This is a genomic window from Mesorhizobium sp. M0018, from assembly GCF_040323955.1.
GTDB lineage: Bacteria > Pseudomonadota > Alphaproteobacteria > Rhizobiales > Rhizobiaceae > Mesorhizobium.
On sequence record NZ_JAMYVL010000011.1, the window covers coordinates 106,943 to 216,482 of the forward strand.

The following is a 109,540-nucleotide window of genomic DNA, read 5'->3' on the forward strand; positions in this document are numbered from 1 at the left end:
TAAGGCCGAGACGTTCGCCGCCGGACTGATGGTGCAGGTGGCGTGGCCGCTGCTGTTGATTGCTGCTGCCTTGCTGGCGGCGCCGGTCATCGGCCTGGCGACTGCGCCGCAAACATCGTCGCTGTCCGCGGCGGCCTGGCTGATCGCCGCCGCGGGTGCCATAGCCACAATCATTCTCTCGGCCCTGCTTTTGTTCGACGCGCTGCTGTTCCGGCTGATGGCCAGCCACGCCAGCGAAGCAGGCGGCGGTGCGGCGATCGACGACGTGCTGGCGCGCATGCGGCTGAAACCCACGGCGGCCGGTGGCCGCTCGCTCGACCAGCGGATGGCCGGCACGCGCCGTCTGCTCGCCAAGCAGCGTATCGCCTTCAGCCTGTTCGCGGCGGCCTCGGTCGTCGCGGCATTCTTTTGAGCCCGTCCATGACAAAGCTTCGCGTCAGCACCTATACCCTGCTGCAGACGGTGACCTCGGTCGGCCTGTCAGCACTGGCCTGGGTAGTCACCGGAGTGCGGCCGATCTGGAACGGCAGCCAGCCATCGGACCGGCAGCGCATCTACTTCGCCAACCATGCCAGCCACGGCGATTTCATCCTGCTGTCGGCCTGCCTCAGCGAGAAGGAGCGCGCCCGTACCCATGCGGTGGCGGCCGCCGATTATTGGAGCAAGACGCGGCTGCGCCGTTTCATTGCCGAGGACATGCTGTCTTCCGTGCTGATCCACCGGCAGTGGACGGATGAAACGCAGCACCCGATCTCGATCATGCTGTCGGTGCTCGACCAGGGCCACTCGCTGATCCTGTTTCCCGAAGGCACGCGCAACATGACCGACGAACCGCTGCTGCCGTTCCGCTCCGGCCTCTACAATCTGTCGATGGCGCGGCCCGATGTCGAGCTCATCCCGTGCTGGATCGAGAACATGTCGCGGGTGCTGCCCAAGGGCCAATTCGTGCCGGTGCCGCTGCTTTGCCGCGTCGTCTTCGGCGCCCCGATCGCCATTCAACCGGGTGAGGAACGCCGCGCCTTTCTCGACCGCGCCCGCGAAACGCTGCTGGCGCTGAACCCCCGGCCGCAGCGAGACGATTGAGGACCAAGGCAAAATGCTGCCGATGATGCACGAAACCCTCATTCTGATTGTCGGCCTGCTGGCGGTGCTGATCAGTGCCAGCGTCGTCGCCGGCGTCTTGTCATGGCGCGCGCCAAAGCCGTTGTCGCCGACGCTGGTCAACCTCACCCAGCGCATCAATGCCTGGTGGGTGATGGTGGTGGCGATCACCGTCGCCTTCTTCTTCGGCCGCCCCGGCATGACCATCCTGTTCGCGCTGATTTCGTTCGCCGCGTTGCGCGAATTCGTGACGCTGACGCACAGCCGCCGCAGCGACCACTGGGTGCTGCTCGGCATGTTCGGCATCGTCATCCCGTTCCAGTACTGGCTGGTGTGGACCGCCTGGTATGGCCTGTTCACCATCTTTATCCCGGTCTACTGCTTCCTGCTGATGCCGGCGATCACCGCGCTGCACGGCGACACCGAACGCTTTCTCGAGCGCGTCTCGGCGCAGCAATGGGCGGTGATGATTTCGGTCTACTGCGTCAGCCACGTGCCGGCGCTGCTGACGCTCGAGGTGCCAGGCTTCGAAGGCCGCAACCTGTTGCTGATCGCTTTCCTGATCATCACCGTGCAAGGCAGCGACGTGCTGCAATATATTTTCGGCAAGCTGTTCGGCCGGCATCTCCTGGCGCCGACGGTCTCGCCGTCGAAGACCTGGGAGGGGCTGGTCGGCGGGCTGGCGGCGTCGAGCCTGCTCGGCGCGCTGCTGTCGTTCCTGACGCCGTTCTCGCCGCTGCAGGCAGCCGGCGTCGCCTTCATCGCCTGCCTGATGGGCTTCCTTGGCGGGCTGGTCGCCTCCGCCATCAAGCGCGATCAGGGCGTCAAGGACTGGGGCCATCTGATCGAAGGCCATGGCGGCATGATGGACCGTGCCGACAGCCTGGTCTTCGCCGCCCCGGTCTTCTTCCATACCGTGCGCTATTTCTGGACTATATGATGGTTGGCGCCGTTTGCCGTGGCGGACGGTTCAGGGCGACCTTGCGAAGATAACCTGATCCGTTTCGTTATTACCACTTTCGCGAAAGCGGTAATAACCCGACCTGCCGCAGTCTTCGCCGCGCTCATTTTGCCGCGGCGAGCGGCTCTTTCTTGCGCGCCGGCGTCAGGCGGCGCATGCGGCGTTTGGCGGTGGTCTTCAGCGCCACCGGCGGAGCGCTGGACAACGCACCGAGCACCGCGCCTACCATGCCACGTGCGACGAAATCGGCGTTGATCTCGTTGGCCAATCTGGCATCTGCCTCCTGGTTGTCGCTGTCGGCTTCCGACCACAACACGATGCCCACTCGCAACCTTGGTTTGGTGCGTTTCAGCCGACGGACCAGGAACCGCCCGTGCTTGACGGAATCCCGGTTCAAAAATCCGATGACGACACTATCGACGGCGTCGAGCTCAAGGCGGCGAATGCTCCCCGGTTCCATCTCGGCGAAGCTCGCTCTCAACACCGTAGCGCCCTGGACTTCGAGCACCTGCGCCAGCATGGCGGCCGCCGCGTCGTCGAGTTCGCCGCGCCCTCCGGCGCACAGCACCGACATGCCCGTGCCATCCGGCAGTTCGGTGTACTCCTCGCCCTGAACCTCCCCCTGAACGTGCTTGTCCTCGCGTGAGCCGTTGTCCTCGGCCGCGGCCGTGTCGTCCGCTTCCGCCTCCTCCTGCGCGCTGTCGTCGAGGTTCGCCACCATCGTCAGCGCGCTGCCCGCGACCTGCTGTCTTTGCTCGTCGCTCAACACACCGCGCACCCGGTCCTGCTCGCCGAGCAGAAGTGCGGGAATCGCGACCTTGTCGTAGAACTCGACCAGATATTCTTCCTCCAGCATCTCCTCGGCATGGTCCGTCGCTTCCTCGGGATCGCCGGCCAACAGCCGCTGGTAAAGCCGGGCGTGCGGTTCGAGCACGGGTTCGTTGCCGAACAGAACGTCGAGGAATTCGAACTGCGGCACATGGCGGCCGAGCACGACGAGACAGACCGTGAGCGGCGTCGACAGAACCAGGCCCAATGGCCCCCAGAGCCAGGTCCAGAATATCGCCGCAACGATGATGGCCAATGGCGACAGCCCGGTGCGCGAGCCGTAGAGCCAGGGTTCGATCACGTTGCCGGTGATCAGTTCGACCACGACGAAAAGCCCTGCGGTCCAGAGCACGAGCGACCAGCCGGGCGCCACGGCAAGCGCCAGGAACAGAGGCAACAGCGTCGCGATGACCGGGCCGATATAGGGAACGAAGCGCAGCGCCAGCGCCAGCAAACCCCACAGCAATGGATTGGGTATGCCCAGCAGCCAAAGTCCAATTGCAATCGGGACGGCATAGACGATGTTCACGACCAGTTGCATGAGCAGATAGCGGCCGACGCGCTTGCCGGCATCCTGCAGCGCCTCGGTGGTTCGATGCAGATCGCCATAGCCGACGAGGCGTATGAAGCGATCGCGCAGGTCCTCCCGCTCGAGCAGCATGAATATGACGACGACGACGATCAGTCCGGCCGATGCCAGCGGGCTCAGCAGCGGGCCGATCAGATTCTGGAGGACCTCGAGCGGTCGTTCGCGCGCGACGATTTCGACCGGGATCGGTTCCCGCGGAGGCTGATCGGCGGCGGGTTGTACGGGCTCGGGTCTGTCGAGTTCCTGGCCGACGCGTTCGATCACCCGGCTCAATCTGGAAACGATGCCGCCGCCGACGCCGGTTTCCTTGAGCGACCGGACCTTGGTCAGGATATTCGCCTGGTAGAGCGGAATGTTCTGCGCCAGTTCACTGACCTGCGTGGCGACGATGAAGGAGAACAGCGCCAGCACGGTGAATGCGCCGAGCACACTGGCGATCACGGCCGGAAGACGCGGAATGCCGGCTCGCTTGAGTGCCGACACCATGGGCACGAGCGCAAAGGTAAGCAGCAGCGCGATTGCGATCGGCAGAAAGACCTCGCGCCCGAAATAGAGCGCCGCGACGGCCGTCACGACCGACGCTACGCTGGGCAACGATGTGCGCGGAAGCGCCCTGGCCGCGGAAACGATGCCCGCCCGCCGGGGCTCCGACAGGTGCGCGTCGTTTCGACGATTTGCCGCCACTTGATACCTCCGCTCCGCCGTCGCCATGATCGGGCATATTGAGCCGGCCTGCAACTTCGCAGCGTCTCACCCAGCTGGACGCCGATTGCCCTGGTCGGCAGCGCGGCAAATTCAGTCATGGTAGAATTTTTTGCATTAATGACGTCACGGGCAATCCTGTTCCATGGCTGCGCCAGAACGTGGAACTTTTGGGTCAAAACACCGTTCCTTCGTAGATCGCTGATGGACAACCTCAAAGCAGCAGCTCAGGAGGAATGATCATGAACTTCAAGACGCTTTGCATGGGCGCGATGGCGCTTTCGATGATGACCGGCGCAGCGCTTGCCGCCGGTGCCACTGGCACTTCGGCGCTCGACGATCCGCAGAAAATGACGCCCTTCTTCACCGACGCCGGCATGAAGACCATGAAGTCGGAAGCCGAATTCAAGGCGGCATGGATGGCCATGTCCACGAGCGACCGGGCCATGATGTTGAAGGAATGCAGCGACGCAGGCATTGCCAAGATGCATGCCGACTTCTGCAAGATGGCCAAGCAGCTCAACAAGTAACCGTCGGCTTCTTGCCAAGCGAAATGGGGGCCAAGCGAAAGGGCGGGCGGCCCTTTCGCGACCTTCCAGTCCGCACTCATACCGGCGGGTGCCTAGCCATTTGAAATCGCGACGCCGGCCGGAGCGGCAATGACATTATGGTCCAGGGGCACCGTCTGCTTGCAACCTCGGGTTTTCCGGTCGGCCGTTCCCGCATAGTATTGGCGGACGGCCCGCTTGACGCTTGACCCCGCTTGACGCTTGACCCCGCTTGACGCTTGACCTTGTCGCCGAGCGTGGGATAGGCCGGGGACTGGCCCGACCACCTCCCACCGGAGTCCCACGAAAGACCTGCCATGACCGACGCGATCATAAGAGACAGCAATGGCACGGCGCTGCACGAGGGCGACTCCGTGACCCTGATCAAGGATCTCAAGGTCAAAGGCACGTCGGAGACGATCAAGCGCGGCACGTTGGTGAAGAATATTCGCCTCACCGGCAATCCCGGCGAGATCGAATGCAGCACCAGGCAGGTGAAGGGCCTGGTACTGAAGACCGAGTTTTTGAAAAAGGCGTGATCGCCTCGGCACCCTTCGCTTCGCTTCCATATCAGTGGCTCTCGAATCGCTCGTGTGAGTGAACCGCCCACGCGAGGAACTGGAGGAGCCGCGCCCTCCCCCTATGTTGCACTGCGTTAGATTTGTTGCATTGCAATATCGTCGCATCGGGTCGAGCCTCTGCGAGGTGGGCATTCCTTGCATGAGGTGATTGTGTCGGCATCATTTCGGCCTGACATCGAAGGGCTGCGCGCGCTGGCGGTGGCGGGTGTCATCGCCTTCCATTTTGGTCTGTCCGGCCTGCCCGGCGGCTTTGCCGGCGTCGACATCTTCTTCGTCATCTCCGGCTATCTGATCACCCGCCACCTGGTTACGGAAATTGCCGAGACCGGGCGGCTGAACCTCTGGCGCTTCTACGCCCGGCGCGCCCGGCGCCTGTTGCCGGCGGCACTGTTCGTCATCCTCGCCACGCTGTTCGCGGGTTACTTCATCCTGTCGCCGGAGGAACAGGCGCTTTATTCGAAAGGCGCCATGTTCGCCTCCGCCTACATGATCAACCTTTGGCTGATCCGCTGGTCGTTCGACTATTTCGCCGCCGACGCCACCAACAACCCGTTCATCCACTTCTGGTCGCTCTCGGTCGAGGAACAGTTCTATTTGGCATGGCCGGCGCTGCTTCTTGCCGCCGCCTGGCTGCGTCCCGGCAAGCGCGCCGCTCTAATCGTCATCGGCGTCGCCGGCGCGGCCTCCTTCGCCGCCTGCGCCTGGCTGACGGAAGTGTCGCAGCCTTGGGCCTTCTATTTCTCGCCGCTCAGGGCCTGGGAATTCGCCGCCGGCGGCCTCGCGACCATGGCGCCGGCAAAGATCTGGCGCGACCGGCCGCTGCTGGCCACGCTCCAGGCATGCCTCGGTCTGGCGCTGATCGCCTGGGCCTATCTGATGCTGGACGAAGACTCGCCATTTCCCGGGGTGAATGCGCTGGCGCCTGTTGTCGGCACCGTGCTGCTGCTGCTCAGCGGCAGCGGCGGCCGCAATCTGCCGAGCGCCGTGCTGGCGCTGCCGCCCATGCAATGGTTGGGCCGGCTGTCCTATTCGCTTTATCTCTGGCACTGGCCGGTCATCGTCTATGCGGCGATGGTGGTTCCCAGCCTGTCCATCCTGGACCGCCTTGCCTGCGCGGCGCTGACGCTGTTTCTGTCGATGTTCACCTATCATTTCATCGAGAACCCGATCCGCCGCAACGGCTGGCTGATGGCCGGAGCAGCGCGGGCGCTGGTGCCCGCCGTCGCGCTGACCGGCGCCGGCGTGGTCGCGGCCTATGGCAATGCGCGCTTTGCCGAGCACAATCTCAGCCCCGAACAGCACGTCATCGCCGACAGCGCCGCGCAGCTCTCCACTGTGCGCGCGAGCAATGGCGGCTGCGTGCTCGATTTCGAGACCGTCAAGCCAAAACCCTGCATGTTCGGCCGCAAGGATGCCCAGCGCTCGGTCGTGCTGTTCGGCGACTCGCATGCCGACCATTGGTCGACGCCGCTGATCAAGGCGGCCGAGAAGAACAACTTTCGCGTCGTCACCTTTCTCAAATCCTCCTGCCGAGCTTCGCGGGTGACGACCTGGAACTGGCGGCTGAAGCGCGACTACACCGAATGCGACCAATGGCGCGAGCAGTCGGTCAAGGACATCATCGCGCTCCACCCGCAACTGGTGGTGATCTCGGAGTTCTCGATCGGCAATGTGATGAAGGAATCGCCCGAGGAGTTGAAGCACGCCGACTGGCAAGCGCAGTGGCGGACGGGCCTCACCTGGACGCTTCAGGCCTTCAGCCAGGCCGGCATCAAGGTCGCGGTCATCAGGGACGTTCCCTACAATGCAAGCTACGCCGACAAATGCGTGGCGCGGGCGCTGTGGCGGGGCCAGACGCCCGCGACATGCGACACGCCCCGGATCATGGCGGCAAACGACGACATCGCCACCATCGAGCGCGATATCGTGCGCTCGACACCGAACGCTGCTTACATCGACATGACCGACCGCTTTTGCGACCAGACCACCTGCCACGTCTTCATCGACGGCAAACTAGCCTTCCGCGACCGCCACCACCTGGCGACGCCATTCGCCGAAACGCTGGAACCGGCAGTGGAGCGGGCGCTGTTTTCGGATGTGATGGCGGCGGCTGTAAAGTAACGGTTCCGGATCTTGTCGGATCACGACCCAGCCCCTCGGCAAGCAACCATGCGGGGGTCAGCTAAGGATGAGACCCGCCAGGAAAACGGTAAGGAGAAGCGACAGCGGAACTGCAAGAAGGCAGCACAGCTCGAAAGTATTGGCTCGCCAAGAAGTCATTGGGCGCTTTTCCATGTTGGCCTTCTCCCTCAACGGCCAGACCGAGACGGCAGTTCCGCTTAAATGTCAGGGTGCTCGTCCGCACCGCTCTTTATGCTACTGGCGCAACTCGTTCCGCTTCCTGGTCATCCATCGTGCACGCGCCAGATGTGTCGCCCACGCCCGGAAAGCCCTCTCCGGCTCCCGCTCCGGATCAAGATGCAGAACGATGCGGGCGACCTCGCGCCAGTCCGTTCCTTCCGCCGAAGCGTCGAGCAGCCGGATATAAGTAAGCATGCGATCTTCGTCATAACCGGTCAGCACCGAAGACGTCGGCGCTGCGTTCGCGATAAGAAGGTTTGGCGGCTTTAGCATTGCGACCTACCAGCACCGGCGCATCGTAGCAGCCTATGAAGAAGCCCGCGCCCTTTGATCGGAGGATGCGGATCGCGATTCGCCCCGACAGTCGACAAATGCGGACCTCGGGCGGCGGTTCCCCGCCCAGCTGGGCTCACGCCTCACCACGTCGTGATCGGGTCGAGGCAATCTATATATTTTAGTGGAACCTAATTTAGTCGACGCAATTATGCGTGCGTGAGAAAGCGTGAAATCCAGACCGTCACTGAAAGCCAGCTATCGCGGGATCAGTTGGCCGATGATCCAGTGATTGCAGTCGATTTGACGGAACGGATATTACAGGCGGCCGACAACGACAGAATTGTTTGCCTCGTCGTGGCAACGGAGGAGCTGGAAACCGACCGCATCGAGAAAACGGAGCCTAAGGAGACCAGGATTGCCGCAAGCTTCGTCCGGGACTTTGAGGTAATGCTGCTTGTTCTTTATGCGGCCTACGCCCTCGCTGTGCTGGGTGCGACCGCGTTCGTTTTGCTGGAACTGGGCCATGTTCTGTAGGCAGACGTCGGCAAAAAACGGGACTGACGCGCGATTGCCGCTGTTTGATGAGAGGAGCGGCCACGCTGCGTCGACGATCCGACCCCGGCGCAGCCAGCGGCGTTTTCGCGCCAGCAGGCGCTAAACTTCGGGCTCGTCCGTTCGTTACATCTTGCCAATCTATGGAACGAGGCTGCCCCTCGGGGGTTTTTCTATTAGAGGGACGTTAAAGAAGGAGGTAGCTATGAAGAAGCTCCTGCTTGCCTCGGTGATCGCCATCGCATCGGCGGCTTCCGTGATCGGCCCGGCGAATGCCGGCGGCAGCGTCACAATCGGCATCGGCAACGGCTATGACGACGACGACTATTACTATCGCCACCATCGGTATTCCGATTACGACGATGAGTACGTTCCCCGTTACCGCTATGATGTCTATAACGAGGACTACGCGCCGCGCTACCGGTACCGGTACCACCGGCGCTGCCATACCGAAGTCATCAGGCACTGGCGTCATCACCACCGGATTATCGAAAGAATCCGTGTCTGCCGTCGTTGACGGATCGATCCGGCCGGTAGTGCCGGCCGGATCGGCGGGGCTTCTCACCTCGGCTTGCGCATCAGCATCATGCCGTAATGCACGGCCAATATGTCGAGCCCGATCTTGAGTAGTTTCACCACCACGTCGCGCGGCTCGCCGGCCTGTTCGGCCAGGCTCTTGACCGTTGCGTCGGCACAGCAGACCTTTTGCACGATGCCGGCGATCTCCCAGTGGGCAAGCGCCCTGGTGGCCTCGGCATGGTCGCGGCCGGCGGACAGGATGTGTTCGGCGACGCCGCTGCCGGTGCGGCCGCCGTCGACGCGCTCGGCCCAGGCCATCGGCTTGGCGGTTGCCTCGGACGAGTTGCGGAAATCCTGGCGGTAGCGCATGCCCGCCTCGCGCTGCTGGCGCGACAGCGAGGTGAGGCCGCTCAGCGGGTCGACGTTGCGCACCCGCACGATGCCGCCGGTCGCTGTGTGGCCGTCATTGGAGACCTCATAGAGGCGCGCTCCTTCCTGCGTCCCCTTCGCCAGCCGCTTGCGGCCGAACCGGTCGTCCTTCAGTGCGAAATCATGGCCGATCTCCTTGCGGATGCGCACCTGCTCGGCCTCGCCTTTCGGCAATCTCGGTGGCCTGGCTTTGACCTTTTGGGCGGTTTTGGTGCTCATCGGCTCGGTCCTCCTGGGTTTTGGTCGTCGGGCTCTGGCTAACTTCCAGCCTCATTGCAGCGGGCTCAAATCGCTTCGGCCGGCAGCGTGCGCAGGAAGCGCGCCGCGTGATAGGCGCAGTAGCTTTTCGATGGGTTCGTGCGCATTCCGCAGCACAGCATGTCCAAACCTGGCCGGCTGCCGGGGGCGTCGTTTTCCCCATCCTCCTGCGGCGTCGTGTCGAGCGGCGCGCGGCAGCGCTCGAACAGGCAATCGATGAAGCGCATGGCGGCGAAATGCGGCTGGCGGCCGCCGGCGGCGATCGGGCGCGGCGCCGGCATTTCGAGCGGTGCGCCATCGGTCCCGGTGATCCGAGCCGGACCCGGCTGCCAGGCCGGCGGCGCCAGCCTGGCCGACAGCCTTGCCGGGCGGCAGCGTGGCTCGGCCTTCGGAGCCGACTCCGCTTGATCAGCAGTGCTGGATGGCTCAGGCGCCGAATTTCCGAGCCGGCCGCCAGAGCGTCCGCCACACCAGCCCTTCGATCTGGCAAGGCCGATGGTGCGCAAACGGGCGGTGCGGTGGACGATGCCGATGATGGCTGCACGCGAGGCCGGGCGGCCGCGCAGCGCGGTCAACCGGGTGGCGATCTTCGCGGCCGACAGTCCGCTCGTCAGCCAGTTCTCGATTTGTTCCAGTTCCGAGGCGGAATAGCGGGCGGCCATGATGTTTTCATTCCCTGCAAAAATGGCTGTGTGCGGCGCCGGCTTTGCCGGCCTCAGGCTCGAAAGCCGGTCAGCCTTCGCGTGGTCTGCTGCGATCGCGCTTCATCTCGGCCGCCCTGCCTTGTCGCGCCGGACACTGCCTTGCCCGTCCGCTTGTCGAAGGCGATGACCATGCCGTCTTCGGTGCGGATGCAGGAAACCGCGGCTTCCGCATTGCCGGCCGGCAGGCAATTCGTGGCCGGAGCCGTGAGGGGAACGGCTCCGGCCGTTCCGGCCGCTTGCGCTGCCGGATCCGAGGCGCGAGCCTCGGGCATCGTCCCGGCCGGGGAGGAGGACAGCCGCGACGAAGGGGAAAGGGTTGGCACATGCATGGCCCCGGCGATCGGTTGCGCTACCGCCTCCAGGCGAGCGCTGCCGGCGCGCTGAACGGCGGATTCAAGGACCGAAAGCTGGCGAAGCGACTTGTGCATGCCTACATAAGAGCATAACTCAAATCATAATGCAAGCGATTCTTGCATAGACGAAACCGAATCTTATGCCTCAGATGGAGCCATGGCGAAAACTGCACTGTCGATCAAGGTCGGAGCGGCGATCCGCCGGGCGCGCAAGCAGCGCGGCCTGGTGATGCGTCACATTGCCGAGCACAACGACACCGACGTCGCTGCCGTCGGCAATTGGGAGACCGGGCGCAACCTGCCCAAGACCGAGAACCTTTTGAAGACCGCCGCTTTCCTGCGCGTCGACCCGGTGGCGCTCGGCAAGGGCGAGGTCGTTTTCCTCGAAGATGCCGGACCGGTCGCCGATGCCGAGATCGTCACCGATCCCGGCCCCCTGCCCGCCGGGCCGATGGACATCCAGCTTCTCGGTACCGCCGTCGGCGGCGACGATGGCGACTTCACCTTCAACGGCCAGCCGGCCGGCTATGTCCAGCGGCCGCCGGGGATCCGGCATCTGCGCAATGTGTTTGCGCTGCACGTGCTGAGCGATTCGATGGTGCCGCGCTACGAGCCCGGCGAGATGATCTATTGCGGCGGCCGCGAAGCGTTGCCCGGCGACCATGTGGTGATCGAGACCCTGCCCGAGGAGAACGAGCAAAACGGCAAGGCCTTCATCAAGAAGCTGGTCAAGCGCACCGCCGCCGAGCTGATCGTCGAACAGTACAACCCGCCCAAGACGCTGTCCTTCAACCGCTACGCCATCAAGAACGTCTTCCGCGTCATCCCGCTCAAGGAACTGCTGGGGTATTGAGGAGGCGCCGGCGCGCCCTTCTCCCCTTGGGGAGAAGGTGGATCGGCGCGCAGCGTCGAGCCGGATGAGGGGTGTTGGAAGAAATGCGGCGTTTAAAAATATTCGGATGATTCTAGTCTAAATCCCTACGTCTTCAACTCCGCGATCCGTCCAACACCCCTCATGCGACCGAGCTTCGCTCGGCCACCTTCTCCCACAAGGGGAGAAGGAAGAACACCGTCCCCGTCCCCCTCAAGCCCGCCTCGACTGCAGCTCTCGACCATTGAGCAGGCGCGCCTCGGCGCGGGTCCGCTGCCGGTCGTCGATGAAGGCGGCCTGGATCGAGACGGCGGCGCCCGGCAGGCCGTCGGCCCGGCAGGCCTTGCAGATCAGGCGCCCCGAAAGTGCGGCCAGCGGTGTCTCCGGCATCACCCCATGCCGCTTGAGCTCGGCCGGCTTCCACCACCTGTTGCGGCCGCAGTCGATGCATTCGACGGCAATCGAGACAACATCGGCGATCGTCGCTTCCTTGCCTGCCAATGCCATGGTCATCCCCATCATTGTTCCTGCTTTGTTCGCAACATTATCGGATTTTGGAGCGGAGTCGAGTCGGTTCCGCTTACATCAACGTGAAAGTTTCACTTGTTCAATTATTTGAGTTATGCTTATACGTGGTGCGGACTGGAATCGGCGCGAGCAACAGAACCGCGGCCGGCCGGCAGCAAGGGAATGACGATGGACCCAGCCCAGTTCGCCCATGCTTGCGGCTATAGCGGCGACAGCCCGGCCATGCTTGCCGCTTTCGCGGCCATCCGCCAGGACGGCATCCGCAAGGCACGCCAGGGTCATCGCCAGCGCAAGGCGGCGATTGACCGGATGAAGCCGAGCCGCGCTCTGTTCCTGGCGGCGATCCGCCCGGCGCAGTCAGCCGAGGAGGCACTCGAGGATGCCGCCCGCTTCCTGTCGATGTTCCGCAACATGCCGCACTGGCGACAGGAAAGGCGCGCCGCCGACCTCACCCGCGCCAGGCAGCAGCGCCTCTTCGCCCGCTTCTTCCGCCGCTACGGCCACCGCCTCTGGGCGCTCGAGGCCACCTGAAGGCGCGCGGGCCTCCCTTGCAAGTCAAAACGGATGTTGCGATCGCCGACACCGCGCCGTATGTCTCCGCGCGATGAGCGAGATCGAATTCCGTCGCGCGCAGGCGCCCGACCTGCCGGCGATCGTTGCAATGCTTGCCGACGATGTGCTCGGCGCAGACCGGGAAGACCCGTCCACGCCGCTTGCGCCATCCTATCTCGATGCCTTCAGCGCAATCGATACCGATCCCAACCAGTTGCTGGCCGTCGCGGTCAACGCCGGGCAAGTGGTCGGAACGCTGCAGCTCAGCTTCCTTCCAGGCATTTCGAGAAAAGGCGCCTGGCGCGGCCAGATCGAAGGCGTTCGCGTCGCCCGGCAATGGCGCTCGCGCGGCGTCGGCAAGCTGATGATCGAATGGGCGATTGAAACATGCCGTTCGCGCAATTGCAGCTTCGTCCAGCTCACCACGGACAAAGGTCGACGGGAGGCGCACGCTTTTTACGAGCGCCTCGGCTTCACCGCCAGTCATCTCGGCTACAAGATGGCGCTGTAGATCAGCATTTCATCGCATTCAGCGCCGACCGCTCATCTTCGCTACCCACTCTGAATGGAGCATTGACAAGCCGGCCTTTCGCCCTGCTCCATCCGCCCATGATTTACGACCGAACCTGGCTTGAGAAAACCTTTCGCGCAAAGCCCCGGCAGAAGTTCCTGTTCTTCTGGGGCCATCAGCCGTCTAAGGACGGCCGAATAAGCACGTCGTGCTTCAGCCAGTGGTGGCATGCGCCTTTTACCGTCGATGGCCTGAGCTATCCGACTGCCGAACACTGGATGATGGCCGAGAAGGCACGACTGTTCGGTGATGTTCCGACGGCAACACAAATCCTCAGGGCGGCGAGCCCCAAGCAGGCAAAGCAGCTTGGCCGCCAGGTGAGCGGCTTCGATGGCACCAAATGGGATGCAGACAAATATCGCATCGTCACTGAAGGGAGCTTTCAGAAGTTCCGTCAGAACGCGGCGCTGCGCGAATATCTGTTGTCGACGCATGACCGGGTGCTGGTCGAGGCGAGCCCTGTCGACCGGGTGTGGGGTATCGGCCCTGCGGCGGATGACGAGAGGGCGGTGAACCCGCTGCTGTGGCGCGGCGAGAACCTGTTGGGATTCGCGCTGATGCAGGCCCGCGATCGGCTGCGCGGCTGAACATTTGCCGTGCGCTCGTCATCTGCGGCAGCCTCCGCGCTGCTTGACAATCCACCCACAATGTTCTCTTTATGTTCTCACCGCAACTCGAGACAATGCGGCGTTCGAACCGCCGCGGGCGAACGGGCCGGATGGAAGCCAACATCCTCCACGCGGATCTGGATGCCTTCTATGCCTCGGTCGAACAGTTGCTCGACCCGGCCTTGCGCGGCAAGCCGATTGCCGTCGGCGGCGGGGTGGTGCTTGCCGCATCCTATGAAGCCAAGGCGTTCGGCGTGCGCGGCGGTATGCCGGGACGGCGGGCGCGGGAACTCTGCCCGCAACTCGTCTTCGTCGGCGGCCATTTCAAGGACTATCAGCGGCTGGGCGATGCGGCAATCAAGGTGCTCGGCGATTTCACGCCGGTGGTCGAGCGGATTTCGATCGACGAGGCCTTTGCCGACGTCGCCGGCTGCACCCATTTGTTCGGCTCGCCGGCCGAGATCGCCGGCAAGATCCGCCGCCGCGTGCGGGCCGAGCTCGGCCTGCCGATCTCGGTCGGCGTAGCCCGCACCAAGCATCTGGCCAAGATCGCCTCACAGGTCGCAAAACCGGACGGGCTGGTGGTGGTCGATCCGCGCCACGAGCTGGAGTTCCTGCACCACCTGTCGGTCGAGCTGATGTGGGGCGTCGGCCCGGTCACCAGGCAGCGGCTGGCCGGCATCGGCGTCAACACCATCGGCGAGCTGGCGAAGACCAATGGTGGGGCGCTTGAGCGCCTGCTCGGGCCGGCGGCGGGAGAGAAACTCAACGCGCTGGCGTGGAACCGCGATCCGCGCAAGCTCGAGACGCAGCGCCGGGCGCGCTCGGCGGGTGCGCAGTCGGCGCTTGGCCGAAAACCGGCCGACGAGGAAGTCTTCGTGCCCGCTTTGCTGCATCTGGCCGACAGGGTCGCCACAAGATTGCGGGCGAAATCCCGGCCCGGCCGTACAGTGACGGTTCGCGTCCGCTTTGCCGATTTGCGCTCGGTGACGCGCTCGATCACGGTCGACCAGCCGATATCGGCAACCGCCATGCTGGCCGAGATCGCCGAGGCGCTGGTGCGCAAGGTGCTCATCGACCATCCGCACGAAAAGACAATCTCGCTGCTGGCGATCGCCGTCTCGCATCTGGAGCAGCATGCCGGCCTGCAACTGGAACTGCCGCTCGGGCTCGACGACGACCGCCGCCGCCCCGGCACCAGCAAGGGCGCGGCGCGCTGGACCGCGGACCGCGCCGTCGACAAGATCCGCGACCGCTTCGGCTGGGAGGCGGTGGGCTACGCCTCGGTCGCGCTCGGGCTACAGCGGTCGGTTCCCGACGCGTTTCGCGAGCTGGCCGAGAAGGAACTGTGAGCCTCGATTACACTTTGGTTGCCAAGTCGCCGGAATGACGTTGAAGGCTGCGCCGTTGTGAATTTATCTTGGACCAGTTCGTCGTGCACCGGTTTGGGTATCAACCAGACAGGGTAGCACCCGCTCGCAAATCCTTCCGCCCTCACTTCGAACGACAGGAGATCGGCATGGGACAGAACGCCGGATATTTCGCACTCATCGTTGCCGGACTGGTGACCAATGCAACGACGCTGGCCAAGCCGCTCAACCCGGACCGGGCGATTCCATCCCTGGGCGATATCAACTCGCCGCTGGCCAGCCCGCTGTTCAAGCAGGTCAAGGCCGGGCCGCTGGAGATAAAGCTTGAGGAAACCACGCTTGCCGATGTCGAAAAAGCCTTCGGCGGAGCGATGCACGATGAAGGTGACGCCGGAGATTCACGCCACTGGCTTTGCTATGCCGGCCCCGACGCCGGCGGATCGCCGTCGATCTTCTGGTTCGTATCCGGCGAGATGGGCGGTTCCGACCACGGTGTCCTGTCCGTCGCCCTGCAGCCGAACCCGGAAGGCAAGGTGCCGGAAGGATGCGCCGGCGCGCCTGCCAGCCTGACAGCAATTGAACTCGATACGCCCGGCGTCGGAGCGCCGCTGAGCGACGTGGCCGCGAAATTTGGCGCCGCCAAGCCCGATCGTTACGGCCATTTCGGCTTCGCCGCCTCTTATCCTCCTTCGTCTCCCGACCAGAAGGACACCACGGTCACGCAGACGCTCACCTACACAGCCGGGAACGGCAGGATAACCGGCGTGGCGGTGACGCAAGTCACCACCAACTAGGGCGTCCCCGCTCGGTTGGCGAATGGTTCACGTGTGATTGATTCTGCCGCGCCCGAGCCGGGCGGCCTGCTTGCTGGCCACCTCGGTTCTGATGTGCCGCCCGGGCCCGCCCTCCTCCTGCAAATGCGACATTCGAGGCGGCCCTGGTCGTCAGACCAAAAGCGTTGCGCCGCCCCAAGCGACCAGGGCGGTGCCGGCCGCACGGCCAACCCATGGGCCGGCAGGAAACACCGGTTCGACGAGAAACCTGCGAAAGTCCGGAAATGACCCAGAAGCGGGCGTTCGGCAGCGATCCGAGCAGCAACGATTTTGGCGGGACCGGAAATCGGTATGGAATGCTGCAATCATCATCATGTCCCGTCCAAGTTGTGGACAGTTCCTTCTCAAAGGCGCACTCTTAGCGTGCGAAACGCGAGCTGGCGTTTCGTGCAACGCTTCACATGCTTGACTTGCGTCGGTGATTATCTGACCTACCCGGATACTTCCGGGTGGGCAGACCTCACATTGTGTCGCCTATCCGTGATCAGGCTACGGCCTAAGGCACGTTGCAGCCCGTTCCGGATCAACTGGGAGGTAAACAACATGCCTGATTTTCAGCGCAGAGAACTTCTTGTTCAAGGAAGCGCGGCTCTTGCCGCAATTGCTGCTCTCTATACCTCGCGCCGGGCTTACGCTTTTCCAACACGGCCGAACGAGGAAGTTATTCGATGGCTGGATCAGCCGACCGAAAATCCCGATCCGGTGGGTATCCAGAAGCAGCTTGTCTGGGAGGACTTGGATAGCTGGATAACGCCAAACGACAAGTTCTTCAGCATCTCGCATTTCAACCGACCAACGATCGACGAGAAGACATGGTCGATGGAGATCGGAGGCCTGGTCAAGAAGCCCCTCGAGTTAACGCTCGCCGACATCAGGGCGCGACCGCGGCAGGAGGTCGTTTTCACGGTGGAATGCTCGGGCAACCACGGGTTTCCCTTTTTCACCGGCGGCATCGGCAATGCTCGCTGGGCAGGGACGCCGCTCGCCCCGATCCTTGAGGAAGCCGGCGTTCTGGAGAAGGGCATCGAGGTCGTCTTTTTCGGTACCGACACGGGCGAGATCCCGATACGCGACGTCAAGATGCAGCAGAACTTCGCTCGCAGCATGTCGCTCGCCGACGCGATGAACCCCGACAATCTCCTCTGCTATGAAATGAACGGGGCCGCCTTGCCGGCGCCCAATGGCTTCCCGGTACGGCTCATTGCTCCAGGCTGGTACGGGATCGCCAACGTCAAGTGGCTAAAGCGCATCGAGGTTCGCGATACGCGGTTCATGAGCCTTCTGATGGCCCGTGACTATGTCACCATCCGGGAGGAAGACCACAACGGCGAGACCGTATGGGCCGAGACGTCAGTCGGCCGAGCGCTGATAAAGTCCGCGCCTGCGAAGGTTACCCGGAAAGATTCAGATTACCGCATCGTTGGGGCAGCCTGGGGGGCGCCGATCGACCGGGTCGAAGTGCAAATCGATCAAGGGCCTTGGACACCAGCGACCATTGACCACAGTGAGGAGGCCGAACACGCCTGGAAAATATGGTCCCTGGCTTGGCCAAATCCCTCTCCTGGAGAACACACGGTGACCTCGCGCGCGGTCAGCACCACGGGACAAATTCAACCGGCGATGGACGATCCCTTGATAGCCAAGAAACACACATACTGGGAAAGCAATGGCCAGGTGACGCGCCGCGTGCGTATCGGCTAGAGGATTCTGCCGCCAAATGGAGTCATTTGGCGTCCGCATAAATGCGGCAAAACAGATAGTTAGAGCGAGTTACCGGTTCCAAGAGAACCGGAACCGCTCCAAGAACGTGCTGCCATGTGGCAATTGCGTTTGGGTCAAACAGGAAGAGGCTGCCTGATCGCCATTTCGCACCATTTCCAGCGCTCTCCTCACCCCTCCACGGCCCTGATCTCCGCGTCGACCAGGCACCAGGGCGCATAGCGGAAGTCGCGGATCTGGATGACCTGATCGTTCCGCCACTCGACCAGAATGAAGCCGCGCACCGCGCCGTCGGCCGCTTGCGGGTGGCGGATGAGGATCGCCGGCCTGCCGTCGACGAAGCCGAGCGACAATGTCCAGTCGCTGATACGGGCATAATTGCCGAAATAGGTCGACACCTCGGCCTTGCCGCGCAGGCGGACGCGGTTGACGACGTCGAGCCGCACGTCCTCGGCGATCAGTGCCCTGACCGCGTCGAAGTCGCGCGCGTTGAACAGGTCAACATAGCGCCGCAGCCGGCGCTCGTCATCGGCGTCGAGCCTCGGCGCAAGCGCCTGTTCGGGCTGCAGCGCCAGCAACTTGAGCTGCGCCCGCCCGCGATGCAGCGCGGCCTTGGTGGCGGCGAGCGTCGCGCCGGTGACTTCGCAGGTCTCATGCAGGCTGAGGCCGAGCACGTCGACCAGGATCACAGCGCTGCGCTGCGGCACCGAAAGCTGCATGAAGGAACGCAGGCTGGTCTGGGCGGCGAGCCGGCTGTCGGCGCTGCCGGAGGGATCCTCGATCACGCTCATGTCGGCCTCGGTCATGCGCGACCTTTCCCGATTGCGCCGCCGCAGATGATCCTGCGCGGCATTGTGGGCTATGCGAAACAGCCATTGCTCGGGACGTTCGACGATCGCACCCCCGTCGATCGCCTGCAGCGCCTTGATCAGGACCTCCTGGACGATGTCCTCGCCGTCGATCACCGAGCCGGCCATACGCGCGCAGTAGCGATGCAGCCTTGGCCGCAACCCGACGAGCATCACCTCCAAAGTCGCCCTGTTCATTTTCGGCGTAGCGTCCCATTTCTGCGCGAGCGGCATGGCGGGCGCTACCCGGCTTTCTGATCCGCCAGCATACGATAGTTGCCGATGACTTTGACAGGCGATCGCATTGCCGGGGTCGAACGGCGCTGGGCGTGGTTTTCCGCAAATGCCTTGAAGGCGGCAAGCCCGGTCAGCGCCGACGAATCGCCGTCCTGGCCGACGATGTGGACGAACGAGCCGTCGTCCAGCTCGAGCACAAGATAGCACATCGTCGGCGGTGCCGCCTCGCCCAGCGCTTCAAATACTTTTTCGACCAGCACGCGGTTATCTGCCAGGTCGGCTTGGTTCACACCGTATCGAATGAGCGCGTAGTCCATCGTCGTCTCCTGACTGGTTGGTATGAACGAAGGACGACCGGCTGCGCTGAAAAGATTCTCCTTGCCGACGAATCTTTTCGGTTGCCCGCATCGTCTTTCCCGCGTGGGCGGCTGCGCGGCAGCCATCAAGCAGGAGAGACGATCATGCATATCCAGTTTGCCGAGCTTCCGGTGTTCGAGCAGGACCGCGCCAAGGCGTTCTACACCAGGCATCTCGCCTGCCAGGTCATGGCTGACCAGAAGATGGGCGATGGCGGCTGGCGCTGGATCGAGCTGGCATTTCCGCATGCCGTGACGAACCTGCATTTTGTCAGGCGCGCCGACGACGCACCCGGCGCGGAGCCGGTATTGGTGCTGGTCGATGAAAATGTCGGGGCAATGATCGCGGCCATGAAAGCGGGCGGCGTCGAGATCATCACCGAAGCGCATGAGGCGCCGTGGCAGCCGGGGCGCACGGTGGCGGAGTTTCGCGACAGCGAAGGCAACCGCATGGTCCTCGCCAGCCGATAAGCCACCGGAGCCCTCTGTCCGGCGGGGCGTCGTACCTAAGTCCTACCTCCGGCCGGACCATCGGCCGTACTTCCTTCGTATTATTATTTCGTGACCTCTGCGCGCCGGAACCTTCCCTTGCATCGGGCGTTCGGGCGCTGTATCGCGATGCCTCATATTTAGGCAGGCGGAGGAAATACGAATAGGGCGGGTGGCAAAACAAACATGGGCCGGGGAGGAGCATCTTACCATGTCGAACCGTAAAATCGGAATGTCCCACAGTTTGGGGCTGCGCGTCGCTGACCTCAAATCCAGAATGCAAAGTGCCCAGATTACCGAGCATGAGATCAAGACGTTTCAAAAGGTTGCCGCCATCATGGGCGGCGCCAAAGGCTCACTGCGCCTCGATGCGGACGATCTGATCGCCGCGTCTTTCCTTGTCGATCCCTTGGAAGATCTCCCGCTCTCCAGTTGAAGGCGCCGAACGCAGGTCGAAATCCTATCGGGTTTGAACCTGCGATTGCCGCCGGCGGAGCATCCGCCAGCCCAAGCCGCATGCGAGGATGACGTTGGCCAGCGCCAGGCCGGAAAGCGCGGCCAACGTCCCGTGCGGGCCGAAGCGCTCCAGCAGCAATGCTCCGGCCGAGGGTGCCGCCGCCTGGGCGATCAGGCTCGGCATGGCGAGGCGGCCCATCAGTCTCGCGTAGCCGTTCGAGCCGAACAGCGCGAGCGGCAACGCCCCCCGCGCGATGGATTCGAGGCCGATGCCTGCGCCGTAGAAGCCCAGCGCCAGCGGGATGATTGGCATGCCGGCCCAGAGCGTCGAAACGCCGATCGCCACAAACGTAACCGAGGCAAACTTGGTGAAAATCGGATGGTGGTAGCGCGCGATCATCATCTCGATCGCGCGCGCCGCCACCTGTGATGGACCAACCAGCACGCCGAGCCCGACGGCTACGGCAAGCGCCATGCCGCTGCCTTGCAGGATTGTGAGCAGATGCACCGATAGTGTCGACGAGATCACCGCTGCGAGTGTCAGGGTCGCGGCCAGAACGATCATGATCGACGGATCGGCTTGGTTGTCGAGAATGGGTGCCGCCTTCTTCACTCCCGGTTTGACTGCCGGTTGCGGCGGCTCCCGGGGCAGGATCACCAGATAGAGCGGCAGCGCAATTGCCAGCTGAAAGGCGGCGTAAACCAGGCAGGTGCCGCGCCAGCCGACCTCCCCCAGCAGCAAGGCTGAGATCGGCCAGCAGATGGTGCTCGCAAGGCCGCCGAACAGCGTCAGCATGGTGATGGCGGAGCGCGCGCCGTGGCCGTAGTGGCGGCCAAACGTTGCGAAAGCGGCATCGTAGAGCCCCGCCCCCATGCCCAGGCCGATGACCAGCCAGGCCGCGATATAGGCCGCAAGATTAGGGGCAAGAGCCAGCCCGATCTGGCCGAGCCCGATGCATCCGGCGCTGAACGCCAGAACGTTGCGGCCGCCATGCCGCTCGATCGACGACCCGACGCGCGGAGAGATCAATCCTGCCGTGAGCAAGCCGAGAGACAGGCCGCCGACAACCCATGCCAGCGGCCAGCCGGTATCGGAGGAGACTGCCGGCGCGATGACCGCGGGAAGATAGTAGGAAGAACCCCACGCCATGATCTGCGTCAGGCCAAGCGCGGTGATGATCGCGCCGCGGCTGCGCACGATGGCCGGCGAAGGCGGCGAAAGACTCATGCCGCGACGCTGCAGCCACAGCCGCCTTTGCCGATCGCCTTTGCTTCGGCATCGGCGACACAGCAGGCGCTCGAAGCCGCCGGCGCCGGACCGCCGCAGCACCCCTTGTCGGCCACGCCGATCCGCGGCACGGTGCAGACGCCGGTCTCGGGCAGCACGAGCTGGACATTGTCGGCCGCCACCATGTCGCCGGCGATCGCCGCCGCGACCGAGCGGACCTGCTCATACCCGGTCAGCAGCAGGAAGGTCGGTGCGCGGCCATAGCTCTTGATGCCGACTGTGTAGAACCCTTGCTCTGGATGGCTGAGCTCACGGTGGCCGTGCGGCGGCACGTCGCCGCAGGAGTGCTCGTTGGGATCGATCAACGGTCCCAGTGCCTTGACGCTTTCCAGCCATGGATCGAGCTCGAGCCGAAGCTCACGGGTCAGCGACAGATCCGGGCGTTGCCCGGTCGCGGCGATGATGCGGTCGACCGGGCCAAGCGCCTGCAAACCGTCCCTGGTCTGGCCTTCGACGACCAGCCGGCCGTTGGCATCGCGGATCGAAACAGCCGCAAAGCCCGTCACCAGCCTGACGCCGCCGCTCTCGGCGAGTTCGCGCACTTCGGCGCCGAGTTCGCCGCGTGCCGGCAATTGGTCGGCATCACCGCCACCGTAGATGCGCACCAGGTCGGTGCCGCGCGTCGTCCAGATGAAAGCGGTGCCGGCCTCCACATTTGCCAGGCTGGCGAGATCCAGCACCGCATTGGCGGCCGAATGGCCGGAGCCGGCGACCAGCGTCGTCTTCCCCGCATAAAGGCTGCGGTCGCGGCCGAGAATATCGGGGATGCCGTAGGCGATGCGGTCGGCAAATTCGGCCTCGCCTTCTGCAGGAATTCCGCCGGCGCCGAGCGGGTTCGGCATCTGCCAGGTTCCCGAAGCATCGATGACGGCACGTGCGCTGTCGCGTCTTGTACCATCGGCAGTCTCGACCGCCAGCATGAACGGCCGGTTCTCGCGTCCCTTGCTCAGCACCTTGTCGGCGCCCCAGCGCGAGATGCCGACAACCCGGGCGCCGGTTTCGATCGACGGCGACAATTGCGGAAGCTTTGCAAGCGGCTCGAGATAATCCGTGACGAGATCATCCGCGGTCGGGAATGCCTCGGGTTCCGGCATCCGCCAGCCATGCGCCTCGAGCAGGTTTCTGGCCGCCTGATCGACGCAATAGCGCCAGGGCGTGAACACACGGACATGTCCCCAATCCCTGAGGTTGGATGCAACCGCATTGCCGGCTTCGTAGACTTTGACAGGAATGCCTTGCGCGATGAGGTGGACCGCTGCCGCCAGGCCGACTGGCCCGGCGCCAATCACTGCAACGGGGAGTTTTTCGATCATCTCCATCTCTTCCATCCTTCCGGTAATTTCGAATTATACTGCCAAAAAATCACGCCGCTGTTTTGGCGGCCGCTTCCACCGATGCTGGCGCACAGGTGGCGTCGGCGCAGCATTCGTCCGCGAGGTATCCGATGAGCCCGTTCATGGCGGGATAGTTGGCCCGGCAGATCAGCGTCGTCGCCTGGCGCTCCTGTGTCACCAGGCCGGTGTCGACCAGCCGCTTGAGGTGATGCGAGAGCGTCGAGGCAGCGATGCCCAATCTGTCCTGGATACGCCCGACCGGCAGCCCCTCATCGCCCGCCCGCACCAGCGTCCGATAGAGCTGCAACCGCGTCGGGCTGCCGAGGGCTTCGAGTTGCGAGGCTGCTTTTTCGAGTTTCATGGAAATAAGCTATTTCCAGAATCGCTGCACGTCAAGAGAATTTCGACAAAGATCGAAATAAGACGATATCTAGCCGACGCGCTTGCCGCTGGCGTCGATGACCATCTCGCCGTCCTCCTTGGTGAACGGGCCGATATCCGGATTGGGCAGGATATCGAGCACCGCTTCGGATGGTCGGGCGAGCATGGTGCCGAGCGGCGTCACCACGATCGGCCGGTTGATCAGGATCGGATGCGCCAGCATGAAATCGAGGATCTCGTCGTCGCTCCACTTCGGGTCGCCCAGGCCAAGTTCGGCATAGGGCGTGCCCTTTTCGCGCAGCAATTGGCGCGGCGTCATGCCCATCGCTGCGATCAGCTCGACGAGCTTTTCGCGCGACGGCGGATTTTTTAGATATTCGACCACCTCAGGCTCCTCGCCGGACTGCCTGATCATGGCCAGCGTGTTGCGCGAGGTGCCGCAATCGGGGTTGTGGTAGATGGTGACGGTCATTGCGCGGCCTTCATCTGTCCGATCTGTTTTGGTTCGGCGAGCAGCCACCCTGCAAAGGCCATGGCGAGCAATCGCTTTAGACCTAAAGTTGAATCAGCCCCTTACTTCACGGGTTTGCGCCGCCCCATGCCTGCTTGCTGGCGTCGTTGTAGACGGAGCGAGGGACGCTGACAATTTCGCAAAGCGCCAACGTTGCAAGCATAGCGCCAGCGTTGCGGCCGGGTCTATCTCCCCGTTTATGGCAGGGCTATCGCAGATCGAAAGCGGAGGCTTTCGCTCTACGCTTTCGCTCTACGAAGAACCCTACCCCTAACCCCTCCCCACAAGGGGGAGGGAGACCTCCGTCGGCGCCGACCTCGGCAAATTGCCTGCTTTTCGGCGCCAAGGGGAAGTAAAGGCACGCGGCAGCGTTCCCTCCCCCTTGTGGGGAGGGGTTAGGGGTAGGGGTCCCTTCTTCGTAAGAATCCATATGCGATTTGCCCTGCCCCTGCGGGAGATGCCAAGTGGGGCGAAGGAATACGAGTTTGCAATCGTTCTGAGCAGCGACCTCGGACGAGCAGGAATTCGGATTTTCTATCGCCACGGCGTATTTTGTTCTTGCTTTGTGCCGGCAGCTATGCTATTAATTTGGGCATGGTGCTAATTGGCTCCCAACGATCCGCCTCCGAGGCGGGTTTTTCGTTTCAGGCGTTGCAGCGTTCGGTAGGTGGGTCCGTCAAGTCCATATTCGATTGCCCTGCCGTTTACGGGGAGAAACGCCCGACAGGGCCAGAGGGGCGGCGCCTACTTCGATAATTGGCCGTCTCCAACACCAACCTGGCGCAATCGCCCGTCCAAAGCGATTGCCCGCGCCGGCGACGGCCCACCCGGCTGATCAGCCAGGCACCGTGGCGGCGACCGCATCAGCGCGGCCAAGGCCGGCAACCGCTTTTCTGACCCGCTGCAAATGCGCCTGGCGTCCGGCGGCCGAGACGCTGTCCATCCGGTAGAGCGCCAGGAATTTGGTCCGGCATAGCGGATGGCAGACGGAGCGGAAGCCGCGCAGCAGGGTCCGCCGGCCGGGCTGTCCCATGATCCACGACATCAGCGGCGTGGCGCCACATGTGGTCATTGCCATCACCCGGCGTATGTGCCGCAATTTGGGCCGCGGGCCGCGTCGTGCCGTCGGCATCTCGAAAGCGAAGCCCGGCACCAGCACACGCTCCAGCCAGCCTTTCAGCATCGCCGGAAGGCCATACCACCAGGTCGGATAGATGAAGACGACCGCCTCCGCCCAGAGCAGCTCCTGCGCATGTTCGTGCACCGGTTGCAGGTTCGCCGCCTTGTCGTGGTAACCGCGCCATTCCTGCGTGCGCATGACCGGATCGAAGCCGGCCGCATAAAGGTCGAGCAGGTGGACCTGGTGGCCGCTTTCGGCAAGCGTCTCCAGCACTGTGTCGCGCACGGCGCCGTTGAAGCTGTCGGCGCAGGGATGGCAATGGACGACGAGGACCTTCATCTGGCGCTCAGACCTGTCGGTCGCGAGAGGATCGCGGAGGTGCATGCAAGCGTCGCATGCAAACAAGCCACCCGCAGACGTAGTCGATCAGCTGTTTTCATGCGAAGCCCCGCAGCCCCCATATCAAGACGCAACACCTCCGGTCGCGTCAAGGCCCGTTCGTGCGCAGACGTGGGCTTGCTGGGGCCAAAACCCTAACGGTGGATTCGGTTTTTCGATCAGCATTGTTCCAGAAAGCCGGCGCCCTAGCTTCACGGCGGGTCCAAAGCGTCAGGAGAAAAAGATGCAGACAGGAAAACTGAGCGGCAAGATCGCCTTGGTGACGGGCGCCTCTTCCGGCATTGGCGAGGCCACCGCCCTGGCGCTGGCGGCCGAGGGCGCCACGCTGGTGATTGCCGCGCGGCGCGCCGAGCGGCTGGACGATCTGGCGAGGCGGATCCGTGAAACCGGCAGCGCGGCACTGCCGATGACGGTCGACGTCACCGACGAGGCGCAGGCCTCGGCCATGGTCGAACGGGTCGCGCGTGAATACGGCCGGCTCGACATGCTGCTCGCCATTGCCGGCGTTGGCGTCGCGGCGCCGTTCCGCAACACGACGCCGGAAGAATACCGCCGGATGGTCGACGTCAACATCCTGGGCCTGCTTTATCCGATCCATGCGGCACTGCCGTCGATGCAGCGGCAAGGCGCCGGCCACATCGTCGTGGTCTCGTCGGGCACCGGCCGTTATATCCACCCTTCGGTGGTTTATTCCGGCACCAAGCACGCGGTGAGCGCGATGGCGGAATCGCTGCGCCGCGAGATCGGCAAGGATGGCATCCGCGTCACCTGCATCGAGCCTGGCGCCGTCAAGACCGAGTTCACCCAGAATATGCGTGCCGATGTGCGCCAGGCGGTCGAGCAAAGGCTGGGCGACATGGAGCAGCTGGAAAGCGAGGACATCGCCGCCGCCATCCTGTATGCGGTGAGCCAGCCGCCACGGGTCAACGTCAACATCCTGACGCTCTATCCGACCGAGCAGGCGTGAGGGCCGCAAAGGTGGTGCCCTGCGCCGCCCCCGCAGCCCTGCAGCGTCATCCGCCGGTCATCAGCGTGAACACAAGCTGCCGCAGCTTGCCGCCTGGGCCGAATTCGACCCGGTCGAAATCGCGGCTCGCCTGCCGTTGTGCCTGGGAGATTCCGGCGAGCCGTCTCGTCACTTCGATCCTGATCTTGCTGCAGCCACGGTCATCGGCGACGGTCAGGCCAATGGTGGCCGCCTCGATCTTGTGCACCATGTCGACGATGCTGGCGCCGTGCACCTTCTCGTGGGCGGCGAGGCCGGCTGCGAAAACCTCCCAGTTCTTCTGGATTGCGCCCGGCAGCCGCGCGGCCGGCTTCGGCAAGGTGTAGGTAATGATCAGCTTCGGTCGCGCCGACACCAGCACGCAGGCGTCGCCTTGCGGCTGGTAGTCCCTCACCCAGGTCAGCTTGAAATTGGTATGCGCGATGACGCGGCGTTCGCCGAGCAGCGGTCCGCGCCCGCCGATCGAGGCATAGAGCTCCGGGCCGGATTGCCCTGAGATGGCATAGGTCTCGACCTTTTCGACTGCCTGCCAGCCGGCATGCGCCGGCGATGTCGGCAACAAGGCGAGCAGCAGGCAAAGGCGAATGGCTGTTTTCATGCAAGTCCTCGCAGCCGCTGCGCACGACGCAAACGATATGCAGTTCCCTTCCGTGGACATAGCCGGCGGCCGGCTATAGTGGGATGCTCGTATACAAGAATCCACAGGCAACATCATGTCGCCGCGACCGAACATTGCCCGGCAACGCCCTGCCCCCGGGGCCCAGCCTCCCGGCGTCAGCCTCTGTCGCGCGCTGTCGAAGCTTGGCCTGTGCTCGCGCAAGCAGGCCGAGCTTCTGGTTTCCGAGGGGCGCGTGCGGGTCGCAGGCAAGATCGTGCGCAACGGCTCGATTCGCGTCGATCCAGGCCGCGATCGCATCGAGGTCGACGGCCGCCGCGTCGCCGCCGAGCGCAAGGTCTATCTGATGCTCAACAAGCCGCGCGGGCTGGTCACCACCCGTGACGACCCGCAGGACCGCGGCACCGTCTATGATTGCCTGGCAGGCCTCGACCTGCCTTTCGTCTCGCCCGTCGGCCGCCTCGACAAGGCCAGCGAAGGCCTGCTGTTGATGACCAACGACACGCGCTTCGCGCAGCGCCTGCTCGATCCCGCCTCGCATGTCGCCAAGACCTATCACGTGCAGATCGGCGCGCTGCCCGACGAGGCCATGCTGGCGCGGTTGCGCGCCGGCGCGACCGTCGACGGAGAATTGCTGGCGGCCCGCTCGATCGAGTTGCTGCGCGGCGGCACCAGCACCGCCTGGCTGGAAATCGTGCTCGACGAGGGCCGCAACCGCCATATCCGCCGGCTGCTCGCCGCCCACGATATCGAGGTGCTGCGCCTGGTGCGGATCGCGATCGGATCTCTGCAACTCGGCGACCTTGCCAAAGGCAAGGCACGCCATCTGAGCGCGGAAGAGCAGGCGCTGCTTCAGGCCTGAGCTGCAGGCGGCGACTCGACAGTCAGCCAACTGCCCGCCAAAGCTGTTCCCTGTCGGATACAGCATCAATTGCCCGCAAGAGAACCGACACCGCGGTGTCCAGGCTGCTTTCCTCGGCCTCCAGTTGGACAAGCCCTGTCCAGGGATCGAGGTTAGCGGGATCACGCTCTATCTTCGCAACCAACGTCTCGCGCGATTCAAATTGAAATGTAAGGGGTTCATCAGTTGTCATTGTCGGAAGAAGCCTTGGCTTTGCTGCACTGGGCCAGCACCTTGCCGATGGCGGCGGATGAGCCGGCAAGCGGAAAGCTGTTCTCGCCATATTTGCCCGAGGCGACCGTGACCTCGCCCTTGGAGCGCAGCAGGGCCAACAGCGGGTCGGTGCTGCTCAATTCCACGGTGAAGGTGTTGTACATTTCTTCGAGTTGAAGCGTCTTGGTCACCGCCTTGCCGCCGGCCTTGAACGCGAACGAAGCGATGCCGGGTTCCAGTTGCGGACCGCTGTCGCCCAAATCATAGCTCAGCGTCGGCTTGCCGAAACAGGCCAGCGTCAGCTGGGCGCCGCCATTCGATCCGCCGCAGACCGACGCCATCAGCACTTTGCCGCCCTCCTCTTCCTCCAGTTTCGCCGTCCAGCCGCACGGCGCGGCAAACGCCGGCTGCGCCGCTTGCAGGACGACCTGAGCGGCGACGCAACCCGCCACGACGAATTTCGCCAATCCGCTTCGCATGATCTTCCCTTCCCAAGTCATCGAACCATCGTCGGCCACGTGGCATCAAGGACTATACAAAACAAATTGTCCCGTGGCATTACCGGCGACACCAGGGCGCTGTAGCAATTCAGGCGATTGATTTTCGATCGAGTGGAAGCGGCACCAGCACCGCCTGGCTGGAGATCGTGCTCGACGAGGGCGGCAACCGCCACATCCGCCGGCTGCTCGCCACCCACGATATCGAGGTGCTGCGCCTGGTACGGATCGCGATCGGATCTCTGCAACTCGGCGACCTTGCCAAGGGCAAGGCACGCCATCTGAGCGCCGAAGAGCTGGCGCTGCTTCAGGCCTGAGCGACCAGGCACTGGAGGCCCCTTGAACCGAAGCGGCAATTGACATTTGCATCTCTGTTTCATATTTTCCATTTGTGAAACTGAAATGCGCCGATGCAGTCAAAGTGTCAGGGCTGAAACGCATGGGCGAAGCTGGCTTGGAAGCCGGAGAGAAAACATGGCTACTGCGTTGCGGGCGGTTCCCAGATTCCTGGACGAATTGGGTACGTTTGGCGGCCTCAAGGGAACCGATATTGCAAACATCACCGACGTGTCCAAGGCCACGGTTTCGAGGTGGAAGGCCGGCGACATCAAGCCCCAGCCGCGCAGCGAGCTCATTCTGTCGGACCTGCACTATATCGTCGGCCGACTGCAGGAATTCTACGAGCCAAGCGATATCCGCACCTGGCTTTACGCTCGCCACCCGCAATTGAACGGTGAAAGGGCGATAGATCTCATTCACGACGACCGCGCCCTCGACGTGCTCAAAGTCATCGACCGGCTTGAGAACGAGGTCTTTCTGTAATTGGCGATCGCCGGGCGGAAACGACGCGATAGCCGGCTCATCGACGCTATCGAGGCAATAGTTCCGGTCGAATACTCCGGGACGGTTTGGCGTGTGGTGCGCCAGGGCCGCAGCCCGATCCAGTGCTCGAGCTCCGGTGGCCGTTGGGACGATGGAACGTTCGACATGCTCTACACTTCGCAAGAGCGCGAAGGTGCCTTGAGCGAGATGAGATTCCACCTGACGCGGGGGCAGCCAGTGATCCCTTCGCGCGTCAGATACAATCTCTTCGAGATCGATCTTGCTTTGGACCGGACGCTCAGACTGCTCGACCTGGCAGCCTTGCAGACCCTTGGCCTCGACACCGCGCGCTACGGGCAGCTTTCGTATCAGGAAAAGCACGCCGAATATCCGAGGTCGCAAGACATCGGCGAGGCCGCGCATTTCCTCGATTATGACGGCCTGATCGTGCCCAGCGCGCGACATGACTGCCTGAACGTCGTCGCGTTTTGTGATCGGCTGCCGGCCGGAGCGATGACGATCAGAACCGACCACGGGGAAATTGCCTGGGCTAGCGGCGGCCCCGCTGCCGTCCATCCCCCGCACGGGTGATGCGGCCAGCGGAAATGGCGCGCAAACATTGCCTCCAAGTGCAGAGGTCTAACGCGCAAGGGAGGATCCATGCGTATGCTCCGACTGATACCGACGCTGCTGGCGCTGCTGGCCGTCATGCCATTGAACGCTGAAGCGACCACGAAGAAGTACCCTAAGGGCCACGGCACGAATTGCGCCGAGAAGGACCAGGCGTGCCAGAAGAAATGCCAGGCTGTGCCGATCGACTACAACAGCGTCAAATCCATCCAGGGGCGCAACGAATGTCTGAATAATTGCACCATCGGCTACGATCAGTGTCTCGGGGCACCCGCCCGAATCCAGGAACAGACAACGCAGGAGGACGTCGCGCAATAGAAGCCCGCTAGATGGCTCCAATGCGCAAGAGACATAGGTGTGATCGAATGACGGCGACAGCCCGCCGTCGCCTTCATGTGCGGCCGCCGACTTCGTCGACATGGCGCGCAGCGTGTCGTCTGGATCTTCATAGACGCGAAACGCGCCCGATTGGCGGAGCTCCTCGGTGCCATAGCCGCCGCTGAGCAGGCCGACGCCCAGCAGGACGGTGCGATGCGTCACCCGCCGCGAAGCATCATGGATTTCGGCAAAATCCAGCCCATATTCCTAGATGTGGAGCTTTGAGCGTGAAACTCGCGCGTGCGGTCCTGCTTGCCGCGGCTTTCGTGGCTGTTGCGGCCGTTTGTCCCTCTTCAGCAACCGGAGAGGCGGACGGCCGGGAGAAAATTGTGTTGCGCGTCGAGATAGACGGCGCCATCGGTCCGGCGAGTGCCAGGCAGCTCGAGGAAGCACTGGCGGTGGCCGCGGACCGAAATGCCCAGGCTCTCATCCTGCAGATGGACACGCCCGGCGGGCTGGTCACCAGCATGCGCGAGATGATCGCCGGCATTCTCGCCTCGCCGGTTCCCGTCATCGGCTATGTCGCGCCCGCCGGCGGGCACGCGGCGAGCGCCGGAACCTACATCCTCTACGCCACCCATCTGGCGGCGATGGCGCCCGGCACCAATCTGGGCGCGGCAACGCCGATCGAGATGGGCGGGCCGCTGCCATCGTTTCCCGGCGGCAAGAACGATGGCCCGGAGGCGGACAAGGACAAGAAGAACGCACCCGCGGGCGATGCGATGATCGCCAAGGCGACGAACGATGCCGTTGCCCTGATCCGCAGCCTGGCTGAATTGCGCGGGCGCAATGCCGAATGGGGAGAAAAGGCCGTGCGCGAGGCGGCCAGCCTGTCGGCCGGCGCGGCGCTGCAGCAGCATGTCATCGACTTCGTCGCCCGCGACACCACCGAACTGCTTCAACTGGCCGACGGCCGGACCGTCGAGATCGCCGGCAAAAAAGAGGCATTGGCGACGAAAGGGCTGCCGGTCGAAACGCTCGAGCCAGGCTGGCTCATCCGGCTTCTCGCCGTCATCACGGACCCGAACATCGCCGTCATCCTGATGCTGGTCGGCGTCTATGGCCTCGTTTTCGAATTCACGAGCCCGGGCGCGGTCGCGCCCGGCGTGATCGGCACGATCTGCCTTCTGCTCGGACTCTATGCGCTCAATCTCCTGCCGATCAGCTATGCCGGCCTTGCCTTGATGCTGCTTGGCATCATCTTCCTGGTCGTCGAAGCCTTGAACCCGACTGTGGTCCTTGGGCTGGGAGGCGTGGCTGCGTTTCTGCTGGGCGCAGCAATGCTGCTCAGGATCGAGGGGCCCGGCTTCGAGATGTCGTGGGCCGTTATCGGCACCGCCGCCGTCCTGACGCTCGGCCTGGCGCTGTTGACCGGCAGCTATCTGTGGGCGGCCCGCAAGAACGTTCCGCGTGTTGGCGCACAGGCCATGCAGGGGCTGCCGGCGGAGGTCCTCGACTGGCAGGGCAGCGAGGGCCACGTGCTCGCCCGGGGCGAGCGCTGGCGGGCAAAAGCCGACGAACCGCTTGCAGTGGGCGACAGCGTCGAGGTGGCCGATGTCAGGGATCTCGTGCTGACGATACGGCGCCGCAATGTGAGAAGCGATGGAGCAAGGCAATGATCATCGGTTATGTGGCCTATCTGGCAGCAGCGCTCGTCGTGGTCATGTTCCTATCCGCGGCCATTCGCATCCTGCGGGAATATGAGCGCGGCGTGGTCTTCACGCTCGGCCGCTTCACCGGGGTCAAGGGCCCCGGCCTTATCATCCTCATCCCCTTCGTGCAGCAGATGGTGAAGGTCGACCTGCGAGTGGTGGTCCAGGACGTCCCGCCGCAGGACGTGATCTCGCGCGACAACGTCTCGGTGAAGGTCAACGCGGTGCTGTATTTTCGTATCGTCGACGCCGAGCGGGCGGTGATCCAGGTTGAAGACTTCATGACCGCCACCAACCAGCTGGCACAGACCACGTTGCGCTCGGTGCTCGGCAAGCATGAGCTCGATGAAATGCTGGCCGAACGTGACAAGCTCAACAGCGATATCCAGGAGATTCTCGACCAGCGGACCGATGCCTGGGGCATCAAGGTCTCCGATGTCGAGATCAAGCATGTCGACCTCAACGAGAACATGGTCCGCGCCATCGCCAAGCAGGCCGAGGCGGAACGGCTGCGGCGTGCGAAAGTGATCAATGCCGACGGCGAACAGCAGGCGGCGGCAAAGCTCGTCGAGGCCGGCAAGATGCTGGCCGAAGCACCGCAGGCCATGCAGCTACGCTATTTCGAGGCTCTCCATGACATCGCCGGTGAGCGCTCGTCGACGGTCGTGTTTCCGGTGCCGATGGATCTGCTCGGTCATTTCATCAAGCAGGGTGGTGGAGGCGGAGGCGGCTGAGCACGTGATCTCCCCCCTCGAGGGGCCCTCGAGGGGGAGACGGCCGCGAAGCGGCCAGAGGGGGTCGTCTCACATAGATCGCCGACGCCTTCCTCTACGAGAGACGGCGCTGACGCCTCACGCGCCGCGACCCCCTCTGTCGCCTTCGGCGACATCTCCCCCTCAAGGGGGGAGATCAGCACCCTCACCTCCGCCACGGCGGGACCGGCGCAAAGCGTTTGCCGATCCAGTCGGCGAAGGCACGTGTCTTGGCGGCTTGCCCCTTGGCCGAAGGCATGACGACATAGACGGCGCCCTCGTCGGCAAGCGTCCAGTCCTCCAGCACTGGCACCAGACGGCCGTCGGCGAGCTCGCGTCCGACCAGCCAATCCGTGCTCATCATCAGTCCGACGCCTTGCACGGCGGCTTCGACCAGTACCTCGGCATCATCGGTGACCAGCGGCCCGGAGACCTCGATACTGACGCGACGGCCCGAACTGTCGGTCATCTCCCAGGCCGGAAAGGTCTGGAAGCCTGAGAAGCCCAGGCAACTGTGTTCCAGCAGTGCTTCAGGTTCAGTCGGCGTGCCCCGGCGGGCGAGGTAGGACGGCGCGGCGCACAGCAGCCGCCGCCGTGTAGCGACCTTGCGCGCCACCAGCCGCGAATCCTCCAGCGCGCCGAGACGCACGGCGACATCGAAATTCTCGGCGACGAGATCTACGAAGCGGTTGGAGAACTCGGCCTCGATACGGACATCGGGAAATTCGGCGAGAAACTGCGGCAGCAGCGGGCCGATCCACATGCGCCCGAACGAGCCGGGCAGCGCCAGCCGCAGCACGCCGCGCGGCCCGCCGCCGGCATGCGCCGACGCGGCAGCCTCGGCCTCGTCGACCGCAGCCAGGATGGCGCGGACGCGAACGAGAAATTCCGAACCCGCCTCGGTCAGCGACACGCTTCGTGTCGTCCGGTGCAGCAGGCGCACGCCCAACCGCTCTTCCAGCGAGGCAAGGCGCCGCGACAGGATCGTCGCGTCGCGGCCGATGCGAGCAGCCGCCTTGGTGAAGGAGCGTGCTTCGGCGATGGCCGCGAAGGCGGCCATTTCGACCAATGCTGCCGGTTCGTGCGATTGCTGCATCAGGCGCAGAGCTCAAATGTAAAACACAAGGATTATATACCAATAGCGCAGCAGCTAGTTTCACTCAATCCCGGCCCGTCAATCGGCCATCAACCGGAGTGAGACATGAAAGCGATCGAACTGACTGCCCCGAGACTGGACGCGTTTCGCGCGGCCACCGTTCCCACGCCTGAACCGCAGCGCGGCGAAGTGCTGATCCGCCTGCGCGCCGCAAGCCTCAATTTTGTCGATGTCGCGATAGCGAGCGGCAACTATCCAGGTCCGAGCTTTCCGCTCATTCCCGTCGTCGACGGCGCCGGCGAGATCGTCGGCATTGGCGAGGGCGTGTCGAGGCTCGCCATCAACGACCGCGTCATCGCCCATGCAAAACCGCGCTGGATCGGCGGCCGTCCGCGGCCTTATGAGACCAGAGAGATGCGCGGGCTGACACTGCCCGGCTCGCTCGCCGAATATGTCGCGCTGCCGGCCAATGCCGTCGTGCCGATGCCGGCGCATCTGTCCTTCGAAGCGGCAGCGACGCTGCCGATCGCCGGCACCACCGCGTGGAATGCGCTTCGCGCCGCCGATGCCGGGCCGGGGTCGGTCGTCGTCCTGCTCGGTACCGGCGGTGTCTCGATCCTGACCCTGCAGCTGGCCAAGGCAGCCGGCGCCACGGTCATCATCACCTCGTCGTCTGACGAAAAGCTGGCGCGCGCCAAGGCCTTGGGTGCGGATCATCTCATTAATTATCGTGAGACGCCGGACTGGGACGCCAAGGTGCTCGAGTTGACCGACGGCCTCGGCGCCGATCTGATCGTCGAAACCGGCGGCTCGGCCACCTTCGCCCGCTCCATCAATGCCGCGGCGCCCGGCGGCACGGTGTTCGCCATCGGCTTCGTCACCGGCGCCGAGGCCACCACGAACCTGCTACCGATCATCATCAAGGCACTCAAGGTGGTGGGCAACAACACCGGTTCGGTATCCGATCTGTGCGACGCGGCGCGGGCCATCGGCGCCGCCCGTATCGATCCGGTCATCGACACTGTCTACAGCCAGCACCAGGCGACCGAGGCCTACGCCCACATGGCAGCCGGCGGCCGGCATTTCGGCAAGCTCGCGTTCAGTCTGTCGTGGTGAGCCTGAAAAAGGCAGAGCGTTGAAGCTGCCGATCTCCCCTCTCGTGGGGAGATCGGTCGTCACCTCGGCTTTTGCCAATCGCCAACGCGCCGACAGTCCCAACCTCCGCCTAAATCAGCTTCTCCAGCGTGATCGGCAGATCCCGCACCCTTTTCCCGGTGGCGTGGAATACCGCGTTGGCGATCGCCGGCGCCACGCCGACGATGCCCAGCTCGCCGACCCCCTTGCCGCCCAGCACCGAGGAATGCGGATCGGGAATACCGACCGAGATCACCTCGATGTCGGGAATGTCGGCATTGGTGGCGATGAGATAGTCGGCGAGATTGTTGTTGACGATGCGCCCATGCCGGCGGTCGACGATGCCCTCCTCGAGCAGCGCCTGGCCGATGCCCATGATGATGCCGCCCTTCCATTGGCTTTCGGCGAGCTTGGGATTGTAGAGCCGGCCCGAATCCAGCGCCGACACCACGCGGGAAACGCGAACCGTGCCAAAGTCCTCGTCGACGCGGACTTCGATGAAATGCGCGCACCAGCTGTGGCGGGAATAGTCGCCCTCGGTGTGTGGCAGCGCCATGGCTATGGTGGTGTAGTTCTTGTAGCGGTCCTCGACCGTCGAATTGGCCGGCATGGTGTCGCCCTTCGCCTCGATATGCTCGCGCCCGACGCTGCTGAGCAGTTCGGCGATCGAAACCTCAGGGCCGTTGCCGCGCGGCGAGGCGATGCGGCCATTGGCGACGACGAGCGTGTTGGCCTGCAGCGCATGGAACGGCGAAGCCGGATCGCTGATGGCGAGCCCGATCAGCTGGTCGAGCGCGGCACTCGCCGCCTTGTGGACGGCGCCGGTCATCACCCCGGCCAGCCGCGAACCGCCGGTGACGCCGGCACGGGCATAGCGGGAATCGCCAAGCTTGACGACGACGTTTTCCGCCGGCACGCCCACCACCTCGGCGGCGGTCTGCGCCAGGATCGTGTAGGTGCCCTGCCCCATGTCGATCGATGAGCTTTCGACCTCGACCGAGCCGTCGGCGAGAATGCGCACGACCGCCTCGCCATAGGCGCGCCGCACCGGATAGGTGCCTGCCGCGACACCCCAGCCGATCAGCTGGTTGCCATCGCGCATCGAACGCGGCCGGGGGTTCCGCTTCGACCAGCCAAAGGCTTCGGCGCCGGCCGCGAAGGCCTCACGCAGCTGCCGTGTCGACCACGGCTTCTTCGCATGCGGATCCTGCTCGGCATAATTCCTGAGCCGGATTTCCAGCGGATCGATACCGACCTCATAGGCGAGCTCGTCGATGGCGCTTTCGATGCCGAAGGCGCTCGGGTTCTCGCCCGGCGCGCGCAATGCCCCCGGCACCACCGTGTTGACCCGCACGACGTTCTGCCGCGACGAGAAATTCGGCGTCGCGTACATGACCGAGGTGACCGAGCCGAGCGGCTCGACCCACATGCCGTCGACCGAGGTCTCGTTGACGCCGCGATGCACGATCGACTGGATCTGGCCCTCCGCGTTGGCGCCGAGCGCCACGGTCTGGCGCGTCGCCGCCCGTCCGCCATAGGCGGTGAAGGTCTGCGGCCTGGTGACCGCCAGCTTCACCGGCCGTCCCAGCATTTTCGCGGCGACTGCCGCTACAGCGCCGTAGCCATAGGCAAACGCCTTGGAGCCGAAGCCGCCGCCAATATAAGGCGAGACCAGTCGTACATTCTCGAACGGCACGCCGAACCATTCGGCATAGGTCCGCGCCATGCCGTCGAGCCATTGGCTCGGCTCCCAGACCGTCAGCTGGTCGCCCTGCCACTTTGCGATCAGGCCATGCGGCTCCATCGGCGCCTGGTATTCGCGCGGCGTGTTGTAGGCGTTGCAGATCCTGACCGGAGCCGAGGCGAACGCTGTCTCCGCCTCGCCCCATTCCTTGGTCATCGCATCGACGGGGATGCCGTCGCCGGCCTTTGGATCGCTGAGGTCGACGATCGCCGGCGCCTCGTCATAGGCGATCTTGACCAGCGCCGCGGCGGCGACCGCCTGCTCGAAACTCTCGGCCACCACCGCCGCGACATGCTGGCCGCTGAAGGTGATGTCGCGCGCCAGCGGGCAATAAGCGACGTCCGGCGGCGGCGTGCCCAGCCAGTCCGTTGCGGTTCTCAGCGGCAGGATATTGTCGGGCGTCAGCACCAGCAGCACGCCGGGCGACGCCTTGGCCGCGGCCGTGTCGATCGAACGCACCCGGCCGGCGGCAATGGTGCTCTCGACCAGCACCGCATGGGTAAGCCCCTCGAGCTGCTGCTCGACGGCGTATTTGGCGGCACCGGTGATCTTGGCCGGGCCGTCGACGCGCGACAGCCGGCCGCCGACCTGGTCGGCGAGGACGGCACCGTCCGAAGCGTCGCCGCGTTTGGCATCGCCGGGTCTTGTTCTCAACTCGTGAACGGTCATGCCGTTTCTCCCATTTTGAGGATGGCGCGGGCGACGACGCGCGGCGCCAGTTCGATCTTGTAGTGGTTGGCGCCATGGTCGACGGCGCCCTCGACGGCGAGCAGGCTGGCTTGCCTGACGACCTCCGGCTCGAGCACTTTGCCTTTCAGCGCCTCTTCGACGGCAAGGGCGCGCCATGGCTTGGTGGCGACGCCGCCAAGCGCGACGCGCAGATCGCGGATCGTCCTTCCGTCGGCCTCGAATTCGATGCCGACCGCGGCACTTGCCGCGGCGAATTCATAGGACTGGCGGTCGCGGACCTTGAGATAGGTCGAGCGGCGGGCGGCCGCCGAAGCGGGAATGCCGATCGCGGTGGTCATCTCGCCGGGCTCGATCGCATGTTCCCTTTCGGGTGTGCTGCCCGGCAACAGGAAAAAATCATCGACGGCGATCTGACGGTCGCCGAGATGGACGATCGCGTCGAAGGCGACGAGTGCAACCGCCAGGTCGCCGGGATAGGTGGCGACGCAGGCCTCGCTGGTGCCGAGCACGGCATGGCCGCGGGTGACCCCGCCGATCGCCGAGCAGCCGCTGCCGGGCGAGCGCTTGTTGCAGGCGGGGAAATTCGCCGGATCGCGGAAATAGGGGCAGCGTGTACGCTGCATCAGATTGCCGCCGATCGTCGCCATGTTGCGCAGCTGCGCCGATGCCGCCTGCCACAGCGCCTCCGAAACGGCAGGGAACCGGCTCTTGATACCGGCATGGTCGGCGACGGTGCTCATCCTGGCCAGCGCCCCGATCGTGGCGCCCCGGTCATCAACGGCAATCGTGTCCAGTCCCTTGAGATGGGTAATGTCGACCACGGTCTCGGGTTCGGCAACGCCGCATTTCGCGAGATCGACAAGCGTCGTGCCGCCGGCCAGAAGCATGACGCCGGGAAGTGCTGCTGCCTCACGGGCTGCATCGACGGAGCCGGCGCGGAGATACGAAAAGTCCCTCATGACGCGGCCTCCATGGCCGCCTGGCGCACGGCGGCGACGATATGCGGATAGGCGCCGCAGCGGCAGAGATTGCCGGCCATGTATTCGCGGATCTCCTCATCCGAGCCTGCATGGCCTTCGCGAATGCAGGCGACCGCCGACATGATCTGGCCCGGCGTGCAATAGCCGCACTGGAAGGCATCCTGTTCGAGGAAGGCGGCCTGCACCGCATGCAGCGTGCCATCCTCCCCGGCAAGCCCTTCGATGGTGGTGATGTCCCTGCTTTCAGCCTGAGTGGCAAGCGTCAGGCAGGCCAGCACGCGCTGGCCGTCGATATGAACGGTGCAGGCGCCGCACTGGCCCTGGTCGCAGCCCTTCTTGGTGCCGGTCAGCCCGAGATGGTCGCGCAAGGCGTCGAGCAGGGTAACGCGCGGTTCGACCTCCAGCTCATGTCGATGTCCGTTGATTCGAAGTTGGATTGGAGTTCGGGTTTTGCTTGTCATGGGGCGTCTGGCTCCAGTTGCTTGACGCGGGAGGGGATGATCTGGTGCCCGGCCGGCGAGCGGCAAGGTCAGCTTATGGCTAGGTGAAGGCTATCTTCCCCTTGGGGGAAGTGCCCGGCAGGGCAGAGGGGGTCGGTTCGACTTGGCGCGAGCTCCGGGGCTGCGGCTTGGGAGGTCGAAAGACGTGACATACCCGATCCCGTGATTACATGAGAAAGGCGCTCCACAATCGGAGGCGCCTCCGTTTGTTACCTAAGGGCCTGCTCCGCCCTGTTCAAGCCCCGGATCGAAAATGATCAAAATTGGAGGAAATTGGCAGGGCAGCCGGCCGTCATGTCTGGAGACAAAAAAGCACCACCGGCCCAAGCCGGTGGTGCTCTCTGAACTGTCTGTAGGGGCAGGACAGTCCAATGATCCTGAGGGGATCGTGCTCAACATGGGCTCATTTTTGCCCCACGGCATCGGCCGAACAGATGACGAGTGCCGGCCGCGAGGAAATATCCTCCGTCGTCATCCACCGGACGTCATCCACGGGCCGTGCACCGGGGGCGGGCAAGATGCCTCGCCTGCCGGAACGCCGGCCCAGATTCGATCCTGTGATTATATTTACTTGCGATTATATTTGTCGGAGACGTAACGAAGGTGGAAGCGTCTGCGTTCTTGAAACGGGGCCTGCCTATCCGGGTATGCTTCGGATCAGCACTGGAGAAAAAATTGGCCGCGGAGCCGCCCGTCATTTCTGGAGACAAAACCGAAGCCGCCGTTGCAAAGCCGCTGCGCGCCGACGCGCAGCGCAACCGCGATGCTCTGGTCGAGGTCGCGGCAAAAGCCTTTGCCGCGCAAGGCGTCGATGCCTCGCTGGAGGAGATTGCGCGCCAGGCCGGCGTCGGCATCGGCACGCTCTACCGGCATTTCCCAACCCGCGAGCACCTGGTCGAGGTGGTTTATCGGCGCGAGGTGGAAGGACTGTGCCAGGCGGCCGACGAACTCGCCCGCGATCATGCGCCCGACATGGCGCTCGAACAATGGATGCAGCGCTTCGTCGACTACATCGCCACCAAGCGCGGGCTGTCGACAAGCCTGCGCATCCTGCTCACGACCAACTCAACCCTGTTCTCCGACGTTTCCGGCAGGGTGACGCTCGCCTTGCGGCGGCTGATCGATGCCGCGGTCGCCGACGGCTCGATCCGCGGCGATGTCGATGCCTCCGACGTGCTGCATGCGCTGGGCGGCATCTATTCGGCCCCGGACACCAAGGACTGGCGCGACCGCTCGCGCCGATTGGTGTCGCTGCTGATGGATGGGCTGCGGTTTGGAGCGGCCAAATCCGGCCCATCCAAGGAATAGCGAATGCAGTGACTGTCCTTATTTCAGCGAGATGCTCATACCGCTGAGATCGGCATTGACTTGCAGGCCTACCTGCCTGCCCGTGAGTTCGAGTTGGGCACCCTTGTCATTGGTCATGACGATCACCTGGGCTCCTTTGCCGAGCGCGCCGCCACCGCCCGCTGCACCGTACACCCCCGTCACATCCCGGGCGCGGCGTATGTGGCGCACGGTACCTTTGAAATAGGTCTTGGAGGCGCCGAAGGCGAGGCCGCCCGAGATGCCGCCGACCGAGATGGGATATCGGCGACCATGGAAGGTCAGTGTGCCCTCGCCTCCGGAGCCGCCGATGAAAAAGGCCGCCTTGTAGACGGCGAAGCGGATCGTACCGCTGTCGGCATGCGCGACGCTGGCAAAGCTAACTGCCGCCGCAGCGATGACGGCAACTGCGACTGAACGAAATCTGGACGAAATCTTCATGATGAGAACTCCTCAAGATCGCCGCATGCCCAGCCGGCCGGGCACGTCGGCGTCGTATCAAAGTCATAGCTGAACAGTCTCGCCCGTCATTGGTTCCAAGCACGCGGCCTGAATCCGGCTGCGAGAAGACCGCCACGAAACGAGGCGGATGGCGAGCGTAGTCCTGGCTGTAAGAACAGTGGCCGAATGGTGGGGATGATCGTAGGTGTTGAGGCGGAATGGTATTAGTCTGCGCTGTCTGGGGTTTCGGGAGCGCGGCAAAGCAATGGACTTCAACTCACGACATGGCTACCTGCTGATCGGTGGCCTGATCCTGGTCGGCGCCGGGCTCCTGGTCGTTTCGCTGATCGTCAATCTTCGCGTGGCGCACAGTGTGCGTGACGACGTACGCCATCGTGAAAAGCTGCTGGAATATTATCGCAATATCTTTTCGCAGCTGGGCGTGATCCTGATCGGGATTGGCGTGTCCCTGTTCATCTTCTTTTTTCAGCAGAATTATCAGGACCAGCGCAAACGCGAAACGGAGCTCCAGCAGGTTCTCGCCAAACTGGCGGCGCGTGTTGCCCGCGGCAGCGCTGTCGTGGAGGCCCTCGGCGAATTCGACGCGCTGCTGGATGATGGCGGTGCCTATGTCAGTCCGGAACACGGCGGTGACAACGCCGCTGTCAGCGCCCAGGGAACGGGGCTCGCCAAGCAGGTTTCCCAGATCCTTCTGGTCGAGCGCGACGTCGATGTTCAGGGGTTCGATATTCTCAATCTGTCACGCGATTTCGAAGCATCGTTCGTCGTCAACGAGCTCAACCCAACGCTATGGTTCAACATCGTCCGGGACGAGAGCGACATCAAATATGCCACCACCCAGATCGCCCTGGATTACAAGGACCTGCAGGATGCAATCGGCGGCGAGCCGATCGAGGTTGCGATCGCCAATCCCGAAAAGGAACGGAAGATCAAGCAGGAGGTGCTCGACGTCTTTTATGATGCCGACCTCCTGCGCCAGCGCAGCAGGCGGTTTCTCGGCCGCGCGTGCTGGCTTTTCAGCAACGGGCGCGGCTTCGTCAAGCTTGCACCGGCCAATGAAATCGAAGCCGATGCGAGATCGCACCAGGAATGGCTCGACCGGTCGAAACCCTTCCTGACGCAGTTGAAGTCAGGAAGCGGCGATTGCTTCAAATTGCTCCAGTTCGGCCCGGCGCCTTTGAGTTGAGAACGAGCCAAACACTCAACGACCAGGTTCGACCCCATTGCGGACGATCAGTCAAGCGCCACAAACGCGTATGACTTCATCAGATCAAGTGTTGTCTCGGCGCGTACAGAAAGGTTGTCTGGCACCTCGATCCGAACGAGTAAAATGTCTGTTCCTTGATCAATTCCGAACAAAGCGGCAATCGGTCGGGGACCATCGAAATGCCACGATGCCCATCGCTGTGGAGATGCATCTGTATCGGTTTCTTTGAGCTCGTCTTCGAGAATCCTACGCAATCCGACATCAAGGGCCTCGCCAGCCATGTGACCGAGTTCATCGATCAGCGGGTTCCAATTAACTAGCCAGACCCAATTCTGCACCCAGGCCACCTGCTGGTCTCCAATTTGGGACGAAAGCCGACTGGTCTCGTTAGTCGGTCTTTGCATGATTTGTCGAATCCGCTATCGGCGATTCCTACCATAATAAGCTTGACTGCTTTTTGACCATCTCGGCTGTTGACGGCAGCCAGCTGATTGAATTTTGACCTAAAGCGGTCCAGCTTTTGATAGTCGCTGACCCGCTCCAAATATCTGTTTTTACGCAATTATGGACGGAAAGCCGCTCCGGACTTTCCTGGAAGTGCTCTAATCTCCCACGCGTTGCAGCGTGCCGAGATGATTGTCGTCGAGAAATTCGATGGTCATGGTTGACGCCTTGCCGTCGGGGCCGACTGCAAAGCTGACGGCCGAGGGCCTGTCCGGCATCTCGGCATCGGGGAAGGTCACGAAGAGGTCGCGGTCGAAATGCTTCAGCGAATAGGACCGCGCGCCGGCGGGCCCGACCTTGAGGACAAGGGTGTCTCCTTCGCCCGACACAATAGCTTCGCCGAAGAAGTCGTTGAAGTAACGGCCTGCATAGGCACTGGCCGGCTCGGCCGGACTTGCTGGAGAGGGCGGCGCGGCATAGGTGGCCTTGGCCGCCGCAATCACCGGGCCGAACATGCTCGCATAGATATCATTCCATGCCTTTATCTTATCCTTGCCCAGCGTTCCGTCGAAGACGAGATCGGCGAAGCTGTCGGACAGCCCGTCCGGCACGCCTGTCGGAAAGGCGTTGGCGATGACGACGATGCCAAGCTTCTCCTCGGGGAAGAGCATCACCAGACTGCGTGCGCCGGTGCTGAAGGCGCCCGCATGACCCCAGATCAGCCCGTGCCGGCCGAATTCAATATTCCAGCCGAGGCCGTAGAAGGCCTCGCCTCCGGAGACGGGATTCTTGCCGCGAGCCGTCAAGGGAATATGTGTCTGGTCCAGCGCATCGGCGGCAATGAGTCTCTTGCCGGCATAGACCCCGTTGCCGAGCACAAGGCGCATCCATTGCGAGAGGTCGCGTGCGGTGGAACTGACGCCGCCTGCTGGCGCCTGCGCATCCGGATAGCGCTGGACCTTCGCGGTCCAGGCGCCATCGATTTTGGCGTGGAGCTCGGCGCGGTTGGCGTGTTTGATGAAGTCCGAATGACGCGAGCTGGTCGAGGCCATTCCAAGCGGACGGTAGAGCTTCTCTTCGGAGACCTCTTCCCATGATTTACCCGTCGGCTTCGCGGCCGCGACGGCACCCTCGGTCAGTCCGAAATTACTGTAGGAATAGCCCGCACGAAAGCTCGATGACGGCGACACGAACCGCAGCCGGCGCAGGATCTCCGCGCGGTCATAGCCGATATCCTCGAGGTCGTCGCCGGCGGTGCCGGGAAGCCCGCTGCGGTGCGCAAACAGGTCGCGGACCGTGAGTTCGCTGGTCGGATAGGGCTGAGCGAGCCGGAAAGCCGGATCGAGGTCGGCGATCTTGGAATCCCACGAAGCGATCCCGTCGCTGACCAGCGCCGCCACGACGGTGGCGGAGACCGGCTTGGAGAGCGAGGCAATCTGGAAAACCGTGTCAGCATCGACGATCTCCGGTTTTCCGGCTTCGCGATGCCCGAACCCCTTGAGGAAGATCACCTCGTCGCCATGCACGACGCCGATGGCCAGACCGGGCACGCTACCATCCGCGACGACGCCTTCGGCCAGTAATTCGAGCTTCGCAATGGCCGCGGCGATCCGGTCGGGCGTAATGGTGTCGGCCGACGCCGCTTTCGGCGAAAGCGTAATAAGGGCGATGAAGGCCAATATCCTCCACCGGAGGTGATTCCGGTTTGTGAATAGCCGCATGCTCAGCCCCCTCCGCCTCCCCGGCGTGCACTATCGCAGGCCAACGCAGGGAAGGCCAGCCTCACGCTCGACCCACCATCCATTGACGGATGTCCGCTTCGCACCAGTCGAAATTCAGACAGCCGCGCCTGAGCTAGGATGCAGCGCGCAGGCGAAGGCGCCGCCTGCTGGCGCGGGCCTTCTCCGCCACCGCGGCGGTGATCTCGACCACGCCGTCTTCACGCGGTCTGGCGTTGGTGACCTTGTGGAGCCGCTCATAGGGCAATAGTTCCTTGACCCGGGCTTGAAGCGACGCGACTTCGGCTCGCAGATCCTCGCATTCCTGCCGCTGGACGTCGAACTGTATCTGTTCGGATGCCTGCTGCAGGGAAAGCTGCGAAAAATTCGCGCTGATTGCGGAAAGGTTCATCTTGTCGCTTTCGCTCTCCTTCGTGAGAGCGGACAATTTTTGCTCGACAATTTGCTTTTCGGCCACCGCGTCGCTCGCTTGGGCCTTGAGCCTGGCGATCTCGCTGGCGGCTTCGCTGTTGTGCTTGGAGGCGGCCTCCAGTCGCGATCGAAGATCCTCGATTTCAGAACGCAAGCCGGTCATCTCCGCGACACTGCGTGCAAGTTCGGCTTCCCTGTCACCGTCCCTGATGCGGGCCGCTTCCGTTATTTCCGATAGCTTCGCCTGCGCCATATCGAGCGATTTCTGCAGTCGCATCTCCTCTTTCTCGCTCTTGCCAAGCGCGGCCAGCAGTTCCGAAACCTGCGCGGCATCATTGGCATGGACAGTCGAGAGTTCGTCCAGCCTGTGCCGGGCCTCGGCCTCCCGTTTCAGCGCCTTGTCGAGGTCGATCGACAGGCTGACATGTTTCTCCCGCAGCATCTCGTTCTCGCGCGAGCGTCTGTTGGCCTCGACGGCTCTGGCCGAGAGTGTTTTGACAAGCTCGCCGAACTCGGCCTCGCGTTTTGCGCTCGCATTGCCTGCGACGACGAGTTCCAGCCTTGCCGCAGCCAGCGCGCCGCGAAGTGCTTCCTTGTCCTCGACCAGGCTCGCCTCGTGCTGCTGCAGGGCCTCGATAGCGCTGTCGCGCTCGCGCTGCTTTCTGGTTGCATCGTGGAGCTGTTCGGACAGCACCCTTTGCTGCGCGGTCAGGCCGGTATTTGCCAGCTCCAATTCGTTGGCGCGAAGAATGTCGCCGTGAAGCAGTTTCAGGAATTCGCCCGTCAGATGATGCGAGGTCGCGATCTCCGACAGTTTCGCATTGATCTCCCCCAGATACTCCTGCGCGTCGTGAAAGAGCCCATCGACCGCATTTAAGGCAGCCAGCCGGGTTTGCGTATGGGGGGACAGCCGTCGCGCGGTCTCCAAGGCGTCCGCATTGGCTTCGAGTTGCGAGCTGTCATCCGTTGCCGCGAGATTCTCATCCGATACCGTCTCATCCGGCACAGTGACGTCGTTCAACGGCGACTGATCGTCCACATTGAGACATTCGCTAAACGCATCCGCCAAATCGGTTTCGAGCTCCTTGAACGCTCTCTCCACTGTCTCGGCACGCTTGATCAAACCTTTGAAATTCATGACCGAATATCCCTCTCGTGCAGCGCCGGCAAGGAGCGGATTTTCAACACTTGACCCTCGCCTCCCCCGAATGCGGGTTCATCTCCTGACGTGCGCTCTGGCCGACGCACGCTAGGGACAGGCTTGGCCACTGTCCTCGTGTGTTTGAATGACGCAAAGCCGTGTTCTGCCGCGCTCCATACCCGAGGCGTTGGCACCGCTCGCAAAATGCCTACTCATTTCACCCGAAACGGATATGAAGCGGCGCAAGCCCTGAGGATCGCCTGGTGATTGTCTTGAGGACCGGCCGAGCCCTCGGTGTTCTGCAGCAGCTACAAGGTCACGGCCTAAGACGACGCGTGTCACTGCCGGGAGGCCTGACCTAATAAATGCCTGACCTAATAAATGATTGTGTTGAATACGTTTCGCTGATTAGCTGCTGTGCATAGACCAGGGACAAGACCGATAAAATGTTGTCCCGGGAGGACCGCGATGCCGGTGCTTGAGGTTCGCCACGTCTCCAAGAATTTCGGGGCTATCCAGGCCCTGACCGACGTTAGCTTCCAGGTGGAGCGAGGCGAAGTCGTTGGTCTGATGGGGGACAACGGCGCCGGCAAGTCGACGATAGTCAAGACTGTGGCCGGGAATTTTCCTCCGAGCGACGGCGAAATTGTAGTCGAGGGCGAGGTGTGCCACTTCCACCAGCCCGTGCAGGCCCGCGCCAAGGGGATCGAAGTTGTTTATCAGGACCTGGCGCTCGCCGATAACTTGACGGCCGCGCAGAACGTCTTTCTGGGGCGCGAGATCAAGAAAGGCTTCTGGCCGATCAGGATTCTTGACAAGCAGGCGATGATCGATCGCTCGGCAGCGCTGTTCAAGGAACTCAAATCGGAAACCCGGCCGCGCGACCTCGTCAGGAAGATGTCGGGTGGGCAGCGCCAGGCGGTCGCCATCGCGCGGACCCGGCTTTCAAATGCCAAGCTGGTGCTGATGGACGAACCAACGGCCGCCATCTCGGTGCGCCAGGTGGCGGAAGTACTCGAACTGATCCGACGCCTCAAAGCACAAGGAGTCGGCGTCATGCTGATCAGTCACCGAATGCCTGACGTGTTCGCCGTGGCAGATCGCATTATCGTCCTCAGGCGGGGCTCGAAAGTTGCCGACAAGCCAGCCGACAAAACATCGCCCGAGGAAATCACTGGACTGATAACGGGGGCCATCCGTGGCGAATAGTGTTCAGGAGTCAGTTGGCGTTCGGGGCTCAGTCGAAGAACATGGCCGGCCGGCCATGTCGGATTTCGTCCCGACCAAGGAAAAAACAGTTCTCCAACGTGTGATTTCAAGTCAGCCCTTCTGGGTGATGATCGCGCTCATCGCGCTCGTCATGTTGATGACTGCGATGGAGCCGAGCTTCGGCACCTCTGAAAACGTCGCCAATGTGACGCGCAACTTCGCACCTTTCGGCATCATGGCACTTGGCATGACGATCGTCATCATCACCGGCGGTATCGATCTGTCGGTCGGCTCCGTCATGGGTCTCGTGGTCATCGTCGCCGGCCTGTTCCTCACCTGGCATTATCCCTGGTACGTCGCCTTCGCCATGGGCCTTTTCTCCGGTCTGGCCTGTGGCGCGGTCAACGGATTCTTTGTCGCCTATGTCGGGATGCCGTCCTTTGTGGTCACCCTCGGCATGCTGTCCGTCGCGCGCTCGCTGGCGGTCGTATTCTCGGCCAACCAGATGCTCTACCAGTTCGGGCCCGATGCTCCGATCGTGAAGGCAATCGGTCAGTGGAAATGGCCGCGGCATGGTCCGAACGACTGGGCACCGCATTGGATACCAGAACTGTCGTCACAGTTCTGGACCATGGTGATCCTGGCCCTGATTGTCGGCTTCGTATTCAACTTCACAGCCTGGGCCAGGCATCTCTTCGCCATCGGCGGCAATGAGGAGGCGGCACGGCTCACCGGCGTTCCGGTCAACTGGATTAAATTCGAGGCCTATGTCTTCTCGGCTTTCACCGCCGCGCTCGCCTCGCTCCTGCTCCTCGGCTATAACGGCTCGGCTATAAATGCCATGGGCCAGGGCTACGAACTGCGCGTTATCGCCGCGACAGTCATTGGCGGCGCCAGCCTCATGGGCGGCGCCGGCACGGCCTTCGGTGCGATCATCGGTTCGGCCTTCCTCGAGGTGATCAGGAATGCGCTGCTGATGGCCGGCATCGATTCAAACTGGCAGGGTGCCTTCGTCGGCGCCTTCATCGTTCTTGCGGTTCTCTTGGGCATGCAAACGGGCGGCAAATCGATTCTCGCCGCGTCGCTGGCAGTCTTGATGCCCAAAAAACGCCGCTAGAAACCCGCCGGCGGGAGGCTTGCGGGACATCACACCAAGGAGGAGAACGTCACATGAAAAAACATCTGCTGACGGCCGCCGTCGCGCTTGGCGCAATGGTGCTTGCCGTTTCCGGCGCCCAGGCGAAATACACCTTCGCCCTGGTGCCGAAGAACATGAACAATCCTTTCTTCGACCAGGCACGCGACGGCTGCAAGAAAGCCGAGGCCGAATCCAATGGCGCCGTGGAGTGCATGTATATCGGCCCCGGCGAGCATGGTGGTGGCGACGAGCAGGTGCAGATCGTGCAGGATCTCGTGGCCAAGAAGGTGGACGGCATCGCCGTGTCGCCATCGAACGCCGCCGCGATGGCGGTTGCGTTGCAGGCCGCCAAGGAAGCCGGCATCCCGGTCCTCACCTGGGACTCCGATCTCCTGCCCGAAAACAAGGATCTGCGCGTTGCCTATATCGGCACGCACAATTATGAGATCGGCGAGAACCTCGCCAAGCTTGTTATGCAGATCAAGCCCAAAGGCGGCACGATCTGCATCCAGTCCGGCGGCGCCGCGGCGGCCAACCACAACGAGCGCATGCAGGGCATTCGCGATACGCTTTCGGGCACCAAATCGGCGGCCTCGCCCGGGGATCGGCTGACGGGCCAGAACGGCTGGACCGAAATCGAAGGCTGTCCGCTCTACACCAACGATGATTTCCCGCTTTCGGTGCAACAGTTCGAGGATATCATGGCGAAAAACCCGAACCTCGACGCATTCGTCCCAACCGGTGGCTTCCCGCAGTTCATTCCCGACGCCAACCGCGCCGCGGTCGCACCGTACAAGGACAAGATCGCCTCGAAAGCCCTGGCCCTTGTCGTTGCCGACACGCTTCCGGTACAGATCGACCAGATGAAGGAAGGTTTCTCCCTTGGCCAGGTCGGTCAGCGGCCGTTCGAGATGGGCTACAAGACGATGATGGCGCTGAAGGACATGAAGGAGGGCAAGGCTCCGCCGGCCGACCCGACCTACACGGGCCTCGATGTCTGCACTCCGGAGACAGCCGACACCTGCGTCGCCAAATAGCGCTTTTGGGCGGGAGGAAACTCCCGCCCTTTTCATAGGGGATCTCAATGCCGGAATTGTTCTCGCTCAAGGGCCGTGTCGCATTGGTCACGGGTGCCTCGCGTGGTCTTGGTTTTGCCATGGCCAAGGCACTTGCCGAAAACGGTGCGACGGTGATCGTCAATGCCCGCGACGTGGCCGCCCTTTCCGTGGCGGCCGAAAGGATCGGTGCAGAAGCCCTGCCGTTCGATGTCACCGACGCGGCGATCTCAAGGGCGTCGCTCGAAGGAATCGTCGAACGCCACGGCCGCCTCGATATTCTGGTCAACAACGCCGGCATCCAGCATCGGAAACCGCTGGTCGAATGGCAGGACGAGGATTTCAACCATGTGGTTGCCGTCAATCTGTCGGCTTGCTTCCGCATGATGCGCGACGCGGTGCGCCTGATGCTGCCAAACAAGTTCGGGCGCATAATAAACACCGGATCGGTCGCAGCGATCCTTGGCCGCCCCACCATTCACGCCTATGTGGCGGCAAAGGCGGGCCTGCACGGGCTGACACGCTCCACTGCCGCTGAGCTGGGCCGTCACGGCATCACCGTCAACGCCATCGCCCCCGGCTATTTCGCCACCGAGCTCAACACCGCACTTATGCACGACGAGGCCTTCACCAAATGGGTCGAGGCACGAACCCCCGCGGGCCGCTGGGCCCAGCCTGAGGAGCTCGGCGGAGCCGTGGTGTTTCTCGCCTCCGACGCTGCCGCTTACGTCAACGGGCACGTGCTGGCGGTTGACGGCGGGCTATCGGTTTCCCTGTGATTTCAACCGGCGACACCGTGCCGGGAGGGCGTGCCTGCTAGCCGCCTGAAATGACGACTTGATGCATGCGCTGCTGGCCCGGTCCCCTGCGCGGACGCCGACGCCACACGATTGGATGCCGCGCCGCATTGCAGCCGCCGACTTTCGATTCGCAACAGGTTATTTCGACGTCTGGCGGCATCGATGCTTGATGCCGCCAATATTTCATTCCACACACCGGTCACGATGAGAGACGACATACGGGATCAGCGCCGGGTATTCGGGTGGGCCTTGCCTGCCTCCGCGGTCGTGCATTTGCTCGCCGCCGCGCTTCTTTTGTCCGCACTGCCGCTGTCGTCCCCGCAGCCGCAGAAGGAGCAGCCCATCGCAGTTGATATCGTGCCGCCGCCTAAACCGCCGGAAAAAACCAAACCTCCGTCCCCCGCTGAACCGCCCAAGCCGGAAAAGCAGCCGGAAGCCAAGGTCGAGACGCCGACGAGCCGTGAGGTCACCGCGCAGAGACCTGTCTTCCAATTCGGTGAGAAGGACGCCGGTCCTCGCAAGTCTCTGGACGGCAACAGTGCGGAGGATGGTTCGGAACAACCGCCAGCGCGGCAAGATCCCAATAAACAGGACCCTGCACAGGCGCCGGACGTGACCGCGGTCGACGGCAGAGACTCGGCTCCGTCGCCTGGCGCATCCGCGCCGCCTAAGCCCAAGCCAGCGAACGTCGCCAAGGAGCAAAAACCCTTGAAGCTTCAGCAAGCCAAGACGTTGTTCTCGGAAGCAGCAACCGGTGATCCGATAGCGACAATCGCAATGGCTGCTTTGCCGCGCGGCGAACGGGTCGGGCAGCTCTGCGCCACGGAACTCGGCGGGCAGTTGCTCCACGCCTCGCCCCCCTATTTTTTTGACAGCATTCCCAAGTATCGGTTGAAGGAGGGCACGGTCCTTGACGTCGCCAGTGCACCCTTTCCCGTCAACGGGCAGTGGTACGACCTGAGCTTTCGTTGCGAGGTCGATCCGGACGCGACGAAAGTCATTTCCTTCGGCTTCCGTGTCGGAGATCCGGTGCCGCGCAGCGAATTGAAGCGTCGCGGGCTGCCGGCCGAATAACTCGCTGAGGCTAGTCGAGGCCGACGCGGGGACATCAATCCGCGAAGCAACCCGGCATCCATAAGTTAGCTTTCGCCAACGGCTCCCCGAGGTGGACGAATGCTCGCCCGCCTTGGCAATCGCTGTGTCGAGGTTTAGCTTATGCTAAGGGAGGGTTCGATGACTTCAAGTTTCAACGTTCACCATGCTGCCGGCTATGAGCAGCTCATGGGCCGCTGGAGCCAAAAGCTCGCGCCGCTGTTCATCGGTTTCGCGGGCCTCAAGGACGGCGAAAAGATCCTCGACGTCGGTTGCGGCACCGGCAGTCTGACCTTCGCGCTCGCCAAGGCCGCTGACCTCGGTGAGGTCGCGGCGATCGACTTTTCGGCCGTTTTCGTGGAGGAGGCAATCCGGCGCAACACCGATCCGCGGATAAAAATCCGTCAGGCGGATGCCTGCGCCCTGCCCTTTGAGGACGGCGCGTTCGACCGTGCCCTGGCCCTGCTCGTGCTCCATTTCGTGCCCGAAGCCGGCAAGGCAGTCGCCGAGATGCGCCGCGTCGTGCGGCCGGGCGGCGTCGTCGCGGCGACGGTATGGGACCATCTCGGCGGCATGCCGGGGATGCGCATGATGATCGACACGGTGGCGGTGCTCAGTGAAGGCGGACGCCAGCTGCGTGCCCGCTATTGCACGCAGCCGATGATGCAGCCGGGTGAAATGAAACGGACCTTTGTCGAACAGGGTCTCCGCGACGTTACGGAAACCCAGTTGATGATCCGCATGGACTACCAAAACTTCGATGATTACTGGGCGCCGATTGCCGCCGGCGAAGGGCCGCTCGGCAAGTATGTGGCCGCGCTCGACCCGGAAGAGCGGGCGCGCACCGACGCCGCCATGCGCGACGCCTACGAGGCCGGCCGGCCCGATGGCCCGAGGTCCTTTGCCAATGTCGCCTGGGCCTGCCGCGGCGTCGTTGCCTGACCTTGGCGCTAATGCATGCCGCGAAAAAAGCGCGTCGCATGAGGCCGATCGAACGCGACGCGCTTTAGCCGATCCCATAGACCAGCCCGACGCGGCCGTCCGAAAGCTGTTCGACCTTGCGCAGTTCGAGCCCACGACGATTTTTCGCCGTCCCAAACAGCGCCTTTCCGTCACCGGCGAGCAGCGGATAGACGATCAGCCTGAGTTCATCGACCAGCCCGGCATCGATAAGGCTCGCGGTAATTCGGGCGCCGCCCATAAGGTAGATGTCCTTGCCGGGCTGCTGTTTCAGCGCAGCGATATCCTCGAAATTCCGCACGAAGCGCGTCTTTGGCCAGGCCGCCGAAGTCATTGTGTTCGACAGCACATAATGCGGCGTCTGCGCGGCGAAGCGGGCCCATTCTAGCTCGGCCGGCTTCGGCAATTTGCCGGTCATCGGCAGCGGCTTGTCGGGCTCGTTCTGGATGGCGCTCCAGTAGCGCTCGTAGCCGGCATACATGACGCTGCCAAGCAGGCAGACATCGATTTGCGGCGTCAGGCCGTATTCGTCCGACCACGCGTCGACCCAATCGGCGTAACCCTCGGGCCCCTCCATCTTGCCATCGACGGAAATCTTCATTCCAGCGATCAATTTGCGCATGACTTCCTCCATCAGGCTTGCGGGATGCAAGCACGTTTCATCGGTTCAGCGTTGCTTCGTGTTGCTGGCGGCGACCTCAGGGATAGCCGCCGCGAGTTACATCAGGCCGGCAGACGGCGGTCGTATTCTTCCCGCAGGTGGCTCCAGCCGTCCCAGAACGAGGTCGGCGTCTTGCCCGCCAGGCGGGCGGCCAGCAGGTCGAGGTGGATGTGCCAGCCGGCGGTGATGTTGAGCTGGATTGCACGTTCCGGCAGGCGGCGATGAACGACGGTGAGCAGCACATCGCTACCCTTCGCCTCCAGCAAGAAGGAGACGCCGCCGGTGTTTCCCCAGGTGATGGAAAGCTTGGACGGCGGATCGAGTTCGGTGATCCGGCCCTCCATACGATGCTCTTCGGGAAAGCCCGCGGGGCGCTGGCCAGGCGGGTCCGTCAGCTCGTCGTTACGCCAGACCAATTCGAACGAGCTGCCGGCCTTCAGTTCCATCTGGCCCGCGGCCATCCATTGCCGGCGCAAGTCACTCTCGGTGAGATAGGCCCAGACGCGCTCGATGGGGCCGGGCAAGAGGCGCTGGATGGTGAACGTGGCGGGCTCGCTCAGCTCGCCATAGGCGTCGATGCTTCTCATCTGGTTCATTGCTCGTCTCCTTCATTCGGGTTGGGCGATTTCCTGGACTCATCCTGGGCTTTGCGTGCGTCCTCTTCGCGAAGAAGGCGTTCGAGAACATCGAGACGACCGGTCCAGAAGCGCTCGTAGAAGCTGAGCCACTGATGGGCGCTGGCCAGCGGTCCAGGGGCTAGTCGGCACAGATGCGTGCGGCCCCTCACCTCTCGACGAATAAGCCCTGCGTTCTCCAGCGCCTTGATGTGCTTGGAGGCCGCCGCGAGCGACATCGCGAAGGGTTCCGCCAGCTGGCTTACCGTTTTCTCGCCATCGGCGAGATCGCGAAGCATGTGCCGCCGGGTGGCGTCGCCAAGGGCGTGAAAAACCGCGTCCATCTGGGGTGTCTCTAATTCAACCATGTAGTTGAATATAGACGCGCGCTTTGAGATAGTCAACCATTTGGTTGAATAATTTATGCGAAGCGCCGCGGGGCCGCTTGCGCCACCGAGCGCGTCGACGTGACGGGAGATAGGGACGCGCCCCGCGACAGTAAGGGCGAGGCCCTTATTTGCCGTCGAAGAAACTTTGGATCGCGGCTTCCAGCTTTTCGATAAGCTGAGGGTTGTGGCAGCTGCCAGCCCAGATCAGGGCGTTTAGCCTCATCTCTTTGTTGATAAAGCTCACTTTCCCAGAATCCAGCAGGTATTCCGCGATCTCGTAGTGCCGCCCCTTGATAGCCTCGATGAGCGCGTTGTTTCTCCCCGTCTTGTCGGTCAGATTTACTTCCGCGCCATTCTCCACGAGCAACTTGACGACTTCGAGATGCCCGTTCTTCGCCGCCTCGATAAGAGCCGTTCTGCCGTAGTAGTCAGCTCGCGCGTTGATCTCTATTTGGGGGTGTCTCACGAGGACTGAGATACACGCGTAATGTCCCTTGGCCGACGCAAGGCTCAAGGGCGTGCTCTTCCACTTGTTTCTGGCATTCACGTCGATTTCCGGGTCTTCGATCAGCGCCTCCACCACAGCTGTGCGGCCATTGAGGGCTGAAAGGTGAAGTGCAGACCAGCCGCCGTCGTCCGACTGATTGATGTCGGCGCCAGCCGCCAATTCCGATCGAACCGCCTCCGCATCGCCTTGTTCTGCCGCGACCAGCAGGGGCGACCAGTCTCTTGCCCCTTCGGCTTCCAAGCTGTTGGTCAACGCAGTCGCCTCCTCGGATCGTCCACAGAATACCACAGAATCCGCGATAGTGGGGTCGTCCTGTATAGAGTTCCCTGGAGTCCGTGGGTCGCAGAGAGCTGTCGGCCCGAAGCGGAGGATCAGCGCTTCACGTCCGTCTCCTCACATTCTCCTGATATCGACTGGCTTTGGCGGCCATTCAGACTAGATAGAGCCTGCGCCGGGCGGAACGATGCAGAAGGACCTGAACATGCCTGAACAGATTACACTGAATAGACCTGAACAAATCAGATTGAACGACGGCTCCGCCATTCCGCAAATCGGCCTCGGCGTGTGGCAGGTCGATCCAGCCATCACCGCCAAGGTGGTGCGCTGGGGAATCGAGGCCGGCTACAGGCTGATCGACACCGCCGAAGGCTATCAGAACGAGGAAGGTGTCGGGCAGGCGATCCGCTCGGCCGGCGTCCCGGGAAGCGAGTTGTTCATCACCTCGAAACTGCGCAATGGCGCGCATCAGCGCGACGCCGCCTTGCGCGCCTTCGACGAGACGATGAGCAAGCTCGGCATCGAACAGATCGACCTGTTCCTGATCCATTGGCCGGTGCCCAGCCAGGACAGATATGTCGAGGCCTGGAAGACGCTGATCGAACTCAGGCAATCAGGCCGGATCAAGTCGATCGGCGTTTCGAATTTCAACCAGGACCACCTCGAACGGATCATCGGCGAGACCGGCGTCACGCCGACCGTCAACCAGATCGAGCTCCACCCCCGCTTCCAGCAGCGTGACAAACGTGAATTCCACGACAGGCACAACATCCGCATTGAGAGCTGGAGCCCGCTGGGCAGCGGCCGGCTGTTGAGCGATCCGACGCTTGAAAGTATCGCCAGGAAACACGGCAAGTCGGTGGCGCAGACGATCGTCAGGTGGCACCTTCAGGAAGGGCTGATCGTCATTCCAAAGTCGATCCACCAGGACCGCATCGCCGCCAATTTCGATGTCTTCGATTTCGAGTTGGAAGCGAAGGACCTCGAGCTTATCCGGGGCATGGATTCGCCCGACGGCCGCACCGGCCCGAACCCCGCCACGGCCGCATTCCTGTTCTAACGAGGCGGGCCAACCGGGACGTTGGCATTCCTTCACACCCCCTCTGTCCTGCCGGACATCTCCCCTTCAAGGGGGGAGATCGGCAGCTTCAATAGCCGCGCCCTTCTTGCAGCGTCGGAGATTAGCGAAGGCCGCGATGAGGGCCAATCCCCCCTTGTGGGGGAGATGTCCGGCAGGACAGAGGGAGGCGTTGTCCCGCCAGCGATCAAAACTACCTTCCCGCTAGCTCATATCCCGGAGCCATCCACCAGCGGCACATCTTCGCCCTCCCAGGGGCTCGGCATCGATCCCTTGCTGAGATTGGCCGACGGCAGCGGCATCCAGCACTTCAGTTCGGGTTCGGCATATTCGACGATGCGTCCTGGAGACGAGTCGGAGGCGCGCCAGCCTTCGCTGCCGAACTGATCGGCGCGGGCCCAGTAAGCCATGTCGACCTCGGCCGGACCCTGCTCGGACGGCCGAACCGTGACAAGGATTCTGCTGCCGTCCCTTGGCGCGCTCGACATGTGGCGCCACTGACCGGGCTCGTCCATTGCATTTCCTCCTGCGATCTTCGCCTCGAACGGATAGTCGCTTCGCGTTCGGAAGTGGTCAACCTGAACTTTTTTTGCCTGAGACAAAACCCCTGTCCGGTCGTCGCGGAACAAGTCATGGCACGCCGGGTTTGGGCAAGTTGTTGAAGGAAGCAAAATGAGACCAGCGCCGCGACCCATCCTTACCATTATTGCATGGCAGGCCGCGTCTTTCGTTCGCAACCCGGTCCGGTCGCAATGAGGCAGGCCGGTTCCGATCATTCCATCCCACCGAAGGAGGGCAAGGGCGGCATAGGACGAGCGCTCGGCCTCGGCCTGATAACAGGGGCGGCCGACGACGATTGTTCCGCTATAGGCACCTATGCAAGTGCCGGCGCCCGTTTCGGACCCGACCTGCTCTGGACGGCCCCGGTGACGTTGCCGATGATGTACGCGGTTGTCTATCTGTCGTCGAAGCTCGGCCAGGTGTCGGGGCGCGGATTGTTCCACGTCATCAAGGACTTCTACCCGCGGTGGCTGCTCTGGTCGGTGCTGTTGGGTGTGCTCGTCGGCAACACCATCGAGGCAGCGGCGGATCTTGGTGGAATGGCGGCGGCGATCAACATATTCGTGCCGCTTCCCATTCCGCTGATCGTGCTGTTCGTCGCCGCCCTCATCTTCGCCCTCCAGGTTTTCGGCTCCTATACTTTGATCCGCAACATCTTTCGCTGGCTGGCGCTGGCGCTGCTCGCCTATGTCGGTGCCGCCATTCTGGCCAAGCCGGACGCCGCGGCGGTGCTGCGCGGGACGTTGCTCCCCAGGATCGAATTCAATCGCGAGTTCCTGTCGATCCTGGTCGCCATCATCGGCACGACGCTGTCCGCCTATCTCTATACGTGGCAGTCCAATGAGGAGGTGGAGGAGGAGATTGCCCAGGGGCGCACAACGCTCAGCCAAAGGAAGGGCGCTACCGAGAGCGAACTCCGCCGCTCGCGCCGGGACATCCTCATCGGCATGATGTTTTCAAATCTCATCATGTATTTCATCATCCTGTCGACGGGGGCGACGCTCTACAAGGCGGGGCATCACGATATCGACACGGCCGCGCAAGCCGCGGAGGCGCTGCGGCCGCTCGCCGGCCAGGCCGCAAGCGTTCTGTTCGCCGCAGGTGTGATCGGCGTCGGTTTCCTAGCGGTTCCTGTCATGACCACCGGCGCTGCCTATGACGTGGCACAAGCCATCGGCTGGAAAAACAGCCTGCACGCCCGGGCTCGAGAGGCGCCCAAATTTTACCTCGCCATCGGATTTTTTACGGCGATCGCCGCTGGCCTGAACTTTCTCGGCTTCAATCCGATGAAGGCGCTGGTCTGGTCCGGCATCGTTCAAGGCTTCTCGACACCGCCCTTGCTGCTGCTCATCATGCTGATGACGAACAGCCGCAGGATCATGGGCGATCAGGTTAACAGCCGCAGCACCAACATACTCGGCTGGGCAACGACCGTCGCCATCTTCTCGGCGACGATCGGCCTGGTGGCAACCTGGTTCATGTAAATCCGGCAGGACAAGGGACGCCGCCAGTTGGACTACCCGTTCCCGCTTGCGGATTGCCCCAGCTTTGCCGGCCTTGGAAACTCCACAACATCTCCCACCGGCCGCTTGTATTGCGCTGCGACAATTGCATCGATCAGGAGATCCAGAGCCGCACGAGCCGTGCGGCTCGTCTCGTCCTCGCCGCTCAAATAGTGGCAGGCTCGTTCAAGGTGCAGGTGTGCGGCGGCAAAGTCGCTTGTCATAGGCATCTCCCTGTTGCCCGCCCGCCGGCAAGATGACCGCCTCGATTTAGCTAAAAGCAAATATCCACAGCCGGATTTGAATCAAATTGGCCTGACTCACTGCATGCCGCGGAGCCACTCCAGCGCCGTGGCCTGTGCCTCGCTTGCATCCTCCCCGAGGACCGCTAGGCCGTCGAGGATCGTGGTATCGGGACATAGTTCCTCGACGTCGCGCCGGGAGCGTCCGAGGGCGACTTGCCTTATATGTCCGGCCGGTTCATGCGCTCTGCCCGACGCGCTGCGCCATCGCGGCTGAAGGCGCTGTGGCGGGTTTTCAGCGCGCTGCGGCGCATTGAATGAACCAATTGTGGGCGATGTGCCGCAAACTCCGTTCGCCCAATGCGCTACTTTTGAAATTTTCTCACTCTCTTAATTCTACAAACTCTCTAGATTTAACATAGATCGCTAGACCCAAGATCTTAAAATAGAGCGCTTGAGAGGGAGCCAGGAATGTCGAAAAAGCTCGTGGTGGGGCTGTCGGGCAATTTGACCCGGCCCTCGAAGACCAAGGCGTTCGTCAGCCACATCGTCGGGCAGGCCGCCGAAAGCATCGGCGCGGCCTCGGCCGTCTTCGATATCGAGGATCTCGGCGCTTCCCTGCCGCAGGCAAGGCGCCTCGGCGACCTCGACCCGGTGGCGCGCAACATTGTCGAACGGCTGCTGGGCGCCGACATCCTGGTGGCCGGCTCGCCGACTTTCAAAGGCAGCTATACCGGGCTTTTCAAGCATTTCTTCGACCTGCTCGATCCGTCGTCGCTGAGGGGCAAGCCCGTCATTCTCGCCGCGACCGGCGGCGGCGAGCGCCATTCGCTGATCGTCGAGCACCAGTTGCGGCCGCTGTTCGGCTTCTTCGAGGCGCTGACCGTGCCGACCGCGATCTACGCCTCCGACAAGGATTTTGCCAATGGCGTGCTGGTGTCGGAAGCCATCCACGCCCGCGCCCGGCAGGCGGTCGCCGAGGCATGCCGTGTAACCGGGGTGCCCTACGGCGTCGGCCTTGCCGCCTGAACGCACCACTGACCCGAGATCCCCTTTCCGATCCGTCCAGGAGCACGCCGCGATGACCAGATCCACCAAATCCAGGCAAATCAAACTGGGCGCTTTCCTGCCCGGCGGCGGACAGCATATCGCCGCCTGGCGCCACCCCGAGGCGCCGGCCGACGGCGCCACCAATTTCGAGTTCCACAAGCAGCTCGCCCTGACCGCCGAGCGCGGCCTGTTCGACGCCTATTTCCTCGCCGACAATCTGACGGTCGGCCTCGGCGCGCGTGAAGGCGGCAATGCCAAGATCGCCGGCTTCGAGCCAGTGACGCTGTTTGCAGCGCTGGCGCCGCTCACCACGCATCTCGGCTTCATCGCTACCGCCTCGACCACCTACGAGGAGCCCTACACGCTCGCCCGCAAATTCGCCTCGCTCGATCATCTGTCGAACGGCCGCGCCGGCTGGAACGTCGTCACCTCGGCCGGCGACGAAACCGCGCGCAACTTCAATCGCGAGACGCAGCCTGCCCACGCCGAGCGCTATGCCCGCGCGCATGAGCACGTCGAGACGGTCAAGGCGCTGTGGGACAGCTGGGAGGACGATGCCTTCATCCGCGACAAGAAATCGGGGCGCTTCTACGACAAGGACAAGCTCCACGACATCGACCACAAGGGCGCGCATTTCAGCGTGAAAGGGCCGCTCAACGTGCCGCGCCCGGTGCAGGGGCATCCGGTCGTGGTGCAGGCGGGGCAATCGGAAGACGGTCGCAAGCTCGCCGCCCACTCGGCGGAAGTCATCTTCACCGCCCATCAGAACCTGGCGTCGGCGCAGGAATTCTATCGCGATATCAAGGCGCGCGTGACGGCCGCCGGCCGCAATCCCGAGCAGGTGCTGATCATGCCGGGCGTGGCACCCTTCGTCGGCCGCACCGAAGAAGAAGCGCGCGCCAAGTACCAGCAGCTGAACGATCTCATCCTGCCCGAAGACGGCGTCGCCCTGCTCAACGGGCTGGCCGGCCAGACGCTCGACATCACCGGCTATCCGCTCGATGGACCGCTGCCGCCGAGCAAGGAGACCGAAGGCATGAAGAGCCGCCAGGCGCTGATCCGCCAGATTGCCGACGAGCACAACTTCACCATCCGACAGCTTTACCAATGGGTGGCAACGGCCCGCGGCCATTATACCGTCATCGGCAGCGCCACGCAGGTCGCCGATCAGCTGGAGGAATGGTTCGGCAACGAAGCCGCCGACGGCTTCAACATCCTGCCGCCCTGGCTGCCCGGCGGGCTCGACGACTTCGTCGAGCTGGTGATCCCCGAACTGCAGCGCCGCGGCCTGTTCCGCACCGCCTATGAAGGCAGGACCCTGCGCGAGAACCTCGGCCTCAGGCGGCCGGAAAACCCCTGGACCGCCGCCCGCTCGGCGGTGCTGGCCGCCGAATAATCCCGAGAAGCCCGATATTTTCCAAGCAGGAGGCAACCCGATGACCTTGCAGCACATCGAACAGGCCGCCAGCCTCGGCACGCCTGACAGCACGACAAGCCTCGGCACGGACTTCCTGCGCCTCGGTGGCCGGGCGGGCATCCGCTTCCTGTCGCGCTACGGCGTCCTCATCGCTTTCCTCGCAATCTGGCAAGTGTCGAGCAGCGCGGGCTGGGTCGACGCGGCCGTGCTGCCGCCGATCGACATGATTGTCGCGGCACTTTGGAAGGGGCTGGTCGGCGGCACTCTGCTCGGCGACATCGCCATCAGCCTGCAGCGCGCCGGTCTCGCTTTCGCGGCCGCCGTGCTGGTCGCCATCCCACTTGGCCTGTTCATGGGTCAGGTGCGCACGGTCGAAACCGCGCTCGATCCCATCCTGCAGGTTTTCCGCCAGACCTCGGCGCTGGCGCTCTATCCCGTATTTATCCTGCTGCTTGGGCTCGGCGAGGCCTCCAAGGTGTTCGTCATCTTCTGGGCGACGCTGTTCCCGTTGCTGCTCAACACCATCGGCGGCGTCAAGCAGGTCGATCCGAAACTGCTGGAGATGGCCCGCGTCTACGGTGCCAGGCAGCTCACCGTCTTCCGTCGCGTCGTGCTGCCCGGCGCCGTGCCGTCGATCTTCGTTGGGCTTAGGCTCAGCGCCACCACGGCGCTGCTGCTGTTGATCGCTTCCGAAATGATCGGCGCAAACAAGGGCATCGGCTTCCAGGTGATGAACGCGCAATACAATTTCCAGATCCCGCTGATGTTTGCGGCAATCGTCATCCTCGCCGGCCTCGGCCTGATTGCAAACCAGGCGCTGGTCAGCCTGCAGCGTCGGCTCTGCCGCTGGAGCAATGCCGTCGACTGACCACCCGCCCTTACCAATCTCAACCAGGCCAGAACTCAAATCAGGAAAGACCCGGACCATGAAAATCTCCCGCCGTTCCCTGCTTGCCGGCGCGCCCTTCGCCGCCGGCCTTCTCGCCGCGGGCCTGCCGCGCTTCGCCTTTGCCGAAGCGGAACCAGTGAAGTTCCGCTCCCTCGCCAGCCGTGGCAGCATCTCTCCGCATGAGCTGGCCGGCGAGCTCGGCTATTTCAAAGGCCTCGGTATCGAGGTCGAGAATGTCGGCTATTCCGGCGGCGGCCCGGAATCATTGTTTGCGCTGGCCTCCGGCAGCGTCGATATCGGCTCGGCTGCAACCGCAGCCGTGATCAACTCGATCTCCGGCGGCAACGACTTCGTCGCCGCCTATCCGAGCAACGGCATCAACAGCAAGGTGCGCAGCGTCTTCTACGTGCTGGACGACAGCCCGATCAAATCGATCGCCGACATCGCCGGCAAGACCATCGCCGTCAACACGCTCGGCGCCCATCTCGACTACACCGTGCGCGAGGCGCTGCACAGCGTCGGCCTGCCGCCGGATGCTGCCAATCTCGTCGTCGTGCCCGGACCGCAGCTCGAACAGACCTTGCGCTCCCGTCAGGTCGACATCGCGGCGCTCGGCTACTGGCAGGCGACGTTTGCCGGCGCCCTCGTGGACAACGGCGGCGTGCGTGGCGTGTTCAACGACACCGACGTGCTGGGCGAGCTGGCCGGCGGCTTCGTCGTGCTCAGGCGCGACTTCATCGCCGCGCATCCGGACGCCGCCCGCAACTTCGTCGAACAATCGGCGCGCGCCTCCGACTGGTCGCTGCAGAACCCCGACGAAGCGCGCAAGGTGCTCGCCACAATCCTCGACAAGCGCGGCGAAAACGGCGAACTGGCGCGTTACTGGACCGGCTTCGGCCTGCGCCAGGGGGCCAAGGCGACGGACCGCGACATCGACTTCTGGGTCAGCGTGCTCGAGCGCGACGGCCGCCTGCCAAAGGGCAAGCTGAAGGCAACAGACATCCTTTACCGGCCGGGCGAAACCAAGACCAACTGACAAAGGCAACCGACCAACCAGTTGGGAGACGCGCGCGATGAGCAGCACAAGCGGCGGTCAGGTCAGCATACGCGACCTGTCCAAATCGTTCAGCATCAGTGGGCGCTCGCTCGCTGTTCTGAGGACCCTCAACCTCGACATCCGCTCGGGCGAATGCCTTGTCATCGTCGGCGCCAGCGGATCGGGCAAGACCACGCTGCTGCGCATCCTTGCCGGGCTGGAGGCCGCCGACAGCGGCGGCGTCGCCATCGACGGCAAGCCGGTGCACGGCGTCGGTGCCGAACGTGCGGTGATCTTCCAGGAACCGCGCCTACTGCCCTGGTTGACCGTGCTCGGCAATGTCGCCTTCGGTCTCGAAGTGCGCGGCGTGCCAAAGGCCGAGGCCGAGGAACGGGCGCGCTTCTATATCGCGCTCGTCGGCCTCGCCGAATTCAGCGATGCCGTTCCCCGGCAGCTGTCGGGCGGCATGGCGCAGCGCGTCGGCATCGCCCGCGCCTTGACCGTGCAGCCCGAAATCCTGCTGCTCGACGAGCCGCTGGGCGCGCTCGATGCGATGACCAAGATCGGCATGCAGGAGGAACTGGCGCGCATCTGGAGCGAGGAGAACGTCACCATGGTGATGGTGACGCACGACCTCGAGGAAGCAATCTACCTCGCCGACCGGGTGCTGATCCTGCCCAAGGAGAAAGGCGGCGCGGCGCGGCTGATCGACATCGACCTGCCCCGCCCGCGCGAGCGCAGCGAAAGCCGCTTCGTGCGCTACCGCGAGGAATTGCTGCGCGAATTCGGCCTGCACTGAAAGCCGCCTAAGACCCCTGCCCCGCTCTTTCCTGGAACCGGATTCCCCGCCCCCGCATTTCCTTAACCGGGAGGCGAAGGAGCGCGGCATGAAAGCCTTGTTCGCAATCTTTGGCGGCTTCGTGCTGACGCTCGCCGTATTCGCCAGCGGTCTCGCCTTCGCCACCTGGCTTCTAATAGCCAAGCCGGTACGGCCGGCCGCCCCGGCCTCCAGCGTCGCCGAACTGTGGGCCAAGGATCCGCGACCGGTGAACCCAGCCTCGCAGCGCCTCGAGCGCCTCCCGGCCCGCCCGGTCCCCGTTCGCACCTCGGAAGTTGATCGCACCGCGAAACCCGCCGACACCGCAGCAGCTTCGACACCCGACACCACCGGCTCCATCAAGCCGGTGGTGGAAGAGCAGCAGACGCTACCCGCCGCCCATGTCGAATGGTGCGCCAGCCGCTATCGCTCCTACCGGCCAGACGACAACCGCTACACGTCCTACAGCGGACAACAGCGCCCCTGCATCTCGCCCTATTTCGACACCGGCGCCGCCGATGACGGCAGCTATTTCGAGGCGAGCGATACGTCGTCGGTGGAGGGCTACCCGCCATCGGATGAACCCGGCGCCGCCGAGCTCTCATTCGACCACGTGCAATACTGCTTCAGCCGCTACCGGTCATATCGACCGGAGGACAACAGCTATCAGCCGTATTCGGGCGGGCCGCGCAGGCAGTGCGAGTAGGCAGGCCGTGGGGTGGCTGGCGGCCGCAGTGCATAGCGCCTTGTGCGACCCCACCCAACGATCACGCAGATTTCTTGGATCATTCGGGTTGGCGCGGCGTTCATCCGATACCCAAAGGAGAAATCAACATGGGCGACGACCGGGAAGACAAGATTCGTGAGCGCGCATACCAGATCTGGGAACGCGAAGGCGGGATCCATGGCGATCCCGAGCGGCACTGGCACCGGGCCGAGGCCGAGATCGACAGGGAGGCGGCCCTGCCACTGACGGCAGGCGATGCCCTGCCGGAAACCCGCGAGGTCGCGAGCTCCGACGTTTTGACGGTGGAGGCCCTGGCGGTGCGCACCGGCATATCGGGCGAACAGGCGCAGGAGCTGATCGACAGGCTGGGAAACGACAGGGCGGCTATCGAACAAGCGGCGCGCAACCTTAAGGGGAAGCACCGGCTCGGGGAGTGACAGATGATCAGAAAACTCAAAGACGGAAAATACCGCCTCTATTCGCGCAAGAAGGACGAAAAGACCGGCAAGCGCCGCAATCTCGGCACCTTCGATACCCGCGAGGCCGCCGAAAAGCACGAACGTGAGGTGCAGTATTTCAAGAGGCATTGAGGCGGCGTGCTGTCGCTTCGGTGCCTCCATTAGTTGATATTGAACAAAACGGGAACAAAAATGTCAAGAGCGAATTGACTCTGCGAGGAATGCCTTCCTATTTGTCAGCAGGCGGGGCGGTTGCTCACAAATCGAGGAGAGCCGCGATGGGCAGACGAAAAAGCCGGTTCGACAGGCTGTCGGCGAGGGATGCGGAGGCGGTCATCAGGGACACTTTGAGCCTGCGCAAGACGGTGCTGTCGTCGCAACTGCATCTGAAGGCGCATGGCGAGCTGTTCTGGCAGCTTTGCGGGCTTGTCGAGAAATTGCACGAGGTGCTGGCCAGCGTAGCGGAGAAGGAGCCCGATTACCGGATGGCGGAGCTTGGCCTGCTTCCGCTGCCCGAGGATTACTCGACCCGGAAATGAGCCATGGCCGGGCCGATGGACAGCGTCGGGCGTGCCGCCAAGGCCAACATGCTGCTCATCGTGGAGTGCGGTCATTGCTACCATGTCGGACGCTTCAGGGCGAATGACGTGGCCCAGGTGGTGGGCTGGAACAAGCCGCTGGAAGCGATCAGGTTCAGGTGCAGGCGATGCAGCCGCAAGGACACGACGGTGAAGACGCAGTTCATCGACCAGGATCATCCGCCCAAGGGCTACATCTGGGTGCTGCAGAAATTCAAGCGCTAAAACAACGAGCCTTGCGCCGGCGCCTGCTGCGGAAACTTGATCTGTGTCGCCGGTTTTTCGACGATCACCAGCGCGTCATCGGGCGCCGTGCGCTGCAGGTGCCTTGCCTCCGACCACGGCGCGGTGAGCCAGGCCTCCGTTTCTTCCGGCGTGGTCAGGATCACCGGCATCGCCTTCTCGTGGATCGGCGCGATCAGCGCGTTGGGCTGGGTCGTCATGAAGCCATAGACCTGGTGATCGGCGGGGCCGTCCTTGACCTTGCGAATGCCCTGCCAGCGCGTCCACAGGCCGGCAAAGAAGAACAGCGGGCGGTCCTCGCCGAGTGCAAACCAGTAGTTGCGCTGAATGCCGGTCTCGGGGTCCTTGTCGCCGGGCGTCGGGCTGGGCTCGGCGAAGCTGGTGACGGGCACCACGCAGCGGTTCTCGATGCCGAGATATTGCTGCCAATGGCCGTATTGCGGATTGCGGATATTTGTGGTGCCGTAGTCGGCCTTGCCCTTGACCCGCTCCAGTGGCGTCGGCATGCCCCACAGCAGATTGGCCAATTCGCGTTCGCCGTCCGGCGCGTTGCGCACCACAGGGCCGGGCTGGTTGGGATAGATATCGATGGAGGGTTCGAGATTGCCGAGGATGTCGCGCAAGGCGCGGGTCCACTGGCGGATGGCCTCCTGGCTGGTCGTGATGTTGTAGAGATTGCACATTTCAGGCCGTTCCCGGATGCTCAGGCATCTTGTTGGAAACGGCCTGGAATTTCCAGCGCTGTGCGTCGGGTTGCTGACACGGCAGGCCGTGCCAGCAATGGTTTGTGAGACTTACCGCGCCGATTGTCTCATAGCTTGTGCGGCGACTGCCGCGAGAAAAGCCCTCGCCGCGGCATCGCAGGCCGCTCGAGACGGGCCTTTGGCGAAAAGAAGAAGCTCGGCGGCTCGAATGTTGAGCCCGTGCTTCCTTGCGAATGTGGCTAGATCGTAAGGCTTGTTGTCGTAAGGTTCGTCGTCGTAGTCGATCGTCAGATCGTAGTTTTCTTTCATTTTCTTCCTCCCTTTAGCGATCTCCCCCCTCCTGTCGCTAACGCAAAATTAACGTCGATGGCGGCGGGCGAGTCCACCAATCAGAGATTGTGTAAAAAACGTACGAGCTCGCATGCTCGCCCTCGCAACGGGCCTGCGAGCAATCGCCGCGGACCGGACCGGTCGAAAGTGCCGATTATGATGGCAATGTTGGAAAGGCTGCCACGGCCTGGTGCTACGGGGTGTCCGCGACGCCTAGCGTGCCTAAATAGCCGGCATTTTCATCTTCCAGGCCCCGGTCCGCAGCCGGCCTCGTTGGGTCCGGCTAAAGGATAAATCCGGCTAATAACACCGTAAGGAGTAGTGACAGCGGAACGGCCGCAAGACACCAGATCTCCAACGTGTTGTTTTGCAGCGGGTCCATCATCAGCCTCACTTTTTGGTTTGTCATTGTGACACTAACGGTTGATCGGAGGTAGCGGTTCCAAGCGACGCCGTTCATAGAGCGCTGCCTGTGCTGCATATTAGCAACAGCTTGACGACCGCTGCGTACCGCTTGGACAACTTCACTGGCGCCGGTGGATGCGTATTCCCTCGGCATCAGTCGTGCGGGGATAGATCGCCGCCCATGATCAGCGCCGAGCCGGTCATGCTCCGGGACCCGATGGCTGCATCTATCTCCGGCCGAAGTTTCGCTACCACCGAGCCGATCCGATGTTCACTCCAGCCAGCGATGCGCGTTTACAGGGACCTAAGTCTGACCTGCCTGCGCAATGGTCTTGTGTACGGCCGGCGTCGGGAACAACTGCGCCCGTCTTCAGTTGATGCCGTCACCTCCTCGAGGAGACATCGGCGCAGAATCAGTCCCTTCATGCGCTGATTAGGGTCCGCCTGCCATTGCTGGATTTGGCAGGCGGACCCTTGGTTCTGTACGCTCCAGATGAAAAGCGGGTAAGCTCGGGATCACTCATCATCCCAGAAACCCCGTAGAGACGTATGGCGGAGGTCTTCCTCGCCCCTGAGATGCTTGACCTGAATTGACATCCGAGACGACCTCCCAGCGCGCGCACGCAGCGGGGTCGCCCTCAGCCTTCCAGCGCCTCGTGCTGGTAAAGCTCGTCCATGCTGAGCGTCGCAAGCGCGGCGAACGGCGCCTGCTTTTTCACGCGGCCGTGGCTCAGGATCACGACGTCGTCGCAGAACGAGATGGTGCTGCGATGATGGCTGATGACGATGGTAGTGCGGCGGCCGGCCCGCGACTTGAGCGTCTCGACGATTGCCGCTTCCGACAGGCCGTCCACCGCATTGGTGGCTTCGTCCAGGATCAGGATATCGGGATCGCGCACGAGCGCTCTGGCCAGCGCGATCCGCTGTCGCTGTCCCGCCGAGAGATTGACGCCGCGGTAGCCGACGACCGTCCAGTAACCCTGCGGCAGTTGCTCGATGAAGCCATGCGCTTCGGCCAGTTTTGCCGCGCGCTCGGCGTCATCGGCCGAGGCCGCGTCCTGGCCGTAGATGATGTTGTCGAAAATCGTGCCGTCGACCAGCTCCAGCTCCTGGCTGGCAAGCGCGATGTGCTTTCGCCACTGGCCGGGGTCTATGCGGTCCAGCGGCGATCCATCGACGAGGATCCTGCCGCTATCCGGTTCGACGAAGCGGCACAAAAGGTTGACGATCGTCGTCTTGCCGGCGCCCGACCGGCCGATCAGCGCGGTCGAGCGGCCGCTACGGATACCGAAACTCGCCGCATGCAGCACCACCGCGCGCTGCTCCGAGCCGGAATAGGTAAAGGTGACGTCCTCGAACTTGATGCCTTGGCTGAGCCCGGGGAACGCTGCGCTGCCTTGCGGCGGCGCTGGCTTGTCGGATGGGTCCAGCATCCACGTCACCTCTTCCAGCGATCCGCTGAGGCCCTGCAGCTGGCTCCAGGCCATTTGCAACGATCGCATGTAGGGCTGCAGCCGGTAGAGCAGGATGACGAAGGCGACGATCAACGGGAAGCTGACATTGGCGAACCAGGCGCCGATCACCACCGCCAGGAACAGCATGGCGTGCAGAACCTCGGTCAGCGGCGGCAACGCTCCCTGGCGGGTTAAAAGCACGAAGGCCGCCCGGCGCACCGCGTCGGATGCCTGGTCGAAAGCCGCTTTCTCGCGTCGCTCCTGGCCAAAAATGCGGATCAGCCGCCCGGCATGCACCAGATGCAGCATCTGCGATGCGAGCTGGCTGTTGCGGGAGGCGACGCTGCGGCTCGGCGCCTTCAGATTGGCCGACAGCACGGCGTGCGCGACCTGGACCAGCGCCAGGCCCAGCGTCACCAGCAGCGTCATCTGCCACGACAGGAGCAGCAGGAAGGTCAGGAGGATGATTGCGGCCGACGCGTTGACGATTGCCCCCAGCATGATCTGGATGGCATCCGAGGCCCGCCAGGATTCGTTGGAGATGATGTTGAGCAGCCGTCCGGGGCTTTGCTGCAGGAAAAATGGATAGCCTACCCGCAGCAGCCGCTCCGACAGCGCGCTGCGGATCGAATGGCTTGCCTTGCCATAGATAAAGGTGGTCAGCAGCGTGTTGGCAAAGGCGAACAGGTTCTTCAGCACGATCGAGCCGAGAATCGCGACGGATATGACGATCAGGCGGTCGCGCTCGCTCAAACTCGATCCGACATGCTGGAAGACGGCGGAAAAGCCGGCCATGCCGGTCTGCCCCTGCTGCCCCATGATTATGTTCAGCAACGGGATGATCAGGCCGATGCCGAAGCCTTCAAGCGCGGCACTGAGCAGCCCGAGCACCACCACGGCCGGAAGCAGGCGCAACTGTTTTTGCCCGAGCGCGCGGCGCAGCATCGGCAGGCTGGGCGGCATCAGTCGCATGATGGCGGATCACCTTGCCTCGGCATTTGCCTGTTGCTCCTGTCGCATTTCCGTCGTCGCGGGGGATTTCGCCAGCAAAAGCACCGCGAACTTGGCCGCGCCCAGCAAGTTCATGCCGATGATCGGCCAGTGCGACAGCTTGAGTTCACGGTCGAACAGCGGGCCTTTCCCCAGTTCGCGCAAGGCCGCCCTCATCGACCAGTAGAAATGCCGAAGCAGCCACGGCGCGTGGCGGATATGCTTCAGGCAAAGCCCGCCATTGCCCATGCTGTAGTCGCGATGCAGCTTTTCGATGGCCTTGCGGTCGCGCCGGCCGTGATGGTGATAGATGGTCATGTCGGGCACGTATTCGACCGGAATCCCAAGCAGCACCGCCCGCACCAGATAGTCCGTATCCTCCGCCGATCGCAGCGGGCCGCCGGCGCCGAACCGTTCGTCGAACCGCCCGATACGGGCGGCGACATCGCGATGCATCGTCATGTTGCAGCCAAGCACGAAGCCGCCGGGATGGACATCCGGCGTAAGCCGCGCGCGCACCAGCGACCGCTTGATGGTGAACGGCAGGTCGCGGGGGTCGCCGATCTCGACGCGGCCGCCGCGGATGACCCGTTCGCCGGCCGCATAGTGCCGCTGCAGATCGCGCAGATAATCCTTGTGGACCGCGCAATCATCATCGACGAAGACCAGCACGCGGCCCCGCGCCCGCTCCAGCCCGGCGTTGCGCGCGGCCGCCAATCCGGGTCGCGGCTCGCAAATGGCGGTGAACGGGATGTCCGACAGTTCGGCGATGCTGGCCAGCCGTTTGGCCGTGCTGTCGGTCGAGCCGTTGTCGACAACCACCAGCTCGGCGGCAAAGTCGGCATGGGCACGACACGCGGCCTGGATCGAGGTGATGCAGGGCTCGAGTACGGCGACACGGTCGCGTGTGCAGACAATGAAGCTGACCGCCGGCGCCGGTCCTTGCTGCGGCCGCGGCGACATGGCCGCCGGCACCGTCGAGCGGCCGCGCTGCTGGACCTGGTGCGATTTGACGAACATGCGTTGCTAGCTCAACTGGTTCGAAGGCAAAACCGCCGCGGCCGGCACGGACTGCAGATACCGCGACAGGGCATCCACCCGCCTGGTGACCGACATCGAGGCGAGACTGAAGCGCGGCGCGAAGGCACCGGTCCGAAACACGTACTGCTCGCGCCGCCGGATGAGGTTCCATTTCGCCGTCCGCGTCAGGAATTCGTGCATCAGCAGCGGCTGCCTTTCCCCCGATATCAGCTGGTAGAGGAAATAGAACAGGTTCAGCGTGCCGGCCTGGTAGCTCGGCCTCGTCTCGGCCGGCAGTGCCGAAATCCTTTCTTCCAGCGCCAGGATCCATTCGGCGGCACGGCGAACCGTGCCCTTCGACAGGACCTCACCGATGTCGCGCAGGCCATGCGTCTCTTGTGCGAGCCCTTCGCGCTCGAGGTTCTCGGCGACGATCTTCAAATGGGTCCTGCGCATTTCGCGCTTGTGCCTGTTGGTCACGCTGTCGTCATGGATACGATAGGCGATCAGGCTTTCGGGGATCATGGCCGCCGGGTAGCGGTCGGTCAGCCGCCTGAACAGGTCGAAATCCTCGGCATGCTTGTAGCTTTCGTCATAAAATAGAACGCTCTCTTCGATGACCTTCCTGTTGTAGACGACCGTGGAATGCATGAAGATCGTGAAGAACATCGACAGTATTCGCAGGATATTGTCCTGGAATATCGGATCGGGCGAACCCCTGACGATGCGGTTGCCGAGCAAGGTATCGAAACCCGCGCCGCATAGGGCCAGGTCAGGCTGCTGGTTGAACAGCGCGACCTGCCGCGACAGGCGCTGGGGATAGGCGATGTCGTCGGCGTCCATCCTGGCGACCAGATCGCCGCGCGCCACGGCCAGGCCTTCGTTCAAAGTTGCGATCAGGCCACGGTTTTCGCGTGAGATGATCGAGATGCGATTGTCGGCCTGGCGGTATTTCTGCAGGATCTGCAGCGAGTTGTCGGTCGAGCCGTCATCGATGGCGATGACCTCCAGACGCTCGTAATCCTGGCGCAGGACGCTGCCCAGCGCAGCGGCGAGATAAGGTCCGGCATTGTAGATCGGCAGCAGAACGGAAACCAAGGGAGCAGCAGCCATGATCAGCTCCGATCGGTTCGGTGCAGCTTGCGCGGCAAGGGTGACGTGCCACCATCAAGCGGCCTGCCCGGATATGCTCCCGCCGCGAGCCATCCGGCATTGCCCACGTCCATGCCTGCCGAGATGGCGCCGCGGCCTTTTCCAGCAACATAGGGGAAGTGGCGCTTGAGGCTGTTGAGCGGCTTTTCGAAAAGCAGCCACGAAACCGAAGCCAGCATGAGCGTCGCAGTTCCCGCGACCAGGAACCGCCCCGGCCCTTGCTCCGAGACGTTGAGCGGGATCCAGGGCTGCGACTTGACAACCAGAGCCAGCACTATGGGATGGTAGAGATAGACGCCGTAGCTGATGCGGCCAAGGCCAAGCAGCGGCGGCAGTTCGAGAAGTTTTCCGACGCGACCGCCAATGCCCGTTGAACAGCTTGCAACGATGACCACCAGAGGCGCGACAGGCAGGATCTGCAACAGCAGCCAGAGACCCCATTCCTGCACCGGATTTGCCGGCGCCGGCGCAAACCACTGCAGAACGAAAAACGCCGCGGCGAGCCCCGGCCAGCCAGCTCGAAGCCATCGCGGCAAGCCGGCTGTTCTTGACCGGTAGGCGGCGAGCAGCGCGCCTGACGCCAATGCATCCATCGACGCCGGCGGCAGCAGGTCGCGCGCCAAACCGGGCGTTCCCGCGATCGGCCAATAAAACCGGTAGGCCAGCGACAGCATGATCACGCCGATGCAGATCGCTTCGAGGCGCTGGCGCGGTGCCAGCAGGACGATCAGTGGCCAGGCGATATAGAACTGCTCCTCGATGCTCAGGCTCCAGAAATGGCAGAGCAGCCAGGGCGTCCATTCATTCTGCGCCGCGTACCAGAAATTCGACAGATAGAGGGCATGCCAGGCCAGCGATCCTCTGGACTGCTCCAGGTCCACCAGCCAGACGAAACCCAGCACGGCGAAATAGGGCGGGAATATTCGCAGCGCCCGCCTGATATAGAAGGATTTCAGCGCCGGTCCGGTTTCGAATTCGGCGGCCGCTCTGGCTTCCAGCAGCAGTCGCGTGATCAGAAAGCCGCTCAGCACGAAGAACAGGCGCACGCCGATATGGCCCCAGAACGAGGACCCTCCGGCCGCGAAGAAATGGGAGTACAGCACCATCGTCACGGCGATGGCCCTCAGCGCGTCCAATTGGGTGTCGCGCGCATTTCCCATTAGCGGCATACGCCGGAGGGACGGCGAAACTGCCAATCGGTCAATATAGCGGCGTCGTTCACGGCGCATTCCAATCGGAAGCGCCCCCCTCAGGCAGAATAGGGCCACCATTGTGCAACGCAACACAAAAAGTTGACACATTTGAAACAGGAGCGTGAGGCGCAGCTAATAAAGGCTAAAGAACAGCAGAAAGCAGCCTGAATTGTCCACTTTTGACGATTTTCTCGCGCTGCCTTGGCCCGCCGATATCGGCGGGAGGGTGCTGCGGTGCAGCATGTTCGCCGCCATCACGGACGCAAAATCGGGGTCTGGACACAGATTGACCCCACAGGACCGGCCGGCGACCGACGCTCCGCGACCTTCTTTTCTGCGCTGGCGCGGCTGCTGTTAGCGCGACAACAGTGGGAGCAAGCGCGAGCTTCCCACTCCCGAGTTACGCCTCCTTGTTGGCATTCGCGAGCGCCACTGCGCGACGCTCCGGGAGCCCCAATCCGACGAGCGCGCCGGCGAGCGAGAGCAGAGCGGAGACGTCGATTGCCGAGGTGAAGCCATCGCTGAACGCGTCGGTGGACGAGAAGCTTCCAGTGCCGGCGAACACCGCACCGGCGATCGCGATCCCGGATACGCCGCCGAGAAAGCGGAATGTGTTGAACGTGCCGGCAGCCTTGCCGACCTCCGGCCGGGCGACCGCATTGAGAACCGCGTTCTGCGCGGCAGGCATGGCCATCGACACGCCGGCACCGGTAATGATCAGTGGGGCGACTAGCTGGATATAGGGCAGATCAGGTGCGGCGATCTGCGCCAGCCAGGCCATTCCAGCCGCTTGCAGGATCAGTCCGGCCACCACAAGCCAGCGCTCGCCGACGCGGTTGATCAGGCTGCCGGAGATCGGTGCGACCACGAAAAGCGTCGCGGTCCAGGGCAGCAATCCCATGCCGGCGCCGAACGGCCCACGGCTCTGGGCAAACTGCAGAAACTGCGGCAACAGGAACACGAGGCCGTACATGGCGGCGCAAAGCAGGAAGTTCGCCCCTACGCCCGAGGAGAATGCGTGCGCCCGAAAGAACCGCAAAGGCAGCATGGGCTCACGGGTACGCAGCTGCCAAAGGACGAACACGATGGCGAAAAGCAGCCCGGCCGTCAGCGCCGTCAGCACTTCAGAGCTGCTCCAGCCCACGATGTTGCCGCGCATGAGGCCCCAGACCACTCCGAATGCCGCCGCAGTTACCAGCACGACGCCGAGGACATCGATAACCGTGCCCGGCCCGTGACTCTCCGGAATCCGACGCATCACCAGCGGGATGAGAACGATGCCGACCGGGACATTGAGCCAGAAGATCCAGTGCCAGGAGAGGCCTTCGGAAATCGCACCGCCCGCCATCGGGCCGATGATCAGGGCCAGGCCGGTGATGCTGCTGAAGATACCCAGCGCCTTGCCTCGTTCCTCCGGAGGAAAAGCGACGCTCAGCAGCGCCATTGCCAGCGGCATGACCATTGCGGCACCTGCGCCCTGGACCGCACGGGCCGCAATCAGCAATCCGGCATTTCCAGCGAGCGCGCAGGCAACCGACGCTGCGACGAACAGCGCCAATCCGGCAACGAGCGTACGGCGGCGGCCGAACCTGTCACCGAGCGCAGCCCCGGTCATGAGCAGGACGGCAAAACTCAAATTATAGGCGTTCATCGTCCATTGCAGCGTCTCCAGCGAGGCATCGAGCTCGACCCGCATCGTGCTCAATGCCGTCGCCACGACCATCGCATCGAGAACGACCATCAAGGAGCCTATCGACGTGAGGGCGAGAACCCAGACCTTCGTTGATCCCGCACTTTGCTTGCTCATGATTATGGCGCCTCCGGCTTGAACAAAGGGCCCGCCAGGTTGACGGGCCCGTGATCCAGAGACGCGTAGGAACCATCAAAGGATTCCAGCCAAACAAAGTTTTTTCGACCGAATCCTTTTGCCATCGTCGAGCGTCTATAAGACGCTGCGCCTGATGACCCGCGCCTTGCCTGGGAGATACGCATGAAATTGATCCTTGTGCGATGACCGGATCCGCAACCGGCACCCCAGAAGGACGGGAGCCATTTGACCGGCTGCTCGGCGAATTGCGGCCGAAACTGCACCGCTATTGTGCCCGCATGACCGGTTCGGTGATCGATGCCGAGGATGTCGTCCAGGAAGCTACGGTCAAGGCGCTCGAGGCGTTCCCCGGGACCGGGCCGATAGCCAATGTCGAGGGCTGGCTGTTTCGCATCGCGCACAATGCCGCGCTCGACCACCTACGCCGTCGTGCCAGGTTGGATGCCGCGCATGTCGTTGAGGATATCGATATGATCCCTGACCCCGGTATGTCGGCCGAGGGTCGACACACTGCAGCCGCAAGCCTGCAGACCTTCATGCGCCTGCCCGCGGCGCAGCGTAGCAGCGTCATCCTCATGGATGTGCTCGGCTATACGATCGAAGAGATCGGCAACATTATCGACAGCAGCGTTCCGGCGGTGAAAGCCGCACTGCATCGCGGCCGTCTGCACCTGCGCCAGGTCGCCGGCGAGCCTGACGATCGGCCTGTGCCGGTGTTGGCCGAGCCCGAGCAGGCGCGTCTGGCAGCCTATGTAGAGCGGTTCAACGCCCGCGACTTCGATGCGATCCGCGACATGCTGGCCGAGGACGTCCGGCTTGACCTCGTCAACCGGCTCCGGGCGAGTGGCCGCACGAAAGTGGGCCGGTACTTCCACAATTACGCGGGTATCCACGATTGGCGGCTGCTTCCAGGCCTGGTGGATCGGCAGCCAGCCATTCTTGTGATCGATCCGGACGACTCGGCCGGAGGGCTAAAATACTTTATCCTGCTGGAATGGGCCGGCGACAGATTGGCGAGAATTCGCGATTTCCGCTATGCGCGCTACACGCTTGACGGCGCCGAGGTGGTGCCTCTGCTTGCATAGCAATTCGCGTTTCATAATGCCGAACAAACACTGCCAGCTATTTTTGGATCGCGGCCGCTTGCCATCCAAGCGGCCGCCCTTTTCCACCGATCCTGCTTTAAGCCGGTTGCAACTCCCTGCGCGGCAGCGGCGGGAAGGCGATCGCAATCGCCATCGCGCCAAGCCCGACAAGGGCCGAGCCGATGAACAGCCAGGAATAGCTGGCATAGGCATCGAACACCATGCCGCCGGCGAGCGGGCCGAAAGCCATGCCGAGGCTGGACAGCATGGTTACTGCACCGAACACCGTACCGAGGATGCGCTGGCCGAAATATTCGCGCGCCAGCACCGCATAGAGCGGCATGACGCCGCCATAGGTGGCGCCGAAGATGACGGCGAGCGTGTAGAATTGACCAAGCTCGCTGACCGCCAGATAGGCTGCGATGACCACGGCCTGTATGGCCAGCCCGGTGATCAGCACCGGCTTGACGCCCAACCGATCGGCAAGCACGCCGTAAAGCAGCCGGCCACCCAGCCCTGCCAGGCCCTCGATGCTGTAGATGCTGACCGCCGCCATCGGCGCTATGCCGCACAGCATGGCATAGCTCACCATGTGGAAGATCGGCCCGGAATGCGCCGCGCAGCAGGCAAAGAAGGTCAGTCCCAACACGATGAATTGCGGCGAGCGCAGCGCCTGCGGAACCGTCATGCCGGCACCCTCGGCGGCAACGCTTGGGGCAGCGCCGTCGGCAGCGGGCTTGGGCGGCTGGCGCACCAGAAGCGCGGCCGGCAGTAGCAGCACCCACGCGGTTATGCCGATGTCGAACATTGCGGTGCGCCAGTCGTAGGCCGAAATCAGCCAGCGGGCGAAGGGCGAGATGGTCATTGGCGCCACGCCCATGCCGGCCGAGACCAGCGAGACGGCGAGGCTGCGGTTCGTGTCGAACCAGGCGGAGGTGAGCGCGATCATCGGCGCGAAGAAGGCGCTTGCCGCGAGGCCGACGAGCACGCCGTAGGCCAACTGGAAAACGAGCAGCGAACCGGTGCGGCTGGCCAGGACCAGCGCCAGGCCGAGCAGCACGGCGCCGGTCATGACGACGATGCGGGCGCCGAAGCGGTCGTAAATGGCGCCCCAGGCGAAGCCGCCGAGGCCCATTACCAGGAAGTTCAGCGTCATCGCACTCGATATGCCGGCGCGCGACCATTGTGTGTCGAGCGCCATCGGTTCGAGGAAAATCGCCAGCGAGAACATTGCCCCGAGGGCGACACAGGTCATCAGCGCGCCAGCCGCGACGATAACCCAACGATAGGGAAGGCTCATTTCACTTTTCTCCCATGCCGGAAGCGTTGATACGGCACGACCTTTTCGAGCTCCGCCGAGCCGCTTGCGTCCGAAGGACGTTGGACATGTCTTGAATCCGACAATCCGGTTGCATTTTTTATCCAGTCGGCGCGATGGCGCCATTCCACGGCTTTCTGGATTGACCGCGCACCATTCGAAGCTAGATTTCCAACCGGCGATCAGGAGCTGTCAAGCATGGCAAATCAGGAACTTCATCGCGGCCGTCTCATCGACCACCTCCAGCTGGTGGTCAGGGATCTTGCGGCCAGCCGTCGTTTCTACGAGGCGGTTCTCAACGTGCTCGGCATACCGATCGGTGGCGCCGGCAATAATTATTTCTGGGCCGACGAGCTGTTCATTTCCAGCCCCGACAGCCCGGCGGCCCTGGGAAAGCTGACCGGCCGCCACCACCTGGCCTTCCAGGCAAATGACCGCGCCATGGTCGACGCATTCTACAGGGCCGGTCTCGACGGCGGCGGCACCGACAATGGCGCGCCCGGCGAACGATCCTACCATCCCGGCTATTACGCCGCCTTCCTGCTCGACCCCGACGGCAACAACATCGAGGCCGTCCACCACGGCGCGGCCAACCGCAGCGCCGATTCAGTGAAGATCACGTTCTAGCTTCGGGTAAGGGTGGTTCGCACCGGCCGGCACGGTTGGTCTCTGCCAAAAGCTGGGTGCTTGCGTCAGACCGCGTCTGCCCTATCGCGTCAGTGCCGCCATTTGGCCCACCAGGAAGTCGACGAACAGCCGCGCCCGGACCGGTAGCTGCCGCCCGTAGGCATGGACGATGTGCACCGGCATGGTCCGCATCGCCACCTCGGGCAGCATGCGGACCAGGCGGCCCGTGTCGAGATCGTCCTGCACCGCAAACTGCATGAGATGCGCGATGCCGGCACCGGCAAGTGCTGCATTGCGGATGGCGCCGCCGTCGTCGGTGTCTAACCGGCCATCCGGCACGATCATCGTACCGTCGGCAAACGTGACCGGATAAGGCCGGCCGGCCATCTGGTGGCGGACGAAATCATGATTCTGTAGGTCCTCGACCGATGCCGGGCGGCCGCGCCGCTCGACATAGGCCGGTGAGGCCACCAGCACGATCGGCAGATTGGCGATCTTGCGGGCAACCAGCCCCGTGTCCGACAGCGCCCCCATGCGCACGGCAACATCATAGCCTTCGCGGATCAGATCGGCGTGACGGTCGGTGACGCTGAGCTCGACCTTCACTTCGCCATGCTGCGCAAGGAACGCTTGCGCCCATGCCGCGATCAGGCCGCGACCGAGTTCGACCGGCGCTGTAACGCGCAGCAGGCCGCGCGCCGTATCGGCCATCTGGACGATGTCTTCGGCATCGTCCAGCGCCCTTAGCAGTGGCGCCACGCGCTCGTAATAGGCGAGGCCTTCGCTGGTGAGCCCGAGCCGACGCGTCGAGCGCTGGATCAGCCTGACGCCGAGCCGGCGCTCGAGCCGCGCCACGCTTTTCGACACCGCCGACGGGCTGGAGCCGACCAGCCGGCTGGCGGCATGGAAAGAGCCGGCATCGACGGTTCGGACGAAGGCGACGAGACCGGCGGTCTTTTCGAGGATGGTGGTCATTCCGGAATTCCAGGAACGAAAGAACGGATTGTGGGCACCATAATACGCGTTTCGATCATGATTAAATACCGCTCATCGTCAACAAAGGAGAGATTTGATGAGCAAGCTGAACGGCAAGGTCGCCATCGTCACCGGCGCCTCCAAGGGTATCGGCGCCGCCATCGCCAAGAGTCTTGCCACGGCCGGCGCCGCAGTGGTCGTCAACTACGCCTCGTCACGGGAAGGCGCTGACCGCGTTGTCGCCGAGATCGAGGACCGTGGCGGCCGCGCCGTCGCCGTCCAGGGCGACGTGTCGCAAGCGGCTGATGTGCGCCGCCTGTTCGAGGCGGCGAAATTGGAGTTTGGCGGGCTCGACATACTGGTCAACAATGCCGGAGTCTTCGCATTCGAGCCGCTGGAAGCGGTGACCGAGGGCGAGTTTCACCGCGAGTTCGACACCAATGTGTTGGGCATCATTCTGACCACGCAAGCAGCAGTGAAGCATTTTGGCGCGGGCGGCGGCAGCATCATCAACATAAGCTCGGTCGCCAGCCGCAATCCGCAGCCGAACTCGCTCGTCTACGCCGCGACCAAAGGTGCGGTGGACACGATCACGCTGTCGATGTCGCGGGAGCTCGGCGCACGCAACATCCGCGTCAACGCCATCGCGCCCGGCGGCATCGATACCGAGGGCCTCGCGCGCATCGGCATCGTCGGCAGCGAATTCGAGAAGCAGATTGTAGCCAAGACGCCGCTCGGTCGCTTCGGCCTGCCCGACGATGTCGCCCGCGTCGCGGTGTTCCTCGCCTCCGACGAAGCGTCCTGGCTGACCGGCGAGCGCATCACCGCCTCGGGTGGCTGGCGATAGGCATGGAGGGCGCGAACCTGCCGGCTCGCTGACCGTGCTACCCGCGGCGCGACGCACTGCAATCGATGACGAGAGCGACCTAAGCCCTATGTAGCAGCGAGGGAGGAGCGCCGTGCGCCATCGATGACGGCGAGATGCCAGGGAGGTAACGAATGACGGGCGACGAAAAAGCAATCCGAAAGCTGGTCGAGACGTGGATGGATGCGAGCAAGCGTGGAGACATCGCGACCGTCCTCAGCTTGATGACGGACGACGCAATCTTCATGGTTCCCGGCCGGGAACCCTTCGACAAGGAGATCTTCGCGGCAGCCGCGCGGGAGACGGCCGGCGTTCATATCGACGGCACGAGCGATATCGTGGAACTACAGCTTCTCGGCAATTGGGCCTTCATCCGCAGCCGCATCAATATGACCGCGACCCCGCCGAATGGCGAGCCGGTCCATCGATCGGGATATGCGCTGACGCTCCTGCGCAAGGAGGCGGATGGTGAGTGGCGGCTCGCACGCGACGCAAACCTGCTGACCCAGCAAGGCTAGAGCCGGTCTCCGGCATCTCTGCACCTGGGCCAAGATGCGATGCAGGTCGCTCTGATTCCCTCCACCTGATCACACCGGCAAGAGGGCGTTCGGCTTGACATCGGCGATGGAGGCGAACGTGTGCGTTTCGCGCACGCCGGGCAGCGGCAGGATGACCCGCTGCAGGAAATCCTGGAACACCGCCATATCGGCGATCCGCGCCTTGACCAGATAATCGAAACCGCCAACCACCATATGGCACTCCAGAACCTCCGGAGCTTTCGCCACGGCTTCGGCGAAGCGGTCAAAGACATGAGGCGCCGTGTGGTCAAGCCGGACCTCGATGAACACCAGCGTTCCCCGGCCGACCTTGCGCGGATCGAGCATGGCCCTGACCGCGGTGATGAACCCGTCGCGGAACAGGCGCTTAACCCGCTGGCTGGTTCCGGTCGGCGACAACCCGACGCGCCCGGCGAGATCAAGCGTCGTCCGACGGCCGTCTTCCTGCAGCAACCGGAGCAGGCTGCGGTCTATCTGGTCGAGGTCGCTCATTTCACAATCCACGCTATCTAAGGGATTTGCGTGTTGATTTCACGCAGAGACGCCGAAATCAACGTATTTCATAACATAAAACCTCGCAATAGCCTGCGCTTCCCTCACCGCTTAAGCAAACGTGGTGAGCCGATTTCGAACACAGGAGTGCAGGATGACCAAGGAAGCGTTCAGCCCAGCCGGCAAGAGTGCGGCAGAAATCAGCAAGGGAGCGACCGAGATCCTGGTGCTGAGCGAAACCGACGTGATGGAATGCATCGACCTCAGTCAGCTTCTCGATGTTCTGGAAGACGGCTTCAAGGCGCTGTCACAAGGCAAGGTCGTCAATCCACCCCGACCACAGCTCGACATCCCCGAGGCCGGCTACAGCCTCGCCATGCCGGCCTGGATGGAGGGCATGAACCTGACCGTCAAGATCGTCAACGTCTTCGAAGGCAACCTAGCCAAGAACCTGCCCAGCCACCTCGCCACCATCACCCTGTTTGATCCGCTGTCCGGCCTGCCGGTCTGTATCATGGACGGCACCTTCATAACCGCGGTGCGGACCTCCGGCTCCGCCGTGCTGTCGGTGCGCACGCTTGCCCGCAGGGACGCCAGGATAGCGACCGTGGTCGGCGCCGGCGTGCAGGCCAACCAGCACCTGCATCTGTTGCCCTTGGTGCGCGACTTTGCCGAAATCCGTGTCGCTTCGAAGAGCTTCGACGATGCGGCAGCGCTTGCCCGGCTGCATCCGTCGGTGGTGGCGGTCGCCGATCTCGAGACGGCAGTGCGCAGTTCCGACGTGGTGTGCCTGGCGACCCACTCCTACCAGCCGGTGATCGACGCAGGCTGGGTCCAGCCGGGCACGCATGTCTCCTCGGTCGGGGTGGCGCCGCCCGGCGGTGAAATGCCGATCGAGCTCATCGGCAGATCCAGTCTTTTTGTCGAAACCAAGGATGCATTCAGACCGACCCCGGTCGGATCTTGCGAGCTTGCCGGCTTCGACCCGGATTTCGGCACCGAGCTTGGCGCCATGCTGCTCGACCGCGCGCCGGGCCGCGTTTCGGATCAACAGATCACCACCTACAAGGCGATGGGCATTGCGATGGAAGACATGGTCGCTGCCGACCTCGTCTATCGTTGCGCCCGGCGTCTGCGCAAGGGAAAGCTCGTCGTGCTGTAGGCGCGCGCCGCGCGCCAGGCGGGATCGACGGTGCTGACAATGGCGCTTTCGCGCAAGCGGCCGGGCTAGGCCGGCCCCTCAGGCCGGCTCGCGCTTCAGCGCCTGCGCCATGCAGTGGATGCCGCCGCCGGTCTTCGAGACCTCGCTCATGTCGATGGCCGCCACCTCGAAGCCGCGCGCCTTGAGCTGGCCGATCAGTGTCTGGCTCGAGGTCGGGGCGATTACCCTGTCCTTGCCCAGCGACATGAAGTTGCAGCCGAGCGCCATAGTATCCTGGAACGGCACGTCGATGATCTCGTGGCCCTTGCCCTTCAGCCAGTCGACGATGCCGGGCTCTGTACAGGCAAGGCAGACGGCGGTCAGCTTTTCGGCGATCGGCACCACCATCAGGTCGATATGGACGTAATACTCGTCGATGAAGGCGATGCGGGTCTCCCAGCCCTCCTTGTCGAACCAGGCCTGGACCTGGCGCGCGCCCTCCTCCTGCGTGCGGGCGCCACCGCAGCCGATCAGCACGACGCCGTCCTCGATGACGTTGAAGTCGCCGCCCTCGAACGTGCCCGCGGTGACCATGTCGTAGATCGGGATGCCGAGCTTCTCATAGGTGCGGATCGCCGCGTAGTTCTCGCCGCGCCGCCACCATTGCGACATGGCGGTGATGATGGCGCCGTACGGCGTCATGACGCTGGAATCGCGCGAGTAGACCTGCATCGGCAACTCCGGCGTCGGCTCGTGCCAGTGGATGTTGACACCGAAATGCTCATAGGCGGCGACCAAGTCCTTGTGCTGCGCCTGCGCGATCTGGACGTTGCATGGCGCTTCGCGCAGATGCTTGCGCGACAGCGAGCTGGTCGAGAGATGGCGCAGGAAATTCGGCGAGCCGAGCAGCACGTTGGTCAGCACGTCGGTCTCGTTGGCGAAGCCCCAGGCGGTCAGCGGCTTGGTTCCGCCGGCCGGGTTGCGGTGCTGCAGCGAAAACGCCTCGGCGACGATGCGGTCATGGACGGTCATGGGGTTTCTCCTCGTGAAGGGCGGCTTGGTTGATCATGCGGCTTGGTTGCCTGGTATCCACCAATCCCGTCCGCGCGGGGTGGTGATGTATTCCGGCCAGCGAAATCCGATGGGCGGATCGTAGTCGCAGAGCGGCGCGATCCAGTTCGAGCCGCCGATGCCGCCGCCGGTGCGGGTGACGAATTCATCCATCGCCGCGTCGCGCGCAGCCTCGTCTTCCAACAGGCGAAGTGCTGCCAGCGCGACCGTCTTTGCGGCGCAGATGACCATCGGGTCGATGGTGGCAGAAATGCCGCCCAGCGCATTCATCGCCCAGGACGGAAACGCGTGGCCGTTCTCGGATCGCAGCGCCGGCCGGGCGACGTAGAACCGCGCCGTCGGCGTCTGCCACGACATGTCGGTGTAATCGTCGGAGGTCGAATTCAGCTGCGATGGCGGCAAGTCACGGCGCAGGAGCGCCTCGGCCGCCTGTGGTGCAATCAGCCGGTCCAGTTCGTCGATGAATGGTTCCTCGGTCGCCTCGCCCCCGGCATTGAGCTGGACTTCGCGGGCGATCGCCTTGGCCGTCTCGTCCCAGCACGGCGGCCCGACCGCCGCCAGCGCGTCGAAGGCAATACCGGCCATGACGTGATTGGCCAGCCCCGGCCGCGACTTCGACACCCAGTGCCGCTCATGGCGGCAGCCGCTCATCCTGGCTGCGGCTTCCGCATTGCGGTCGAGCACGGCGGTGACCTGCTCGGCCATCGCCAGCGTCGGCACGCGGATCATGTACTGGATCTCGGCCAGCCCGGCCGGCAGATTGTCGGCGGTCGCCTGGCCCGCCGTCAGGATCGCCTCGCTGATCGACCAGCCGCCCTGATGCGGCAGCATGGAATCGCGCAGCGCCTTGGACGCCATATACATCATCATCAGCGCGTCGTTGGCGCCGGGCGCCCTGACTGCCGAATGCGCCTGCGGGATGGGTGCTGCGCCGCCTGCCGCCCTCGCCCAATGTTCCGGCTCGTCGCACACAAAGCGGTAGATCATCGCATAGGCCGCACCGCAATGCGTATCCCAGCGCGCGGTATTGCAGAGCGGCAGCATATAAAAAGGATGGAAGGAGACCATGCCCGCTAGCCCATCGTAATAGCCCTTCGCGGCATGGATCGGCTTCGACCCGCGCACCTTCTCCGCCGGCTCGCCGGTGAAGCGCAGCGTGCCTGATATGCCGTGGCGCTGCATCGCCGCCTTGGTCGCCAGCAGCCCGCCGAGGCTGGCAATGCCGAGGCCGGAATGCGGATCGGTGTGGCCGCCAGCCTGTTCGCCGAGGCCCGGGCGCGGTCGCTTCACCGTCGCAGCATCCTGGCAATTGCCGGGCACTGCATCATACTCGGCATACAGGCCGATGGTCGGCCCCGCGCCATTGGCCCAGTGGGCGCAGAAGGCGGTCGGCATGCCGCCAGAACCTTCCTCGACGGAAAAGCCTTCGTGCTTCAGATGCTCGACATACCAGGCGGCCGACTGGTATTCGCGCCAGGCGGTCTCGCCGAAATCGAAGATCGCCCGCGTCCACGCCGATAGCGACGGCTGGATGTCGTCCAGAAAGGCAAGTGCGGTCACTTGCGCGGAGGTCACCGGTTTCTCCATGGCGGAAAGAAAGCAGTGAAGCGCCCCGCCAAAAAGTGATATGTTTTCCCGGCTCATGCAAATTCGGTTCACCTCTTGAGAATTCCCTCGACGCAGGCGCTGCGCGCCCTCGACAGTTTTGCCCGCCACGGCAGCGTCTGGCGCGCCGCCGACGAACTGCATCTGACCCGCAGCGCAGTCAGCCATCAGCTTCGCCTGCTCGAACGCGATCTCGGCTTCGACCTGCTCGAGCGCATTGGCAAGGGCGTGGCGCTGACGCCGCGCGGCCAGCGCTATGCCAGCGACGTGCGCAAGGCGCTGACGGTGCTGGGCGACGCGGTGACACGCCATGCCGGCACCGGCATCGGCGGCTCGTTCAGCGTCAGTTGTACGCCGGGTTTCGCCTCGCTGTTCCTGTGCACCCATATCGGCGAGTTCCGGCAGATGTACCCCGATGTCGCGCTGCGCATCCTGACGCCGCGCCGTCTCGACGACGTGAGCAATGCCGAGGCCGATGCCTTCATCGCCTTCGGCGTCGGCAATTGGCCAAACCGCGCGGTCGAGCTGTTGTGCGGGATCTCCTTTACGCCGCTGTGCAGCCCGACGCTGCTCAACAAGATCGGCGGCTTCTCCAAGCCGGCCGACGTGCTGCGCGCCAATCTCCTGCATCTCGGCGATACCGAGGACTGGGCGCGCTGGCTGGCGCTGTCCAAGGTCGAGAACCCCGACCCGGAAGGCGGCATCTTCTTTTCCGACATGAACCTGGTCTTTTCGGCGGCGATCGCCGGCCAGGGCATCGCCATGGGCGACGAGCTGACCAGCGGCCGGGCACTGAGCGAAGGCCGGCTGGTCCGCCCCTTCGACATAGCGATCAATTCACCGCGCTCGTATTTTCTGGTTTCCGAGCACGCCAAGGCGGCGCATCCGGTGCTGGAGGCGTTTGGGCGGTGGCTGCGGTCGAAGCTGTCGGAGAACCAGCGTTAATCTCCCCCCTCGAGGGGGAGATTGGCGCATAGATGAATCAAATTTGCCGATCAGGCGAAAACTATTCGGTTGCGGTGAGCCGCCGCCCTGCCTACGATTTCGGCTACGCTAAGGAAAGGGCAGGATGCAGCAACCCGGCCGGGCCGCAGAGATCAAGGCAATCGGGATCGGCAAGAGCTTCGGCTCGTTCCGTGCGCTGGACGATCTGACGCTCGATATCGGCCGTGGCGAGTTCCTCACCCTGCTCGGCCCCTCCGGTTCCGGCAAGACCACCTTCCTGATGATCCTTGCCGGCTTCATTCAGCCGACCGACGGTCGCCTTTACAGCGACGGCGTCGACATCACCGAGCGGCCGGCCGAGCAGCGTGCCGCCGGCATGGTGTTCCAGGGCTATGCGCTGTTCCCGCATATGAGCGTCGAGGCCAACATCGCCTTTCCGCTCAAGGTGCGAAAGAAACCGGCGGCCGAGATCAAACGCCGCGTCGGCGAAATGATCGAGCGCGTCGGGCTCAAGGGCCACGAAAAGAAACTGCCGTCGCAATTGTCCGGTGGCCAGCAGCAGCGGGTCGCACTGGCGCGGGCGCTGGTGTTCGAGCCGGGCGTACTTTTGCTCGATGAGCCGTTTTCAGCACTCGACAAGGGCCTGCGCGGCCAGATGCAGGCCGAGATGAAGCGGTTGCACCAGGAGACCGGCACCACCTTCGTCTTCGTCACCCATGACCAGAGCGAGGCGCTGGCGTTGTCATCTCGCGTCGCCATCTTCAACCACGGCAAATTGCTGCAGGTCGGCGCGCCGGACGAGGTCTACGACCGGCCGGACAACCGCTTCGTCGCCGAGTTCCTGGGCGAGATCAACATGCTGCCGCTGAAGGGCGTACGCCCGGCCAACAATGGCTCGACGGGCCTCTGCGAAGACCGCGCGATCAGCATGCGCTGCAAGGCCGAGAAGGTCCGGGGCGACGCCATCCTGGCGATCCGGCCCGAATACATGTCGATCGCCCGCGAAGCCGCGACAGGCGAGAACGGCATTGCCGCGACTGCCGTCGCCTCGACCTATCTCGGCGCTGCGACGCGGCTCGATCTGACGACGCGGCAAGGCGCCAAGGTGACGATCTCTGTGCCGAACGAGGTCGCCGCTTCCGCGCTCAGCAAGGGCAATTCCGTCTGGCTGACCTGGCCGGCGGAGAAAGGCTTCCTCCTTCCGAACGGAGGACAATGACGATCGGCGCGGCGAATTCGCCAAGCTGACTTTCAGGAAATATCAACGACAAAAAAGGGGAACTGACATGACAAACCAAACCAAGAAAAATTCCATCGAGGCGCTATCCGCCAGGGCAGTGCGCGGCGAGATCTCGCGCCGGCAGTTTACGCAGCTGGCCGCACTGGTGCTGGCCGGCACGCCGATGCTGCTGCGCTCGACCGGCGCCTTTGCCGCGGCTAAGGAACTGGTGCTGGTCAACTGGGGCGGCGACGCCATTACCGCCTATGACGCGGCTTACGGCCAGGCCTTCACCAAGGAAACCGGCATCGTCGTTAAGATGGACGGCTCCGGCCCGACCGAAGGCGCGATCGCGGCGCAGTTCAAGAGCGGCGCCCCGACCTGGGACCTGGTCGACGTCGATCCGTTCTCGGCCATCACGCTCGGCGCCCAAGGCATGCTCGAGCCGATCGATTATGCGGTCGTCGACAAGAAGAAGATGCGGCCGGGCTTCGGCTGGGAATACGCCGCCTCCACCTATTTCTTCTCCTATGTCATCGCCTATGATGCCGAGAAATACGGCAGCCAAGCACCAACCGGCATGGCCGACTTCTTCGACGTGGCAAAATTCCCCGGCAAGCGCTCGCTCTACAAATGGGGCGTGTCGAGCTGGGAAGCGGCACTGCTCGCCGACGGCATCGCGCCGGCATCGCTCTACCCGCTCGACCTCAAGCGCGCGCATGACAAGATCGCCGCCTTCAAGGAAAACGTCGTCGCCTATTGGGGTGGCGGCGCCGAAAGCCAGAGCGTGCTGCTCAATGGCGAGGCCTCGATGGCGATCGTCTGGTCGACCCGGGCTTCGCTCATCGAGCAGGATTCCGGCGGCAAGATCAAGTTCATCTGGGACCAGGGCCTGATCTCGCCCGGCGCGCTCGCCGTGCTCAAGGGCAATCCCGGCGGCAAGGACGCGGCGATGAAGTTCATCGCCAGCACCCAAGACCCGGAGAAGGAACTCATCATGTTCGAAAAGCTCGGTCAGGGTCCGGCCAACCCGGCCACCGATGCGCTGATACCCGCCGACAAGAGGCGCATCAATCCGGTCGATCCCGAGAACATGAAGAAGCAGATCCCGCTCGACATGGATTGGTACGCCAAGAACTACGGGGCAGCACTCGACGAATACACGAAGATCATCTCCGCCTGACAAGCCGGGATAACCGGATGAGAGCATACCTCTCCGACAGGATGGGCGCGGCGCTGTTGATGGCGCCGCTGCTCCTCTTTCTTGTGCTGGCCTATGCCTGGCCATTCCTTGGCGTGGTTAAATGGAGCTTCACCCTGCCCACGCCGGGGCTGGGGCAGTACAATGCGCTGCTCACGGATCAGCTGGTGCAGTCGGTCTTCATCCGCACGCTGCGTATCGCCGCGATCGTGACGATCGTTTCGGTTGTCGCCGCCTACGCCATCACCGTTGTCTGGGTACGCGGCACGCCGGTGCAGCGCGTCGTGGCCGAGTTCTGCATCCTGGTGCCGTTCTGGATCTCGGTGCTGACGCGCGCCTTCGGCTGGGTGGCGCTTTTGTCCAATCGCGGCCTGATCAACACCTGGCTGCAGGCGGTCGGCTTCATCTCAGAGCCGCTGGCGCTGGTGCGCAACGAGTTCGGCGTTATCGTCGGCATGACGCATTTCCTCATTCCCTTCGCCGTGTTTCCGCTGGCCTCATCGATGCGCAGCCTCGACGACCGTGTGCTGCTGGCGGCGCGCGGCCTCGGCTCCAGCCGTATGCGCACCTTTTGGTCGGTATTCGTGCCGATGACCAGCTCCGGCATCATCGGCTCGGCGCTGATCGTCTTCGTCTTTTCGCTCGGCTTCTTCGTCACGCCGGCGATCCTCGGCGGCGGCCGTAGCGTGATGATCGCCGAGCTGATCTACCTTCGCATCTTCCAGAGCCCGGACTGGGGCCTGGGCGCCGCAATCAGTGTCGTGCTGGTGCTGTTTGTCGGCGCGCTGATGGCGCTGCTGTTCCGCTATATCAGACCCAAGCAACTGGTGTAGCGCGATGCCGACCTACCGCCCCGGTCCCGTCTCGCTGGTCCTCGCCGCCCTCGTCGCGCTGTTCCTGCTGCTGCCGCTGCTCGCCGTCATCCCGGTATCGCTGACGCCGAGCCGCATGCTGGCGATGCCGTCGGGCGAATTGTCGCTGCGCCATTACCGGGCGCTGATCGAGGATCCGCGCTGGATCGATTCGATCCTGCTCTCGATCAGGATCGGCATCGTCAGCAGCGCCTTTTCCACCGTGCTGGCGCTCTGCTTCAGCCTCGGCATCTGGATGTTCCAGCCGCGCTTCACGGCAGCATTGGTCGGTTTTGTGCTGCTGCCGATGGTGGTGCCGCCGGTGGTCTCGGCAATCACGCTCTACTTCCTGCTGACCTCGATCTCGGGGTTCTCGTCGTTCTTCGGCTATGACACCTGGCTGGGTGTCGCCATGGCGCATGCGGTGATGACGGTGCCCTTCGCCACGGTGCTGATCCTGGTGTCGCTCAGCCAGCTCGACCGCCGCATCGACCTCGCCGCCCGTGGCCTCGGCGCCACCGTGTGGGAGCGCGCCACCCGCATCATCATGCCCAATATCAAGTTCGGCATCGTCACCGCGGCGTTGTTGTCTTTCGTGCTGTCCTGGGAGGAGATCGGCGTCACCCTGTTTATCACCTCGGTCAACGCCATCACGCTGCCGCGCTTGATGTGGATGGGCCTGCGCGACAACATCGACCCGGCGATCGCCGCACTCTCGGTGATCCTGATCGTCATCACCGTACTGGTGCTTGTGGCGCGCAGCGTCGTGGTCAGGCTGCGCGCGGCGCAGTGAGGGCCGCCTCACGCCGTGGTGACTGGCGCAAATGAAACCTTGCGCTACGATTTTCGTTATAAGTAGTTCAACACGTCGAAGGCTCCGTCATGACCCAGGGATGGTTTGCCAAGCCGGTTGCGGTTGCGGTCGGCATCGTGGGAGATATCCGCAACATTTCCAACGCACGTCAGGCTGTCGAGTTGCTGGAAGCCCACTGGCGTGACGCCGGCAGCGCCAAACACGGCTTGGCACTGCGCACATGCCGCCGCGCCATGAGCGACGATCGCTGGACCGAAGCCGCCAGGGACGCGTTCGTCGAGGCCGCGCGGGCGGCGCATGTCCTGGTCGAGCGCGCCGTCGAACCGGAGAACCGGTCCAGGCAGGCGGGACCGTGATCGATTTGTGAGAGCCTCGGTGGTTCGGCCGATCTATTGCATCTCAGGCAGCATGCAGCCTTGGAATGGCGCTGACGTCAACCTCGCGTTCCGCGTGCCACGCATCATAGGCGGCCTGCATCCTGAGCCAGATCGCGGCGCCGTCGCCGAACATCTTTCCAAGACGGGCAGCGACAGCCGGCGACACCGGCTTCTTTTCGCGGATGATGTCATAAAGCTGCTGGCGCGAGATTCCGAGCAGATTGGCGATCTCCACCTTGGTCTTTCCGGTTGCCGGGATAATGTCGTCAAGCAGCGCTCCAGGGTGGGATGGGCAGCGCTCCATCGGACGCATCGGCTCATAAGAGGTCATGGGCTGGTTGTCCTTTCGCTTGGGGCGCCACGTACCCATAATGATATTGTTCGAAATCTACCCGGGTTGCCAGACCTACCGAAAACCTGGCGGAGTTGTGGCACAGCGCCACCCACTATCCCATGGCGTGGCGGATGGTCTTGGACAGGCGGCTCAAAAATGCCGGCCTCGACGACGCATCAAGCTTCCACGACAGCACCGCGGTCGCCATTTTCCGCGGCAACACCCCGACCGACAGGAACCAGGCGGCAAGGATTGCACGCCGCCGCAGGGATGCGGTCATTTCGAGGCTGGCGACGGCGCCGGCCGCCCCGAGCGCCAGCCGGGAATCGTCGGCCACGGGATGTCGGCCGCTGTCCGCGCAGAGCGACGCCAGCCGCTCTTCCAGGTGGACCGGATCGTGGCGGACAGCATCCGACGGCACGATGGTCAGGCCGATCCCGGCGGCCTGGTCCGACAGCGCCTGCATGCGGCGGAAATCGTGAGTTACCCGCCAGCGTGCCCGCTCGGCGAGCTTTTCACCGAAGACTGAATGGTTGGCGCCATGGATCCGGTAGGCGCCGAGGCATTCGTCGATCGATTGGACATGCCCGTACATCGGCGCCAGCGTTGCCAGATAGCCGTCGGCGCCCTGCCGGAACTCCGGCTCCGGTATCGGCATGATCGATTCGAGCGTTGCGCGGTCAAAGGCCAGCCCGCTGGTCACTGTCGTCTGATAGCGGCCCTTGTGCAGGAGTTTCGGCATGACGTCGCCGCTGTCGAAAGGCAATTCGGGCGGCGGAAAGACATCCTTGATGCGTTGCCCCTCGTCGACGATATGCAGTCTGGACTGGACCTGAGCGGTTGCATCATCCCACGTTTCGACAATGGTGGAGACGGCGGTTGGATAAAGATAATCATCGGCGTCGAGGAACAGGACGATCTTGCCCGAGCTCGCCGCAAAGCCGGTGTTGAACGCCGCCGCGTGTCCGCCATTTTGCGCCCGCGGGCATGCGAGTATCTCATCGCGATAGGATTCCATGATTGTCGTGGAATTGTCCTGCGATGCATCGTCGACGACGATGACTTCGACATCCGCGTAGTCCTGCTCGAGGGCGCTGTCGATGCTGCGTTTGAGGAACCGCGCATAGTTGTAGTTCGGGATGATGATGGATACCGGAATGACAGGCTGCATCGCGTTTGACCTCGCATCTTGCTTTGGTTCGGCAAAGGCCCTCATGGGCCCGCCCCCCTCTTCAAGTGCCCCTCTTCAGGCGCGACGAGTTCCCCTCAGAAAAGCTTGCGCTTTCCACCAGGAGACGGGTCACGTTTCGCTTGCGACTTCGCAGTGAGGCCGCCATTGCCTTCGAGAGCTGCCGCCATAGCCAGAACGCGGGCGGCAGCAAAAGCTCCGACGGTTCGGCAAGGATGGTGTTGCAAACCGAGCCCGACGGAAATGTCTCGCCTCGCGATCAGGTCGGGAGCGAAGCGGACAGGTGCCCTGAAGGCATAGCGGATACTGGCCTGCAAATGCGGCTGGAACAAGCCCCGCGTCGAAAATAGCGCCACTTCAGGTTGCGTTTCAGGCGGCATACCGCGACCGCCGCCGCTGTTGCCCCGAAGCCAGCGAACCGCCTCCGGGGCCTTGTGGTCATATGGCCTGGACGGTCAGGCGGCCTGCAAACCCGGCAGCGACAGGTCGACTTCCTCCGGCAAGTCGCCGGCCATGGCGGCGGCAAACTTCGTCTGGTCGAGTTCTCCCTCCCAGCGTGCCACCACCACTGTCGCCACCGCATTGCCGATGAAATTGGTCAGCGCCCGGCATTCCGACATGAAGCGGTCGACACCGAGGATCAGCGCCATGCCGGCGACCGGCACGGTGGGGACGACCGAAAGCGTTGCCGCCAGGGTGATGAAGCCGGCGCCGGTGATGCCGGCGGCACCCTTGGAGCTCAGCATGGCGACAGCGAGCAGCAGGATCTGGTCGCCGTAGGTGAGTGGCGTGTCGGTCGCCTGCGCGATGAACAGCGCCGCCAGCGTCATGTAGATGTTGGTGCCGTCGAGGTTGAAGGAATAGCCGGTCGGGATGACCAGACCGACCACCGAGCGGTTGCAGCCGGCGCGCTCCATCTTGGCCATGAGGCCCGGCAATGCCGCTTCCGAGGACGAGGTGCCGAGCACCAGCAGCAGCTCTTCCTTGATGTAGCGGATCAGCGCCAGGATCGAGAAGCCGTTGTAGCGGGCGACAGCGCCGAGCACCACCAGCACGAACAGCAGCGCGGTCAAGTAGAACGTGCCGATCAGCATGGCGAGGTTGGCGATCGAGCCGATGCCGTATTTGCCGATGGTGAAGGCCATGGCGCCAAACGCGCCGATCGGCGCGGCCTTCATCAGGATGGCGACGAGGCGGAAGATCGGCGTGGTCAGCGCCTGCAGGAAATCGACGACCGGACGGCCGCGATCGCCGACCAGTGCCAGGGCGACACCGAACAGCACCGAGAAGAACAGCACCTGCAGGATGTCGCCCTGCGCGAAGGCGCCGGTGATGGTGTCGGGGATGATGTTCATCAGGAAGCCGACGATGGTAGTGTCGTGCGCCTTCTCGGCATAGGCCGCCACCTTGGCGGTATCGAGCGTCGCTGGATTGATGTGCATGCCGGCGCCGGGCTGGACGACATTGGAGACGGCCAGGCCGACGACCAGCGCCAGCGTCGAGAACACCAGGAAATAGATCATCGCCTTGCCGGCGACGCGGCCGACCTTCTGCAGGTCGGAAACGCCGGCGATACCGGTCGCCACGGTCAGGAAGATCACCGGCGCGATCACCATCTTCACCAGCTTGATGAAGGCGTCGCCGAACGGCTTCATCGCCTCGCCGGTTTCGGGATAGAAATGGCCGAGCAGCACGCCGGCGGCGATCGCCGCCAGCACCTGCACATAAAGATGCCGGTATAAGGGAAGTTTGCCGCGCGGCTCGGCGGCAGCGATTGCTGTCTGCATGACGTCCTCCATGGCGCCCCGATCGAAAGCTCGACTCCCCGGGGCAGTTGTTTTGAGACCAGCAGCCTCGCGACTGCTGAATTCGTGTTTGCAACAGTCGTGCCAGATACGCAGAAGAGCTTTTCATCATTGATTTTGTTGAGCATTCGCAAACGTCCGCTGTGCTGGACGCATGGATAGGTGCGAATCTCCGCATTGGTCGAATTGTGCTTTGTGCGAATTCATGCACAAATGGGCGATGCTGCAACGCCCCGCCGGTGCCTTGTCTTCGACGCCCGAGCAACTCGCCAGGCGGGCGCGCCGAGCCTGGCTGCTGTTTGCGGCCATCGCGCTTTTGATCGTCACGGCAGCGCTCTACGGCGCCGGCCTTTACGGCCGCACCGCCGAGGTCGGGACCCTGGCGGCGCAGGGGCATACCGACGCCAACCTGAAGGTCGCGCTGCTGCGCGCCGTGCTCGAAAGTCCGCGCGCCCTGCCGCTGCTTTTGTCCGCAGACCAGCAAGTGCGTGACGCGCTGTCGCAGAAAAATGCCGCGGCAATCGATGTGCTGAACCGCAAGCTCGAGGGGCTGGTCTCGGGCACCAAGGCGTCGGTGCTCTATGTCGTCGGCACCGATGGACTGGCGATCGCCTCCAGCAACTGGCGCGAGCCGATCAGCTTCGTCGGCAACGACTACCGTTTCCGCGACTATTTCTCCGGCGCGATGCAGGCCGGAACCGCCGAGTATTTTGCGCTCGGCAATGTCAGCAAGCGTCCCGGCCTCTACATCTCGCGGCGCGTCGGCGATGCAGCCGCACCGCTCGGCGTCGTCGTCGTCAAGATGGAGTTCGACCAGCTCGAAGCCGACTGGCGCGAGGCGAATCGCCCGGCTTATGTCAGCGACGAGAACGGCGTCGTGCTGATCACCAGCGTGCCGTCCTGGCGTTTCATGACAACCGCACCGCTGGCCGCACCTAAGCAAGCCGCGATCCGCGACAGCCAACAGTTCGGCGACGCGCCGCTTGTGCCGTTGCCGATCATGCACGCGCAGGCGCTCAGCCCGGATGTGTCGATCGTCCACGCGATGACGCCCGGCGCCAGCGACACGGAGTATCTCAGCCTTTCAACACCGATCCCTTCGACCCCCTGGCGGCTCGACTATCTGATCCCAGTCGAAGCGCCGATCGCCGCCGCGGTCCGCGAAATGCGGCTTCTTGCGCTCGGCGTCGTCGTCCCGCTGCTCGGCCTTGCCGCGTATCTGTTGTGGCGCCGGCAGTCGGCGCAGATGCGGATTGCCGCCGAACAGGCGGCCCGCACCGAACTCGAACGCCGCGTCGTCGAACGGACCGAGGATTTGAGCCGCGCCCGAGACCGGTTGCAGGCCGAGATAACAGGCCACCGCAGCACGGAAGCCAAGCTCCAAATCGTGCAGCAGGATCTGGTCCAGGCCAACCGCCTCGCCATCCTCGGCCAGGTCGCGGCCGGTGTCGCCCATGAAATCAACCAGCCGGTCGCCACCATACGCGCCTATGCCGACAATGCCCGCACCTTCCTCGACCGCAAGCAGACCGGGCCGGCCGAGGAAAACCTCGGCGCTATCGCAGCCCTTACCGAACGCATCGGCTCAATCACCGAGGAGTTGAAGGCATTTGCCCGCAAGGGCCGCACCGCCGCCGAGCCTGTCGAATTACGTGGTGTCATCGAAGGCGCCGTCATGCTGTTGAGAAGCCGCTTTGCCGGCCGGCTCGACGCATTGGCCATCGACCTGCCGCCGCCGAGCCTCAAGGTCATGGGCAATCGGGTGCGGCTCGAACAGGTGCTGATCAACCTCTTCCAGAACGCGCTCGAAGCACTCGACGGCCGCGACGACGCTCATGTGCAGGTGTCGGTCGACGAGACCGCGGACGGCGTGACGGTCGGCGTGTCCGATAACGGACCCGGCATTCCACCCGCGATCCTCAAATCGCTGTTCACGCCGTTCAACACCTCCAAGGAAAAAGGCCTTGGCCTTGGCCTCGTCATCTCGAAGGACATCGTCGCCGATTATGGCGGCCGCATCGAAGTTTCGAGCGACGACAGCGGCACCCGCTTCACCATTCATCTCCAGACAGCAGCGTAAGCCATCATGACGAACGACAATGCCGCGCCGGTGATCCTGATCGACGACGACCGCGATCTCCTCAAGGCCACCGTGCAGACGCTGGAGCTTGCCGGCTTCTCGGTCTCGGCCTTTGCGGTGGCGGCCGAGGCGCTGGCCGGGCTCGACGCCGGTTTTACCGGCGTCGTGGTGTCGGATATCCGCATGCCTCAGATCGACGGCTTGCAGCTTTTCAACCGCATCCTGCGGCTGGATACCGACATTCCCGTCATCCTCGTCACCGGACATGGCGACATCGCCATGGCCGTCAAGGCGATCAAGGACGGCGCCTACGACTTCATCACCAAGCCTTTCGCCGCCGACCGGCTGGTACAGAGCGTGCGCCGCGCAGCGGAAAAGCGCCGCCTGGTGATGGAGAACCGGGCCTTGCGCGAGGGGGCCGGAGAGGCGCAGGACGGCCTGCCGCTGATCGGCCAGACGCCGGCGATGGACAGGCTGCGCCGCACACTACGCCAGATCGCCGACACCGACGTCGATGTGCTGGTGACCGGCGAGACCGGCTCCGGCAAGGAGGTGGTGGCAAGCCTTCTGCATCGCTGGAGCCGCCGCGCCAAGGGCAATTTCGTCGCGCTGAATTGCGGCACGCTGCCGGAGACCGTCATCGAAAGCGAATTGTTCGGCCATGAGGCCGGCGCCTTCACCGGCGCTCAGAAGAAACGGATCGGCCGCATCGAGCACGCCAGCGGCGGCACGCTGTTCCTCGACGAGATCGAAAGCATGCCGGTCTCGACACAGGTGCAGATGCTGCGCGTGCTGGAAATGCGCGAGGTCACCCCGCTCGGCACCAACGAGGTGCGGCCGGTGGATCTGCGCGTCGTCGCCGCCGCCAAGGTCGATCTCGGTGATCCGCGCCAGCGCGGCGCTTTCCGCGAGGATCTCTATTATCGGCTCAACGTGGTGACGATCTCGATCCCGCCGCTGCGCGAACGCCGCGACGATGTCGCCCTGCTGTTCTTCTATTTCGCCGAGCGCGCCGCCGCCCGTTTCCACCGCCAGGTGCCGGCAGTGCCGGCTTCGGTGCATCGCCATCTGAGCGACCATGGCTGGCCGGGCAATGTGCGCGAACTGGCGCATTTCGCCGAGCGGTTCGTGCTTGGGTTGGAGGAAGGCGCCGAAGCACAACCCCCTGCCCCGACCCAATCGAACACCGCCATGAAGCTGCCGGAGCGGCTGGAGCGCTACGAGGCCGACATCATCCGCGAGACGCTTGGCCGCAACGAGGGCGACGTCAGGCGCACGATCGAGGCGCTGGGGATTCCGCGCAAGACTTTCTACGACAAGCTCCAGCGCCACGGCATCGTGCGCAGCGATTTTTCGAGGTAATCGTCGCCAGGGCTTGACCGGGCGGCCCGGTTACTTGGCGTCGTGGAAGATGATGCCGACGGTGTGGCGCATGCCGGAACGGAGCCGGCTGACGCCGTGCCTGAGATTGACCCGGTAATTGCCTCGTGTGCCCTGGACCGGTCGATTGTGGACCGCGAAGGCGACTGCATCGCCCCGGCGCAGCGGCACCACTTCGGCGCGGCTTTGCATGCGCGGACGCTGCTCGGTCAGCACGAACTCGCCACCGGTGAAATCCTTGCCGGGTTCGGACAACAGGATCGCCACCTGCAGCGGGAACGCCAGATCGCCGTAGAGATCCTGATGCAGGCAGTTGAAGTCGCCGGGAACGTATTGCAGCAGGAGCGGCGTCGGCCGCGTCTGGCCCTGCTCGTGGCATTGCCTGAGGAACGCGGCGTGTTCGTCGGGATAGCGCTGGGCGATACCTATGCGCTCGTTCCAGTCGTTGGCGACCGCGGCCAGGCGCGGATAGAGCGCGGTGCGCAAGCCGCCGATCAGATCGGGCAAGGGATAGCGGAAATAGCGGTACTCGCCCTTGCCGAAGCCATGCCGCGCCATGTGGACATGGCTGCGGAAATGGCTCTCGTCCGGATAAAGTCCGGCGATATGCCGGCACTCCTGCGGCGTCAGCAGCTTTTCCATCACCGCGCAACCATAGCCGCTCAGCTCATCGGCCAGCGTCCGCCAGTCATATCCGGCAACGCGCGCCTCAGCCGATTTGACCGCCGCTTTCGCGCCTATCGAATGGATTGTCATGGCTTTCGCCTCCTGTAGCTTCTCTGTCATTGAGATGGGTGAAACGGCGCGCGCGGACCACCCGTTTCTTGCCGGGTAACTCGTTAGCGATTGTCTCGGGGATTTCGTTGAATACAATGCAGCGGGGCTTGCCGCGATGGGGGGGCGAATTGAGCGGACGGGTTCGACAAAGGGACGGGGCAGTCCGGCAATTCCTCGTTTGCCTCGTCGCGATGCTGGTCTCGGCGCTCCCGGCCTTGCCCGCCAGCAGCGACTGCGTCAGCGACGACGAGGTCGAGGCAAGCACGCGGATCGCCGCCTGTACGCGCATGATCGAGGATGCGACAGAGCCCCTCGAAAACCGCGGTATTGCCTATTTCAAGCGCGGCAATGCCCTGACGGAACGAGGCGACTATGACCGCGCGATCGCCGACTACAGCGCGTTCATCGGCATCGCACCGACCGTCGCCAGCGGCTACTACAACCGGGGCATCAGCTGGGTCTTCAAGGGCGACTACGACAAGGGCATCGCCGATCTGGACAAGGCGATCAGCCTGGACCCGAAATATGGCGATGCCTACTACAACCGCGGCGTCGCCTGGACCTTCAAGGGCGAGAACGACCGGGCTTTGGCCGACTATGACAGGGCAATCAGCCTCAATCCGGGAGACGGCAGAAATTACCACAATCGCGGGCTGATCTGGTCACGCAAAGGCGACGACGACCGCGCGATAGCCGACTTCGACCGGGCCATCAGGCTCAACCCGAACGACGCCGGTTCCCTGAACGATCGAGCCGATGCGTTGACCAGCAAGGGCGATGAGGAGCGCGCGCTGGCCGACTATGACAAGGTGATCAGCCTCGATCCGAAAAACGCGCATGCCTACTACCGGCGCGGCAACGCACCGGCTGACGGCCGGCGATTTTGACGGCGCCATCGCCGACTACAGCCAAGTGATCAGCCTCGATCCGAACGATGAGAGCATCTGGTACAACAGAGGGGTGGCCTGGTCAGGCAAGAGCGACAATGACCGCGCCATCGCCGACTACGACAAGGCAATCAGCCTCGATCCGAAAGACCCCAACGCGTACTTCAATCGAGGTATCGCCTGGGCTAGCAAGCGAGACAATGATCGCGCCATCGCCGACTACGACCAGGTAATCAAGCTCGACCCGAAACAAGCCCTCGCATATAATAATCGTGGCTTGGCCTGGGTGGCAAAGGGGAACGATATTCGCGCCTTCGCGGACTACAGTCGCGCAATCGATATCGACCCAACACTTGCCATCGCCTACGACAACCGAGGCTTTCTCTGGAACAAGCGAGGTGAGTCCGATCGGGCCATCGCCGAATACGACCGGGCGATTGGTCTCGATCCGAAAAATCCAAGAATTTACCACAACCGCGGCATTGCCTGGATGGGAAAGGCAGACGACGGTCGAGCCATTGCTGACTTCGACCAGGCGATCCTGCTCGATCCGAATTATCCGTACAGCTACTCAAACAGGGGTGTTCTTTATTTCTATTCCGGCTCGCTGGCGAAGGCGCAGGCTGACTTTGAAAAGGCGGCCGCTAAAGGGCAACGCGATCAGGCACTATCGCTTTACAGGCATACCATCAGCCATTGTCCAAAGAATTTTATCGAATACCGTGCCGCCAACGCTGCATTACGCGAGTTGGGTGTTTCGCCGTAACTCTGCCCGACGGATGTTCGTTTGCTAAGAAGACTGATCCGAACACGATAGAGGTGCATTCTGCCCGACTGATCCAGGCCGGCCGGCGTCCATATGTCAGGAGCCTTCGCCAGCGCGATTCCGGTTTTCACTGGCCCGCGCTAGACTGGCAGCAACCGCAACCGGACTGCCCATAGCATGATTGTCCAGACCTGCATCAATGGCGCGCGCAGCGCCGATTTCCACCCCAACCTGCCGCTCGACGCGGAGGCCATGGCGCGCGATGGCGCCGCCTGCGTCGCCACCGGCGCGGCTGAGCTGCATGTCCATGTGCGCGGGCTGGACGGTCGCGAAAGCCTGGCTCCGGCGGCGATGGATCGGACGGTGCTGGCGCTCCGCCGCGCCTGCCCTGGAACGCTGATCGGCGTGTCGACCGGCGCCTGGATCGAGAATGACGACGAGCGGACGCTGGCCGCGATCGCCGCTTGGAGCGAGCTGCCCGACTATGCCTCGGTCAATCTCAGCGAAGACGCCGCGCCCGCTATCATGGAGCGTCTGCGCCAGCGCGGCATTGGCATCGAGGCGGGGCTTGCCTCCGTCGCCGACGCCGAACGCCTGGTGAGCCTCGACCATGGCAAACGCGTGCTGCGGATCCTGATCGAAATCTCCGAGCAGGAGCCGGACGCTGCGCTGGAGATCAGCGACGATATCGCCGCCGTGCTCGACGGCGCCGGAATGCGCCGGGCAATCCTGCTGCACGGCGCCGACGCCACGGTCTGGCCTTTCGTGCACCGGGCGGCGGAACGCCGTTGGTCGACGCGCGTCGGACTGGAAGACGGCAAGGAGCTCCCTGATGGAACAGTAGCATCTAGTAACGCTGCGCTGACAGCGGCAGCCGTCGCTATCTTCGAGTCCAGCCGTTAGCGCGGGAACGGCCAATCTCCTCTTCACTGGGGAGATGCCAAGTTCGGCAACGAGGCAGGCCAAAGTCGGCCGAGCGTAAGTGTGGCGGCACGCTATATCAATAAAACTTATCTAAAACTTTGCGTATTAATTAAACCAACAATTAATCAGCACATAAATGATCCCGTATGTTAATGTTCTCCTGCACCGGGGACCATTTTTTGATGAACATCATTCCACAGAATGATCACGCTGCGCCGCGTCGGGTTCAACAATATACATCGATACAGGTCTTGCGCGGCCTAGCTGCTCTCATGGTTGTTGTCTATCATCTTCCGGCCGCACTGGGCATGCTCGATCTGTCTATTCCCATTCTAAACAGCGGCGTCGACCTGTTTTTCGTCATCAGCGGTTTTGTCATGGTTCTCTCGACGGAGAACAGACGTCGTGACCACCGTGCTTTTTTGATGCAGCGGTTCACACGCGTCGTACCGTTCTATTGGGTTATGACCTTCCTCATGGTCGCCGCACTTTGGTTGTTTGCCGGTCGTGCAGTGTCTCTTGAGCAGACCACCAATAGCCTGCTTTTCATACCCTATCTCGATACGGTCACAGGCTATGTCCAACCGGTGCTTGGCGTGGGTTGGACGCTCAATCTGGAAATCCTGTTTTACATTCTGTTCGCGGCGACGATGCGTTTCGGCACGCTGACGCAAATGGCCGCGGTCGGCGTTGTCTTTGCAATCGCCGTTGCTGCACGCATCATCTTCAAACCCGCCGCCGACACTGTGCTGTTTTTCTACACCACGCCAATCCTGTTTGAGTTCCTTGCCGGCATGGCGCTCGGCCACCTGGTCGGCAGACTGGCGCGTTTGCCTACCGTCCTGGGTGTCTCGGCGCTCGTGTTCGCCATCGTGTCCATGCTGGTGATGGTACTTGGCTTCAACTTGCCGCGAACCCTTGCTCAGGGAATCCCGGCCTTGATCCTTGTCGCCGGTTGCATCAGCCTGGAAAGCTACTTCCGGCTTTTTGCTCTTCGCCTGCTGGCAAGGTTGGGCGATGCCTCCTACTCTCTCTATCTGACGCATCCTATCGTGCTGCTTGCGACCGCTCCTGTCGTTGCAAGCGTCAGCGTATCACCATGGCTTGCTGGCATGGTTATTGTCACCGCCTGCATTGCCGTCTCCCTGGCCAGCTACAGTTTTGTTGAAAAGCCGATTTTGGCCATTTCGCGGATGAGCCTTTCCGCCCGTCACGTGAAGGCATGAGTTGCGGCTGCGCTCCGCGGAACCACGGTGTCCCGCCAATCTTAGACCGGCGGCGCTGAACCTTCAAAAGATCCGGAAACAAAAACCCGCCTCGGGAGGACGGGTCGTTGGAGCCAAATTGGCACCACATCCAAATAAATAGCATAGCTGCCGGCACAAAGCAAGAACAAAATGTGGCGCACTCGACGAAAATTGCCGACAGGCACAGAGCCATGGCGGATGACATGGCTCTTGCCGTTGTTAAAAATCTCTCATAAGGTATTTTCATATCTGAAAGAAAATCCAATCGTTTCTTTCCTTTTATGAAAGCCTGAGCGTTTGCGGGAACATCTCGATCAGACCGACCGGCGACTGGTCAAGCTGCTGTCGCAAGATGCGCAGCTTGGCGTCAACCGCCTCGCTGAGAAGATGGCGATCTCGGTGCCGACGGTGCGCATGCGGCTGCGCAACCTGCTCGACCGCAACCTGCTCAAGATCGTCGGGCTGCTCAACCTGACCGAACGCCCTGAGCTGATCTCGGCCATCGTCGGCATCAATGCGCAGGGACGCGGCCGCGCCCGGGAACTGGCGCAGCGCATCTCCGAACTGCCTTTCGTGAACTCGGCCGCCGTCGTCACCGGGCGCTTCGACATCATCGTCGACGTGACCGTGGCCGGTGATGTCGCCGATCTCTACCGCGTCACCAGCGAGCTGATCCCCGGCGCCGGCGAGCCGGGCGAAGTCGTGCGCAGCGAGACCTTCGTCGTCATGGCGTCCTGCAACAAATGGGTCAGCCTGCCGGAAGGCTGCTGGTCGGACGAGACGCGGAAGGAAATGGCATGAAGATCGCGGTTCTCGGCGGCCTCGGCCTGCAAGGCCGGGCGGCGATCGCCGATCTCGTTGCCAGCGACGGCGTCGAGCAAGTGGTCTGTGTCGACACGGCAACCGACGGCGCTGCGCGGCTTGGCGGCCTGACCGACCTTGCCAGGGTGCGTTTTGTCGTGCCGGAGGGCGCGATCGGTCCGGTGCTGGCCGATGTGATGAAGGACGTCGATGCGGTCATCGACCTGTTGCCGCAGCCGCTGATGCGCGACGCGGTGCAGGCGGCGATCGCGACGCGCACGCCGCTGGTCACCACCAATTACGGCAAGGCCATCGCCGATCTCGCTCCCGAGGCCGAAAAGGCCGGCGTGTCGATCGTGACCGAATGCGGGCTCGACCCCGGCATCGACCTGGTGCTCTACGCGCGCGCCGCCAGCCAGTTCGACACCATCACCGCGATCGATTCCTACTGCGGCGGCATTCCCGAGCCGAAGGCGGTGGTCGAGCCGCTGCGCTACAAGGTGAGCTGGAATTTCGACATGGTTCTGGTCAGCCAGAACCGCGACAGCGTGCTGGTCGAGGACGGCAAACGGGTCGATGTGCCGGCCGCCCGCCAGCACGACAATCGTTTCATCCACGAGATCGAGGTGGCGGGACTGGGCAGGCTCGAAGCCTTCCCCAATGGCGACGCGCCGCATTATGCCGGCATGCTCGCCGCCGCCAAGGGGCTGCAGCGCTCCGGCCGCTATTCGCTTCGCTGGCCCGGCTGGTCAGCGTTCTGGGCGCCGCTGAAGCAGCTCGGCTTCCTGTCCGAGGACAAGGTGCAAAGCACCGGTGCCAGCCCACGCGAATTCCTCGGCCGGCTGCTTGGCCCGCAACTGCAATATGGCGCCGACGAAAAGGACCTTTGCGTGATGCGCAACGTCTTTGTCGGCAGCGAAGGCGGCCGCCGCAAGACGGTGACCTCGGAGCTGGTCATCGAACGCGACCTCGCCTCGGGCCTGTTCGGCATGAGCCTCGGCGTCGGCTATCCCGCCAGCATTGTGGCGCAGATGCTGGCACGGCGCGAGATCGCCGCGCCCGGCCTGCTCAATCCGCTGCTGCATGTTCCCGATGGCCGCTTCCTCGATGAGCTGGCCAGGCGCGGCATCAAGGTTGCCGAAACGGTGAGCTGGGACTGAAGGATTTTCGAACGGTGGTCGCCGCCGGCAACGGCGCTGCCGCTCAAAAAGCACCTCGATGGGGTGAAACAACAAGTGGAACAACAAACGAAACAAGGAGGAATGCCCAAATGAAGATTGCCAAGCTTTTCATCGCCGGCCTTGCGCTCGCTGGCCTTACCGCTGCCGCCAGTGCGGGAACGCTCGACGAGATCACCAAGCGCGGAGAGTTGCGCGTCGCCGTGCAGACGCAAGGACCGCCCTTCTCGCTAGTGGGTGCTGCCGGCGAACGCACCGGCAGTTCGGTCGAACTCGCCGAACTGATGGCCAAGGAAATGGGCGTCAAGATCACCTTCCTCGACTTCGACTGGGACGGCCTGATCCCGGCGCTGCTGTCGGGCAAGGCCGATCTTCTGGTCGCCGATATGACGCCGACATTGGCGCGTGGCATGAAGGTCGCCTTCACCAAGCCTTACATGTACACGGGCAGCACAGTCTTCACCAAGGCTGGTACCGCCTTCAAGTCCACCGAGGACTGCAAGGCCAAGGGCACCAAGATTGCGGTGCTGCTCGGCGCCACCGGCGAGAAGGAAGCCAAGGCCGCCTTCCCCGATGCCGACATCAAGAGCTACAAGGGCGGCGGCCCGCTGCTGCTCGACGCCGTCAACAACGGCCAGGCCGATTGCGGCGTCAACGACGTCTCGGCGGTCAAGGGCCAGTCGACCGCTTACCCGGCCGGCAGCTTCATCATCATGCCGGACATGCTGTCGAAGGAGCCGCTGGCCTTCGCCACGCGCTATGACGAGCAGGACCTGCTGGTCTGGATGAACCTGTTCCTCGACCAGGTCAGCCTCGACGGCCGCCTGCAGAAGAACCTCGATTACTGGGTGAATTCCGACGCCTGGAAGAAGGATCACTAAGTAGAGTGAATGGTGAATGGTGAGCAGGGAGTAGGGGGTAGGGAGTAGAGAAGAGCTACTCGCTACTTGCTGCTCCTATTCCCAATTCCCTATTCACTATTCCCTATTCACTATTCACCATTCACCGTCCAAAATGCTCGAAAACTTCAGCTTCCGCACCATCGTCGAATATCTGCCCCTGTTCGGGCAGGGCCTCGTCACGACCGTGTGGCTGTCTGTCCTCTCCTTTGCCGGCGCGCTCGCCGTCGGCATCGTGCTCGCCGCCATGAACCTGCAGCGCGGCCGGCTGTTCCGCGTCCCGGCCAAGGCCTATATCGACGCGGTGCGCGCCACGCCGCTGCTGGCGCAGCTTTATTTCCTCTATTTCGGCCTGCCGCGGCTCGGCTTCGTCCTGCCCGAGTTCGTCGTCGGCATCTTGGCCCTGTCGCTGAACAGCGGCGCCTATGTCGCCGAGATCATCCGCGCCGGCATCCTGTCGATCCCGCGCGGCCAGGTGGAGGCCGGCGTCGCCTCGGGCATGACCTATGTCCAGCGCATGCGCCTCGTCATCCTGCCGCAGGCGTTCAAGGTGACGATCCCGCCGCTGCTCGGCCAGGCGATCGTGCTGGTCAAGGATTCCGCCCTGTTGTCGCTGATCTCGGTTGCCGAGCTGACGCGCGCCGGACAATTGCTCGCCTCCGACCGCTTCATGCCGGCGGAAGGTTTCATCACCATCGCCGCCTTCTACCTCCTGCTCTATTACGGGCTGAAGGGGCTGGCGGCGCTCTCCGGGCGCTGGCTCGGCCTGGCGGGGGCACGGACATGATCTGGCAGCAGCTGCAAAGCATCGCCGGCAGCTATCCCCTCGCCTTGCGCGGCCTCGGCATGACCGTGGTGCTGTCGCTGATCAGCCTGGTGCTGGGCACGCTGCTCGGCTTCGGCCTCGGCATCCTGCGCACCGGCGGCAACCGGCTGATCAGCGGCGCGATCGGCGCCTGGGTCGACCTGATCCGCGGCACGCCGTTCCTGGTGCAGATCTTCCTGATCTTCTTCATCCTGCCGGAACTCGGCATCGAGCTCGACGCCTTCACCGCCGGCATCATCGCGCTGACCAACCTGGCCGCCTGCTTCATCTGCGAGATCGTCGTCGCCGGCATCCGCTCGGTGCCGACCGGCCAGGTCGAGGCAGCGCTTGCGTCCGGCCTGTCGCGCTGGCAGCGCATGCGCCAGGTAGTGCTGCCGCAGGCGATGCGCATCGTGCTGCCGCCGCTGGTCGGGCAATATGTGCTGCTGATCAAGGATTCCTCGGTCGTCTCGGCCATCGGCCTCACCGACCTCACCCGCGTCGGCTGGCTGGTGGTGCAGCGTGTACCCAATGGGCTGCTGGTCTTCTTCCTGGTCGGGCTCGGTTATTTCATCGTCTGTTACCCCCTGATCATGCTGGCCCGCCGGCTGGAGCAACGCATGGGCGCGGCGCATGGCGAGGTGCAGTTGTGACATCGAACCTCAAGGGTCCGGCAATATGACCAAAACCGGCATGATCGAATTTCGCGGCGTCAACAAATGGTTCGGCACGCTCAACGTGCTGAAGGACATCAAGCTCAGCGTCGAGCCGCGGGAAGTGGTCGTCGTCTGCGGCCCGAGCGGCTCGGGCAAGAGCACCCTGATCCGCTGCATCAATGGGCTGGAGACGATCCGCGACGGCGACCTGACGGTCGACGGCCAGCGCCTCGGCGACCCCGCCACCAACATGACGCGGCTGCGCACCGAGATCGGCTTCGTCTTCCAGTCGTTCAACCTCTACCCGCACAAGACGGCGCTCGAGAACGTCACCCTGGCGCCGATCCATGTCCGCAAGATCCCGCGCGCTGAAGCCGAGAAGGCCGGGCGCGAATTGCTCGCCAAGGTCGGCCTCGCCGACAAGGTGAACGCCTATCCGGCGCAGCTGTCTGGTGGCCAGCAGCAGCGCGTGGCGATCGCGCGCTGCCTCGGCATGCGCCCCAAGATCATGCTGTTCGACGAGCCGACCTCGGCGCTCGACCCCGAGATGATCTCGGAAGTGCTCGACGTCATGGTCGCGGTGGCCGAGGAAGGCATGACCATGATGGTGGTGACGCACGAGATGGGCTTTGCCCGCAAGGTCGCCCAGCGCGTCGTGTTCATGGACGCCGGCGCCATCGTCGAGAGCGGCACGCCGGATGAGTTCTTCTCCAACCCGAAGACCGACCGCAGCCGCGCTTTTCTGAGCAAGATCCTGCGGCATTGACAGCAGCGACAATACGCACCGAACCTGCCGTCGCCTTTGCGCCGAGGTTGCGCTCGAGCCTACAATGGATCATCCGCAGCGGCGCACTATGGCGACACACCGAGCGCGCGCAGTGCATTGCCTGCTGCGACATATTCGATGAAGTCGTGGGGGCAGTCGCGTACCGCAAGCCGGTACCGCCGCAAGGCTTCATCGTCACGGCCGTCGAGCCGGTAAAAACTCCGCGACATAGAGATTGGCCTCGCATAGATTTTCGCGTTTCTTGGCCGGGACCGGGACGGGATCGTCGGCTGCGGCCAACGCTGCTTCGGGCGTCTGTTCGCCAAGAAACATGCGAAACCAGCGGCGCCGGCCAACTTCACGGCCGCGGCCAAGACACTTCGGGTCTCGCCGTCGGCGATCAGCAAGATGATCAGGCAACTGGAAGCGCGGCTTAGCGCGACCCTTCTGACGCGGACCACGAGGGCGACGAGCCTGACTGAAGCCGGCGAGAGGTTTTGAGCCAGGCAGGACCGGCGCTGGAGCTCATCCTTGCCGCAATGAGGGATGCGGGAAGCTTTGCCGAAAAGCCCGCCGGCCGGTTGCGGTTGAATGTCCCGCAGATGATCTATCCGAACTTCCTCAAAGTACCAGAAACTTAGGCAATGATACTTTCCAAATCCCTGCCCCGGAGCGCCGATCTGGTTCCTTTCGTGGCTCCTGCGGACGTGGCCGCGCTGTTCGCGACCAAATCTTGCGCCGGGTTAACGTCCGCTCTGGGCCTAAGATCTGCCGAAGCGTTCAGCCGACCAAGCGGCAGCAATGGGTGGCGAGCCGACGCTCCACGCGAACGCATGGAATGGCCGGCTTGCTGGGCTAGCCGGACGTTGAATGTGGATCAATTCGGGCTGAAAAGAAGCACAGTTCTGGCTCCATGACGCCGGCAGAGCCGATGGTGCCGCCAGCGCAATTCCTTTCTCTGCCCGTTTCGGACCGACGCTTCTCAGAACGCGAAATCCGCGGACTGAACGACATCGGCTGGGAGCCAGGTTTCATGAACTTGCAAGATCTCGGGCCCCCGGCTGTAGCCGCGATCGCGGATCACCATCGTCGTGACCCGGCCATTGTTCGGTTGATCAGAGTCCTTCGCGTCGCGTTGCCATTCGTGGTAGTTCACGACCGCCAGGTCGGCGCTTTGATGGCTGATCCGGATGTCGCGTATTTTGATACGGAAGGCCGGATTCGATCCGTAGATGCTCTTCATGTAACCTGCGAAATCATTTTTCCCGAACGCCCTGCCGCCCGGCATGATGGCGACCAGATCGTCGCTGATCCGGTCGAGCGCGTTCTTCTTGAACGTCGCATCGTCGCCAGGGCATCGGCCCGCCACCCAGTCGGTGAAGAATCCGTGGATGTCGTGGATCGTCGCCTCGATTTCCTTCGTTTGAAGGGACATTTTTTCCTCCTGTCTCAAGATGATGCTGGATCAGGCGCTTTACGCCGTGGCTTGCCCCGACCGGACGCTGCTTGAGGACAGCCCGTACCACGCGAGCCACAGGCACATGAGAAGCGAGGAAATCAGCCAGATCGGACCTCCGATGCCGATCCCGAGCTGCTCACCGAGTGTCCACCCGGTTGCCGAAAGGATACCGAACGCCGAGCCGACGATCGCGGCCCATCGGGGCAGTATCCCAACGTTGTCGCGGGCATCGTGATACGCGACAAGCGCTGTCGCCAGGGCTAGCGCCCAGAATCCGTTACCCATGCCGCCGGAAAACGCCCACCAGGTCATGAAGGCGTTGGTGTCACCCCGGTCGGCCGCGACCGCGACCACCGATGCCTCGGCGACTGCGGTGGAGAACGTGGTCAGAGCGCCGAGAGCCATCACCATCCAGGCGGAACTCAGCATCGGCGAATGCCGGACCCGGGGGTTGAGCGCCAGGTTCAGGAACGAAGCGCCGGCGATCAGGAACAGCGCCGCTGCCGCCGTCCAATGGACCGTAGCCCATCGCCCATGGCCCTCAGCGATATTCTGCATCTGAACAGACAAATCCGCGTCCGGTGGCCCGTGAAAGACGAGCGCAGCCGCCAGCAGCAGCGTTCCGGTGGCGAGCCAGACACCGCCCGGCCCGCTCATGCTGTTATCATTCGTTTGCATCGGGAAAACCTCCTGTGGCCTTTACCACGCCATGAAGTTTAGACCCGCGCCACGGTTGCCCGCTTCGGCGTAAGTACCCACGCAGCGAGAAATTTGGCTTGGGTAGGATTACCCAGATACGACCATGCCGATCAGGCCGTGCTCGACCGCATAGGCCGTGGCTGCCGCGCGCGTGCGCACGTTCAGCCGCGTCAGGATATCGCTAACGTGACGGTCTACCGTCCGCTGGCTCAGACCGAGCTCGCGGGCAATTTGAGGAGGTGGCGGCAGGTTACCGATGTGACAGAAGTTCGTTTCGGGCTCAATCGAGCCGTTCATCGCGTCCGCCGCCGAGGACCGGGGGAAGGGTGGATGCTGCCATTCGTCTCGTCGATGGGAACGAGTAGGTAGCGCCAATATCGCGACATTCATGGCGCTTCTCAAAAGCGGCCCTTCGCGCAACGGCTCGAATCGACCCATCTCTGCCGTTCGGATATCGGCCTCATCATCTCCAAGGCGGACATTCACCCATTATTCGACTAAAAATCTCGTTCCGATCAAAGCCGCCCTACTTCGTTGCAGCGGCTGCGGCTTCCCCCGGCGGCATAATCCGCATCATGAACGTCGACACCGCTTCCCCGGGTTTGAACGGGCCGGGAACCTGGTGGCTGACCGGCTTCACACTTTGGAGGAATGCCGCGATCGCCATGGCGTCATCCGCGGTGAGATGCGCGAAATCGCGCCAAGGCATGATCGGCGCCAGGATGCGGCCGTCCGGCCGTTCGCCGGTCTGGATCGCGGTGACGATCTGCTCCGGGGTCCAGCTTCCGATACCGGTCTCCCTGTCAGGCGTGATATTGCGGGCGACAAAGACACCAAGACCAGGAATCTCGAAGCCCACATCTGAACCGCCAAGGAAGCGCGACATGTCGGGCTTCCCGAAGAAGTAACCGGATGTGTGACAGTCGCTGCAGCCGGCAATCGTAACCAGATATTCGCCGCGCGCGATCTGTGTGTCATCGGCCATGGCCGCGTAAGATGGCAGGGCAACAATCGACGCTGTCAAGAATGCAAGATGAACCGGTGTCCGAAACATTGCTTCCTCCCTGTGATCTGTTCGTGTTTGTCCGTCGACCTCCCGCGCCGTCAACCGGTCGCAATTCCCCGATTTTAACCACGTCGAGGACGCTGAATTCTAGCATGGCCAGCACGTAGTAACCATCAGCGATCAATTGGATGGTCGGCACTTGTCGCGCCCCGTTGAGCGCAGCTGTGACGGAGCTTGCTCAGCCGACGCACACGCCTTCTTTTGGCGCGATCGAGCCACGCACGTTGATGGATCGACTTCGTCGCCTGAAATGCCTTGATGGTCGGACCGGGTCGAACTCGGTCGTTCAGAGTGATTGGGTTTGATCCTGAAACGTCAGCCGGAGGCGACCGGCGTCTTCAGCCGCCACACCGCATCATGCGCCGCCTCGGCCGGCCGCGCGCGCCTGTGAGCCTGAGCAGTCCCACCTGTCAGCCGCATCAGTGCACCCACCGCGAACCACGCGGAACCGTCAAATCCCCATAGCGCCGGAACCACGCCCTCCATCCCGCGGGTTCTTTCCCTGGAGGCTTTCGGACGCCAGCCCTCGCGCCAAGCCAACACCTGTTGGCCGGCATCGGTAACCCTAAACAATAGCCGACATTTGCCGCACGCCTTCAGCTTTGACATCGGCGCTATCTTCAATTGCTGCCGGGGTGGCGGTGTAACCTTCAACGTGAGTCATCATGGCCTCCCTGATGTTGATAGGACGCCGCTGGCCTCTTGGGGTGCTCACGCGCTGAAGCTCGC

General features: G+C 63.3%; 120 protein-coding genes and 2 pseudogenes (2 of these 122 cut by a window edge). 70 read left to right on the top strand and 52 right to left on the bottom strand.

Annotated features, from left to right (window positions below; genetic code table 11):
• The 3 genes in view from NKJ81_RS17435 to NKJ81_RS17445 are tightly spaced (at most 22 nt apart) and all read left to right on the top strand, a layout consistent with a single transcriptional unit that may run on beyond the window.
• Nucleotides 1–412, top strand: the 3' portion of a protein-coding gene (locus NKJ81_RS17435; protein ID WP_352541170.1) for a hypothetical protein. 17 nt of this gene lie to the left of the window's left edge; only the last 412 of its 429 coding nucleotides appear in the window; its start codon lies beyond the left edge, outside the window; the stop codon is at nt 410–412.
• A gap of 8 nt (nt 413–420) precedes the next feature.
• Complete coding sequence (locus NKJ81_RS17440; protein WP_031211476.1) at nt 421–1,083, top strand: lysophospholipid acyltransferase family protein; 663 nt, start codon at nt 421–423, stop codon at nt 1,081–1,083.
• A gap of 22 nt (nt 1,084–1,105) precedes the next feature.
• Nucleotides 1,106–2,041 carry a phosphatidate cytidylyltransferase gene (locus NKJ81_RS17445; protein WP_352541241.1) on the top strand — a complete coding sequence of 312 codons (936 nt, stop codon included), beginning with the start codon at nt 1,106–1,108 and terminating at the stop codon, nt 2,039–2,041.
• A 124-nt stretch (nt 2,042–2,165) separates the two neighbouring features.
• On the opposite strand, the gene NKJ81_RS17450 is transcribed toward NKJ81_RS17445, so the two are convergent.
• Complete coding sequence (locus tag NKJ81_RS17450) at nt 2,166–4,163, bottom strand: AI-2E family transporter (protein WP_502904294.1); 1,998 nt, start codon at nt 4,161–4,163, stop codon at nt 2,166–2,168.
• Between the two features lie 260 nt (nt 4,164–4,423).
• Here NKJ81_RS17450 and NKJ81_RS17455 point away from each other — a divergent pair, with 260 nt between their 5' ends.
• The 3 genes from NKJ81_RS17455 (at nt 4,424) to NKJ81_RS17465 (ending at nt 7,431) form a co-directional block, all read left to right on the top strand.
• Nucleotides 4,424–4,711, top strand: coding sequence for a hypothetical protein (locus NKJ81_RS17455; RefSeq protein WP_352501220.1), 288 nt, complete (start codon nt 4,424–4,426; stop codon nt 4,709–4,711).
• 335 nt (nt 4,712–5,046) lie between these two features.
• Nucleotides 5,047–5,268: an alkylphosphonate utilization protein gene (locus NKJ81_RS17460; protein WP_023675660.1), complete on the top strand. Its 222-nt coding sequence runs from the start codon at nt 5,047–5,049 to the stop codon at nt 5,266–5,268.
• A gap of 192 nt (nt 5,269–5,460) precedes the next feature.
• On the top strand, nt 5,461–7,431 hold the full coding sequence (locus NKJ81_RS17465) for an acyltransferase family protein (protein ID WP_352541171.1): 1,971 nt from the start codon (nt 5,461–5,463) through the stop codon (nt 7,429–7,431).
• A gap of 255 nt (nt 7,432–7,686) precedes the next feature.
• Here NKJ81_RS17465 and NKJ81_RS17470 read toward each other — a convergent pair whose 3' ends face one another.
• Nucleotides 7,687–7,944: a hypothetical protein gene (locus NKJ81_RS17470; protein WP_352541172.1), complete on the bottom strand. Its 258-nt coding sequence runs from the start codon at nt 7,942–7,944 to the stop codon at nt 7,687–7,689.
• Between the two features lie 219 nt (nt 7,945–8,163).
• On the opposite strand from NKJ81_RS17470, the gene NKJ81_RS17475 reads away from it, so the two are divergent.
• Together NKJ81_RS17475 and NKJ81_RS17480 are read left to right on the top strand one after the other, a co-directional pair.
• Nucleotides 8,164–8,481 carry a hypothetical protein gene (locus NKJ81_RS17475; RefSeq protein ID WP_352541173.1) on the top strand — a complete coding sequence of 106 codons (318 nt, stop codon included), beginning with the start codon at nt 8,164–8,166 and terminating at the stop codon, nt 8,479–8,481.
• A gap of 223 nt (nt 8,482–8,704) precedes the next feature.
• On the top strand, nt 8,705–9,016 hold the full coding sequence (locus tag NKJ81_RS17480) for a hypothetical protein (protein WP_352467934.1): 312 nt from the start codon (nt 8,705–8,707) through the stop codon (nt 9,014–9,016).
• 44 nt (nt 9,017–9,060) lie between these two features.
• Here the strand turns inward: NKJ81_RS17480 and NKJ81_RS17485 are convergent, their stop codons facing one another.
• The 3 genes from NKJ81_RS17485 to NKJ81_RS17495 form a co-directional block, all read right to left on the bottom strand.
• Nucleotides 9,061–9,666, bottom strand: a complete 606-nt coding sequence (locus NKJ81_RS17485) for a DUF6456 domain-containing protein (protein ID WP_352472136.1) — start codon at nt 9,664–9,666, stop codon at nt 9,061–9,063.
• 65 nt (nt 9,667–9,731) lie between these two features.
• Nucleotides 9,732–10,367, bottom strand: a complete 636-nt coding sequence (locus NKJ81_RS17490; protein WP_352501224.1) for a high mobility group family protein — start codon at nt 10,365–10,367, stop codon at nt 9,732–9,734.
• Nucleotides 10,368–10,420: 53 nt separating this feature from the next.
• The gene (locus NKJ81_RS17495) at nt 10,421–10,681 is read right to left on the bottom strand and encodes a hypothetical protein (protein WP_352541174.1); all 261 of its coding nucleotides are present in this window, start codon (nt 10,679–10,681) and stop codon (nt 10,421–10,423) included.
• A 238-nt stretch (nt 10,682–10,919) separates the two neighbouring features.
• Here NKJ81_RS17495 and NKJ81_RS17500 point away from each other — a divergent pair, with 238 nt between their 5' ends.
• Nucleotides 10,920–11,615: an XRE family transcriptional regulator gene (locus NKJ81_RS17500; RefSeq protein ID WP_352457320.1), complete on the top strand. Its 696-nt coding sequence runs from the start codon at nt 10,920–10,922 to the stop codon at nt 11,613–11,615.
• Nucleotides 11,616–11,846: 231 nt separating this feature from the next.
• On the opposite strand, the gene NKJ81_RS17505 is transcribed toward NKJ81_RS17500, so the two are convergent.
• Complete coding sequence (locus NKJ81_RS17505) at nt 11,847–12,146, bottom strand: hypothetical protein (RefSeq protein WP_352541175.1); 300 nt, start codon at nt 12,144–12,146, stop codon at nt 11,847–11,849.
• A gap of 177 nt (nt 12,147–12,323) precedes the next feature.
• Here NKJ81_RS17505 and NKJ81_RS17510 point away from each other — a divergent pair, with 177 nt between their 5' ends.
• The 6 genes from NKJ81_RS17510 to NKJ81_RS17535 all read left to right on the top strand — a co-directional run bounded on the left by NKJ81_RS17510 (nt 12,324) and on the right by NKJ81_RS17535 (nt 17,796).
• On the top strand, nt 12,324–12,692 hold the full coding sequence (locus NKJ81_RS17510) for a hypothetical protein (protein WP_352472141.1): 369 nt from the start codon (nt 12,324–12,326) through the stop codon (nt 12,690–12,692).
• A 73-nt stretch (nt 12,693–12,765) separates the two neighbouring features.
• Nucleotides 12,766–13,224, top strand: a complete 459-nt coding sequence (locus NKJ81_RS17515) for a GNAT family N-acetyltransferase (RefSeq protein WP_352472143.1) — start codon at nt 12,766–12,768, stop codon at nt 13,222–13,224.
• Nucleotides 13,225–13,322: 98 nt separating this feature from the next.
• The gene (gene ybiA / locus NKJ81_RS17520; protein ID WP_352541176.1) at nt 13,323–13,871 is read left to right on the top strand and encodes a riboflavin biosynthesis intermediates N-glycosidase; all 549 of its coding nucleotides are present in this window, start codon (nt 13,323–13,325) and stop codon (nt 13,869–13,871) included.
• 131 nt (nt 13,872–14,002) lie between these two features.
• On the top strand, nt 14,003–15,244 hold the full coding sequence (dinB, locus tag NKJ81_RS17525) for a DNA polymerase IV (protein WP_352541177.1): 1,242 nt from the start codon (nt 14,003–14,005) through the stop codon (nt 15,242–15,244).
• 167 nt (nt 15,245–15,411) lie between these two features.
• Entirely contained in the window at nt 15,412–16,056 is a 645-nt protein-coding gene (locus NKJ81_RS17530; protein ID WP_352541178.1) for a hypothetical protein, read from the top strand.
• Nucleotides 16,057–16,638: 582 nt separating this feature from the next.
• A complete protein-coding gene (locus NKJ81_RS17535; protein WP_352541179.1) occupies nt 16,639–17,796 on the top strand; it encodes a sulfite oxidase in 1,158 nt (385 codons plus the stop codon).
• Between the two features lie 188 nt (nt 17,797–17,984).
• On the opposite strand, the gene NKJ81_RS17540 is transcribed toward NKJ81_RS17535, so the two are convergent.
• Both NKJ81_RS17540 and NKJ81_RS17545 read right to left on the bottom strand, forming a co-directional pair.
• Entirely contained in the window at nt 17,985–18,896 is a 912-nt protein-coding gene (locus tag NKJ81_RS17540) for a sigma-70 family RNA polymerase sigma factor (protein WP_352541180.1), read from the bottom strand.
• A gap of 8 nt (nt 18,897–18,904) precedes the next feature.
• Nucleotides 18,905–19,216 (bottom strand): hypothetical protein, encoded by a 312-nt coding sequence (locus tag NKJ81_RS17545; protein ID WP_352472155.1) that lies wholly within the window; start codon nt 19,214–19,216, stop codon nt 18,905–18,907.
• Nucleotides 19,217–19,360: 144 nt separating this feature from the next.
• Here NKJ81_RS17545 and NKJ81_RS17550 point away from each other — a divergent pair, with 144 nt between their 5' ends.
• Entirely contained in the window at nt 19,361–19,726 is a 366-nt protein-coding gene (locus NKJ81_RS17550; RefSeq protein WP_023680367.1) for a VOC family protein, read from the top strand.
• Nucleotides 19,727–19,955: 229 nt separating this feature from the next.
• On the top strand, nt 19,956–20,180 hold the full coding sequence (locus NKJ81_RS17555; RefSeq protein ID WP_031213090.1) for a hypothetical protein: 225 nt from the start codon (nt 19,956–19,958) through the stop codon (nt 20,178–20,180).
• A gap of 24 nt (nt 20,181–20,204) precedes the next feature.
• On the opposite strand, the gene NKJ81_RS17560 is transcribed toward NKJ81_RS17555, so the two are convergent.
• From NKJ81_RS17560 to NKJ81_RS17580, 5 genes are all read right to left on the bottom strand, one after another.
• The gene (locus NKJ81_RS17560) at nt 20,205–21,428 is read right to left on the bottom strand and encodes an MFS transporter (protein WP_352541181.1); all 1,224 of its coding nucleotides are present in this window, start codon (nt 21,426–21,428) and stop codon (nt 20,205–20,207) included.
• Nucleotides 21,425–22,801, bottom strand: a complete 1,377-nt coding sequence (locus NKJ81_RS17565) for an FAD-dependent oxidoreductase (protein ID WP_352541182.1) — start codon at nt 22,799–22,801, stop codon at nt 21,425–21,427. Before NKJ81_RS17565 ends, NKJ81_RS17560 begins: the two co-directional genes overlap by 4 nt.
• Before the next feature lie 49 nt (nt 22,802–22,850).
• Nucleotides 22,851–23,183, bottom strand: coding sequence for an ArsR/SmtB family transcription factor (locus NKJ81_RS17570; RefSeq protein ID WP_352541183.1), 333 nt, complete (start codon nt 23,181–23,183; stop codon nt 22,851–22,853).
• 69 nt (nt 23,184–23,252) lie between these two features.
• The gene (gene arsC, locus NKJ81_RS17575) at nt 23,253–23,675 is read right to left on the bottom strand and encodes an arsenate reductase (glutaredoxin) (protein WP_352541184.1); all 423 of its coding nucleotides are present in this window, start codon (nt 23,673–23,675) and stop codon (nt 23,253–23,255) included.
• A gap of 874 nt (nt 23,676–24,549) precedes the next feature.
• Entirely contained in the window at nt 24,550–25,173 is a 624-nt protein-coding gene (locus NKJ81_RS17580; RefSeq protein WP_352472165.1) for an NAD(P)H-dependent oxidoreductase, read from the bottom strand.
• A 283-nt stretch (nt 25,174–25,456) separates the two neighbouring features.
• Between NKJ81_RS17580 and NKJ81_RS17585 the strand changes: the two genes are divergently transcribed.
• Nucleotides 25,457–26,200, top strand: coding sequence for an SDR family oxidoreductase (locus tag NKJ81_RS17585; RefSeq protein ID WP_352541185.1), 744 nt, complete (start codon nt 25,457–25,459; stop codon nt 26,198–26,200).
• Between the two features lie 46 nt (nt 26,201–26,246).
• On the opposite strand, the gene NKJ81_RS17590 is transcribed toward NKJ81_RS17585, so the two are convergent.
• Nucleotides 26,247–26,837, bottom strand: coding sequence for a DUF922 domain-containing Zn-dependent protease (locus tag NKJ81_RS17590; protein WP_352541186.1), 591 nt, complete (start codon nt 26,835–26,837; stop codon nt 26,247–26,249).
• A gap of 115 nt (nt 26,838–26,952) precedes the next feature.
• On the opposite strand from NKJ81_RS17590, the gene NKJ81_RS17595 reads away from it, so the two are divergent.
• Complete coding sequence (locus tag NKJ81_RS17595) at nt 26,953–27,717, top strand: pseudouridine synthase (protein ID WP_352541187.1); 765 nt, start codon at nt 26,953–26,955, stop codon at nt 27,715–27,717.
• Nucleotides 27,718–27,938: 221 nt separating this feature from the next.
• On the opposite strand, the gene NKJ81_RS17600 is transcribed toward NKJ81_RS17595, so the two are convergent.
• The gene (locus NKJ81_RS17600; protein ID WP_352541188.1) at nt 27,939–28,448 is read right to left on the bottom strand and encodes a hypothetical protein; all 510 of its coding nucleotides are present in this window, start codon (nt 28,446–28,448) and stop codon (nt 27,939–27,941) included.
• A 140-nt stretch (nt 28,449–28,588) separates the two neighbouring features.
• Here NKJ81_RS17600 and NKJ81_RS17605 point away from each other — a divergent pair.
• The 4 genes and pseudogenes from NKJ81_RS17605 to NKJ81_RS17620 form a co-directional block, all read left to right on the top strand.
• A pseudogene (locus NKJ81_RS17605) lies at nt 28,589–28,783 on the top strand (pseudouridine synthase); the annotation flags it as partial.
• Nucleotides 28,784–28,940: 157 nt separating this feature from the next.
• Nucleotides 28,941–29,288: an antitoxin Xre/MbcA/ParS toxin-binding domain-containing protein gene (locus NKJ81_RS17610; protein WP_254819704.1), complete on the top strand. Its 348-nt coding sequence runs from the start codon at nt 28,941–28,943 to the stop codon at nt 29,286–29,288.
• A gap of 96 nt (nt 29,289–29,384) precedes the next feature.
• Nucleotides 29,385–29,879 (top strand): RES family NAD+ phosphorylase, encoded by a 495-nt coding sequence (locus NKJ81_RS17615; protein WP_352541243.1) that lies wholly within the window; start codon nt 29,385–29,387, stop codon nt 29,877–29,879.
• Nucleotides 29,880–29,954: 75 nt separating this feature from the next.
• On the top strand, nt 29,955–30,236 hold the full coding sequence (locus NKJ81_RS17620; protein WP_352501245.1) for a hypothetical protein: 282 nt from the start codon (nt 29,955–29,957) through the stop codon (nt 30,234–30,236).
• Nucleotides 30,237–30,309: 73 nt separating this feature from the next.
• Here the strand turns inward: NKJ81_RS17620 and NKJ81_RS17625 are convergent.
• A pseudogene (locus NKJ81_RS17625) lies at nt 30,310–30,437 on the bottom strand (HAD family hydrolase); the annotation flags it as partial.
• Nucleotides 30,438–30,523: 86 nt separating this feature from the next.
• Between NKJ81_RS17625 and NKJ81_RS17630 the strand changes: the two are divergent.
• Complete coding sequence (locus tag NKJ81_RS17630) at nt 30,524–31,915, top strand: NfeD family protein (RefSeq protein ID WP_352541189.1); 1,392 nt, start codon at nt 30,524–30,526, stop codon at nt 31,913–31,915.
• Nucleotides 31,912–32,682, top strand: coding sequence for a slipin family protein (locus tag NKJ81_RS17635; protein ID WP_023680344.1), 771 nt, complete (start codon nt 31,912–31,914; stop codon nt 32,680–32,682). Before NKJ81_RS17630 ends, NKJ81_RS17635 begins: the two co-directional genes overlap by 4 nt.
• Before the next feature lie 184 nt (nt 32,683–32,866).
• On the opposite strand, the gene NKJ81_RS17640 is transcribed toward NKJ81_RS17635, so the two are convergent.
• A complete protein-coding gene (locus NKJ81_RS17640) occupies nt 32,867–33,796 on the bottom strand; it encodes a LysR family transcriptional regulator (RefSeq protein ID WP_352501246.1) in 930 nt (309 codons plus the stop codon).
• 105 nt (nt 33,797–33,901) lie between these two features.
• Here NKJ81_RS17640 and NKJ81_RS17645 point away from each other — a divergent pair, with 105 nt between their 5' ends.
• A complete protein-coding gene (locus NKJ81_RS17645) occupies nt 33,902–34,912 on the top strand; it encodes a zinc-dependent alcohol dehydrogenase family protein (RefSeq protein ID WP_352541190.1) in 1,011 nt (336 codons plus the stop codon).
• 109 nt (nt 34,913–35,021) lie between these two features.
• Here NKJ81_RS17645 and NKJ81_RS17650 read toward each other — a convergent pair whose 3' ends face one another.
• From NKJ81_RS17650 to NKJ81_RS17660, 3 genes are read right to left on the bottom strand one after another with little or no spacing between them, the layout of a single operon-like run.
• Complete coding sequence (locus NKJ81_RS17650; RefSeq protein ID WP_352541191.1) at nt 35,022–37,343, bottom strand: xanthine dehydrogenase family protein molybdopterin-binding subunit; 2,322 nt, start codon at nt 37,341–37,343, stop codon at nt 35,022–35,024.
• On the bottom strand, nt 37,340–38,323 hold the full coding sequence (locus NKJ81_RS17655) for an FAD binding domain-containing protein (RefSeq protein WP_352541192.1): 984 nt from the start codon (nt 38,321–38,323) through the stop codon (nt 37,340–37,342). Before NKJ81_RS17655 ends, NKJ81_RS17650 begins: the two co-directional genes overlap by 4 nt.
• Nucleotides 38,320–38,805, bottom strand: a complete 486-nt coding sequence (locus NKJ81_RS17660) for a (2Fe-2S)-binding protein (RefSeq protein ID WP_352451438.1) — start codon at nt 38,803–38,805, stop codon at nt 38,320–38,322. The genes NKJ81_RS17655 and NKJ81_RS17660 overlap by 4 nt, the downstream gene beginning before the upstream one ends.
• 714 nt (nt 38,806–39,519) lie before the next feature.
• On the opposite strand from NKJ81_RS17660, the gene NKJ81_RS17665 reads away from it, so the two are divergent.
• Nucleotides 39,520–40,152, top strand: a complete 633-nt coding sequence (locus tag NKJ81_RS17665; RefSeq protein ID WP_023677324.1) for a TetR/AcrR family transcriptional regulator — start codon at nt 39,520–39,522, stop codon at nt 40,150–40,152.
• A gap of 18 nt (nt 40,153–40,170) precedes the next feature.
• On the opposite strand, the gene NKJ81_RS17670 is transcribed toward NKJ81_RS17665, so the two are convergent.
• A complete protein-coding gene (locus tag NKJ81_RS17670) occupies nt 40,171–40,611 on the bottom strand; it encodes a lipid-binding SYLF domain-containing protein (protein WP_352451439.1) in 441 nt (146 codons plus the stop codon).
• A gap of 265 nt (nt 40,612–40,876) precedes the next feature.
• Here NKJ81_RS17670 and NKJ81_RS17675 point away from each other — a divergent pair, with 265 nt between their 5' ends.
• Nucleotides 40,877–41,818: a hypothetical protein gene (locus NKJ81_RS17675; protein ID WP_352541193.1), complete on the top strand. Its 942-nt coding sequence runs from the start codon at nt 40,877–40,879 to the stop codon at nt 41,816–41,818.
• A 47-nt stretch (nt 41,819–41,865) separates the two neighbouring features.
• Here the strand turns inward: NKJ81_RS17675 and NKJ81_RS17680 are convergent, their stop codons facing one another.
• The 3 genes from NKJ81_RS17680 to NKJ81_RS17690 form a co-directional block, all read right to left on the bottom strand.
• The gene (locus tag NKJ81_RS17680; RefSeq protein ID WP_352541194.1) at nt 41,866–42,186 is read right to left on the bottom strand and encodes a hypothetical protein; all 321 of its coding nucleotides are present in this window, start codon (nt 42,184–42,186) and stop codon (nt 41,866–41,868) included.
• A gap of 255 nt (nt 42,187–42,441) precedes the next feature.
• On the bottom strand, nt 42,442–44,004 hold the full coding sequence (locus tag NKJ81_RS17685) for a serine hydrolase (protein ID WP_352541195.1): 1,563 nt from the start codon (nt 44,002–44,004) through the stop codon (nt 42,442–42,444).
• A gap of 133 nt (nt 44,005–44,137) precedes the next feature.
• Nucleotides 44,138–45,571 (bottom strand): coiled-coil domain-containing protein, encoded by a 1,434-nt coding sequence (locus NKJ81_RS17690; protein WP_352541196.1) that lies wholly within the window; start codon nt 45,569–45,571, stop codon nt 44,138–44,140.
• A gap of 471 nt (nt 45,572–46,042) precedes the next feature.
• Here NKJ81_RS17690 and NKJ81_RS17695 point away from each other — a divergent pair, with 471 nt between their 5' ends.
• From NKJ81_RS17695 to NKJ81_RS17720, 6 genes are all read left to right on the top strand, one after another.
• Nucleotides 46,043–46,783 (top strand): ATP-binding cassette domain-containing protein, encoded by a 741-nt coding sequence (locus NKJ81_RS17695; protein WP_254819718.1) that lies wholly within the window; start codon nt 46,043–46,045, stop codon nt 46,781–46,783.
• A 55-nt stretch (nt 46,784–46,838) separates the two neighbouring features.
• On the top strand, nt 46,839–47,900 hold the full coding sequence (locus NKJ81_RS17700; protein WP_352489990.1) for an ABC transporter permease: 1,062 nt from the start codon (nt 46,839–46,841) through the stop codon (nt 47,898–47,900).
• A gap of 53 nt (nt 47,901–47,953) precedes the next feature.
• Entirely contained in the window at nt 47,954–48,958 is a 1,005-nt protein-coding gene (locus NKJ81_RS17705) for a sugar-binding protein (protein ID WP_352489989.1), read from the top strand.
• Between the two features lie 47 nt (nt 48,959–49,005).
• On the top strand, nt 49,006–49,755 hold the full coding sequence (locus NKJ81_RS17710) for a glucose 1-dehydrogenase (RefSeq protein ID WP_352489988.1): 750 nt from the start codon (nt 49,006–49,008) through the stop codon (nt 49,753–49,755).
• A 183-nt stretch (nt 49,756–49,938) separates the two neighbouring features.
• Nucleotides 49,939–50,850, top strand: coding sequence for a DUF930 domain-containing protein (locus NKJ81_RS17715; protein ID WP_352541197.1), 912 nt, complete (start codon nt 49,939–49,941; stop codon nt 50,848–50,850).
• Between the two features lie 159 nt (nt 50,851–51,009).
• A complete protein-coding gene (locus tag NKJ81_RS17720) occupies nt 51,010–51,810 on the top strand; it encodes a class I SAM-dependent methyltransferase (protein ID WP_352501257.1) in 801 nt (266 codons plus the stop codon).
• Nucleotides 51,811–51,874: 64 nt separating this feature from the next.
• Here NKJ81_RS17720 and NKJ81_RS17725 read toward each other — a convergent pair whose 3' ends face one another.
• The 4 genes from NKJ81_RS17725 to NKJ81_RS17740 form a co-directional block, all read right to left on the bottom strand.
• Nucleotides 51,875–52,450, bottom strand: coding sequence for a dihydrofolate reductase family protein (locus tag NKJ81_RS17725; RefSeq protein ID WP_352541198.1), 576 nt, complete (start codon nt 52,448–52,450; stop codon nt 51,875–51,877).
• A 101-nt stretch (nt 52,451–52,551) separates the two neighbouring features.
• Nucleotides 52,552–53,085: an SRPBCC family protein gene (locus NKJ81_RS17730; RefSeq protein ID WP_352501259.1), complete on the bottom strand. Its 534-nt coding sequence runs from the start codon at nt 53,083–53,085 to the stop codon at nt 52,552–52,554.
• Nucleotides 53,082–53,471 carry an ArsR/SmtB family transcription factor gene (locus NKJ81_RS17735; protein ID WP_352501433.1) on the bottom strand — a complete coding sequence of 130 codons (390 nt, stop codon included), beginning with the start codon at nt 53,469–53,471 and terminating at the stop codon, nt 53,082–53,084. The genes NKJ81_RS17730 and NKJ81_RS17735 overlap by 4 nt, the downstream gene beginning before the upstream one ends.
• Before the next feature lie 145 nt (nt 53,472–53,616).
• Nucleotides 53,617–54,252 carry an ankyrin repeat domain-containing protein gene (locus NKJ81_RS17740; RefSeq protein ID WP_352541199.1) on the bottom strand — a complete coding sequence of 212 codons (636 nt, stop codon included), beginning with the start codon at nt 54,250–54,252 and terminating at the stop codon, nt 53,617–53,619.
• 229 nt (nt 54,253–54,481) lie between these two features.
• On the opposite strand from NKJ81_RS17740, the gene NKJ81_RS17745 reads away from it, so the two are divergent.
• Nucleotides 54,482–55,336 (top strand): aldo/keto reductase, encoded by an 855-nt coding sequence (locus NKJ81_RS17745; RefSeq protein ID WP_352501260.1) that lies wholly within the window; start codon nt 54,482–54,484, stop codon nt 55,334–55,336.
• Between the two features lie 227 nt (nt 55,337–55,563).
• Here the strand turns inward: NKJ81_RS17745 and NKJ81_RS17750 are convergent, their stop codons facing one another.
• Entirely contained in the window at nt 55,564–55,869 is a 306-nt protein-coding gene (locus tag NKJ81_RS17750; protein ID WP_023677305.1) for a hypothetical protein, read from the bottom strand.
• Nucleotides 55,870–56,106: 237 nt separating this feature from the next.
• On the opposite strand from NKJ81_RS17750, the gene NKJ81_RS17755 reads away from it, so the two are divergent.
• The 11 genes from NKJ81_RS17755 (at nt 56,107) to NKJ81_RS17805 (ending at nt 64,856) form a co-directional block, all read left to right on the top strand.
• A complete protein-coding gene (locus NKJ81_RS17755) occupies nt 56,107–57,399 on the top strand; it encodes an Nramp family divalent metal transporter (protein ID WP_352541200.1) in 1,293 nt (430 codons plus the stop codon).
• Between the two features lie 731 nt (nt 57,400–58,130).
• A complete protein-coding gene (gene msuE, locus NKJ81_RS17760; RefSeq protein ID WP_352541201.1) occupies nt 58,131–58,688 on the top strand; it encodes an FMN reductase in 558 nt (185 codons plus the stop codon).
• A 52-nt stretch (nt 58,689–58,740) separates the two neighbouring features.
• A complete protein-coding gene (locus NKJ81_RS17765; RefSeq protein ID WP_352541202.1) occupies nt 58,741–60,105 on the top strand; it encodes an LLM class flavin-dependent oxidoreductase in 1,365 nt (454 codons plus the stop codon).
• 40 nt (nt 60,106–60,145) lie between these two features.
• On the top strand, nt 60,146–60,994 hold the full coding sequence (locus tag NKJ81_RS17770) for an ABC transporter permease (RefSeq protein WP_352541203.1): 849 nt from the start codon (nt 60,146–60,148) through the stop codon (nt 60,992–60,994).
• A gap of 58 nt (nt 60,995–61,052) precedes the next feature.
• Complete coding sequence (locus NKJ81_RS17775; protein WP_352472197.1) at nt 61,053–62,051, top strand: ABC transporter substrate-binding protein; 999 nt, start codon at nt 61,053–61,055, stop codon at nt 62,049–62,051.
• Between the two features lie 37 nt (nt 62,052–62,088).
• A complete protein-coding gene (locus tag NKJ81_RS17780) occupies nt 62,089–62,850 on the top strand; it encodes an ABC transporter ATP-binding protein (protein ID WP_352541204.1) in 762 nt (253 codons plus the stop codon).
• Nucleotides 62,851–62,938: 88 nt separating this feature from the next.
• The gene (locus NKJ81_RS17785; protein ID WP_352541205.1) at nt 62,939–63,574 is read left to right on the top strand and encodes a BA14K family protein; all 636 of its coding nucleotides are present in this window, start codon (nt 62,939–62,941) and stop codon (nt 63,572–63,574) included.
• A gap of 128 nt (nt 63,575–63,702) precedes the next feature.
• Nucleotides 63,703–64,032, top strand: a complete 330-nt coding sequence (locus NKJ81_RS17790; protein WP_352541206.1) for a DUF2934 domain-containing protein — start codon at nt 63,703–63,705, stop codon at nt 64,030–64,032.
• Nucleotides 64,033–64,035: 3 nt separating this feature from the next.
• Nucleotides 64,036–64,185, top strand: coding sequence for a hypothetical protein (locus NKJ81_RS17795; protein ID WP_023677295.1), 150 nt, complete (start codon nt 64,036–64,038; stop codon nt 64,183–64,185).
• Between the two features lie 146 nt (nt 64,186–64,331).
• Nucleotides 64,332–64,592, top strand: a complete 261-nt coding sequence (locus tag NKJ81_RS17800) for a hypothetical protein (protein WP_352541207.1) — start codon at nt 64,332–64,334, stop codon at nt 64,590–64,592.
• 3 nt (nt 64,593–64,595) lie between these two features.
• On the top strand, nt 64,596–64,856 hold the full coding sequence (locus NKJ81_RS17805; protein ID WP_352541208.1) for a hypothetical protein: 261 nt from the start codon (nt 64,596–64,598) through the stop codon (nt 64,854–64,856).
• Here NKJ81_RS17805 and NKJ81_RS17810 read toward each other — a convergent pair.
• The 7 genes from NKJ81_RS17810 to NKJ81_RS17840 form a co-directional block, all read right to left on the bottom strand.
• Entirely contained in the window at nt 64,853–65,557 is a 705-nt protein-coding gene (locus NKJ81_RS17810) for an SOS response-associated peptidase (protein ID WP_352541209.1), read from the bottom strand. The genes NKJ81_RS17805 and NKJ81_RS17810 overlap by 4 nt on opposite strands.
• A gap of 111 nt (nt 65,558–65,668) precedes the next feature.
• Nucleotides 65,669–65,887 carry a hypothetical protein gene (locus NKJ81_RS17815; protein WP_292659780.1) on the bottom strand — a complete coding sequence of 73 codons (219 nt, stop codon included), beginning with the start codon at nt 65,885–65,887 and terminating at the stop codon, nt 65,669–65,671.
• Nucleotides 65,888–66,951: 1,064 nt separating this feature from the next.
• Entirely contained in the window at nt 66,952–68,739 is a 1,788-nt protein-coding gene (locus NKJ81_RS17820) for an ABC transporter ATP-binding protein (RefSeq protein ID WP_502904295.1), read from the bottom strand.
• A 9-nt stretch (nt 68,740–68,748) separates the two neighbouring features.
• Complete coding sequence (locus NKJ81_RS17825) at nt 68,749–69,777, bottom strand: glycosyltransferase family 2 protein (protein WP_502904296.1); 1,029 nt, start codon at nt 69,775–69,777, stop codon at nt 68,749–68,751.
• Nucleotides 69,778–69,783: 6 nt separating this feature from the next.
• Nucleotides 69,784–70,890, bottom strand: coding sequence for a glycosyltransferase family 2 protein (locus tag NKJ81_RS17830; protein WP_352541210.1), 1,107 nt, complete (start codon nt 70,888–70,890; stop codon nt 69,784–69,786).
• Nucleotides 70,891–70,892: 2 nt separating this feature from the next.
• Nucleotides 70,893–72,089: an acyltransferase family protein gene (locus NKJ81_RS17835; protein WP_352541211.1), complete on the bottom strand. Its 1,197-nt coding sequence runs from the start codon at nt 72,087–72,089 to the stop codon at nt 70,893–70,895.
• A gap of 433 nt (nt 72,090–72,522) precedes the next feature.
• Entirely contained in the window at nt 72,523–73,929 is a 1,407-nt protein-coding gene (locus tag NKJ81_RS17840; protein WP_352541212.1) for an MFS transporter, read from the bottom strand.
• Between the two features lie 203 nt (nt 73,930–74,132).
• Between NKJ81_RS17840 and NKJ81_RS17845 the strand changes: the two genes are divergently transcribed.
• A complete protein-coding gene (locus NKJ81_RS17845; RefSeq protein ID WP_352541213.1) occupies nt 74,133–75,035 on the top strand; it encodes a sigma-70 family RNA polymerase sigma factor in 903 nt (300 codons plus the stop codon).
• A 97-nt stretch (nt 75,036–75,132) separates the two neighbouring features.
• On the opposite strand, the gene NKJ81_RS17850 is transcribed toward NKJ81_RS17845, so the two are convergent.
• A complete protein-coding gene (locus tag NKJ81_RS17850; RefSeq protein WP_352451471.1) occupies nt 75,133–76,335 on the bottom strand; it encodes an MFS transporter in 1,203 nt (400 codons plus the stop codon).
• A 216-nt stretch (nt 76,336–76,551) separates the two neighbouring features.
• Here NKJ81_RS17850 and NKJ81_RS17855 point away from each other — a divergent pair, with 216 nt between their 5' ends.
• Nucleotides 76,552–76,980 carry a VOC family protein gene (locus tag NKJ81_RS17855; protein WP_352541214.1) on the top strand — a complete coding sequence of 143 codons (429 nt, stop codon included), beginning with the start codon at nt 76,552–76,554 and terminating at the stop codon, nt 76,978–76,980.
• Nucleotides 76,981–77,061: 81 nt separating this feature from the next.
• Here the strand turns inward: NKJ81_RS17855 and NKJ81_RS17860 are convergent, their stop codons facing one another.
• A complete protein-coding gene (locus NKJ81_RS17860) occupies nt 77,062–77,955 on the bottom strand; it encodes a LysR family transcriptional regulator (RefSeq protein ID WP_352541215.1) in 894 nt (297 codons plus the stop codon).
• A gap of 97 nt (nt 77,956–78,052) precedes the next feature.
• Between NKJ81_RS17860 and NKJ81_RS17865 the strand changes: the two genes are divergently transcribed.
• The gene (locus NKJ81_RS17865) at nt 78,053–78,802 is read left to right on the top strand and encodes an SDR family NAD(P)-dependent oxidoreductase (protein ID WP_352541216.1); all 750 of its coding nucleotides are present in this window, start codon (nt 78,053–78,055) and stop codon (nt 78,800–78,802) included.
• 152 nt (nt 78,803–78,954) lie between these two features.
• Nucleotides 78,955–79,338, top strand: a complete 384-nt coding sequence (locus NKJ81_RS17870) for a YybH family protein (protein ID WP_023677276.1) — start codon at nt 78,955–78,957, stop codon at nt 79,336–79,338.
• A 69-nt stretch (nt 79,339–79,407) separates the two neighbouring features.
• Here the strand turns inward: NKJ81_RS17870 and NKJ81_RS17875 are convergent, their stop codons facing one another.
• A complete protein-coding gene (locus NKJ81_RS17875; RefSeq protein WP_023677275.1) occupies nt 79,408–79,869 on the bottom strand; it encodes an Lrp/AsnC family transcriptional regulator in 462 nt (153 codons plus the stop codon).
• 154 nt (nt 79,870–80,023) lie between these two features.
• On the opposite strand from NKJ81_RS17875, the gene NKJ81_RS17880 reads away from it, so the two are divergent.
• Entirely contained in the window at nt 80,024–81,031 is a 1,008-nt protein-coding gene (locus tag NKJ81_RS17880) for an ornithine cyclodeaminase family protein (protein ID WP_352541217.1), read from the top strand.
• A 78-nt stretch (nt 81,032–81,109) separates the two neighbouring features.
• Here NKJ81_RS17880 and NKJ81_RS17885 read toward each other — a convergent pair whose 3' ends face one another.
• Together NKJ81_RS17885 and NKJ81_RS17890 are read right to left on the bottom strand one after the other, a co-directional pair.
• A complete protein-coding gene (locus NKJ81_RS17885; protein WP_352541218.1) occupies nt 81,110–82,042 on the bottom strand; it encodes a dimethylarginine dimethylaminohydrolase family protein in 933 nt (310 codons plus the stop codon).
• 33 nt (nt 82,043–82,075) lie between these two features.
• Nucleotides 82,076–83,668, bottom strand: a complete 1,593-nt coding sequence (locus tag NKJ81_RS17890; protein WP_352541246.1) for a zinc-binding metallopeptidase family protein — start codon at nt 83,666–83,668, stop codon at nt 82,076–82,078.
• A gap of 75 nt (nt 83,669–83,743) precedes the next feature.
• On the opposite strand from NKJ81_RS17890, the gene NKJ81_RS17895 reads away from it, so the two are divergent.
• From NKJ81_RS17895 to NKJ81_RS17920, 6 genes are all read left to right on the top strand, one after another.
• The gene (locus tag NKJ81_RS17895) at nt 83,744–84,631 is read left to right on the top strand and encodes a LysR substrate-binding domain-containing protein (RefSeq protein ID WP_023677271.1); all 888 of its coding nucleotides are present in this window, start codon (nt 83,744–83,746) and stop codon (nt 84,629–84,631) included.
• A gap of 124 nt (nt 84,632–84,755) precedes the next feature.
• Nucleotides 84,756–85,850 carry an ABC transporter ATP-binding protein gene (locus NKJ81_RS17900; RefSeq protein ID WP_023677270.1) on the top strand — a complete coding sequence of 365 codons (1,095 nt, stop codon included), beginning with the start codon at nt 84,756–84,758 and terminating at the stop codon, nt 85,848–85,850.
• 67 nt (nt 85,851–85,917) lie between these two features.
• Entirely contained in the window at nt 85,918–87,033 is a 1,116-nt protein-coding gene (locus NKJ81_RS17905) for an ABC transporter substrate-binding protein (RefSeq protein WP_023677269.1), read from the top strand.
• 17 nt (nt 87,034–87,050) lie between these two features.
• Complete coding sequence (locus NKJ81_RS17910) at nt 87,051–87,884, top strand: ABC transporter permease (protein WP_352473751.1); 834 nt, start codon at nt 87,051–87,053, stop codon at nt 87,882–87,884.
• Between the two features lie 4 nt (nt 87,885–87,888).
• The gene (locus NKJ81_RS17915) at nt 87,889–88,695 is read left to right on the top strand and encodes an ABC transporter permease (RefSeq protein ID WP_352541219.1); all 807 of its coding nucleotides are present in this window, start codon (nt 87,889–87,891) and stop codon (nt 88,693–88,695) included.
• Between the two features lie 89 nt (nt 88,696–88,784).
• Nucleotides 88,785–89,072, top strand: coding sequence for a DUF982 domain-containing protein (locus NKJ81_RS17920; RefSeq protein ID WP_352541220.1), 288 nt, complete (start codon nt 88,785–88,787; stop codon nt 89,070–89,072).
• A gap of 43 nt (nt 89,073–89,115) precedes the next feature.
• Here the strand turns inward: NKJ81_RS17920 and NKJ81_RS17925 are convergent, their stop codons facing one another.
• The 3 genes from NKJ81_RS17925 to NKJ81_RS17935 all read right to left on the bottom strand — a co-directional run bounded on the left by NKJ81_RS17925 (nt 89,116) and on the right by NKJ81_RS17935 (nt 92,403).
• The gene (locus NKJ81_RS17925) at nt 89,116–89,424 is read right to left on the bottom strand and encodes a HigA family addiction module antitoxin (RefSeq protein ID WP_352451482.1); all 309 of its coding nucleotides are present in this window, start codon (nt 89,422–89,424) and stop codon (nt 89,116–89,118) included.
• Nucleotides 89,425–89,539: 115 nt separating this feature from the next.
• On the bottom strand, nt 89,540–90,598 hold the full coding sequence (locus tag NKJ81_RS17930; protein ID WP_352541221.1) for a glycosyltransferase family 2 protein: 1,059 nt from the start codon (nt 90,596–90,598) through the stop codon (nt 89,540–89,542).
• 473 nt (nt 90,599–91,071) lie between these two features.
• Nucleotides 91,072–92,403, bottom strand: coding sequence for a dicarboxylate/amino acid:cation symporter (locus NKJ81_RS17935; RefSeq protein ID WP_352541222.1), 1,332 nt, complete (start codon nt 92,401–92,403; stop codon nt 91,072–91,074).
• Nucleotides 92,404–92,641: 238 nt separating this feature from the next.
• On the opposite strand from NKJ81_RS17935, the gene NKJ81_RS17940 reads away from it, so the two are divergent.
• Nucleotides 92,642–94,501: a sensor histidine kinase gene (locus NKJ81_RS17940; protein WP_352541223.1), complete on the top strand. Its 1,860-nt coding sequence runs from the start codon at nt 92,642–92,644 to the stop codon at nt 94,499–94,501.
• A gap of 6 nt (nt 94,502–94,507) precedes the next feature.
• The gene (locus tag NKJ81_RS17945; protein WP_352541224.1) at nt 94,508–95,863 is read left to right on the top strand and encodes a sigma-54-dependent transcriptional regulator; all 1,356 of its coding nucleotides are present in this window, start codon (nt 94,508–94,510) and stop codon (nt 95,861–95,863) included.
• Nucleotides 95,864–95,893: 30 nt separating this feature from the next.
• Here NKJ81_RS17945 and NKJ81_RS17950 read toward each other — a convergent pair whose 3' ends face one another.
• Nucleotides 95,894–96,637 (bottom strand): 2OG-Fe(II) oxygenase, encoded by a 744-nt coding sequence (locus tag NKJ81_RS17950; RefSeq protein WP_352541225.1) that lies wholly within the window; start codon nt 96,635–96,637, stop codon nt 95,894–95,896.
• 149 nt (nt 96,638–96,786) lie between these two features.
• Here NKJ81_RS17950 and NKJ81_RS17955 point away from each other — a divergent pair, with 149 nt between their 5' ends.
• The 10 genes from NKJ81_RS17955 to NKJ81_RS18000 all read left to right on the top strand — a co-directional run bounded on the left by NKJ81_RS17955 (nt 96,787) and on the right by NKJ81_RS18000 (nt 105,587).
• Complete coding sequence (locus NKJ81_RS17955; protein ID WP_352541226.1) at nt 96,787–97,545, top strand: tetratricopeptide repeat protein; 759 nt, start codon at nt 96,787–96,789, stop codon at nt 97,543–97,545.
• Nucleotides 97,496–98,311 carry a tetratricopeptide repeat protein gene (locus NKJ81_RS17960; protein ID WP_352541227.1) on the top strand — a complete coding sequence of 272 codons (816 nt, stop codon included), beginning with the start codon at nt 97,496–97,498 and terminating at the stop codon, nt 98,309–98,311. The genes NKJ81_RS17955 and NKJ81_RS17960 overlap by 50 nt, the downstream gene beginning before the upstream one ends.
• A gap of 177 nt (nt 98,312–98,488) precedes the next feature.
• On the top strand, nt 98,489–99,214 hold the full coding sequence (locus NKJ81_RS17965) for a 3-keto-5-aminohexanoate cleavage protein (RefSeq protein ID WP_352541228.1): 726 nt from the start codon (nt 98,489–98,491) through the stop codon (nt 99,212–99,214).
• Nucleotides 99,215–99,417: 203 nt separating this feature from the next.
• Nucleotides 99,418–100,461 carry an acyltransferase family protein gene (locus NKJ81_RS17970; RefSeq protein ID WP_352541229.1) on the top strand — a complete coding sequence of 348 codons (1,044 nt, stop codon included), beginning with the start codon at nt 99,418–99,420 and terminating at the stop codon, nt 100,459–100,461.
• 318 nt (nt 100,462–100,779) lie between these two features.
• Entirely contained in the window at nt 100,780–101,283 is a 504-nt protein-coding gene (locus NKJ81_RS17975) for an Lrp/AsnC family transcriptional regulator (RefSeq protein WP_023677254.1), read from the top strand.
• The gene (locus NKJ81_RS17980; RefSeq protein WP_352541230.1) at nt 101,280–102,443 is read left to right on the top strand and encodes a saccharopine dehydrogenase family protein; all 1,164 of its coding nucleotides are present in this window, start codon (nt 101,280–101,282) and stop codon (nt 102,441–102,443) included. Before NKJ81_RS17975 ends, NKJ81_RS17980 begins: the two co-directional genes overlap by 4 nt.
• 110 nt (nt 102,444–102,553) lie before the next feature.
• Nucleotides 102,554–103,342, top strand: a complete 789-nt coding sequence (locus NKJ81_RS17985) for an ABC transporter substrate-binding protein (protein WP_352541231.1) — start codon at nt 102,554–102,556, stop codon at nt 103,340–103,342.
• A gap of 133 nt (nt 103,343–103,475) precedes the next feature.
• Complete coding sequence (locus NKJ81_RS17990) at nt 103,476–104,147, top strand: amino acid ABC transporter permease (RefSeq protein ID WP_352451492.1); 672 nt, start codon at nt 103,476–103,478, stop codon at nt 104,145–104,147.
• Nucleotides 104,144–104,818: an amino acid ABC transporter permease gene (locus NKJ81_RS17995; protein ID WP_023677250.1), complete on the top strand. Its 675-nt coding sequence runs from the start codon at nt 104,144–104,146 to the stop codon at nt 104,816–104,818. The genes NKJ81_RS17990 and NKJ81_RS17995 overlap by 4 nt, the downstream gene beginning before the upstream one ends.
• A 25-nt stretch (nt 104,819–104,843) precedes the next feature.
• On the top strand, nt 104,844–105,587 hold the full coding sequence (locus NKJ81_RS18000) for an amino acid ABC transporter ATP-binding protein (RefSeq protein ID WP_352473770.1): 744 nt from the start codon (nt 104,844–104,846) through the stop codon (nt 105,585–105,587).
• Nucleotides 105,588–105,673: 86 nt separating this feature from the next.
• Here the strand turns inward: NKJ81_RS18000 and NKJ81_RS18005 are convergent, their stop codons facing one another.
• A complete protein-coding gene (locus tag NKJ81_RS18005) occupies nt 105,674–105,817 on the bottom strand; it encodes a hypothetical protein (protein ID WP_352541232.1) in 144 nt (47 codons plus the stop codon).
• Nucleotides 105,818–105,995: 178 nt separating this feature from the next.
• Between NKJ81_RS18005 and NKJ81_RS18010 the strand changes: the two genes are divergently transcribed.
• Nucleotides 105,996–106,088 carry a LysR family transcriptional regulator gene (locus NKJ81_RS18010; RefSeq protein ID WP_352473773.1) on the top strand — a complete coding sequence of 31 codons (93 nt, stop codon included), beginning with the start codon at nt 105,996–105,998 and terminating at the stop codon, nt 106,086–106,088.
• Between the two features lie 481 nt (nt 106,089–106,569).
• Here NKJ81_RS18010 and NKJ81_RS18015 read toward each other — a convergent pair whose 3' ends face one another.
• The 6 genes from NKJ81_RS18015 to NKJ81_RS18040 form a co-directional block, all read right to left on the bottom strand.
• Nucleotides 106,570–107,022, bottom strand: coding sequence for a nuclear transport factor 2 family protein (locus NKJ81_RS18015; RefSeq protein ID WP_352541233.1), 453 nt, complete (start codon nt 107,020–107,022; stop codon nt 106,570–106,572).
• Nucleotides 107,023–107,061: 39 nt separating this feature from the next.
• Entirely contained in the window at nt 107,062–107,724 is a 663-nt protein-coding gene (locus NKJ81_RS18020; RefSeq protein ID WP_352541234.1) for a hypothetical protein, read from the bottom strand.
• Nucleotides 107,725–107,832: 108 nt separating this feature from the next.
• Nucleotides 107,833–108,042, bottom strand: a complete 210-nt coding sequence (locus NKJ81_RS18025) for a LuxR C-terminal-related transcriptional regulator (protein WP_352541235.1) — start codon at nt 108,040–108,042, stop codon at nt 107,833–107,835.
• Nucleotides 108,043–108,271: 229 nt separating this feature from the next.
• A complete protein-coding gene (locus NKJ81_RS18030) occupies nt 108,272–108,799 on the bottom strand; it encodes a c-type cytochrome (protein ID WP_502893757.1) in 528 nt (175 codons plus the stop codon).
• A gap of 327 nt (nt 108,800–109,126) precedes the next feature.
• Nucleotides 109,127–109,297 (bottom strand): hypothetical protein, encoded by a 171-nt coding sequence (locus tag NKJ81_RS18035; RefSeq protein WP_352541236.1) that lies wholly within the window; start codon nt 109,295–109,297, stop codon nt 109,127–109,129.
• Between the two features lie 225 nt (nt 109,298–109,522).
• Nucleotides 109,523–109,540, bottom strand: partial view of a hypothetical protein gene (locus NKJ81_RS18040; RefSeq protein WP_352501301.1) — the end only. 663 nt of this gene lie beyond the right edge of the window; only the last 18 of its 681 coding nucleotides appear in the window; the start codon falls outside the window, past its right edge — the gene reads right to left on this strand; the stop codon is at nt 109,523–109,525.

Bases quoted from the DNA above. Each gene is read 5' to 3' on its own strand.
- NKJ81_RS17440 (WP_031211476.1), top strand. From the start codon at position 421: ATGACAAAGCTTCGCGTCAGCACCTATACCCTGCTGCAGACGGTGACC.
- NKJ81_RS17445 (WP_352541241.1), top strand. From the start codon at position 1,106: ATGATGCACGAAACCCTCATTCTGATTGTCGGCCTGCTGGCGGTGCTG.
- NKJ81_RS17455 (WP_352501220.1), top strand. From the start codon at position 4,424: ATGAACTTCAAGACGCTTTGCATGGGCGCGATGGCGCTTTCGATGATG.
- NKJ81_RS17460 (WP_023675660.1), top strand. From the start codon at position 5,047: ATGACCGACGCGATCATAAGAGACAGCAATGGCACGGCGCTGCACGAG.
- NKJ81_RS17470 (WP_352541172.1), bottom strand. From the start codon at position 7,944: ATGCTAAAGCCGCCAAACCTTCTTATCGCGAACGCAGCGCCGACGTCT.
- NKJ81_RS17480 (WP_352467934.1), top strand. From the start codon at position 8,705: ATGAAGAAGCTCCTGCTTGCCTCGGTGATCGCCATCGCATCGGCGGCT.
- NKJ81_RS17485 (WP_352472136.1), bottom strand. From the start codon at position 9,666: ATGAGCACCAAAACCGCCCAAAAGGTCAAAGCCAGGCCACCGAGATTG.
- NKJ81_RS17490 (WP_352501224.1), bottom strand. From the start codon at position 10,367: ATGGCCGCCCGCTATTCCGCCTCGGAACTGGAACAAATCGAGAACTGG.
- NKJ81_RS17495 (WP_352541174.1), bottom strand. From the start codon at position 10,681: ATGCCCGAGGCTCGCGCCTCGGATCCGGCAGCGCAAGCGGCCGGAACG.
- NKJ81_RS17500 (WP_352457320.1), top strand. From the start codon at position 10,920: ATGGCGAAAACTGCACTGTCGATCAAGGTCGGAGCGGCGATCCGCCGG.
- NKJ81_RS17505 (WP_352541175.1), bottom strand. From the start codon at position 12,146: ATGACCATGGCATTGGCAGGCAAGGAAGCGACGATCGCCGATGTTGTC.
- NKJ81_RS17510 (WP_352472141.1), top strand. From the start codon at position 12,324: ATGACGATGGACCCAGCCCAGTTCGCCCATGCTTGCGGCTATAGCGGC.
- NKJ81_RS17515 (WP_352472143.1), top strand. From the start codon at position 12,766: ATGAGCGAGATCGAATTCCGTCGCGCGCAGGCGCCCGACCTGCCGGCG.
- ybiA (WP_352541176.1), top strand. From the start codon at position 13,323: ATGATTTACGACCGAACCTGGCTTGAGAAAACCTTTCGCGCAAAGCCC.
- dinB (WP_352541177.1), top strand. From the start codon at position 14,003: ATGGAAGCCAACATCCTCCACGCGGATCTGGATGCCTTCTATGCCTCG.
- NKJ81_RS17530 (WP_352541178.1), top strand. From the start codon at position 15,412: ATGGGACAGAACGCCGGATATTTCGCACTCATCGTTGCCGGACTGGTG.
- NKJ81_RS17535 (WP_352541179.1), top strand. From the start codon at position 16,639: ATGCCTGATTTTCAGCGCAGAGAACTTCTTGTTCAAGGAAGCGCGGCT.
- NKJ81_RS17540 (WP_352541180.1), bottom strand. From the start codon at position 18,896: ATGCCGCTCGCGCAGAAATGGGACGCTACGCCGAAAATGAACAGGGCG.
- NKJ81_RS17545 (WP_352472155.1), bottom strand. From the start codon at position 19,216: ATGGACTACGCGCTCATTCGATACGGTGTGAACCAAGCCGACCTGGCA.
- NKJ81_RS17550 (WP_023680367.1), top strand. From the start codon at position 19,361: ATGCATATCCAGTTTGCCGAGCTTCCGGTGTTCGAGCAGGACCGCGCC.
- NKJ81_RS17555 (WP_031213090.1), top strand. From the start codon at position 19,956: ATGTCGAACCGTAAAATCGGAATGTCCCACAGTTTGGGGCTGCGCGTC.
- NKJ81_RS17560 (WP_352541181.1), bottom strand. From the start codon at position 21,428: ATGAGTCTTTCGCCGCCTTCGCCGGCCATCGTGCGCAGCCGCGGCGCG.
- NKJ81_RS17565 (WP_352541182.1), bottom strand. From the start codon at position 22,801: ATGATCGAAAAACTCCCCGTTGCAGTGATTGGCGCCGGGCCAGTCGGC.
- NKJ81_RS17570 (WP_352541183.1), bottom strand. From the start codon at position 23,183: ATGAAACTCGAAAAAGCAGCCTCGCAACTCGAAGCCCTCGGCAGCCCG.
- arsC (WP_352541184.1), bottom strand. From the start codon at position 23,675: ATGACCGTCACCATCTACCACAACCCCGATTGCGGCACCTCGCGCAAC.
- NKJ81_RS17580 (WP_352472165.1), bottom strand. From the start codon at position 25,173: ATGAAGGTCCTCGTCGTCCATTGCCATCCCTGCGCCGACAGCTTCAAC.
- NKJ81_RS17585 (WP_352541185.1), top strand. From the start codon at position 25,457: ATGCAGACAGGAAAACTGAGCGGCAAGATCGCCTTGGTGACGGGCGCC.
- NKJ81_RS17590 (WP_352541186.1), bottom strand. From the start codon at position 26,837: ATGAAAACAGCCATTCGCCTTTGCCTGCTGCTCGCCTTGTTGCCGACA.
- NKJ81_RS17595 (WP_352541187.1), top strand. From the start codon at position 26,953: ATGTCGCCGCGACCGAACATTGCCCGGCAACGCCCTGCCCCCGGGGCC.
- NKJ81_RS17600 (WP_352541188.1), bottom strand. From the start codon at position 28,448: ATGCGAAGCGGATTGGCGAAATTCGTCGTGGCGGGTTGCGTCGCCGCT.
- NKJ81_RS17610 (WP_254819704.1), top strand. From the start codon at position 28,941: ATGGCTACTGCGTTGCGGGCGGTTCCCAGATTCCTGGACGAATTGGGT.
- NKJ81_RS17620 (WP_352501245.1), top strand. From the start codon at position 29,955: ATGCTCCGACTGATACCGACGCTGCTGGCGCTGCTGGCCGTCATGCCA.
- NKJ81_RS17635 (WP_023680344.1), top strand. From the start codon at position 31,912: ATGATCATCGGTTATGTGGCCTATCTGGCAGCAGCGCTCGTCGTGGTC.
- NKJ81_RS17640 (WP_352501246.1), bottom strand. From the start codon at position 33,796: ATGCAGCAATCGCACGAACCGGCAGCATTGGTCGAAATGGCCGCCTTC.
- NKJ81_RS17645 (WP_352541190.1), top strand. From the start codon at position 33,902: ATGAAAGCGATCGAACTGACTGCCCCGAGACTGGACGCGTTTCGCGCG.
- NKJ81_RS17650 (WP_352541191.1), bottom strand. From the start codon at position 37,343: ATGACCGTTCACGAGTTGAGAACAAGACCCGGCGATGCCAAACGCGGC.
- NKJ81_RS17655 (WP_352541192.1), bottom strand. From the start codon at position 38,323: ATGAGGGACTTTTCGTATCTCCGCGCCGGCTCCGTCGATGCAGCCCGT.
- NKJ81_RS17660 (WP_352451438.1), bottom strand. From the start codon at position 38,805: ATGACAAGCAAAACCCGAACTCCAATCCAACTTCGAATCAACGGACAT.
- NKJ81_RS17670 (WP_352451439.1), bottom strand. From the start codon at position 40,611: ATGAAGATTTCGTCCAGATTTCGTTCAGTCGCAGTTGCCGTCATCGCT.
- NKJ81_RS17675 (WP_352541193.1), top strand. From the start codon at position 40,877: ATGGACTTCAACTCACGACATGGCTACCTGCTGATCGGTGGCCTGATC.
- NKJ81_RS17685 (WP_352541195.1), bottom strand. From the start codon at position 44,004: ATGCGGCTATTCACAAACCGGAATCACCTCCGGTGGAGGATATTGGCC.
- NKJ81_RS17690 (WP_352541196.1), bottom strand. From the start codon at position 45,571: ATGAATTTCAAAGGTTTGATCAAGCGTGCCGAGACAGTGGAGAGAGCG.
- NKJ81_RS17695 (WP_254819718.1), top strand. From the start codon at position 46,043: ATGCCGGTGCTTGAGGTTCGCCACGTCTCCAAGAATTTCGGGGCTATC.
- NKJ81_RS17700 (WP_352489990.1), top strand. From the start codon at position 46,839: ATGTCGGATTTCGTCCCGACCAAGGAAAAAACAGTTCTCCAACGTGTG.
- NKJ81_RS17705 (WP_352489989.1), top strand. From the start codon at position 47,954: ATGAAAAAACATCTGCTGACGGCCGCCGTCGCGCTTGGCGCAATGGTG.
- NKJ81_RS17710 (WP_352489988.1), top strand. From the start codon at position 49,006: ATGCCGGAATTGTTCTCGCTCAAGGGCCGTGTCGCATTGGTCACGGGT.
- NKJ81_RS17715 (WP_352541197.1), top strand. From the start codon at position 49,939: ATGCTTGATGCCGCCAATATTTCATTCCACACACCGGTCACGATGAGA.
- NKJ81_RS17720 (WP_352501257.1), top strand. From the start codon at position 51,010: ATGACTTCAAGTTTCAACGTTCACCATGCTGCCGGCTATGAGCAGCTC.
- NKJ81_RS17725 (WP_352541198.1), bottom strand. From the start codon at position 52,450: ATGCGCAAATTGATCGCTGGAATGAAGATTTCCGTCGATGGCAAGATG.
- NKJ81_RS17730 (WP_352501259.1), bottom strand. From the start codon at position 53,085: ATGAACCAGATGAGAAGCATCGACGCCTATGGCGAGCTGAGCGAGCCC.
- NKJ81_RS17735 (WP_352501433.1), bottom strand. From the start codon at position 53,471: ATGGTTGAATTAGAGACACCCCAGATGGACGCGGTTTTTCACGCCCTT.
- NKJ81_RS17745 (WP_352501260.1), top strand. From the start codon at position 54,482: ATGCCTGAACAGATTACACTGAATAGACCTGAACAAATCAGATTGAAC.
- NKJ81_RS17750 (WP_023677305.1), bottom strand. From the start codon at position 55,869: ATGGACGAGCCCGGTCAGTGGCGCCACATGTCGAGCGCGCCAAGGGAC.
- NKJ81_RS17755 (WP_352541200.1), top strand. From the start codon at position 56,107: ATGAGGCAGGCCGGTTCCGATCATTCCATCCCACCGAAGGAGGGCAAG.
- msuE (WP_352541201.1), top strand. From the start codon at position 58,131: ATGTCGAAAAAGCTCGTGGTGGGGCTGTCGGGCAATTTGACCCGGCCC.
- NKJ81_RS17765 (WP_352541202.1), top strand. From the start codon at position 58,741: ATGACCAGATCCACCAAATCCAGGCAAATCAAACTGGGCGCTTTCCTG.
- NKJ81_RS17770 (WP_352541203.1), top strand. From the start codon at position 60,146: ATGACCTTGCAGCACATCGAACAGGCCGCCAGCCTCGGCACGCCTGAC.
- NKJ81_RS17775 (WP_352472197.1), top strand. From the start codon at position 61,053: ATGAAAATCTCCCGCCGTTCCCTGCTTGCCGGCGCGCCCTTCGCCGCC.
- NKJ81_RS17780 (WP_352541204.1), top strand. From the start codon at position 62,089: ATGAGCAGCACAAGCGGCGGTCAGGTCAGCATACGCGACCTGTCCAAA.
- NKJ81_RS17785 (WP_352541205.1), top strand. From the start codon at position 62,939: ATGAAAGCCTTGTTCGCAATCTTTGGCGGCTTCGTGCTGACGCTCGCC.
- NKJ81_RS17790 (WP_352541206.1), top strand. From the start codon at position 63,703: ATGGGCGACGACCGGGAAGACAAGATTCGTGAGCGCGCATACCAGATC.
- NKJ81_RS17795 (WP_023677295.1), top strand. From the start codon at position 64,036: ATGATCAGAAAACTCAAAGACGGAAAATACCGCCTCTATTCGCGCAAG.
- NKJ81_RS17800 (WP_352541207.1), top strand. From the start codon at position 64,332: ATGGGCAGACGAAAAAGCCGGTTCGACAGGCTGTCGGCGAGGGATGCG.
- NKJ81_RS17805 (WP_352541208.1), top strand. From the start codon at position 64,596: ATGGCCGGGCCGATGGACAGCGTCGGGCGTGCCGCCAAGGCCAACATG.
- NKJ81_RS17810 (WP_352541209.1), bottom strand. From the start codon at position 65,557: ATGTGCAATCTCTACAACATCACGACCAGCCAGGAGGCCATCCGCCAG.
- NKJ81_RS17815 (WP_292659780.1), bottom strand. From the start codon at position 65,887: ATGAAAGAAAACTACGATCTGACGATCGACTACGACGACGAACCTTAC.
- NKJ81_RS17820 (WP_502904295.1), bottom strand. From the start codon at position 68,739: ATGCGACTGATGCCGCCCAGCCTGCCGATGCTGCGCCGCGCGCTCGGG.
- NKJ81_RS17825 (WP_502904296.1), bottom strand. From the start codon at position 69,777: ATGTTCGTCAAATCGCACCAGGTCCAGCAGCGCGGCCGCTCGACGGTG.
- NKJ81_RS17830 (WP_352541210.1), bottom strand. From the start codon at position 70,890: ATGGCTGCTGCTCCCTTGGTTTCCGTTCTGCTGCCGATCTACAATGCC.
- NKJ81_RS17835 (WP_352541211.1), bottom strand. From the start codon at position 72,089: ATGGGAAATGCGCGCGACACCCAATTGGACGCGCTGAGGGCCATCGCC.
- NKJ81_RS17840 (WP_352541212.1), bottom strand. From the start codon at position 73,929: ATGAGCAAGCAAAGTGCGGGATCAACGAAGGTCTGGGTTCTCGCCCTC.
- NKJ81_RS17845 (WP_352541213.1), top strand. From the start codon at position 74,133: ATGACCGGATCCGCAACCGGCACCCCAGAAGGACGGGAGCCATTTGAC.
- NKJ81_RS17850 (WP_352451471.1), bottom strand. From the start codon at position 76,335: ATGAGCCTTCCCTATCGTTGGGTTATCGTCGCGGCTGGCGCGCTGATG.
- NKJ81_RS17855 (WP_352541214.1), top strand. From the start codon at position 76,552: ATGGCAAATCAGGAACTTCATCGCGGCCGTCTCATCGACCACCTCCAG.
- NKJ81_RS17860 (WP_352541215.1), bottom strand. From the start codon at position 77,955: ATGACCACCATCCTCGAAAAGACCGCCGGTCTCGTCGCCTTCGTCCGA.
- NKJ81_RS17865 (WP_352541216.1), top strand. From the start codon at position 78,053: ATGAGCAAGCTGAACGGCAAGGTCGCCATCGTCACCGGCGCCTCCAAG.
- NKJ81_RS17870 (WP_023677276.1), top strand. From the start codon at position 78,955: ATGACGGGCGACGAAAAAGCAATCCGAAAGCTGGTCGAGACGTGGATG.
- NKJ81_RS17875 (WP_023677275.1), bottom strand. From the start codon at position 79,869: ATGAGCGACCTCGACCAGATAGACCGCAGCCTGCTCCGGTTGCTGCAG.
- NKJ81_RS17880 (WP_352541217.1), top strand. From the start codon at position 80,024: ATGACCAAGGAAGCGTTCAGCCCAGCCGGCAAGAGTGCGGCAGAAATC.
- NKJ81_RS17885 (WP_352541218.1), bottom strand. From the start codon at position 82,042: ATGACCGTCCATGACCGCATCGTCGCCGAGGCGTTTTCGCTGCAGCAC.
- NKJ81_RS17890 (WP_352541246.1), bottom strand. From the start codon at position 83,668: ATGGAGAAACCGGTGACCTCCGCGCAAGTGACCGCACTTGCCTTTCTG.
- NKJ81_RS17900 (WP_023677270.1), top strand. From the start codon at position 84,756: ATGCAGCAACCCGGCCGGGCCGCAGAGATCAAGGCAATCGGGATCGGC.
- NKJ81_RS17905 (WP_023677269.1), top strand. From the start codon at position 85,918: ATGACAAACCAAACCAAGAAAAATTCCATCGAGGCGCTATCCGCCAGG.
- NKJ81_RS17910 (WP_352473751.1), top strand. From the start codon at position 87,051: ATGAGAGCATACCTCTCCGACAGGATGGGCGCGGCGCTGTTGATGGCG.
- NKJ81_RS17915 (WP_352541219.1), top strand. From the start codon at position 87,889: ATGCCGACCTACCGCCCCGGTCCCGTCTCGCTGGTCCTCGCCGCCCTC.
- NKJ81_RS17920 (WP_352541220.1), top strand. From the start codon at position 88,785: ATGACCCAGGGATGGTTTGCCAAGCCGGTTGCGGTTGCGGTCGGCATC.
- NKJ81_RS17925 (WP_352451482.1), bottom strand. From the start codon at position 89,424: ATGACCTCTTATGAGCCGATGCGTCCGATGGAGCGCTGCCCATCCCAC.
- NKJ81_RS17930 (WP_352541221.1), bottom strand. From the start codon at position 90,598: ATGCAGCCTGTCATTCCGGTATCCATCATCATCCCGAACTACAACTAT.
- NKJ81_RS17935 (WP_352541222.1), bottom strand. From the start codon at position 92,403: ATGCAGACAGCAATCGCTGCCGCCGAGCCGCGCGGCAAACTTCCCTTA.
- NKJ81_RS17940 (WP_352541223.1), top strand. From the start codon at position 92,642: ATGCTGCAACGCCCCGCCGGTGCCTTGTCTTCGACGCCCGAGCAACTC.
- NKJ81_RS17945 (WP_352541224.1), top strand. From the start codon at position 94,508: ATGACGAACGACAATGCCGCGCCGGTGATCCTGATCGACGACGACCGC.
- NKJ81_RS17950 (WP_352541225.1), bottom strand. From the start codon at position 96,637: ATGACAATCCATTCGATAGGCGCGAAAGCGGCGGTCAAATCGGCTGAG.
- NKJ81_RS17960 (WP_352541227.1), top strand. From the start codon at position 97,496: ATGCCTACTACCGGCGCGGCAACGCACCGGCTGACGGCCGGCGATTTT.
- NKJ81_RS17965 (WP_352541228.1), top strand. From the start codon at position 98,489: ATGATTGTCCAGACCTGCATCAATGGCGCGCGCAGCGCCGATTTCCAC.
- NKJ81_RS17970 (WP_352541229.1), top strand. From the start codon at position 99,418: ATGAACATCATTCCACAGAATGATCACGCTGCGCCGCGTCGGGTTCAA.
- NKJ81_RS17980 (WP_352541230.1), top strand. From the start codon at position 101,280: ATGAAGATCGCGGTTCTCGGCGGCCTCGGCCTGCAAGGCCGGGCGGCG.
- NKJ81_RS17985 (WP_352541231.1), top strand. From the start codon at position 102,554: ATGAAGATTGCCAAGCTTTTCATCGCCGGCCTTGCGCTCGCTGGCCTT.
- NKJ81_RS17990 (WP_352451492.1), top strand. From the start codon at position 103,476: ATGCTCGAAAACTTCAGCTTCCGCACCATCGTCGAATATCTGCCCCTG.
- NKJ81_RS17995 (WP_023677250.1), top strand. From the start codon at position 104,144: ATGATCTGGCAGCAGCTGCAAAGCATCGCCGGCAGCTATCCCCTCGCC.
- NKJ81_RS18000 (WP_352473770.1), top strand. From the start codon at position 104,844: ATGACCAAAACCGGCATGATCGAATTTCGCGGCGTCAACAAATGGTTC.
- NKJ81_RS18005 (WP_352541232.1), bottom strand. From the start codon at position 105,817: ATGTCGCGGAGTTTTTACCGGCTCGACGGCCGTGACGATGAAGCCTTG.
- NKJ81_RS18010 (WP_352473773.1), top strand. From the start codon at position 105,996: ATGATCAGGCAACTGGAAGCGCGGCTTAGCGCGACCCTTCTGACGCGG.
- NKJ81_RS18015 (WP_352541233.1), bottom strand. From the start codon at position 107,022: ATGTCCCTTCAAACGAAGGAAATCGAGGCGACGATCCACGACATCCAC.
- NKJ81_RS18020 (WP_352541234.1), bottom strand. From the start codon at position 107,724: ATGCAAACGAATGATAACAGCATGAGCGGGCCGGGCGGTGTCTGGCTC.
- NKJ81_RS18025 (WP_352541235.1), bottom strand. From the start codon at position 108,042: ATGAACGGCTCGATTGAGCCCGAAACGAACTTCTGTCACATCGGTAAC.
- NKJ81_RS18030 (WP_502893757.1), bottom strand. From the start codon at position 108,799: ATGTTTCGGACACCGGTTCATCTTGCATTCTTGACAGCGTCGATTGTT.
- NKJ81_RS18035 (WP_352541236.1), bottom strand. From the start codon at position 109,297: ATGGAGGGCGTGGTTCCGGCGCTATGGGGATTTGACGGTTCCGCGTGG.